Origin of the sequence: Pelomonas candidula (assembly GCF_043555985.1) — a bacterium.
Taxonomy (GTDB): Bacteria; Pseudomonadota; Gammaproteobacteria; order Burkholderiales; family Burkholderiaceae_C; genus Pelomonas; species Pelomonas candidula.
Genome location: NZ_JBIGIC010000002.1, coordinates 444,040 through 559,382, shown reverse-complemented (window position 1 = coordinate 559,382; position 115,343 = coordinate 444,040). Strand labels below are relative to the sequence as shown.

Sequence of the window (115,343 nt, the reverse complement as noted above, 5' to 3'; positions counted from 1 at the left end):
TGGCCGGCTGCGCCCTGCGCGCCCGACAGCAGTGTGACGGCGCCGTAGCCGTCGATGCCGCAGTAGTCGGCCGCGCTGAGGAACAGCAGGTCGCCGGTGGCGCTGCCGTTGTGGGTCAGCGTCATGAAGTTGGCGCCGACGCCGTCGCCCGCCGCGTTGCCCACCAGGCTGTTGCTGGCGCTGACCGTGGCGCCGGTGGCGGACTCGCCGTAGGCCCGGCCCGTGGTGCCGTCCACCCAGGTCACGGCGCCGGCACCGGCGCCACCGCCGCTGCGGTCGGCGGTGTTGGTCCAGTTGCTGGAGCGCACGACGTAGTTGGTCTGGCCGTTGGCCGTGACCGCCATGACGCCGTTGATCACCGAGCTGACGCCGAGGTAGCTGTCGTACAGCGAGGTCGCCATGCCGAGGTGGTCGCCGTTGGTCGAGCCGACCAGGCTGTTGCTGGCCGACACGACACCGGCGATGCCGCCCGTCGGCCCGAACGTGACGGCGCCGGCCCCGGTGGCCGAGCCGTTGGACCACCACGGACTGGCCACCGCGTAATTGCCTGCGCCCAGCGTCGTGATGCCGCCGTAGGCGAAGTGCTGCGCGGAGTTGGGGTCGATGAAGGCGGAGTAGCTGACGGCGTCGCCCGCGACGGCGCCCACCAGCGAGTTGGTCGCACTGACCGTGCCGCCGGCGCTGCCGTCCTTGAGCTGGCCGTTGCTGCCGTTGATCCAGCTGGCCGCGCCCTTGGAGGAGGGCGCGCTGAACTGGTCCCAGGCCGCGGTGGAACCCCAGAACGGCGAGGCCACGACGGCGTTGCCGTCTGCCAGCGCCTTCACGCCGCCCCAGCCGACGCGGTCGCCGTCCATCGTCGTCACGCGGTCGGGCCAGTCGTAGTTGAAGCCCTTGCCCTCGATGTAGCGGTTGATGTAGTCGGCCGAGTCGGTCATGCCGAGCAGCTTGTAGTTGCCCGTCGGCTGCTGCACGCTGGTGGAGGGCGTCGTGCCGACCAGGCTGTTGCTGGCCGAGATGGTGCCGGTCACGCCGGCCGTGCCACTGCCCCAGGTGACGGCGCCACGTTCGCTCCACCACTGCGAGTTGGACAGCACGAAGTTGCCGTTGGTCAGCTCGGTGACGCCATCGATGGGCAGGCGGAAGCCGATGTAGTCACCCGCGTGGCTGCCCACCAGGCTGTTGCTGGCCGACAGCACGCCGCCGCTGGCGCCGCCGGCCAGCTGGCCGTTGCTGCCGTTGATCCAGGTCACCGCGCCGGCCTGGGCTGCGCCGGTGTTGTTCCAGTTGGGGCTGGCTACCAGCACGTTGCCGTTGGACAGCTGCTGGTAGATCGGCGTGACGTTGAGCACGAACCCGCTGTAGAAGCCGCCGTAGCCGTCGGGCTGCACCAACAGCGGCTGCGGCTGGGGCACCGAGTAGTTGCTGCCGAAGGTGGCGGTGCTGGCGGTGCCCACGTAGGGGCCGACAGGGCGGATCGTCGTGGTGCTGGTTGCGTTGCCGCTGACGGTGCCGGAGGAGACCGTGGGCGTCGCCCAGGCTGTGGTGGCCAGCGTGCCCAGGCGGTCTCCCACGGCGGTGATGGCCGTGTGGTTGGCGTTGTTGAAGGTGTCGGCGGTGCTGCCCACCAGGCTGTTGCTGCTGCTCACCGTGCCGGTGGTGTTGCCGCTGCCCAGCCAGGTGATGGCGCCCTTGCCCGAGCCCCAGAACGGGCTCGCGACGAGGTAGCTGCCGCCGTTGAGCGCGCCGCCCAGCAGGCCGACGTGGTCGCCGGTGGTGGTCAGGTAAGTGGTGACATCCGTCCAGCTGACGCCGCCGCGCGTCTGGTTGGTGGTGGAGACGCTGGTCACGTCGGACGTGGCGCCCACCAGGCTGTTGCTGGCGCTCACGTTGCCGGCCAGGCCGGTGCCGCCGGTGCCCAGCGTGGCAGCGCCCTTGCCGCTGTCCCAGTTGGGGCTGCGCACGACGTAGTTGCCATCCGACAGCACGCTGACCGAGGCGGTCAGCAGCGCGTCCCAGTTGCCGAGGGACGTGTAGTAGGGGCCGTTGGCGCTGGAGTTGTAGTTGCCGCTGCGGTTGTCGGCGTAGTGCACGCTGCCGATGTAGTCGCCTGCGTGGTTGCCCACGAGGCTGTTGGACGAGGACACGGTGGCGCCGGTGCTGCCGGCGCCGAACGCCTGGCCGGTGCTGCCGTCCACCCAGGTCACCGCACCGTAGGCCACGGTGGTCTGCGCGTTGCCGCTGCGGTTGCCCCACTGCGGGCTCAGCACGATGTAGTTCGTGCGTTGCCCGTTGGTGCCCAGCGCGCCTACCGCCATCACACCGCCGGAGCCCACACTCTCGTAGGCTCCCGAGCCCACCAGGCTGTTGCTGCTGCTCACGGCGCCCGTGCGGCCACTGGTGCCGCTGCCCCAGGTCACCGCGCCGGCTTCGACGGTGGCGCCGTCGTCCCAGTGCTGCGAGACCACGGCGTAGTTGCTGTTGGCCAGCTCGACGATGTACTGGCCCACCTGGTCGCTGGCCGTCGACCCCACCAGGCTGTTGCTGGACGACACCACGCCCGCGACGCCTGTGCCGCCGGCGCCGAACGTGACGGCGCCGGCGCTGGCGCTCCAGCTGGTGGCGTCGACGAGGTAGTTGCCGTTGGCCAACTGGCGCAGGCCGCCGGTGAGGGCGCTGATCTGGCGGGTGGAGCTGGTGGTGGTGGAGATGCTGCTGCTGGTGTTGTAGTCGTAGCTGCTGTAGGGCGAGCTGCCGCTCAGCAGGTAGGCGCCGACGCCGTCGCCCCCGGCGCCGATCAGGCTGTTGGACGAACTGACCGCGGCGCCGGCGGTGCCAGCCGAGAAAGGCTGGCCGTTGCTGCCGTCCACCCAGGTGACTGCGCCGTTGGGGTTGTTCTCGAGGTAACGCCCGGCCGCGGTGTTGCCGTTGCCGGACCAGTACGGGCTGACGACGACGTAGTTCTGGCCCGTGCCACCGACCGTCTTGACGCCGCCGCTGCCGACGAAGTCGTAGGCACTGCTGCCGACGAGGCTGTTGCCGCTGCCGATGGTGCCGACGGCCCCACCCACGCCCGCCCAGGTGACGGCACCGGCGTAGGTGGCGCTGCCGTTGGTCCACAGCGGTGAGTCGATGGCATAGCCGCCGCCGGGCAGCGGCACGATGACCTGGCCCACCAGGTCGCCGGCGGCGCCGGGTGGCGTGGTACGCCGGTTCGTGCCGCCGTCGCTGTACTGCAGCGGCAGCGAGGCGTTGCCGAAGCGGTCCAGGTCCACCGGCGTGTAGAGCGGATTGCTGGGCGTGCGCTGTCCCAGCACGTAGACCTTCTTGCTGCTGTCGCTGGCGGCCGTGTCCACCGGGGCCAGCGTACGGTTGGGCGTGCTGCCGACGAGCGCGTTGCTGCTCGAGATCACGCCGCCGGCCGCGCCGGCGGCGAGTTGGCCGTTGGTGGCGTTCATCCATGCCACGGCGCCGCGGCCGTTGAACCAGGTGGGCACGCCGATGACCAGGTTGCCGTCAGTCAGCTCGGTGATGGTGGTGCCCGGGCGCACGACGTAGTTGCCGCCCGCATCCAGCACGTCGGCGGCGCCGACGCGGTCGTTGGCCGTCACGGTGACCGAACCCTGGTTGGTTACCGTCAGGCTGCTGTAGCCGTAGCGGGTCATGCTGTCGCTGTTGGCGGTGCTGCCCACAAGGCTGTTGCCGCTGCTGACGCTTGATGAGCCGCTGCCGCTGAGGCTCTGCCAGGTGATGGCGCCGGCCGAGGCGGTTGTGCTGTCCACCAGCGCGTAGGCACGGCTGGCCACCGGCGCGGCGCCGGTGCCGTTGCTGTCCTGCGAGTCGTATGACGTGACGGTCTTGCTCGTCACCGTGCCGTAGTCGGGGCTGAGCACCAGGTAGTTGCCGTTGCCCAGCACCTTGATGCCGCCGCTGCCGATCCTGTCGCCTTGGCTGGTGCCTCGCAGGTTGGCCAGCAGCGCGCCTGTCTGGCTGTTGAACAGGTAGGTGGCGCCAGTGAGCGTGGTGGCGCCCGTGTTGGCACTGGGCGCGGTGACGACGACGTTGCCGTTGGTGAGGACCTGCACGGTGCTGCCGAAGCCGTTGGTGGTGCCGGGCGTAGGGTCGCTCAGGTCCAGCGTGGCGAGCGCGGCCGAGGCGTTGTCGACGAGGATGTTGCGCGGGTCCAGCAGCAGCTGGCCGTTGCGGCCGTCGCGGCTGGAAAGGTCGGCCAGGCCCTGGAAGACGAGATCCTGCTTGCCCGAGACCTCCGCCTGGCCACCGGCGCCGCCCTGCGAGCCGCCGCGGGCGCTGAGGCTGCCGGCGAACATCGTCTTGGCGTCGGACCAGACCACTACCTGCCCGCCGTTGCCTTGCGTGCCGTTGGCATCGGCCCGCAGCGTGGTCGCGGCATTGATGCCCACGGTCGTGGCGTTGCCGAGGTCGGCATCGGCGCCGTGGAAGCCGCCGCCGATGCGCAGCCGCCCGCCCTGTGCGCCGCTGGCATCCAGCGTCGCGGCGCGCAGCTGCACGCTGGCCGCGGTGAGGTCGATGCTGCCGCCGGTGCCGGCGCTGGATTGCGCGCTGAGCTGGGCGGAGCTGTAGATCGTGGCGCTGCTGTCCGCGCCGGTGCTGCCGGTGATGGCGATGCGGCCGCCGGCCGTGGCGCCGTCGGCGACGATGGCGGCCTGGGTCGTCTGGATGACCGTGTCGGCCTGCAACTGCACCGAGCCGCCCGCGCCGGTGGCGGACGAGACGTCCAGCCGTGCCGACTGGCCGACGTAGTCGCCCTGCAGCTGGATGCTGCCGCCGTCGCGCGCCGTGATGGCGCCGCTGACGTCGAGGTTGCCGCCGCTGAGCGACACGCGCCCGCCCTGGGCCGAGATGCTGCCCGAGTTGCTGACCAGGCGCACCACACCGTCCTGCTCCAGCATCTGGCTGGCGCTGCTGCCGCCGGCCACGGCCTGCTGCAGCAGTTGGCGCGCGGCGCCGGCCGCGAGGATGACCTGGCCGCCATCGGCCACCAGCGCCTGGCGGTTCTCGATCAGCGTATCGAGCGTGCTCGGGTCGACCTTGATGCCCAGCAGCTGCGAACCGTCGAAGTTCAGCGTCACCGCGTCGCCGCCGGCCAGCGCCACCGTGCCCAGGCGGGCGCTGACGACGCCCTCGTTGCGCACCTCGGGCGCCAGCAGCGCGATGTAGCCGCCGTCGGCCGCCGTCAGCGTGCCCTGGTTGACGACGCTGGCCGAGCCGCTGCCGCGCGTGAAGCGCAGGCGGCCGGCCATGAAGTCCTCGTCCGAGAGGTTCATCGTCGATGCCACCAGCCCGCCCACATCCACCTGCGAGCCCTGGCCGAAGACGATGCCGTTCGGGTTGACCAGCAGCACCTGGCCGTTGGCGGTGAGCTTGCCGAAGACCTGCGACACGTTGCTGCCGACGACACGGTTCAAGGCGACCGAACTGGCATTGGGCTGCAGGAAGCGCACCTCGGCCTGGGCGCCAATGTCGAAGCTCTGCCAGTTGATGGCCGCTTTGGCGCTGCCCTGGGTGACGTCCAGGCGGGCGCCGTTCTGCGTCCATTGCGCCTGGCCCTGCGTCACGGTGCCGCCCTGCGGCAGCGCCGTGGCGGGCGGCGGCGTGGCCTGAGCCCAGGCCGACAGCGCCGCGCCGGCCAGCACGACGCTGGCCACCGCCTTCGACGCGCCCGAGCGGCCCTTGCCGCGGCCGCTTACGAGCTCCGCCACGGCCACGTAGCCGCCGGCGGCTTCGCTCCACACCAGTCGGAACGCACGGTTCATCGAGCCAGGACCACGATTTGTCATGTCACACCTCAACGATTTCTAGCCAGGAGAGCGGGGCAGGGCAGAGCCGGCCGCCTCAGAACCACTTGGACAGCGAGAGCAGGACGCGCGTTTCCTTGTGCGTGCCATCGGCATCCAGTTGGGTCGCGGGGTTGCGCGTGGGGTTGCGCCCGTGGCGGTGGGCCAGCGCGGCCCGTGCCGCCAGGCCATCGGGCCCGTCCCAGCTGAGCTCAACGCCCGAGCCGCTCAGGTGGAAGCGGTTGGGCTGCAGCGTGGCGACGTTGACGTTCTCGTCGCGCCAGCCCAGGCCCTGGTCGTGGAACAGGCTGACGGCCCAGGTCGGCGCGAACTTGAACTTCCAGTCCACGTTCAACAGCAACCCCGCGTCCACGCTGGGCTCCGACACGCTGTAGGCGCGCACCGCGTAGGGGCCGGCGAGCTGGAGCTTCTCGGACGGGTCCAGGTTCTTGCTGGACTCCTGTGCGAAGGCCGAGACGGTCAGCGTCTGTCGCGCATCCAGCCGCTGCAGCCGCGTCAGTGACAGGTTGAAGTGGGCGAAGCGACCGTTGCGGTGCGGGCCGCCGGCCAGTTGGTCGCTGGCCAGGTCGGCGGCGTTGCCCGACATGTCCAGCTTGCCGGCCACGGCCTGCGCGGCCACCATCCAGACACCGCCGCCGCCCCAGTTGTCGCGTCGGTCCAGGTTGAAAGACAGCGTCATCAGGTCGATGTGCTTGCGGCTCAGCTCCACGCCGGCCACGAGGTTCTTGAAGTGCTTGCGCTCGACCGCGAGCTGCAGGCTGGCGTTGCGCTCGGTGCTGCGCTGCAGCGGGTAGCTCAACAGCCCACCCAGCGTGCTGGCGTTGCCGGCGTAACGCACCGTGTTCAGGTCGTAGCCGTAGTGCAGGGCCGAGGTCTGCAGCGTGGCTCTCAGCCCGTCGCTGCCCAGCGGCAGCCCCACCGCCGCACGGCCGTAGGTGGAGCCCTTGCTGCCGAAGGTGGCCAGCGTCCACTGGTCGCCCTGGGCCAGCGGCCCGTTCAGCGCCAGGTTGACGGCAACGCGGGCCTCGCCCGTGGCGCGGGCGCCGGTGTTGTCCAGCAGCGCGTTGCCGCTCAGCAGCGGGGCGTCGGTCAGTGCGGCGACGAGGCGCGTGTCGCCGGCCTTGTCGCCCGGCTCCAGCACCGAGGCGGCATGCATGCCCGGCGTCTCGTTGAGCAGCGTGATCGCGCGCTGCACGTCGTCTGTCCGCAGCGGCTCGCCTTCCTTCTGGCGGGCCAGCAGGTAGTCGCGCGCCCGTGCCTCGGGCAGCGCGCGCGGCGCGCCGCGGTTGTCGATGCGCACCGCCGACAGCCGGCCCTCGGCCACCTGGATGCGCACGGCGCCCTGGCGGATCTCCTGCTCCGGCAGCCAGGCGCGTGCGAGGTAGCCGCGCTGTCGGTAGGCCTCCACGATGGCCTCGGTCGCGCGCTGCAGCGAGGCCAGGTCTTGCCGCTGCCCCACCCAGGGCTTCAGCACGGCCTGCAGCGACCCGGCATCGATCAGCTGGGCACCCTGGACATCGAAGCGTTCCACGACGACGCCGGGCCCCTGCGTCGTGGGGGACGGCCTGGGCGCCGCGGGCGCCGGCAGCGCGGCGGGACGGGCCGGCTTTGTGGCCCGCTCGGCCTCCCGCAGCAGGTCTTCGCCGGTCGGCGGCGTCTGGGCTCGTGCCATCGACGTCAACAACAGCGCCGCACTGGCGGCCAGGGGGCTGAGCAGTCGTCGGGCTCGATGCATCTGCGTCTCCGTCCTTTGAGTCGGGTCGCTTGACCGAAGCCTGTCGGAAAGGAGCGCGAGGCCAGGCCGGCGCGCAGGCCGGTTTGGCTTGATGACGGCTCCCTACCCGAGGCTGGCCGGCGCCGACCGTCGGTGGACACCGTTCGATCAGCGGGTCATGCAGCCCTGGTTCTTCAACTTGTCGAGGCCATCCTAGTCCTGCACTCGGCGCGCCGACAAGCCGTTTCGTCAGCAAGATCGCTGCGAGATCAACGGCACTTGTCGGCCGTCAAAGAAGTCTGTAAGGCAGCAACATCAACAGGCACGCTCATGAGCAGAGGCGTAGTTTTGGTGGCGACCATGGAGGCTCTTCTCGGGGCGGCCAAATGCCGCTCGCGCCGCGATCAGCAATCCCGGGCAGGTCGCGGATGACGCTACCGAGCGTCCGTCACGACCCGCCAGAGCGTGGTGCCGCGGACCGTGGCCACCGGCTGCGCATGCAGGAGGAGGGGCCATGTGAGCGCGGCGTCGGCAGGGCCCAGCACCCAGTTGACGGGTGCTTGGCGCAGGGCAGAGGCGAGGTCGCGTTTCTCCAGCAGCGAGAGGCGCGCTGCGGCAGGTGCGAAGCGCCCGGCATCGGCCAGTTCCCTGCGCCAGTTGTCCTGGCGCTGCACCTCGTCGCCGGACCAGTCGTCGACGACCCGGACCGGCGCCTGCAGGTGCGCGTAGAAGGGCACGTCGAAATCGTAGTGGTTCAGCATGAACACCGGTTCGTCGGGCGCGCGCCGGGCCGCGATGATCTGCGCGAGCTCGCGCGTCGAGTGCCTGGGTTGCCAGCTGAACCACGCCACGATGCCCAGGCCCAGCACCGCGGCGACTGCGAAGCTGGCGTGCCAGAGCTGCCGTGAACGCACCGACGGTGCCGGCCGGGCGAGGAAGGAGTCGGCGATCAGCCAGGCCAGCGGCGGCACGGCCGGCAGCACGTAGCCGATCAGCTTGGACGCTGGCAGCGAGAAGAACCCGACCACCACCACCAGCCACACCGCCATCAGCAGCCGCACCGGGCTGCGGCTGGGGTGCTGGAAGTAGCCCCGCGCCGTGGCTGCCCGCAGCCAGGGCAGGAAGGGCGCCGCGCCCGCGGCCAGTACCGCCGGGTAGAACCAGAACGGCTGGACGTTGTTGAAGCCGCCGGCGGCAAAGCGCTTGAAATGCTGGACCACGAAGAAATAGTCCAGGAAGCCGTTGAAGCGCAGCTGCATGGCGACGAACCACGGGCAGGCGATGGCCGTGAACAGCAGCACGCCGCGCCAGGAAATCAGCGCCCGCAGCACCGCGCCGCGCCGGCGCAGCAGCAGCCACAGGGCGACGATCAGCCCCGGCAGCACGGCGCCGATCAGCCCCTTGGCCAGCACGCCCAGGGCGGCCATGACGTAGGCCGCCTCGCGGGTGCCGTGGTGCTGGCGGCCGTGCTCGGCGCTGAGCGCCGCATCGGCCAGCAGCAGCACCGTGGCGCTGATGCAGCCCGCCACCAGCATGTCGAGGTTGGCGAACTGCGCGCCGAGGAAGAAGAGCGGCTGCACGAGCAGCACGCGCAGCCCCACACGCGCCTCGCCCGCCGGCGTCCAGCGGCGCGCGAAGGCATGCAGCGACAGGGCCGCCAGGCAGGCGCCGAGCAACGGCGCGGCCCGGGCGGCCCAGGCGTTGGCGCCGAAGACCGACATCGAGGTCGCCGTGATCCAGTAGAACAGCGGTGGCTTGTGGAAGTAGGGCAGGCCGTCGAGCGTCGGCGTCAGCCAGTCGCCCGATCGCAGCATCTCCAGCGCCACGCCGACGTAGCGCCCCTCGTCGGGCAGCATCAGCGGCCGTGCCCACGCGGTGGCAGCCAGCCATGCGAACACCGCCGCCGCAACAACCCAGCCCCGCGAATGCAGCCGCTGAGACTCCCATTCGCCAGCATCGGTCGCGGCCGTCATGGCTGCATCTCCTTCAGGCCGCCCAGGATCGGGCCGGCGCCGCCCGCTTGTGCGGCCAGCCGCAAGGCCACGAAGCCCACTGTGTGTTGAATGTCGGCAGTCATCGGCCAAGGCCTCCTGGAACGTGGCGCTTCATCGCGACGCGCAGCCTTGCGGCGACAGGGCGCAGAGCCGCGCCAGCATCAGCTCGGGCGGCAGCAGTCCGGCCACCGTGTCGCGAGCCTGGGTGTCGCCGCGCGGGAACATCACCAGCCCCGGCGGGCCGAACAGGCCGAACTGGCGCAGCAGCGCACGGTGCTCGGGGCTGTTGTCGGTCACGTCGACGCGCAGCAGCTCGAAGCCGCCCAGCGCCTGCTGCACGGCCGGGTGGTGCAGCGTGTCGCGCTCCAGCTCCTTGCAGGCGACGCACCAGTCGGCGTAGAAGTCCAGCAGCACCGGCCGTTGCGCCTGGCCTAGCGCCGCCTGCAGCGCAGCCCGGTCGGGCACGGTGCGAAAGCCGCGGCTGTTCTCGGGCAGCGTGGCGGTGGAGGCGGACGCGAGCGAGCTGCCGCGCGACAGCGGCGCGAGCGGCTGCATCGGGTCGTCGGCGCCCATCGCGCTGCCGACCAGGTCGAGCGCGCCGAACAGCGCCAGCCCCAGCGCCACGGTCCTGAGGCCACGCAGCCCGGGCCCCGGGTGGGCCGGCAGCGGCTCGAACACGCCGAGGAAGGCCGCGGTTGCCAGCGCCAGCAGGCCCCAGCCGGCCACGGCCACGCTGGCCGGCAGCAGGCTGCGCACCATCCACCAGGCCGTGGCGATCAGCACCACGCCGAAGACATGCTTGACGCGGTCCATCCAGGCGCCGGCGCGTGGCAGCAGGCGGTCGGCCGACATGCCCGCGAGCAGCAGCGGCACGCTCATGCCCGCGGCCAGGCTGAACAGGGCCAGGCCGCCCAGCACGACGTCATGCGACTGGCCGATGTAGAGCAGCGCCCCGGCCAGCGGCGCCGCCACGCAGGGGCCCACCATCAGCGCCGACAGCGCACCCATCACCGCCGCGCCGCCGAGCGCCCCGCCGCCGGCGCGGTCGCTCGCGGCCGACAGCCGCGTCTGCAGCGCGACCGGCAGTTGCAGCGTGAACACGTCGAACATCGACAGCGACAGCAGCCCCAGCAACGCGGCGAAGCCGATCAGCACGGCCGGCTGCTGCAGGTAGCCGGCCAGCCCTTCGCCGGCCAGGCCCGCGGCCACACCCAGCGCCGTGTAGACCAGGGCCATGCCCAGCGCGTAGGCGCCGGCCAGGCGCAGGCCCTGGCCGCGCGTGGCCTGCTTCTGCCCCACGATGATGGACGACAGGATGGGCACCATCGGCAGCACGCAGGGTGTGAACGACAGCAGCAGGCCGAACAGCAGGAACAGGCCCGTGACCTGCCAGGCGCTGCCCTGGCGCAGCACGGCGCTGGCGCGGTCGGTGTCGGCGGCCGGGGGCGCCGCCACGGCCACCGTGGCCACGGGAGCGGGCGTCGTCGCCGCCTCGGCGGGCGGGTCGGCCTGTTGCAGCGCGAGCGGTCCCGGGCTGGCGCCGTCCAGCCGCGCGACGCGCTGCTCGGGCGGGTAGCACAGGCCTTCGTCGGCGCAGCCCTGGTAGTCGAGCCGCAGCTCGTGCGCGCCGGCTGGCAGCGCGACGGCCACGTCCAGTTTGCGGTGGTAGACCTGCAGGGGCTCGCCGGTATCGGGGTCGGGCTTGACCTGCGCCGGTGGCATGACCGGCTGCAGGGGCTGGCCGTCGACGCTCAGGTGCAGGCGGTCCCGGTAGAGGGCATAGCCCTCGGCGATGCGCCAGTGCAGATGCAGTGCCGGGCCGGCCGCGCGCAGCTCGGCCTGGGGGGTGAAGGCATCGTCCACGTCGAGGAAGTCGGCCGCGTGGGCAGCGGGCGGCAGCAGCAGGCCGCTCAGGGCCAGGGCGCAGAGGCGTTGCAGGAGCATGGTGGCGTTAGGCGTCGGGTGCGTTGGCGGGGCCGCGGTGAGGGCGGCCGTCGGGGCCGATGGCCAGCCAGGGCAGGCCGGTGTTCTCGAGGAAGGCGCTGCCGCGTGCTTCCAGCAGCATTGCGACCGTGGTGCAGCTGCCGGCCGCGATGCACAGCGGTGCGGCCACGCTCACCGACTGCCAGTGCGACACGGGCCAGCCCGTGCGCGGGTCCAGCACGTGGCAGTAGCGCCGGCCATCGAGCTCGAAGAAGCGCTCGTAGTCGCCGCTGGTGGCCAGGCCGCCCTGGCTCAGCGCCAGTTCGGCTGTCACGCGGCCGGCTTCGCGCGGATGCTGGATGCCGATCATCCAGGGGCGGCCGTCGGGCTGCGGGCCCAGAGCATGCAGGTCGCCGCCCAGGTTGACATAGCCGTGACGGGCGCCGGCCGCGTGCAGCACGGCCGCGACGCGGTCGGCCGCGTACTCCTTGCCGAAGCCGCCGAAGTCCAGCTCCATGCCGGGCTGCGGCAGGCGGATCGCGTCGCCGTCGCGCTCGACGCGCTGCCACCCGACCAGGCCGCACAGCTGCTGCAGCTCGGCCGCATCGGGCAGCCGCGGGTGGCGGAAGTCCCAGGCCCGGCGCAGCACGCCGGAGGTGATGTCGAACAGGCCGTCGCTGCTGCGGTGCAGCTGGTCGGCGTAGCCCAGCAGGGCCAGGGTCTCGGCGTCGCAGCGCACCGGCTCGCCGCCGGCCGCGGCGTTGATGCGCGACACGATGCTGTCGGGCCGGTAGCGCGAGAACGTCTGCTCGATGCGCCGCACCTCGGCCACGGCCAGGTCGGCCCAGTGGCGGGCCGTGCCCGGGTCGGGCGCCGCCACGCGCAGGTTGCAGCGCGAGGCCATGGCCTGGAAGGGCAGGTTCTCGACGATGAGCTCAGGCATGGCGGCGGCCGGCGGCTAGTACTGCCACCTGAGGCCCAGCTGCAGGATGTTGGCGTGGAAGGCCGCCAGGCCCGCGCTGCCGCCACCGCCGAGCCGCCAGCTGCTGCGCTGCTCGTAGCGGTCCAGGCTGGCGTTGACACTCCAGTCGCGGTCGATGCGGTAGTCCAGCTTCAGGCCCACGGTCAGCGCGCCGAAGGCCGACAGCCGCTGGTCGGGCGAGCTGTAGGCCGTGCTGCCCAGCGTGTAGCCCACCGGGAAGGGCGCGCCCAGCGCGGGGTCGTAGGTCGGCCCGTAATAGAAGCTGGCGGCGCTTTGCGTGTAATAGCGCAGCGAGGGTGTCAGCGTCAGGTTGTTCGGCAGTGGCTGCGCCCACTCCAGCCCCAGGGTGTGAGAGCGCACGCCCCAGGTGTTGCTGTAGTAGCGGTAGCTCGTGTGCAGCGCGGCCTGGAACGGGTCGAGGTAGTGGTTCCAGCCGACCGACAGCGTGGTCTCGTCGCGGCTGCGCGGGCGGTTGTCGACGAGCTTGTAGGGGTCGGAGAAGTAGCCGTGGCCGCCGGTGTAGCCGACGTTGAGCTGCAGCACGTCTTCCGTGCTGAGCACCTGGGTCACGCCGGCGATCCAGGAGGCGGTGCGCTTGCGCTCGTCCTGCACGACGTTGTTGACCGGGTTGATGCGGTCGTTGCTGACCGAGGTGCCCAGCGACAGCGTCGTGTTGTTGTCGTCGGTGGACCACTTGCCCAGCACCGACAGTCCCTTGGAACGGTAGTCGTGTTCATTGGACGAGCTGGCGCCCAGCGTCACGGACGCGCGCTGGAAGTAGCGGGTGGCCTGCAGGTCGACCGCCTCGCGCTCGTCGTGCATGTGCGAGGCGCTGCTGATGTCGCTGTGCCAGCGCGGCGAGGCACCCGACACGTCGTCGTGGACCAGCGTCAGGTTGCTGGCCCAGTGCTCGCCGAGCCGGTTGGTGAAAGACACCGTCGGCGAGTGCACGCGGATGCGGCTCAGGCCGGGCTGGCCGTCCTCGTAGGACATGAACTTCACGTCAACGGCGTTGCGCTCGGGCGGTTCGTCGGCCTGGGCCAGCGGCGCGAGGCCGGGCAGCAGCAGGGCCGCCGCGAGGATGGCGCCGCCGGTGGGTGCGCGAGACTCAGTTGCAGCCACAGCCACCTCCCGCCACGCCATGGCCGCCGGCCGAGGCTTCCTTGCTGCTGTAGACATGCTCCATCAGGCCCTGGCGAAGCGGGTCGCCGTCGAAGGCCATCTCGGGTTTGGCGAGCTTGCCTTTTTCCCAGGGCTGGACGGGATCGGCCAGGTTGGCGCAGCCGCTGGCGGCCAGGCAGAGCGCGGCGGCGGCCAGCAGCAGCAGCGGGCGGTTCGGGGGGGCGGTGGATTTCATCGGGTGGCTCCGATTGCTTGACGGATCTGTTGTTCGAGCTCGGCGCGCTCGGCCTCGCGGAAGCCCTGGTGCACGGCGATCACGCGGCCGTCCGGGCCGATCAGCACGCTGGTGGGCATGCCCTTGACCTGGAAGCTGCGTGGCGTGGCACCGTTGGCGTCCAGGGCGACGGCGAACTGGGCCGGGTGTTCGGCGAGGAACTTCTGCGCATCGGCGCTGCGCGCATCGACGTTGACGGCGAGCACCTGCAGGCCCGCTGCGGCGTACCTGGCCTGCATGTCGTTCATCCAGCCGAAGCTCTGCTTGCACGGGCCGCACCAGGAGGCCCAGAAGTCCAGCCACACCACCTTGCCGCGGTACTGGGCCAGCGTCACGCGCTCGCCGTTCAGGCCGGGCAGATCGAGGCCGGGGGGCTGTGCGCCGACGTCGAGCGCGCGGGCCGACGGTGCGGCCACCGCGAGGGCCAGTGCCAGGGCGCCGCCGGCGCGTTGCAGCGCCTGCCGACGTCGGCGCCACAGGCCGGTGACGATGGCACCCGCGAGCAGCAGTGGCAGGCTGGCGTCGCGCCCGCTCGTGGTGGCCGTGCAGCCGCCGCCGCCCGAGCTGCCGCTGGAGTTGGACGTGGCAGCCGCGGTGCCGGTGACGCTCAGGGTGGCGCTGGCCGTCAGTGCGACGGCGTTGCCGGCCGGGCCGCTGCCCTTGGCGGTCAGCGTGCCGCTGGCGCTGCCGGTGGCCGTGGGCGTGGCGACGACGGGCAGTGTGCAGCCCTTGCCGGGGAGCAGCGTGAACGGCGCTGCACTGCAGTCGCCGCTGGTGGTGGTGGACAGCGCGAACACGCTGCTGCTGAAGCTCAGGGAACTCACGGTGGCCTCCTGGGTGCCGGGGTTGGAAAGGGTCAGGCGTTGCACGCCGCTGGCCTGGGCGACCGTGACGCTGCCGAAGTCCTGCGTGGCCGGCGTCAGCGTGAGCTGCGGCGCGCCGGTGGCAACCGCGTTGCCGCTGAGCGTGAGCGCATAGCTCGCGCCGGTGTTGGTCTGCAGGCTGAGCGTGGCGGTGAGGGGCGAACCGGGTTCCACCGGCGCGAAGCTCGTGACGATGCTGCAGCTGCCACCCGCGGCGACGCTGCCGCCGGTGGCGCAGGTGCCGGCGAGCTGGAAGTCCACCGTCGAGCCGGCGGACAGCGAGAGGCTGGAGATCGTGAAGGCCGTGTTGCCGGTGTTGGACAGCGTCGTCGTGTGCGTGGCCGAGGACTGGCCGGTCAGGGTGTCGGCGAAGCTGATCGTGCCGCTGTCCGACAGCACCGGCGTGGCCACCGGCACGGCGATGCCGCTGCCGCTCAGCGCCACCGTCAGCGCCGCGCTGCTGCCGTTGGAGGGCAGGCTCAGCGTGGCGGTGTCGCTGCCGATGGCGGTGGGTGTGTAGGCCAGGCCCAGCGTGCAGCTCGCGCCGGCGGCCAGCGTGGTGCCACAGCCGTTGCTCGCGAGGGTGAACGCGCTGGCGCCGGCGAGCGTCGGCGTGCCCAGCGTCATGGCGGCCGTGCCGGTGTTGGACCAGGTCACCACCTGCGCGGCGGCGGCCGTGTTGATCGTGACGTTGCCGAACGCGATCGTGGCTGGCGAACGTGCGGCGACCGGTGCCGGCACCGCCGTGCCGGTGCCGGCGAGTGTCAGCGTCTGCGCGCCGTTGCTGGCGTTGGAGGCGATGCTCAGGCTGGCGCTGTGGGTGCCGATGCGGCTGGGCGTGAAGCCCAGCGTCAGCGTGCAGCTCGCGCCGGCCGCCACGGCCTGGCCCACGGCGCAGCTGCCGGTCAGCGAGAAGGCGGAGGCGTCGCTGCCGCCCAGCGTCAACGCGCTGAAGTTCAGCGCCGCGGTCCCGGTGTTGGACACGGTCACCGACTTGGCCGCCGCGGCCGTGCCCACCACGCTGCTGCCAAGGTCCAGCGTGCTGGCCGACAGCGCAATGACCGGTGCCGGCACGGCGCTGCCGGTGCCCGACAGCGCCACCGTCGTGCTGCCGCCGCTGGCGTTGTGCGTCAGCACCAGCGATGCTGCCAGGGTGCCTGCCGCCTGCGGTTTGAAGGTCACGTAGACGGTGCAGCTGGCGCCTGCGGCCACGCTGCCGCCGGCCGCGCAGGCGCTGCTGCCCGTTCCCAGCGCGTAGCTCGCGGCGGCCGTGCCGCTGAGGCTGATGGCGCTCAGCGTCAGTGCCGCAGTGCCCGTGTTGGACACGACGACGCTGCCGGACGTGCTGGCGCCGACCGTCGTCGTCGCGAAGCTGAGGCTGGTTGGCGTGACGCTGATGGCCGGCGCAGCGGTCACGCTGGGGTTGGCCAGGTAGGCCGCGATGTTGTCGATGTCGGTCGACGTGAGCTTGTTCTTGTAGATGCCCATGCCGCCCGTGTTGTTGTTGATCGCCTGCGTGATCAGCGTCGGGTTGTTGGCGCCCAGGAGGATGCGGGAGATGTTCTGCGACGGGTTGGTGCCATGGCACAGCGCGCAGGCCTGGGCGGTGCTGTTGCCGCTCTGGTAGAGCGTCTTGCCGGCCAGTGCGTCGGCGGCGTGGGCAAGACCCGGCACCGTCAGCGCCAGCAGCATTGCCAGGGCCAGCGCCAGCAGGGCCAGCAGGGTCGTCAGGCGCGGGGCCCAGCGCTGCAGCCGGTTGCGATGGCCGTGCAGGTGGGCAGGGGAGGGTCGGAGTCGAAACGGCAAGGTCTGTCCTCGGTAGCACTCAGGTGAATTCGGGGCGGCAGCTGGCCCAGGCCGCCAGGTTGCCGGCGGCGTGCAGGGCGGCGCAGGCCCGCCAGTCGCGCTGGCGGGCGTAGACGCTGCCGATGAGCAGGCTCATCGGCGCGACCATCAGCGCCGTGCCCCAGCCGCGGCCGGCGTGCAGCGCGGCGAAGGCCAGCGATGCCAGCAGCACGCTAACGAGCCGGGCGCGACCGGCGGGCGGCGCCATGCGTTGCAGCAGGGCTTCCTGCAGGCCGGCGCGCACGACCCACTCCTCCACCAGCGGCGCCAGCACGAGCAGCCAGAGCAACTGTTCGGGCCGCTGCCACAGCAGCGGGCCCTTGCAGATGAGCGGGTTGGCAAGCAAGGAGTCCATGGTCCGGCGGCAGCTCGGCCCCATGGCCGGCGGGCTGTCCAGGTGCTCTCAGCGCAATTGCCGTTCCAGGTGCCGAACAGGGTCAGGCAGCCGAAATCAAGGGCTTGCCGCCCCCAGACCCGCAAGAACTTGCGCACTCGCTTGCGCACTGCGCAAACTTTTGCGCGCTACGGGCGGGGCTCAGTGCGGGCAGCTGGCGTCGGTGCCAGGCACCAGGGCCACGACGATCACGCGCTTGTCCTGCGTGCAGGACGAGACGTAGCCGATCGCGCCCGGCGTGCTGGCCACGAAGCGGATGACCGCCTCCTCGGACGCCAGCACGGCCGGTGGCAGCACGCCGTGGAAGTACTGGTCGTTCCAGTAGTCCTGCATGTCCTCCGGGCTGCGCTTGAACAGCCGCAGCGAGAACTGGCGTCGCAGCGCATGCGCCGCCGGCAGATTGACCGGCACGATGCGGCTGCCGTCGTCCCACAACTGGCGCTTGCGGCGGAAGATGGCGGCGACCGTCGGCAGATTGACCGTCGTGACCGGACCGGGGCCCATCACGACGGCGATGCCAGGCTCCGGCGCGGGCCAGGCGTGCTGCCAGACGCCAGCCAGCAGCATGAGCGCTGCGGCGGCGAGCAGCCGGGGGCGCAGGGGGCGCTGTCGCATCCCGGTCAGAACAGGCCGGTCACGGACAGCTGCCAGCCGCTGGGCAGGTCGGGGCTGTCGGTCGAGGTGCGGTCGTATTCGGCCTTGAAGACCCAGTGCCGATGCCCTTTGAAGACGACGCCTAGCACGGTGCTGTGCAGCGCCGGCCGGCTCTCGTACTCCAGCTTCTCCACCCGCAGCACGCCCGACCAGCCCGCGCCCAGCGGATGCACCAGTTGCACGAAGCCGCCGTGTTCGCTGCTCTCGTAGCCATCGCCCCCGCGCCGTGACAGTACCTCCGCATGCACCTGCAGTCGCCCCAGCTGCCACAACAGGTCCAGCCCACCGAGGCGGCGATGGTCGGTGTCCTCGTCCCGCTGGTTGAAGCCGGCGATCGAGATGCCGAGCTGCGCGTCGCTGCCCAGCGGCAGCACGACGCGGGCACCCACGGCACGCGAGAAGGCATCCTGGGCGGCGCCCGCACGCCAGTTCTGCCCCGGGGCGACGTAGATCTGATAGTCCACGTCCGACAGGCCCAGGCTCGTGCTGCCGAAGGCCATCACGCCCGTGGCGTTGGCCGGGAAGGCGGAGCGCGACAGCAGCGGGCGGGACGTTGTCCAGGTCAGTGGGTCGGGATGGTCCTGGTTCCAGCGGCCGATGGGAGTGAGGAACTTGCCGACCCGCCAGGTCAGCGCGTCGCTGGCCCGCCAGTCGGCGTAGATGCGCTCCAGCGCGAGGGTGGCGCCGGAGTCGGGGCGGTCGCGGCCCTCGTCGTGCGCGGGGATCTGCAGGCCGTGCTGACTGTCCACCTCCGCCAGCAGCTTCCACTGCGGGCTGGGCTCCCACCACAGGATGGCGCTCAGGTGGCTGAGCGCGAGCGTCGTGCGGCCGGTGGCTTGCGATCTGGCGGCGGGCGGCGCGTCGGCGGCGTTGCGGTGAATGTCGGCCACACCGTTAGCGCCGATTGCAGGCGTACTGCCGCGGGGCACGTCCAGTTCGACCGTTGCATAGCCGCCCAGCGTCAGCCCGTCGCGCAGTTGCGTGCCGATCGCAGGCCCTTCCCCGGACTGAGCGAGCGCGGGCATGGCAAGCGCCCAGCCCAGCATCAGCCCAAGGCCCGCCGCTGCCCACCGGGCCCGGGCACGTTCGATGCTAATGTTCATCGCGGCAGCATTCTCTGGCATGACGCGGGGCCGGTGCAGGAAACATGCCGGCCTGACGAGTAACTCCAACCCATCCCTGCATTCGAACCGTGACGCTCCGACGTGCCTTGCTGCTGGCTTTCATGTTGCTTGGCCTCGTGCCCGCTATCGCACTGTCTTGGCTGAGCTTCAGCCGCACACGCGACGTGATGAGCCAGCGCATCGCCGCGAACCTCGATGCGCAGGCCGCGGTGCTGCAGGAACAACTGGACCGCATGCTGGCCGAGCACCTGCACAACGCGCTGGCCTGGCGGCGCTCCGAGCTGATGCGGGACTTGCGCCTGGGTGACGTGGACAAGCGTGTGCTGAACGACCTGCATGCGCTGCGCGAGGGCTACCCGGGGCAGTACGACCGGCTCGAATGCATCGATGCCGGCGGTCGCATCGTGGCGAGCACGGAGGCCGCCCGCAACGGGCGCCCGGACGATGGTGCCGAGCACCGCATCGCGACCGACCTCGGGCGCGGCGCGCGGCTGTTGTCGCCCGCCGGTGGGCTGGTGAACGAGCGGCAGTCGCTGGCGCTGGAGGTCGACATCCCGCCGCCGCCGGGCGAGTCCGTGTCACCGGGGCGGCTGCGGCTGGAGCTGGCGGCTTTGCCGCTGCTGCAGAGCCTGCGCAACGCCAGCCAGGGGCAGCTGACCGTGCTGCTGTTGCGTGCACAGGGCGGCTGGGTCGCCGCTGAAGGCCTGCCTGCCGCCGCCCGCCTGGCCAGCCCGGAACTGCAGGCCGAGACCCAGGCGCTGGCCTTGCAGGCGCTGCAGACCGGCGACGGCGCGCAAGGTGAGTGGCGCTGGCTCGGCGAACCGGTCATCGCCGGCGCTGCGGCGTCGCGGCAGATGGCCGGGCTTGCGGGCGCACGCTGGGTCACGCTGCTGATCCAGCCGCGCGATGAGGCGCTGGCGCCGGTGCGTGGCATGGGCCGCATCTTCGTCGGCCTGCTGGCCGCCGTGGCGCTGGCCACCGTGCTGGCCGCCACGCTGATGACGACGGCGATTGCCCGGCCCATCCTCGCGCTGACCGAGGCCACCCGGCGCTTCCGGGGCGAGGACGGCGCCACGCCCGAGCAGCCCCGCGCGGGCATCGCGGAACTCGACGAACTCGGCCAGGCGCATGCCGACATGGTCCGTGCGGTGCAGCGCTCGCGCGATCAGCTGGTGCGCAGTGCCAAGCTCGCCATGCTGGGCGAGCTTGCCGCGGTGATGGCCCACGAAGTGCGCACGCCGCTGGGCGTGCTGCGCTCGTCGGCGCAATTGCTGGAGCGGGAGCCGGGCCTGGGCGCCGACAGCCGCGAGTTGCTGGGCCTGATGCGCAGCGAGACCGAACGGCTGAACCGGTTGGTGACGACCTTGCTGGACACGGCCCGCCCGCGCGCGCCGCGGTTCGCGCCTTGCGATGTGCATCAGGTGCTGGAACGCTGCCAGCAGTTGCAGCTGGCCCGCCAGGCCGACGCGGCGCAGATGGTCCTGGCGCCGGCCCGGCTGGAGCTGGACCTGGGGGCGCGAGCCCCGGTGTTCCAGGGCGACGAAGAGCAGTTGTTGCAGGTGGCGCTGAACCTCGTGCAGAACGCGCTGCGGGCGGCCGGTTCGGGGGGGCGCGTGCTGCTTTCCGCCCGTGATGCGCCGGACCTGCTCACGGTGGCCTGCGACGACGACGGCCCCGGCGTGCCGCCCGACATCGCTGACCGACTGTTCGACCCGTTCGTGACGCGCGGCGAGAATGGCATCGGCCTGGGGCTGGCGGTTGTTCAGCAACTCGTGCAGGCGCATGGCGGCAGCATCCGTGTGCTGCGCAGCGCCCTTGGCGGCAGCCGGTTCGAGTTCACACTGCCGCGCCGACAGATCCCGGCACCTATGCCCGACGACCCCGCATGATTCCAGCCCTGATCCTCGTGGTGGACGATGAGCCCGCAATGCGCCGCGTGCTCGAGATCGGACTGCGCCGGCTTGGGCACACCGTGCGCCTGGCCTGCAACGGCCAGGAGGCCCTGAACCTGCTGGCCGAGGACGCTTTCGACCTCGTGCTCACCGACCTGCGCATGCCGGTGCTCGACGGCCTGGGGCTGCTCAAGGCCATGGCCGACCGTGGGCTGCAGGTGCCCGCGCTCGTCATGACGGCGCAAGGGTCGGTGGACAGCGCCGTCGAGGCGATGAAGCTGGGCGCCCAGGACTACCTGCAGCGCCCGGTCGATATGGACGTGCTGGAGCTGGCCGTGCGCCGCACGTTGGCGGGCGAGCGGCTGCGCGCGGACAACCGCTACCTCAAGGAGCAGGTGCAGCCGAGCACGCAGGACTTCGTCGGGCACAGCCCCGCGATGCGCGAGGTGTTCGAGCAGATCCGTCAGGTCGGGCCGACGCGGGCTTCGGTCTTCATCACCGGCGAGACGGGATCGGGCAAGGAGGTTGCGGCCCGCGCGGTGCACCGGGCTTCGGACCGGGCCGAGCGGCTGTGCGTCGCGGTGAACTGCGCGGCGCTGCCGGCCGAGATGATCGAGGCCGAGTTGTTCGGCCACCAGAAGGGCGCCTTCACCGGTGCGATCAAGGACCGTGTCGGCCGCTTCGAGCTGGCGGATGGCGGCACGCTCTTCCTCGACGAGATCACCGAGATGCCGCTCGCGCTGCAACCCAAGCTGCTGCGGGCCCTGCAGGAGGGGTGCATCGAACGCCTGGGCAGCAGCCAGCCCGTGCCGGTGGACGTCCGCATCATCGCGGCCTGCAACCGCGATCCCCGTGAGGCCGTGCGCCAGGGCCTGTTGCGCGAGGACCTCTACTACCGGCTCAACGTCTTCCACCTGCGCATGCCGGCGCTGCGCGAGCGCCGCGAAGACATCCTGCCGCTGGCCCAGCACCTGGCGCTGCGCCAGCATCACCAGGTCGTGTTCGCGCCCGAGGTGCAGGCCCGGCTGCTGGCCTACGACTGGCCGGGCAATGTGCGCGAGCTGGACAACGTGCTGCAGCGGGCCCTGATCCTGGCCGGCCCGCCGCGGCAGGGCGTGGTGCAGGTGCTGCCGTCCCATCTGCCGGCAGACCTCGGCGGCCAGCTGGTCGCGCCGCCGGCAGCGGCGCCAGAGGTGGCCGCTGAATCCTGGGCCGGCCGGGACTCGCTGACGCTTTCGGACGCCGTGGCCGACCTGGAGGCCAGCCTCATCGCGGAGGCCTTGCGCCGTTCGGGCGACAACAAGCGGCGGGCAGCCGCGCTGCTGGGCATCAGCGAGCGGGCGCTCTGGTACAAGCTCGGCCGCACCCGCGTTGCCAGCTGACGCGGGCGACAGGCGGTTGTCGGCAGGACCGCCAGATCGAAGCGTTCAGGATTTCTTGAATGAGAAAGCCTTCGGGGCCTGAATGTTTAGACCGTCGGACGGCTTCTTGCGCAAGGTATTGATCTGGATATGCGGCCAGCGGGTGGTGCCGCCGTCGGAGCCGAACATGAATTCGAAGACGACGATCTGCCGGTACTGAAGCTGCAGGATTTCCTGCCCGTCTTCGATCACGGTTTCTATCCACATGCTGAAGTTGACTTCGGTCACGTTGGCGAAGCGCTTGACGAACGGGATGTTCAGGATGCCGCCTTGCGGTCCGCCGTCGTGCTGGCTGGACAGCTCGATCAGCGTGTATCCCGTGATCTCCTGATCCTTGATGGCATCGCGCAAGCGCAGGTCGGGCCGCACCGAATAGGGATAGTGGCTGTCGGCAACGATTCGTTGCGTATAGGTTCGATTGCCGTCGGGGTCGGTCACCGGAAGCGACTTGTCGTGTGCCCAGGCAGGCGCGGGTTCGTCGAGATTGAGCGGGTCGCTCGGAGTCGCGCCTGCCGAACCCATGCTGGGCGAGATCGAGAGAAACGGGGTCTGCCAGGCGGCAGTTCCGCTGGGGAACTGAGGCTTGCCTTGGGCAACCTGGAAGCCGCCGGTCAGCATGATCGAGCTGCCGTGGGGGATCGTGCCGCTGCGTGCGATCGAATAGGGCGGTACGAAATTGGGACCGTTCGCGCCGGCGCCGATCCCGATGCCGGGATAGCCGTTGTCTTCCAGTACCGACTGCTCGTCCGCCGGATGGTTGTACATCTGATTGCACCAGAGGTACATGCCATCCTCTCTGTGGATGCCCGCTCCGTCGCTGACGCGCTGGATGCTCTGGTTGTACAGGACCGCGCCGACGAATTGTTCGTTGGCTCCGCCGCGGTTGCGGACCCCGCCGTCCACCAGGTTGAAGGTCAACTCCTCCGTGTAGTCCTCGCACAGGAAGTGGAAGATGCCGAAGATGGTTTCAGAGTTGGTGCCGGGGGAAGGCATGCAAGTGGTGTGCAGGCCCCAGCCGGTGCTGCTGTTGTCCGGGTTGTAGTTGACCCAGGTGCCTTCAAGTTGCTTCAGCACGCCGTAGTCGGCGGGTTGCGCGAGCACCGCCGGGGTATAGGTGGGGTAGGGCGGCTGGGGCGTCGTGGGGATCGTCATTTCGAATCTCCTTGAATTGAGAATTTCACAGCTACGAAGAAACCCGGGAAGTGACAACGGGGGTGGTTGGAATGTCGTGGTCCGTGTCTTGTGGACGAGCACTCAGGCGGCGCGGACCATGACGCCACTGCGCCGCAGCCAGGCCACCATCGCGCCGGCGGCCTCGGGGCGCATCGTCCGGGCCAGCGCGTCATGCAGCTCGCCCAGCGTTTGTTCGCGGCGCAGCAGACCCCAGTGCGAGGCAATGGCCTGATCGGCCACGAACGCCACGGCCCGAGGCAAGTGGGGGTGGGTGAGGGCCGGCGCGGTGCGTACGAGGTCCTGCACGACGCAGAGCTGCGGCACCAGCTGGCATGCCGCATCCAGCCGTATGCGTGCGTTGGCCGGCCATTGATCCGGGCCTGCAGGCGGTGGTTCGGCGGACGGGGCCTCGGCCAGGCTCGAGAAGAAATCGGCCGTGGGCTCGCCAATGGCAGAGGCGGTGGGTGTGGTGCGTTGGATCGGTGGCGTCGACCTGGCGCGCCAGAAGTCGCCGGCCGCACTCCATGCGCTCGCATAGTGAGCTGCGCACCACCGCACATGACGGGCGCAGGTCTGGTTCAGCTGCTGGGAAAAGTATTGCTGCGCCAAGCTGCGTCCGGCGTCGTCGGTCGAGGTCGACCAGGTGTGCCAGGCCACGGCGGTCTGCAGGGAAAACCGCATGGCCTTCTCTACGCCGGACCCTGAGACGGGGTCGAGCGCAAATGCCGCGTCGCCGATCTTGACCCGTCCAGGCCGCCACGCCGCGGTATCGAGGTAGGGCGCCGCGGAGCAGATGCGCAGCGGCTGCGCGGGCGCCAGGTCGGCCAGTGCCGGCAGGCTCCGACTCGAGGCCAGTGCACGTCGCCATGAGGAATCCAGGCCGCCGCCAATCGCGTGAGGGTCTGCAAGCACCATGACGCGCAGCCGGCCACTCGGCAACACAGAAGCCCATAACCAGGCGTCCGCCAGGGCTTCCACCCTCGTTGCGGCGAGGCAGTCAGGGGCGACCTGGGCGGCATCGAACTCGGCCCACAGTGCGGCCAAGTTGGGGGCGCAGGCCCATCGTGTTATCGCCGTGCCGTGACGTCCGGTGGCTTCGAAGAGCCAGCGGGCCCTCAAATGACTCGCCGTACCCGTCGCAGTCTCCACGACCTGGACACGCCACGCTTCGGGCCTGCCTTCGATGGCTTGCACCCGCGCGGGTTGCCACAGCCGCGCGCCGCGGGACGACGCCAACGCCAGCAGGCGAGCGTCGAACTCCGCTCGCGCGACCACGGCAGTGTCGGACTGCGCCGCTGGCTGGAGGGCGTCGTGTTCCCAACGCAGCACGCTGGGCCGACCCGCGATGTGGGGCAAGCCGGCCAGCGCATCGTCGGCTTGCAGCAGCTCCAGGATGTTTCGAATCCCGGGTGTGAGCGCCTCGCCGATTTGAGAACGCGGAAAGCGCGCACGTTCCACCAGCCCCACGCGGTAGCCGAGCTGGAGCAATCGCAACGCAGCGCAGGTGCCTGCGGGGCCCGCGCCGATGATCAGGCAGTCCAGCTCAGTCATGCGGCCCCGCGTACCACTGGGGGGCGGCCTGCGCCAGGCGGCGATGGGCGCCCAGGGTGTAGTGCAGCCAGCCGCGGATGTAGTCGCAGGCGCCGCGTCCGCGCGCGATCACCTCGTGATGGCAGCCGCCGCCGCACAGGTAGCGCGCCCAGCAATCGCTGCACGGGGACTGGCGGTGCACGTGGCGCTCGGCCAGCCATTGAACCTGGCGCGGCCGGTCCACGCCGCTGGCGAGGTCGCCTATCGCGCCGGCCTCGTCGCCCACGAAGCGGTGGCAGGCGCTCAACTGTCCTTCGGCCGAGACGCCGAAGTAGCCTGCGCCCGCGCCGCAGGGATAGGGCCGATGACTGCCGCGCTGCAACTCCTTGAGCGCGTTCACCATGTTCATGAAGGGGTAGCGGCGGCCTTCGATGACCGCCTGCTCGAAGGCCTGCCCGCAGGCGATCATGGCTTGGAGCATCTCGGCCAATTCGTCCTGGCCCATCTCGGCGCGGCCGTTGGCCGCCCGCAGCAGCGGCGAGAAGCCGACGCTGTGGAAGCCCATCGCGATGAAGCGATCCAGGATGCGCGGCAGGTCGAGGTTGAAGGGCGTCACCGTGACCCGGCAGGACACCTGCATCCGGCGCTGTTGCAGCAGCAGCGGCTGCAGGCGCTCGACGATCTGCTCGAACGAGCCCTTGCCGCCCTTGAACGCGCGCAGGCGGTCGTGCTGCTCGGGCGCGCCGTCGAGGCTGACGGTGACGGCAAAGCCATGAGCCTCGAAGAACTCGGCATCCGCCTCGGTGAGCAGCGTGCCGTTGGTGGTCAGCGAGAAGCGGCAGTCCACGCCGCGCGCCGCCGCGCGTTCGGCGGCGTAGCGGGTGGTGCTCTGCAACACCGCGCGGTTGGCCAGGGGCTCGCCGCCCATGAAGGCCAGGTTCACCTTGCCGCCGGGTGTCGCCTGGTCGAGCAGCCAGTCCACCGACTGCCGGGCGACGGCCTCCTCCATGTTCCTGGCCTTGCCGCCGAATTCGCCCTGGCCCGCGTAGCAGTAGGTGCAGCCCAGGTTGCACTTCTGCGCCACGGCGAGCGACAGCGCGTGCGCCGGCGGCGCGGCCAGGGGCACGTCGTCGATGTAGGGCTCGGCCTGGAGATCGTGGGCCTGCAGCAGCCGGGTCAGGCCACCGGCGTCGGCCGCCTCGAACACGGCGCGGAAGTCGCTCGCGAGCGGCGGCGGCACCTGGTAGAGGCGGCTGCCGTTGACGACGAGCAGCTGCGCGCCCCACTCGCCTTCGATCCAGTGGGCGTCGCGCAGTCGGGGGCGGGAGGACAGCGCGGCCAGGCGCGCTGCAGCCACCGCGTTGGCCGCCACAGGCTCAGGATTCATCGGCATCCTTGCCCCGGATGATGAAGCGCAGGTGCTGTTGCCAGGCGACGAACAAGTCGTCGTAGGACCACAGGCGCGAATCGACGCGGTTGTCGGGGATGTAGGTGCCCGTGCGCTTCTTGGTGAACCACATGTCGCCATGGCTCAGGCCGTCCGCGCCGGCTTCGACGTTGACGTAGTCCGGCCGGCTCGCGGCCCAGTAGTAGCAGGCGCATTCGCGGTAGTCGTTCTGCCAGGGCGCGCACAGGCCCTGGGTGAGCTCGCCGGGCTGCAATACGCCTGCCGCTACCTCGGCCGTGCCCGGCTTGAAGACCTGGCGCAGCCTGAGGGAGCGGGTGAGGGTCTTGATCGGTGCACCGGTGTAGAGATCCTGCGTGTCGGCGAACACCTCGGTGCCGTCCAGCGGCGGCGAGGTGGTCGAGTAGGCGGAGAACACGCATTCGATGAGCTGCCCCTGGTAGGCCATGACGCGCGCGAAGGAGTTGGACCACTCCATGAACGACACGCCGTTCGGATTGGCCGCGGTCTTCAGCGTCTGCGACGGGGCCTGCTGGGCGGTCGAGTCCGAGCTGGGATAGATCGGGCCGCTGGTCAGGACGCCGGTGGGCAGGACCTCGCCGGTCACCGGGTCCTTGATGCTCAGCAGGCGGCGCCCCAACAGGTCGGCGCAGTCCTGCGACTCGACACCCACCACGAGGTTGTTGTTCTCCACCAGGACGATGCCTTCGAAGGCGCGTCGCCACAGGTTGCGGAAGTCGAACTCCAGGCCGGGGAAGCAGTTGGAGATCGCGCTGCGTGGCAACACCGAGGCCGGGTTGCCGGCGCCGCGGTAGTGCAGTTGCGCGGTCAGGTTGTCCGCGGCGATGGTGACTTTGGGTGATGTGCTCATGATTTCCCCTGGTGGGCCGCGGCCAGCTCGTTCAGCGCGCGCTGCGCGGCCTTGGTGACCATGTCGATGTGGCGCCGGGTCAGCGTCAGGCTGCGCCCGTCGGCGCCGCGCATCAGGGCGGGCATCTTGCGCAGCGTGGCGGAGCTCAGGTCGCCGATTTCCTCGGGCTGGCGCAAGGCCTGGGCGAACCACGGCAGGCCACGGGCCGCCAGGCCGGCGAACACCCGCTCGTGCAGGGCGCGCAGCGCGAGGTTGTCGGCCAGGGACGCCGCCGCGATGGGCTCGTACAGGCGCTCGAAGTCGGCGCTGTTCTGGCGCACCATCGTGGAGGCCGTGTTCAAGCGGCCGTTGACCGGATTGCCGTTCATCACCGCCGTGTTCATCAGGCGCACGGTTTCGAGGGCGCGGAACACCAGTTCGGCCGCGTCGTCGAGGGAGATCGAGCCCTCGTCCACACTGGCGCCGAACAGGATCTGCTCGACCTCGTCGGAAACGACGCGCACCGGCAGCGTGTCGGGCGCATAGGCCGGCGGCCCGGCGCCGATGACGGCCTGGGCGGTCAACACCTGCGCGCCGATCCTGAGCTTCACGGTGACGGTGCCGTCGCACTCATCGTCGAGGTAGCCCCAGCTCACGTGATAGCTGTTGCCGTCGGCATCCGTGGGTGTGTCCCAGCCCGCGTAGATGCTGCCGGGATTGGTTTCGCCGGGGGCGCCGGTGTCGAAGTAGCCCTGCCATTTGCCCCGCGTCGTGTCGTACAGGACCTGCGCGGCGGTCTTGATCACCGGGTCGGCCTCGAACTGGTCGGGCCCCGTCTGGCGCTTCAGCGCCGAGCCGTAGACATGCCCGCCGGCGGGTGTGAAGCGCAGGCGGATCTGGGGAAACGCCGCCGTGGGTCGGATGAACTGGACCTGCCCCAGCGGCAGCTGTTTGCCCGGCAGGAAGTGCTCGCAACGGCCCTCCAGAGGGTGCACCGCGTGGTCGCGCAGGTCGCTCACCGTCGCCTCGATCTTGTCCTGGGCATTGCCGGTGCGGCGGAACACCTTGATGTTGCCCACGGCGACGTCCCAGCTCAGGTCCGCGATGGCCAGCCCTTCCGCGGCCAGCAGGTCGAGCGTGAGGGGGACGAGTTCGTCCGGTGCGCTGCTCAGCCGGGCGAACACTTCGAGGAACGGTGCCAGGGGGCGCACCAGGTGGTTCGCATCTCGAAAGCGGACCTTCTCGGGCGTGTAGGTCGCGACGATTTCACCGCTGGCGGAGTCGACCTTGAACGACGGGCAGGGGACGATGCGGCGGTAGTCCAGCGGCCGCTCCGGGTCGCGCATCAGCTCGAACGCCTCCAGCGGCTCGGCGGCAGCGCCCAGTCGGCCGATGGCCACAGGCGGGAGGATGCGGAGTTCCAGAATGGGCATGAAGGTCTCCTAGATCAACGCGGGATCGACCGAACCGGACAGGATCGTCGTGGCGAGCTGGACCAGCTTCTCGTCGGCCTCGCGCAGGGCGAACAGATAGGGTTTGCGGGAGTCGGCACAGATCGCCAGCAGGCTGTCGATCAGGGTTCGGGAGGCCTGCAGCCGGTCCAGGTGACCCCGCCACCGGTCACGCTCGGAGTTGGGGCTGTTCAAGGTGTAGGGCGTCTGGAAGGGCGGGCCGGCGAGACCGTCTGCCGGGTTGTCGGACGCTGGCGAACTCATCAACACCTCGGCCAGGGCGCGCAGGTTGTACATCTCGCCGAAGGCCGCATTGATGATGGTGCCGCGCGGGGTCATTCGGCCCGCTGACCGCAGCCCGCCGTACAGGATGAAGCTGTGGCTCAGGAAGTCCAGCAGCATCCGGTAGCGCACGTTCTGCAGATGCGCCCACAGCCTGGACTCCGGATGCGTGATCGGCGTGGTGGGGGTGTCGCCCTGTTCCGGCAGGGCGGCGGTGTCCAGCGTCACATAGGGGTTGATGGCGACGGCGCGCGCGGGTGCCCAGCCGGCGCGATGGCTGCAGCGCTTCAGGCGCTCCTCGCGATAGGCGCTGCGCCAGGTGGTGGCGCCCATGTCGGCAGGCTTGGCCGCGTCCCATTGCTCGGGCGTGATGGTGCGGCCCTCGAGCGCGGCGAGCATCTCCACGTAGATCGCCAGGAAGCGCACGAAGTGCGAGGGCTGGTCGCCCGAGGTCGCCTCGCCTTGGGTGGCGACCGCGGTGAGCGCCGCTGCCGCGTCGTCTCGCGAGGCCAGCGGCACCACCAGCACGTCGGGCGTGTTGGGGATGCCGCTGCGGGTGAGATTGCCGCGCTGGCCGCCCTGATAGCCACGGCCCCACTCCGCCCAGTCGGCCTGGCAGGGCCAGGTGTTGGCGTCGAAGATCTCGTCGGGCAGGACGTGCTGGTTCTGGATCAGCGGGATCAGCACACCGAACAGTTCGGCCACCTTGTGCGGGTTGTCCGCCTGGGCCGCCACGCGGGCGCGGATCTCGTCGCCCAGCGCGCCGCCATGCCAGTTCTCGGGCGACTCGGTGAACACGTACTTGGCCAGCGAGTCCAGCGAGAGCGGCTCGAGCATGAAGGGGAAGGGGTAGAAGGGCGTGTCCCAGGGGTAGTCGTCACGCTCGAGATGCAGGGGCGCGCCGATGAGGCGCAGCACGTTCTGCACGGACATCAGATGACCCATCTCCTCCTTCGCGATGCCGAGGATCACCTCCTGCCATTCGCGCACCAGCTCGCGGTATTCGGGCGGTACCTGCGGCCCGCCCATGGAGTAGGCGCCGTACAGGTACTGCACCATCAGGCAATGCTCGATCTCGGCGTCGATGCTGAGCAGGTAGGCGACGTAGTCCCGAGGGGAGAACTCGGGTGGGATCGACGGGTGCGCTGTCGCTTCGACGGCGGCGGCAAAGCCAGCACGGCGCTGCCTTCCCTCACCCAAGTGGCGCAGGACTTGTTGACGACGCATGGCATCTCCTTGTGGCAGAGAGTGAATTCAGGCCGGACGATGAACGGACAAATGAGGGGGCACTTGCGTTTGCCATCCGCGACCTGATAGGAAGAAGCCGCTCGGCCCGCTCTTCGCGGCATGGCAGGCGTTCTCGAGCCATGACATGACGATGAAGACGCTGGCGCTCGTCCGGCGATGGTGCGCGTGAATTGGCGAGGGCGCTGTGCGCCGGCAGTTGGATGCACGGGGCGGCGATGCCGGGATCGAAGGCGATGCGGTCCGCGGCTGCCTGCAAGGCTTGGGCCTGGCTGCTTGGCAGGGAGATTCTGCAAAGCGTCTTCGACGCCTTGATGGCCGGGACACAGGAGCCGATGGCCCGGCTTCGCTTCACATTGGCGGCGGCGCCTGCGATGGTGAAGCCCGGGAGGCGTTCCAGTGCCTGGATGGAGCGTTCCACGCCGTCACCGTAAGGCTGGAATGCCTCCGGCACTGCTGTCTGCTTGAGCCGCGCGGGCAGGTGATCCGCCACCATGAAAGTGACAGCCGCCATGCTGACCTCTCCATGCCCCGCGAAACACAGCATCGGCGGTGGCCATGTTCGCTGGCCCTTCTCGCCTCCCTACCCAACGGTACTAGGGAACCTCCGCCGGAGGTGGGTGGGTTTCCACTGAATCGGGAGTAAAGGTGTGGGATGGCATCCTCAAGGCGATCGTTGGGCACAACCGCCTGGAAGCCGCGTGGCGCTCGTCCCGAGGCGTCGGCGGTATTGGCCGTCATGGCTGATGCAGTGTTCCCGTCAGGGCGGTTTTTTGAAGTGCGCCGCCCGGAACGAGAGGTCCGGTGTCGATGGCCGAATGGACTTCGGCAACGATCCGGATGCCTCCGGCTCAGGAACGCGAAAAGCCCGTCTCTCGCAGGGAGACGGGCCCGCGTCTTCGGGTGCGCTGCTACTTCGCCGTGACGGAGAAGGCCTTCGTCACGAAGTTCATGCCGCCCGACGACGAGGTGATCTCGTAGCCGAACTGCACGTCACCCACCACGAGGTCGCTCATCCAGCCCAGGTTCTTGAGGTATTTGAGGATGGCGAGCACGTCGACCGTCGTGTTGTTCGTCTTGGACGTGCGCAGGAACGAATAGACCATGTTGCTGCCGTTGTTGCCGCGGTAGACGTTCCAGGTCGAGCCCCCCACCGACACGCCGGTGTAGACGGGGATCGCGCAGCCCGCCGAGGTCCAGTTGTAGGAAATCGGCTTGACGTTGCCGCAGCCGGCCGCCGTACCGGTGTAGTTCAGCCACAGCATGATCTCGTGGGCGTTGTTGCCCACCCAGATGTCGTAGGTCGATTCCCAGGCGCCGCCCGATGGCGAGGTGACGGAGACCGTCGACGACAGCGTGGACAGCGCGCTGATCGTCTTGTTGACCGTGTACGTGACGTGCGGATAGGACTTGATGCCGCCGGTGTTGGGCTGGTCGGACCAGACGCCCCAATCGCTGTTCGTGTTGGCCCAGATCGTCTGCGCGCCGGCGGCGACGCCGCTGCACGGCGACCAGACGTCGTTGTTGAAGCCGTAGCTGCCGTAGGTCCAGGTCGCGAACAGGTTGGTGGCCGAACAGGACGTCGTGGCGGGCGAGGTGGCGGTCCATGTGGCTGCCCGGGCATCGTGGCTGGCCAGGGTCAGCGCGACGACGGCGCATGCGCTCAAGGCTTGGTGCAGTGTTTTCACAGGTCTTGTCTCCGGATTTTGTTGAGTCTGGTGGAGGGGGTTCTGGCTCACCCGTGACGGTGATGGGTCACAGCACCGTCATACAGGCAAATTAATTCGAGCGCCGAACAATTTGTTCGACCATCGGGCTTACCCGGCCTCCAGGACTTCGCCCTGGTGATGAAACCGTCGGGGGGTCAAGCTGCGGTGGAAGGGGGTAACGGTTCGACGTGTCTGCGATCCCCCTCCGGCAGCCATCTCCTAACCTCGTGATGAATTGACCAAATCGGCGTGGATTTATCAATTAAGAGCCAGTCTCGGTTATTTATGATCGACAAATGGCGTCTGCAAGTCGAATCCGAGCGGGGCGAATAGCGCTCATGCAGCTCACGCTGGCTGCTGTCTCGGCGGTCGGTGGGACGGCGCTCGCGCGATTTCAGCCCGACGTGGCCCAACCCGCGGTGGCGCAGGCTGCACCCGGGCAGCCCGCGTCACCCGCCGGTGGCAGCACCCCCGCGACCGCGCACACGAGGCTCTACCTGCCCTTCGGCGCGGGCGGCGAAGCGGACGGCTCGGCGCGCAACTTCATCGCCGCCGCGGCGCGGGCCTCGGCAGGCCTGTCCTTCGAGACCGTCTACCTGACAGCCGAATCCGGCGCCGTCGCCAGCCGTGCCGTGCGTGCCGCGTCGGCCGATGGCGGCGCGCTGCTGCTTGGGCGCGTCGGCAGCATCGCCATCCTGCCGGCGTTGTCGCGGCACTCGGCCGTGCCGTCGTCCGAGTTCACGGCGCTGGCTGTGCTGGACCAGTCGCCGCTCATCTGTGCCGTTCGCGCGGGCTCGGCGATCCAGTCGATGGGCCAACTTCAAGCCGCCATTGCCGCGGCGCCCGGGCGGCTGCGCTACGGCACCGCGGGTGCCGGCTCGCTGCAGAACCTGGCGGTGCGCTACCTGCTGTCGCTGAGCGGCCTGCCCGGCGATGCCGCGCGGCCGGTTCATTTCTCCCAGGGCACGCAAGTCACACAGGCGTTGCTGGATGGCGAGGTGGACTTCAGCTGCAACAACGCGCGCAGCATCGTGCCGCAGGTGCGGTCCGGCGCGCTGCGCGGGCTGATGACGACGGCGCAGGGCCGGTTGCGGGCGCTGCCGCGACTGCACAACGCGGCCGAGCTGGGCCTGCGCGACATGCAGCAGCTGCAGGGCTGGTCGGCGCTGCTGGGGCCACCGGGCATGCCGCCCGCCGTCGTGGCGCGCTGGCGCACCTTGCTGGATCAGGTCGCCCAGGATGCCGAGTGGCAGGCCGGCACGGAGGCGTTGCACGCCGTGCCGCGCATCCGCGCCGTCCCCGACCCCGCCCAGTTCCTGCGACAGCAGGCGCAGTTCTATGAGCGCCTCGTCACGTTGCTGGGAGCCCAGCCATGATGCCGCGCGGACCGGGGCGGCTGTGGTCGCTGGTGACGGACGCAGCCCTTGTGGCGGTGCTCGTCACGCTGGGCCTGGTGGGCAGCGTCGTTGCCTACCGCTCGCTGGCGCAGAAGGCGGCGGCCCAGCAGCGCGAGCTGCTGACGGCGATGGGCCAGAGCGTCGTCGGCGCCTTCGACCTGCAACTGGTGCGAGCTGTCGAGTCACTGCAGGTCAGCGGCCAGATGTTCTCCGCCCAGGGGGCGCCCACGCGCGAGCAGTTCGCGCGCTACGGCGCGAGTCTGATCGGCGAGTCGTCGACGATGACGCTGCTGGAGTGGCAGCCGGTCGTGCCGCACGCGCGGCTGGCCGAGTTCGAGCGCCGCGCCGCGCTGGAGCAGCCGGGCTATCGCGTCGTCGAGCCGGCGCCGGAGTACCAGGGCGATGGCTTCGTGGCCGTCAAACCGCGCGACGAGCATGTGCCCGTGCTCTATTCCTGGCCCGAGACCGGTGCGGCGCTGGGCGTGGACATGGCCTTCGACCCGCGCCGCATGCGCTCCAAGCTGCTGGCACGCGATGCCGGCTCGCCGGTCGCATCCGAGACCTTCGGGCTGATCCGGCGTGGCCAGGCGGGGCCGGCGGCCAACGGCTTCGCCGTGTCGGCGCCGGTCTACCGCACGGCCCGGCCGGCTGGCGTGGACGCACGGCGCGCTGAACTGGTCGGCTATGTCGCCGGCGTCATCGAAGTGCCCGAGCTGATGCGCGAGGCCGCGTTGCGCGCCGATGCCAACGAGCTGGATCTGTTTGTCTTCGACCAGGACGGCCAGCACCGGCTCATCTACTCGTCGGCCGGCAGCGAGCCCTTCCAGGCCGATGCAGCCGACACCGTGCTCAGCGTGGACGTCGGCGGCCGGCCCTGGCAACTGGTGCTGCGTCCGCGCCCGGGTTTCGTAGGCGCCGGCCAGGACGACGCGCCGCTGCTGGCGCTTGCCGGCGGCGGCCTGGCGACGCTGGTGGTCGCGCTGGCCGTGGTGCGCAGCCTCGTCATCCGCCGCCGCCTGGAGCGGACGGAAGCCGTGCTGGCCGAGGACCGCGAGCACCTGACCAACGTGCTGGCCGGCACCGCCGCCGGCACCTGGGACTGGCGTATCGACACGGGGCAGCTCGTTGTCAACGAGCGCTGGGCGCAGATGCTGGGCCGCACGTTGGCCGAGCTGGAACCCTTCAACGTCACGACGTGGGAGCGCCTGTGCCACGCTGGTGACCTCATCGAGGCGAACAACGCGCTCAAGCGCCACCTCAAGGGCGATGAGGACCGCTTCACGGCCGAGTTCCGCATGCGCCATGCCGATGGACACTGGGTATGGGTCCAGAGCACCGGCCGTGTCTTCGAACGGGATGCCGAAGGCAAGCCGCTGCGCCTGGCCGGCACGCACATGGACATCACACGCCGCAAGGCCGACGAGCAGCGCCTGCACGACGACGCCCGGGCGCTGGAGGCCGCCAACCGCCAGTTGCGTGACCTAGCCATCCATGACGCACTGACCGGCGCCTTCAACCGCCGCCACTTCAACGACGTCTGCCTGGCCGCGCTCGCCGGCGCGCAGCGCGGCCAGGCGGTGGCGCTGTGCATGCTGGACGTGGATTTCTTCAAGGCCTACAACGACCAGTACGGCCACCAGGCGGGCGATGCTGTCCTCAAGGTGCTGGCGTTGACGCTGAAGTCGGGCCTCAAGCGGTCGACGGATGCGGTGTTCCGCCTGGGCGGCGAGGAGTTCGGTGTCATCTTCTCCGCGGGTTCGGCAGAGACGGCGCGGCAATTCGTGGACCAGCTTGGCGCGGCGCTGCACGCGCTGGCGTTGCCGCACTCGCAGAGTCCGATGAAGATCGTCACGGCCAGCTTCGGACTGGCCTGGTGGGCTGCGCCGACATCGCGGCTGACGCCCGAGGCCATGTATGCCGCGGCCGACGCAGCACTCTACGAGGCCAAGCGCAACGGTCGCGACCGGACCGTCATGCGCAGCTTCGAGGCCGGTGAGGGCGAGTCAGCGTCGCTGGCGATGGTGCGCTGATCCAGCGCCCGGTCCGGGGACTCCCGCGTTCATCCTGGTGGCCGCAGCCTGCGCGGGAGGCGCCTGCTGCTTCAGCTTTCCCGCCGGCCGGGGCAGATCGGCAAGCCCTACGCGTACCTTGTCGCGCGGCCTTCGCGAACGAAGGCCCAGAGCTGCACACCCAGCTCGCCCGCCGTCGCGATGGCCAGGCTGCTGGGCGCCGACATGCAGGCCAGCAAGCCTGCGCCGGCCATGGCAGTCTTGTGGACCAGCTCGAAGCTGGCGCGGCTGGACATCAGCACGAAGCCGCCTCGGACGTCCGCATCCTGGCGGGTGAGGGCGCCGATGAGCTTGTCCAGGGCGTTATGACGGCCGACGTCCTCACGCGCCAGCACCAATTTGCCGTCGGGCCGGCACCAGGCCGCGCCGTGCAGGCCGCCGCAGCGGGCGTTCAGGATCTGCGCGGTGGGGAGTACAGACAGTGCATGGTCCAGCGCCCCGCGTTCCAGCATCACCGGCGGCGCCTCGATGGCTGCAGGCCGGCGGCTACCGAGCTGGGCCAGGCTCTCGACGCCACACAGCCCGCAGCCGGTGCGGCCGGCCAGCGTGCGGCGGCGCGTCTTCAGCCGCTGCTCGCAGGCGGCCGTCACGGTCAGCGCCAACTCGATGCCGTCGGCCTGCGGCGTGGCCTCGACGTCCAGCAGTTCGTGTCGCGTCATGAACCAGCCCTCGCCGATGCCGAAGCCGAGGGCGAAGTCCTCCAGATCGGCCGGCGTGGCCAGCATGACGGCCTGCGAAATGCCGTTCACGGTCAGCGCGACGGGTACTTCGACGGCCACTTCTTCGTCGCGGTCGGCGCCATGCGGGCGCAGGCTGAGCAGGGGCGGGAAATCCATGGCCGCCATGATAGGAGGCCACTCGATGGCCCCGTCAGCGCGTGGCCGCTCGTGCCGTGCCGCTCATCCGCCCGGAAGGGTGATCGATGTGTCCGCGGGGGCTATTCACCCGGTTCCATACGGTTTCCTGATGTGAATTGGGGAATGATCGCGCCGCTGCCGTGGCGGCAGCTTCATCTGGCAAGACCTGACAAGGAAACCCACGAGACATGAGCAAGCCGATGTTCTTCATGCGCGCGACGGCCCTGGCGGCGGCGCTGGCCCTGACCGGTGGCGGGCTGCTGCTGGCGCCCGCAGCGCGGGCCGAAGCACCCGAGGCCAAGGCGGCCACGGCCGTGACCGCGACCGGCCCGCTGTGGGGCCACGAGCTGGTGCAGCGTGCGCCCGACCCGGCCGTGCGCTTCGGCCGCCTGCCCAACGGGCTGCGCTATGCCATCCAGCACAACGAGACGCCCAAGGACGGCGTGGCCATGCGGCTGCACATCGGGTCGGGCTCGTTGCAGGAGCGGGACGAGGAGCGCGGCCTGGCCCACTTCCTGGAGCACATGGCCTTTCGCGGCAGCACCCATGTGCCCGACGGCGAGGTGGTGCGCATGCTGCAACGCCAGGGGCTGGCGTTCGGTGCCGACACCAACGCGTTCACGGCGTTCGACCAGACGGTCTACCACTTCAACTTCCCCAAGGCCGACGCCGCCGCGCTGGACACGGGGCTGATGCTGTTCCGCGAGATCGGCGATGGCCTGAAGCTGGAGCCGCAGCTCGTCGAGCAGGAGAAGGGCGTCATCCTGTCCGAGGAGCGGGTGCGCGACGTGCCGCCGCTGCGCGCCTACATCGCCCAGCAGCAGCTCGTGCTGGCCGGCACGCGCGTCGCGCAGCGCCTGCCCATCGGCCAGATCGAGACCATCCAGGCCGCGACGGCCGAGCGCCTGCGCCGCTACTACCAGGCCAACTACCGGCCCGACAACGCGACGCTGGTGGTCGTGGGCAATGTCGACGTCGACGCGGTGGAGCGGCAGATCCGCGAACGCTTTGCCGGCTGGAAGCGCGCCGGCAAGCCCGAGGTGCTGGACCTCGGCAAGCCGCGGCCGGCCCAGGCAGCGGCCGAGTTCGTGGCCGATGGCGCGCCGGACACGCTGGCACTGAGCTGGCTGCTGCCGCCCGACAACCGGCCGCCGACGCTGGCGGCATCGCGCGACCAGCTCGTGAGGCAGCTTGCCGCAGCCGTGCTCAACCTGCACCTGGCCGACCGTGGCCTCAAGGCCGGCAGCCCCTATCTCGGCGCGCAGGGCGGTGTGCAGCCGTCCGTCTACAAGGTGGCGGGCGAGGCCCAGCTGATGGTGGTCGCGCCGCCGGAGCGGTGGTCCGCGGCGCTGGACTCGGCCGTGGAGGTGCTGCGCCAGCTGCAGGCCCAGGGCGTGCAACCGGCCGACCTGCAACGGGTGCTGCCGACGGTGCGCAGCTTCCTGCAGTCGGCCGTGGCCCAGGCGCCGACGCGGCAGCACGCGGCCATCGCCGACGCGCTGCTGAACTCCGCCCACCAGGACGGGCTCTACCAGAGCGCCGCGCAGACGCTGGCCGAGGCCGAACCGATGCTGGCCGGCATCACGCCTGACGAGCTGACCGCCGCGTTGCGCCGCGACTTCGGCGGCAAGCCACTGGTGTTCCGCAGCGCCAAGGCCGGTCCCGCCGGCGTCGGCGCGTTGGAGCAGCAGGTGGCGCAGGCACTGTCCCGCCCGCTGGCGGCGCAGGCAGCGGTGACGGCCGTCGACTGGCCGTACACCGACTTCGGCCCGGCCAGCGCCATCACCAGCAAGTCGACCGATGCCGACCTGGGTACGACCACCGTGCAGTTCGCCAACGGCACGCGGCTGGTGGTGAAGAGCACGGCGCAGGAGAAGGACAAGCTCAGTGTGCAGGCACGCCTGGGCCAGGGCCGCGCCGGCCTCGCGCCGCAGCAGCTGCACGCCGTCTGGGCGCTGAACTTCATGCCGCTGGGCGGCACCGGCCAGCGCTCCGTGGCCGAGCTGACGCAGTGGCAGCAGGCCACCGGCAAGCTGATCGGCGTGAACCTGGCGGTCGACAAGTCGAACTTCGTGCTGCAGGGCAACACCCGCCCGGCCGACCTGCTGGCCGAACTGCAGGTGCTGGCGGCCTTCGCGCGGGACCCGGGCTTCCGGCCCGAGATGGCCGACAAGCTCACCGGCGTGGCGCCCATGATGTCCAACCAGTTCGAGGCCCTGCCGGCCATCGTCTTCCAGCGCGAACGCAGCCGGGTGATGAACAGCGGCGACGCAAGGCTGGGCATCATGCCCAGCGCGGCCGACATCGCGGCCACGAAGGCCGACGAACTGCCCGCCATGCTGCGCGGGCCACTGGCGGGGGCGGCCGATGTCGTCATCGTCGGCGATGTCAGCGTGGACGCGGCGATCGCTGCCGTGCAGGCCACCTTCGGCTCGGGCGCCGAGCGGCCACGCCCGCCGCGTGTCGACCTGCGGCAGGCGGCGCTGGCCGACGGCGGCACGCCGCACGTGGCCTTCCACCGCGGCCGCGCCGACCAGGCCGTGTTTGGCTGGCAATGGGGCATGCCCGACCACTGGGCCGATCCGGCGTTGTCCAACACCGGCCGGGTGGCTGCCGCGCTGCTGCAGGCGCGCTTGGTGGATACGGTGCGCGAGAAGCTGGGCATCACCTACTCGCCGCAGGCCTCGGGCGGCGGCTCGCTGGACACGCCGGGGCAGGGCGCCTTCGCGGTACAGATCGAGACGCCGCCGGAGAAGTTCGACGGCCTGCGCGAGGTGCTGGCCGCGCAGCTGCGCGAACTGGGCGACAAGCCCGTGAGCGCCGACGAGCTGCAGCGCGCCAGGCAGCCGTTGCTGGACACCGCGCTGAAGGCGCCAGAGCACAACGGCCATTGGGCCTTCTGGCTGCCGCGCGTGCTGGCCGAGCCGCGCATGAAGGCCGCCATGCTGGGCGAGGCCGATGGCCTGCGCGCCGTCACGGTCGAGCAGCTGCAGGCCTTCTTCCACGGACTGGCCGGCCGCCAGCCCATCGAGGTGGTGGCGCGGGCGCCGGAGGCGGCACCCGCGAAGTGAAGGGCGTCAGGCGCCGTCGTCAGGCGCCTTGACCGATTCGCCCAGGGCGCGCCGCAGGGCCATCGCGGCGTGCGGCGCGCGCTCCTTGGCGCCGCTGATGAAGTAGACGAAGACGTCGCGCGGCGCTGCCTTATCGGCTGCCGGATCGACGCGTGGCAGGCCGTCGGGCTCGCCGCCGTCGGCCCAGGCCTTGGCCGACGCGGCCAGTGCAGGGAACACGTCGGGCTTGCAGCCCAGCGGTTCGTCCGGGTGCGTGCGCATGATGCGCGAGTAGACGAAATCGCCCGTCACGTCGGCAATGGGCGGGTAGTCGTCGGACTCGGTGAACACCGTCGCCGCATTGAACTTGCGGGCCAGCGCCAGGTACTCGGTGCAGCGGAAGCTGTCGTGCCGCACGTCCAGCGCGTGGCGCAGCTTCAGGCCGTCGACCTGCGCCGGCAGCAGCTCCAGGAAGGCCGTCAGGTCGGCCGCGTCGAACTTGTGCGTGGGTGCAAGCTGCCAGACGATGGGCCCGAGCTTGTCACCCAGCTCGGCGATGCCGGACTCGATGAAGCGCTTGATCGAGTCCGCGCCGTCGGCCAGCACGCGGCGCTGCGTCGCGAAGCGGATGGCCTTGAGCGAGAACACGAAGCCGTCGGGCGTCTCCTGCCGCCACTTGGCAAAGGTCGCGGGCTTCTGCGCACCGTAGTAGGTGCTGTTGATCTCGATGGCGGTCAGCCGCTGGCTGGCGTACTGCAGCTCACGGGCCTGCGGCCAGCCGTGGGGGTAGAAGTTGTCGCGCCAGGGCTCGAAGTCCCAGCCACCGATGCCGACCCTGATCTTTCCGTCGCTCACGCCGTCTCCTGGGGATGCCGAAGAGGCCGCAGCCTATCGGCCTCCGCGGAGGCAGCGCAAGGGGACTTACATGCCGGCGTAGTTGGGACCGCCGCCGCCTTCCGGCGTGACCCAGACGATGTTCTGCGTCGGGTCCTTGATGTCGCAGGTCTTGCAGTGCACGCAGTTCTGCGCGTTGATCTGCAGACGCTCGCCGCCGCCGGCCTCGTTGGGCACGAACTCGTAGACGCCCGCCGGGCAGTAGCGGCTCTCGGGGCCGGCGTACTTCGCGAGGTTGATCTGCACCGGCACCGCGTCGCTCTTCAGCGTCAGGTGGGCGGGCTGGTTTTCCTCGTGATTGGTGTTGGAGATGAACACCGAAGACAGGCGGTCGAAGGTCAGCTTGCCGTCCGGCTTGGGGTAGGCGATGGGCTTGCACTCGGCTGCTGGGCGCAGCGCGGTGTTGTCGGCCTTGTGGTTGTGCAGCGTCCACGGCGGCGTCTTGACGCCCAGCTTGGGCAGCAGCCACTGCTCGATGCCGGTCATCAGCTCGCCGACGGTCTTGCCCTTCTTGAACCAGAGCTTGAAGTTGCGGCTCTGCTGCAGCTCCTCGTTCAGCCAGCTCTTCTCGAAGGCCTCGGGGTAGGCGGTCAGCTCGTCCTGCGCGCGGCCGGCGTCCAGCGCTGGCGCCAGCGCCTCGGCGGCCAGCATGCCGCTCTTGATGGCCGCGTGGCTGCCCTTGATGCGGGCGGCGTTCAGGTAGCCGGCGTCGCAGCCGATGAGGCAGCCGCCCGGGAACACGGTCTTGGGCAGGGCCTGCGGCGTGCCGTTGTTGATGGCGCGTGCGCCGTAGCCGATGCGCTTGCCGCCCTCGATATGGGCGCGGATGGCCGGGTGGGCCTTCCAGCGCTGCATCTCCTCGAACGGGCTCAGGTAGGGGTTGTCGTAGTCCAGGCCGATGACGAAGCCCAGCGTGACCTTGTTGCCGTCCAGGTGGTACAGGAAGCCGCCGCCGAAGGTGTCGCCCTCCATCGGCCAGCCGGCCGTGTGCACGACCTTGCCGGGCTGGGCCTTGTCGGCGGGGATTTCCCACAACTCCTTGATGCCGATGGCATAGGTCTGCGTGTCCTTGCCTTCTGCCAGCTTGTACTTGGCCAGCAACTGTTTACCGAGGTGGCCGCGCGCGCCTTCGGCGAAGACGGTGTACTTGCCCAGCAGCTCCATGCCGAGCTGGAAATGGTCGGTCGGTTCGCCGTCCTTGCCCAGCCCCATGTTGCCGGTGGCCACACCCTTGACGCGGCCCTGTTCGTCGTAGAGCACCTCGGCGGCGGCGAAACCCGGGAAGATCTCGACGCCGAGCGCCTCAGCCTGCTGCGCCATCCACTTCACGACGTCGGACAGGCTGATGACGTAGCAGCCGTGGTTGTGGAAGTTGCGTGGCACCAGCCAGTCGGCCATGCGGGTGCTGCCGGTCTCGTTGAGCAGCAGCACGTCGTCGCCTGTCACGGCCTGGTTCAGCGGCGCGCCAAGCTCCTTCCAGTTGGGGAACAGCTCCGTGATGGCGCGCGGGTCCATCACCGCGCCGGACAGGATGTGGGCGCCGGGCTCCGAGCCCTTCTCCAGCACGACGATGTTGGCGTCGGGCTTGATCTGCTTGAGCCGGATGGCCGTGGCCAGGCCCGCCGGGCCGCCGCCGACGATGACCACGTCGTACTCCATGGACTCGCGGGGGCCGAACTGGGCCAGGATTTCTTCTGATGTCATGCCGAGTCTCCGAAAACTGAATTGGGCGCGATTCTAAGGAGGTGGATTCAAAAAAAGAACGATCGTGCTTTTTTAGTGCCCGACCTCTAGGCCGGTAGGATGGGCCAAGCATCACGAAGAGGCAGTCTCATGAGTTACTCCATCAACCTCGAAGGCCGCGTGGCCCTCGTCACCGGAGCGTCCAGCGGGCTGGGCGCGCAGTTCTCCCGCACGCTTGCGCAGGCCGGCGCGTGCGTCGTGCTGGCCGGCCGGCGCATCGAGCGGCTGAAGGATCTGCGCGCCGAGATCGAGGGCAACGGCGGCGATGCGCATGTCGTGCAGCTGGACGTGACCGACGTGGCCAGCATCAAGGCCGCCGTCGCTCACGCCGAGACCGAGGTTGGCACGCTGGACATCCTCATCAACAACTCGGGCGTCAGCACGACGCAGCGCCTCACCGACGTCACCGAGAACGACTACGACTTCGTGATGGACACCAACACGCGCGGCGCGTTCTTCGTCGCGCAGGAGGTGGGCAAGCGCATGCTGGCCCGTGCGCGCGGCGCGGCGCCAGGCACCTTCATCGGCGGGCGCATCGTCAACGTGGCGTCGATGGCAGGGCTGCGCGTGCTGGGTCAGATCGGCGTCTACGCGATGAGCAAGGCCGCCGTCATCCACATGACGCGGGCGATGGCGCTGGAGTGGGGCAAGTACGGCATCAACGTGAACGCCATCTGCCCTGGCTACATCGACACCGAGATCAACCACCACCACTGGGACACCGAGCAGGGCAGGAAGCTCGTCGACCTGCTGCCGCGCAAGCGCGTGGGCCAGCCCAAGGACCTCGACACCGCGCTGCTGATGCTGTGTGCCAACGAGAGCCATTTCATCAATGGCGCGGTGATTCAAGCCGACGATGGATTTGGTGTTTGATGAGCCGTCGTGACCTGACCCCACTGGAGGCCCGCGTCCTCGCCGTCCTCGTCGAAAAGGAATCCACCGTGCCGGACAGCTACCCGCTGTCGGCCAATGCGCTGACCGCCGGCTGCAACCAGAAGACGGCGCGCGACCCGGTCATGGACGTCAGCGAAGCCGAAGTGCTGGCGACGGTGGAGGAGCTCAAGGCGCTGCACCTCGTCAACACCGTCAGCGGCAGCCGTGTCGTGCGCTACGAGCACAACTTCGCGCGCGGCCTGGGCGTGCCCGGCGCTGCCATGGCGCTGCTGACGCAGCTGATGCTGCGCGGCCCGCAGACGGCGGCCGAGCTGCGCCAGAACACCGAGCGGCTGCATCGCTTCGCCGACGTGTCGTCGGTGGAGGGTTTCCTGGAGGAACTGGCCGGGCGCGAGCAGCCCTTCGCCGTCAAGCTGCCCAAGGCACCTGGCGCGCGGGAGGCGCGCTGGGCGCATCTGCTGTGCGGGCCGGTGGCGTCGGTCGAGCATGCGGTGGCTGCCGCCCTGCCGCGCGATGAAGAGGTGGCCCTGCTGCGCGCCGAGGTTGCCTCGTTGCGCCAACTCGTCAACCGCATCGCCGCAGAGCTGGGCATCGCGCCATGAGATTTGTCGTCCCGGCGCAGAAGAAGCTAACCTACGAGGCCCGCATCCCCATGCGCTGGGGCGACATGGACGCGATGGGCCACATCAACAACACGCTGTATTTCCGCTACCTGGAGATCGCGCGCGTGGACTGGCTCACGAGCATCGGCGCGCCGCCCAACCCGGGCGGGCAGGGGCCGGTCATCGTCAACGCGTTCTGCAACTTCTACCGGCAGCTCAAATGCCCGGGCGAGGTGCTGGCGAAGCACTACGTCAGCGACCCGGGCCGGACGAGCTTCGAGACGTGGATCACGCTGGAACGCGTGGACGAGCCCGGCGTCGTCTACGCCGAGGGCGGCGCGACGACGCTGTGGTTCGACGCCCGGACCGACAAGGCGATCGCCTTGCCGGACTGGGTGCGTGAGCTGGTCACTTGAACGCGTACTTGGCGCTGACGTAGACGAAGCGGCCGCGCGGATCGGTGTAGCTGGGGTCGTAGCCGTTCAGGAAGAAGTAGGCCTGCTGCGAGAACGGCGGCGACTTGTCGAACAGGTTCTGCACGCCGGCGCGCAGCGTCAGGGCCTTGGTGGCTTCCCAGCCGGCCGACAGGTTCCACAGCGAGTAGGCGCCGACCTTGCGGTCCGGCTTGCCGATCACGTGCTGGTCGTCGTAGCCCGACAAGAAGCTGTTGGACAGCGTGAACGACAACGGCCCGGTGTCGTAGTCGACGCTCAGCGTGTGCCGCCAGCGCTGCACGACGCCGTCGTTGTAGAAGACGTTGAGGTTGCTGATGAAGGGGTCGCCGTCGCCGGCCTGCTGCTCGGATTTCAGCGTCAGCGTGCCATTGAAGCGCAGGCCGAACTGACCGATGCTCGTCTTGAGTTCCGTCAGCGCGACGCCGAAGTCCAGGCCGGAGATGCGCTGCTTGCCGCGGTTCTCCTTGATGAGGTCGATCGCGCAGATCTTGCTGCTGTCGGGGTCGGCGACGTCCGCGCAATAGGCCGGCAGGTTCGTGTCGTAGCGGCGGTGCACCAGGCTGCCGTACTTGTCCAGGTTGTTGAGGATCGTGTCTACGCCCAGCGTGCTGATGAGGTTGCTCTTCTCGATGTTCCAGTAGTCGACGTTCAGGCTGACGCCACGCTGCGGCTCGAACACGGCGCCGAGGGAGAACTGGCGTGACTTCTCGGGTCTGAGCTTGGCATTGCTGTAGTTCAGCGTGGTCCAGCCGTCGGAGCAGTCGGTGACGGTGTTGGTCGGGTCGTTGGCCATGCAGACCGGGTCGACCAGGATGGCGGCGCTGCCGGTGGTGACCGGGCGGTACAGGTCCGACATGCTGGGCGCGCGGAAGCCACGGCCGACCGATGCGCGCAGCAGCAACTCGGGCATGGGCACGTACTTCAGGCCCAGCTTGGGACTGACCGCGCCACCGCTGACCTGGTAGTGCTCGTAGCGCAGCGCTGCGTCCAGCTCCAGCTGCTTGGTGACCGGTGCGCTGATCTCGGTGAAGACCGCGCCGACCTGGCGCGACTTGCCGAAGTCGGAGTCCGGTCCCTGCGAGGTCTCGCCGAGGATGAGGTCCTGCTTCAGCGCGTCGGACTGGTGGTAGTTCTGCTTCTCGCGGCGCAACTCCCCGCCGAAGGCGAGTGCCAGGTCGCCGCCGGCCAGCGGGGCGAGTGCCTTGGAGGTCTTGAAGTCCAGGCTGTCCATCGTGCCGGTGGCGCGTCGCACCTCGCCGCGGATCTGCGCCTTCTCGTAGAGCGCCAGGCCGGCGGCACCCGACGGACCGAAGGCGTTCAGCGTGCCGGCGGCGAAGCCGTCCATGACCATCTGTTCGTTCAGGTAGCCCTGGTGGTCGCGGTCGGACACCGTGCTGGTGCTGTGGTTCAGCGCCCATTCGTAGTCCCAGCCGGCCAGCACCCCGTTGGTGCCGAGCACGAACCGGTTGGTGGCCGACACGAGTTCGCTGGTGCGCAGGCCGGCTTCGGTCAACCGGGTGCGGACGACGATGATCCGGCGTTCGTCACCCGGGTCGAAGGCTGCGATGCCGGTGTTCTTGAGTGCCGGAACCAGCGACACGTCCATCTCGGCATCCACCCGGTTGGGCGTGCCGGTGTAGAGCGTGGTCGCGCGCGCCATCGAGGCTTCGGCGAAGAGCTGGTGGCCACCGCCCAGGTCGAACACGCCGCGGGTGAACAGGCTGCGCTTGTCGGACTTGGGATACAGCTCGATGTCGCGCATGTAGTCGAAGGTGCAGCCGTCCACGCCGCCGATGCCGGCGGGCAGGTAGAGCGTGGCCGGCGGGTTGCAGCCCGTGGCCGCGGCCGGGTTGATCGTGTAGCTGCTGATGACGTCCTTGCCGTTGGCCTTGAAGCCCTCGCTGATCAGGGTGTCGCGCTGCTCGGAGCCGGACAGGTTCTCGTCCAGCTTGATGTTGCCGGGGAAGGTGGCACTGGACAGCAGGTCCGGCAGCCGCCCGGGGATGTCCAGCTCCTTGATGAACTTGCGACGCGATGCGTTGAGGCTGCTGGTCTTCTGCAAGTCAAGAACAGCCATGACGTTGAAGCCGTTGCGGCCGTAGTCGCCGAAGCCGCCCGCCACCGTTGCCGAGCGCTTGTTCGCGCCGCCGCCCTCGGTCGTGTTGCCGGCCAGCACGCTGACCTCGGCGCCGGAGAAGTCCTTGCGCGTGATGAAGTTGATGACGCCGCCGATGGCGTCCGAGCCGTACAGCGACGAGGCGCCGTCCAGCAGGATCTCGACGCGCTGGATGGCCGCGGCCGGGATGCTGTTCAGGTCTACGCCGGCCGCGTCGCCCGGCGACGCGAAGTTGGCGACGCGCCGGCCGTTGAGCAGCACGAGGGTGGACGACACGCCCAGGCCGCGCAGGTTGGCGGCGTTGAAGCCCATCTGGTCGCGGAAGCCGCCGTAGCCGACGCTGCCACCGTCGGTGAGGTTATTGGCGCTGGCGCTGACGCGTGCCAACAGCTCGGCGGCCGTCGTCACGCCGGCCTTGTCGATCTCGGCGCGCGTGATGACCTGCACCGGCAGTGCCGTCTCGCCCTCGATGCGCTTGATTGCCGTGCCGGTGACCTCCACACGCTCGAGCTTGTCCTGGGCCTGGGCGCTGCAGCTCAGGGCCAACAGCGCCGTGGCCAGGGCGATGCGGGAGGGGCACGGGGATTTCATCTGCAGACTCCGGAAGGCTGGTGACACTGGCCGCGAGTCTAGGCACGGGGGCGCCCGATGCCGGTCTCAAGGGGTGAGTTTCGTCTCGCGCGCGCCACGCCGCTTATCGTTCGGATTAGGGGCGAACCTTCATGGGGCGTCTGTCATCATCGCGCGATGGAAGCAGAAGGAACTTGGGCATGAGGGCATGGTGGGCACGAATCGGGTTGGGGCTGGCGGCGATGGCCCTGGCCATCGGGGTGGAGGCGGCAACGCCACCGGCGCCGGCGGCGAGTGCGTCCCAGGCGTTGCGTCTGTTCCGCCCGTCCACGCCGGCTTCGAGCGCTCGCGCCGTGGCGCCCAAGGCGGCCCCGGCTGCAACCGCCGCGCCGGGGGCGGCGCCCTCGGGCGCGCTGCTGCCACTCGCCGATGCCGAACCGGCCATTCGCGGCTATGCCGTGCCCATCGGTGGCGCGCTGAAGGCCGACAACGACGAGGTCTGGCAGCGCATCGTGCAGCTGGCCGGCGGCAAGGGCGCGCGCTTCGTCGTTTTCGGCACGGCCAGTGAAGATCCCGAAGCCAGCGCCAAGCAGGTCGTGGACCTGCTGCAGCGCCGCGGCGCCATTGCCGAAGCCCTGCCCGTGGCGCCCAAGTTCCTGTGGGTGGACTTGAACAAGGTCGTCCGCGACCCGGCGCTGATCGCCAAGGTCAAGGCGGCCCGGGGCGTGTTCTTCACCGGCGGCACGCAGGAGCGCATCGTCGACGTGCTGCAGCCCGGCGGCCAGAGCACGCCGATGCTGGAAGCCATCTGGGATGTCTACCGCAAGGGCGGCGTCGTGGCCGGCACGTCGGCCGGCGCGGCCATCATGAGCACCATCATGTTCCGCGACGCGCCCAGCGTCATCAACATCCTCAAGGGCCGCTTCACCGACGGCAAGCAGGTGGATCGCGGGCTGGGCTTCGTCGGCCCGAACCTGTTCGTCGACCAGCACTTCCTCAAGCGCGGGCGCTTCGGCCGCATGATTCCGCTGATGATGGCCAAGGGCTACAAGATCGGCCTGGGCGTGGACGAGAACACGGCGGCCATCATCCGCGGCGACGAGATCGAGATCATTGGCGACCGCGGTGCGCTGGTCGTCGACCTGACCGAGGCCAAGAGCGATGCCACGCTGGGGGCCTTCAACGTGCAGGGCGCGCGGCTGTCCTACCTGGAGCACGGCGACCGCTATCACGTGCGGGCGCGTTCGACGACGCCGTCGGCCCCCAAGCTGCGCGGGGAGCTGCACGACGCCGAGTCTCCCAACTTCAAGCCCTACTACACGGACGATGTCTTCCACCTCGACATGCTGGGCGACTCGACCATCTCCAACGCGATGAGCCGCCTCATCGACAGTGTGCGCAAGGAGGTCAAGGGCCTGGCCTTCGACGTGCTGCCGCGTGCCAACGACCCGCTGGCGGAACTGGGCTTCCTGTTCCGCGTCTACAAGGGCTCGGACTCGATGGGCTGGAGCACCGAGGAGTTCGGCGGCGAGCAGTTCACGGTGACCAACCTCTACCTGGACATCAGCCCCGTGCGGCTGCCGATGCCGCTGTACGGCGGCTGGGACGGCGCGCAAAAGCCGGCAGCGCCGGCGTCCGCCGCCGTGGTGCCGTCCGCACCCGAGCATTCGGGCCAGTAGCGGGCGCGTCACGCAGGGCGGGCTGCGAGGCGCGGAGGGCCTCGGGCCCGACCCGCTGTCGCCGGTGCCGCGGGGCTGCGATCATTGCGGTTTGTAAATCCAGCCTTTCCGGCGTCCGCGCCGGGGCCCAGCCGCCCAAATTGCAGACTTCCCCTCAAGCCGGCACCGTCGTCGTCATCGGTGGTGCGCTGAAAGCTGACAGCGATGCTGTCTGGCAGCGCATCGTCGACGAGGCCGGCGGCCCGGGCGCCCCCATCGCCGTGTTCCCGACGGCGGCCTACGAGCCCGAGCGCATCTCCGCCCAGATCGTCGCGGCGCTGGAGCGCTGCGGCGCCGTCGCCCAGGTCGTTCCCATCGCGCCGCACCTGGACGGCATCGACCTGCAGGCCCGGCTGCACGACCCGGCACTGATCGCCCAGGTCGCCGCCAGCCGCGCCGTGTTCTTCTCGGGCGGCGCGCAGGAATACATCGTCGACACGCTGCGGCCCGGCGGCCGGGAGACGGCCATGCTGGGCGCCATCCGCGCCGTGTTCGAGGCTGGTGGCGTCATCGCCGGCACCAGCGCCGGCGCCGCCGTCATGAGCCGGCTGATGTTCCGCGACGCGATGGACAACCTGGCCGTCATGAAGGGCCTGTGGCGCGCCGGCCAGGAGTACGACCAGGGCCTCGGGTTCGTGCGGGACTGGCTGCTGGTCGACCAGCACTTCCTCAAGCGCGGCCGCATCGGCCGCATGCTGCCGGCCCTGCACGCGCTGGGTTGCCGCATGGGCCTGGGCGTCGACGAGAACGCCGCCGTCGTCATCCGGGGCGCGAGGCTGGAGGTCATCGGCGGCGCCGGCGCGCTGCTCGTGGACATCGGCGAGGCCACGCATGACGCGGCGCTGCCGGCCTTCAACCTGCGTGGCGTGCGGCTGTCCTACCTCGACGCCGGCGACAGCCACGACCTCGACAGTGGCGTGACGACGCCGGCGGCGCGCAAGCGCGACGGGCGCCGCATCGACCCCGCCGCGCCGGGCTTCCTGCCGTTGCGGGAGGCCGGTCGTTACTTCCTCGACATCCTCGGCGAGGGCTGCCTGCACGCCGCGCTGGCCCAACTGCTGGAAGGCGCCGCGCCCGAGGTGCTGGGCCTGGCCTATCGCCACCAGCCTCCGCCGCAGGATGCGATGCCTGGCGTCGGCTTCGAGTTCCGCCTGTACCGCGCTCCCGGCCTCGTGGGCTGGCGCGACGCCGCGCCCGGCGCCGACGGCTATACGCTGCTGGGCGCGCGGCTCGACGTCATCCCCGTGCGCGTTGCGCTGCCGCTTTACACGCCGCTGCGGGCCGAAGCGCCCCAGCCCCTCCAGGAGACTCGACCATGACGACCATCAGCGGTGAATTCAGCGTCGGCATGACCGGCCGGGACGGCGAGGCCGAGAGCCCCGCCATCGGCCGCATGCTGCTCGACAAGCACTACCGGGGCGAACTGCAAGCCCACGGCGCCGGCCAGATGCTGGCCACGCACGGCGCCGCCGCCGGCTCGGCCGCCTACGTTGCGCTGGAGACGGTGACCGGCACGCTGCAGGGGCGCGAGGGCAGCTTCGCTCTCGTGCACCGTGGGCTGATGGCGCGCGGCACGCCGTCGCTGGAGATCGGCGTCGTGCCGGACTCCGGCACCGGCGCGCTGGCCGGGCTCGCCGGCCGCATGACCATCCGCGTCGAAGGCCATCAGCACTTCTATGATTTCGAGTTCACACTGCCAGATGCCTGATCGGCAAGGAGACACGCCATGAAGAAGATCCTGCTCGGCCTGAGCGCCACCCTGCTGGCCGCCGCCGCGGCCCACGCCGCCGACGTCGGCGTGTCCATCCAGATCGGCCAGCCCGGCTTCTATGGCCGCATCGACATCGGCAACGCCGCGCCGCCGCCCGTCGTCGTGGCCCAGCCCGTCTGGGTGCAGCGCCGGCCTGTGCATGTCGAGCCTGTCTACCTGCGCGTGCCGCCGGGCCACCAGAAGAACTGGGCCAAGCACTGCGCCCAGTACGACGCCTGCGGCGTGCCGGTCTACTTCGTCCGCGAGGACTGGTACCACGAGCGCTACGAGCGGCCACGCATGGAGAACGAACAGGGGCGGGATCGTGACCGTGGCGACCGTGACAACGATCGCGGTGACCGCGGCCATGGCCATGGCCATGGCAAGGGCCGCGACAAGGACCGCGACTGAGCGCGGCTTCGATGCGCCGCGACACAATCGCGGCCATGGCTGATACCGACTCCCTCGACACCCGCCCCGAAGGCTTCCAGCGCGTCGCTGCCGCGCTGGCCGCGCATGCCCACCCGCACCGCCCGCTGTGGCTGGACGTTGCCGCGCGCACTGCGCAGGAGGCGGCCGACGCGCTGGGCGTCACGCTGGGCCAGATCGCCAAGTCCGTCGTCTTCCGCCTCAAGGCGGACGACTCGGCCGTGCTGGTCATCACGTCGGGCGACAAGCGTGTCGACGAGGCCAAGCTCAAGCCCCACACCGGCGCACTGGGCCGCGCGGACGCCGACTTCGTCAAGGCCCGTACCGGCTTCTCCATCGGCGGCGTGTCGCCGGCCGGTTTCGCACCGGTCGATGGCGCCGCGCCGCCGCGGCTCTTCATCGACCGCGAGCTGTTCCGTTTCGACGTCATCTGGGCCGCGGCCGGGCATCCGAACGGCGTGTTCAGGCTGACGCCGGCCGAGCTGGAGAAGATCACCGGCGCGCCGGTCATCGACGTGGTGCAGTCGTGAAGGCCGTCGAGCCCCCGCCGGACCCGTGCCGGGCCGGCTCGAGCGGCCCTGCCATCTCCTCGGGCGGTGCGCCGAAATCTCCCTGCGTCAACGTCTGCCAGATGGACGCGGCCAGCGGTTGGTGCCGCGGCTGCGCGCGCCGGCTCGACGAGATCGCCGGCTGGGGCAGTGCGCCCGAACTGCGGCAGCGGCAGATCCTCGACCAGTTGCCCGCGCGCCGCATCGAGCTGCAGCGCCGCGGCCTCTGGCTGGGCGCGGTGTCCAACGCGAAAGGCTGAATCCATGAAGCGGCTGACCTTCTATTTCGACCCCATCTCGCCCTACGCGGCCCTGGGCTTCGAGGCCTTGCCCGAGGCCCTGGCGGGCCTGAGCGTGGAGGTCGTCTACCGGCCCATCCTGTTTGCGGCGCTGCTGCAGGCGCTGGGCCAGAAGGGGCCGGCCGAGATCGACACCAAGCGGCGCTGGACCTTCCGCCACGTGGCCTGGCTGGCGCACCGCCAGGGCGTCGTGCTGGACCCGCCGGCCCAGCATCCCTTCAACCCGCTGCCGCTGCTGCGCCTGGCCTGGGCCTGCGCGGCGCCCGAGGGCCAGCCGGGCGACACGCCGGGGCGTTGGGTCGTCGAGCAACTGTTCCACCACGTCTGGCGCGGCGCCGGTGCCGATGCCAACGACTCAGCCCGACTGGCCGAGCTGACGGCGCGCCTCGCGCCGGAGCAGGACCCGGCCAGCGAGACCGTCAAGCAGCGGCTGCGCACCGAGACCGAGGCCGCGCTGGCCCTGGGCGTGTTCGGCGTGCCGACCGTCGAGTTCGAGGGGCGGCTGTTCTGGGGCCAGGACGCGCTGCCGATGCTGCGCGCGGCGCTGGACGACGACCCGTGGTTCCGCAGCGGCATCTGGGAAGAGGCCGGGCGCCAGCGCCCGGGCGTCACCCGCAAACATTGAAGCCCGTCGCCCAGCCGCGCTGCGCTGCGCTGCATGCGAGTGCGGCTGGTCCGGGACTACGCCGCGGCTTGCGCCGCAGCGCTTCGGCAGGCACATCGAGCTCACTGGGCTCAATGTGTCCGGCCTCAGCTCCCGAGGGGATGGCGATGCTTGCGGCATCGAACCGCAAGCACATCGCCCGACGGGCCGGCTTGGGGTGGCCCGTCGCTCGGCCCGATTGAAACGACACGCCTCATCTCGGGCTGAAACACCGTCTCGGGATTTACCCGCGAGCTGCGTCTGCTCTCGCATTGAGAAATGCGAACCCCGGGTTGTTGCGGGGTTTGTCAGCCTCGATTCAGACTCGCGTCAGAACGGGGTCAGAGGCCGTGGCAATAGTCACGCCGCAAGGGCACCCCGCCGTGGGGCGGTCCGACTACAGACGGAGACTTTTCAATGGCAACTGCAGCAGCTTCCGCCGCGGCGCCGATGACTCAAGAGGAAAAGAAGGTCATCTTCGCTTCCTCGCTGGGCACGGTGTTCGAGTGGTACGACTTCTACCTTTACGGCTCGCTGGCACCCATCATCGCCAAGCAGTTCTTCGCGGGCCTGGACCCGCAAGCCGCCTTCATCGCCTCGCTGATGGCCTTTGCCGCCGGCTTCATCGTGCGCCCCTTCGGCGCGCTGGTGTTCGGCCGCCTGGGCGACATGATCGGCCGCAAGTACACCTTCCTGGTCACCATCCTGATCATGGGCCTGTCGACGTTCATCGTCGGCGTGCTGCCGTCCTACGCCACGATCGGCGCGGCGGCGCCGGTCATCCTGATCGGCCTGCGCCTGCTGCAAGGCCTGGCCCTCGGCGGTGAGTACGGCGGCGCGGCCACCTACGTGGCCGAGCATGCGCCGCAGGGCAAGCGCGGCGCCTACACGTCGTGGATTCAGACCACGGCGACGCTGGGCCTGTTCCTGTCGCTGATGGTCATCCTCGGCGTGCGGACCACGTTCGGCGAGAAAGACTTCGCCGAGTGGGGCTGGCGCGTGCCGTTCATCGTCTCCATCCTGCTGCTGGGCATCTCGGTGTGGATTCGTCTGTCGATGAACGAGTCGCCTGCCTTCCAGAAGATGAAGGCCGAGGGCAAGACGTCCAAGGCACCGCTGTCCGAGTCCTTCGGCCAGTGGAAGAACCTGAAGATCGTGCTGCTGGCGCTGTTTGGCCTCGTGGCCGGCCAGGGCGTGGTCTGGTACTCGGGCCAGTTCTACGCGCTGTTCTTCCTGACGTCGGTGCTGAAGGTCGACAACTCCAGCGCCAACATCTGGATTGCCATCTCGCTGATGCTGGGCACGCCGTTCTTCGTCATCTTCGGTTCGCTGTCGGACAAGATCGGCCGCAAGCCCATCATCCTGGCCGGCCTGCTGCTGGCAGCGGTGACCTACTTCCCGCTGTTCAAGGCCCTGACCGAGGCGGCCAACCCCGACCTCGCCAAGGCCCAGGCGACCGCCAAGGTGACGCTGACCACCAACATGGCCAGCTGCTCCTTCCAGGGCAGCCCGCTGGCACGTGAGGTGGACTTCACCAGCGCCTGCGACATCGCCAAGCGTGCGCTGGCCGTGTCCTCGGCCAGCTCCGAGACCGTCGAGGCCGCCGCCGGCGCGCCGACCGTCGTGCGCATCGGCGACAAGGAGATCCCCGTCCCGACCGCCACCAAGCTGACCGAGCACAAGTTCGACGAAGCCAGCACCAAGGCCATCGCCACCTTCAAGAAGGACCTGGCCGACGCGATGAAGGCCGCCGGCTACCCGACCAAGGCCGACCCGGCCAAGGTCAACGTGCCGATGGTCATCGCCATCCTGTTCGTGCTGGTCATCTACGTGACCATGGTCTACGGCCCGATCGCCGCGATGCTGGTGGAGATGTTCCCGACCCGCATCCGCTACACGTCGATGAGCCTGCCGTACCACATCGGCAACGGCTGGTTCGGTGGTCTGCTGCCGTCCATCACGTTCGCGATGGTGGCGCAGAACGGCAACATCTATCACGGCCTGTGGTACCCCATCGTCATCGCCGCGGTGACGTTCGTGATCGGCCTGCTGTTCGTCCGCGAAACCAAGGACGTGGACATCTACGCCAAGGACTGAAAGCCCTCCCGGGCCGGCCAGGAGGCCGGCCCGGCGTGGTCAAGATCAGGGCCGGCACTGCCGGCCCTTTTTCTTTGAGGTGATCCCTCCACTTGTCGATCGCATCCTGCCCTGCGACGATGCCCCGCAATGACCAAGTCCAAAGATCAACCCGAGCCCGGCGGCGTCGAGCAGCGCCGCCTGCAGATGGTCGACATCGCGCGGCTGGCCGGCGTCTCCGTGTCCACCGTCTCGCGCGCGCTGAACGGCAGCGAGCTCGTCAACGCCGAGACCCGCCAGCGCGTGGCCGAACTGGCCCGTTCGCTGAACTACTCGATCAACTTCGGTGCGCGCAACCTGCGGCTGCAGGAGAACCGCACGATCGCCGTCGTCGTGCCCTACGACGCGGCGTCGCGCCAGCACATCTCCGATCCGTTCTTCCTGTCCATCGTCGGGTCCATCGCCGACGCGCTGACCGACCGCGGCTACGACATGCTGCTGTCGCGCGTCGATGCCGAGCACCTCGATCTCGCGTCGCACTGGTTCGACTCCGGCAAGGCCATCGGCGTCGTCCTCATCGGCCAGTGGCGCCACCACGATCAGCTCAACGAGATGGCGGCGCGAAAGCTGCCGCTGGTGGTCTGGGGCGGCGAGATGCCGCAGCAGCTCTACTGCAGCGTTGGTGGTGACAACGTGCTGGGCGGCACGCTCGCCACGCGCCACCTGCTGCAGATGGGGCGGCGGCGCATCGCCTTCGTTGGCGACAGCCAGCTCCCCGAGGTGTGGCTGCGCCGCCAGGGCTATGCGCAGGCACTGCGCGAGGCGGGGCTGGACGTGGACCCGGCGCTCGAGCTGCCGGTGCCGTTCGAGCCTGGTGTGGCGACCGGCGTGCTGCGCGACTTCTGCAGGGCGCAGCAGGGCTTCGACGCCGTCGTCTGCTGCAGCGACGTGCTGGCGCTGCTGACCATCCAGGCGCTGCGCGCGGTGGGCCGCAGCGTGCCGGGCGACGTCGCCGTCATCGGCTACGACGACATGCCGCTGGCCGCCTACTGCGACCCGCCGCTGACGACCGTGCACCAGCCGGTGGCCGAGGCCGGCGCCCAGCTGGTGGAGGCGCTGCTGGGTCAGCTGCGCGGCGAGCGTGCCGGGTCTCGCACGATGCCGGTCTACCTGAAGCTGCGTGACAGCGCACCGGCCGGCGGCGCCTGAGCCACAAGCCTCGGCGAGGTATCAGGAGCCGCGCCCCGCGCCCAGCGGATGAACGGCCAGGGCGCCCAGCTTCAGGCCGTCCGTGGAGGACAGCGTCATCGAGGCGAAGGGCTCCCGGGGGAAAAACAAGCAGGTCATCGCGGTCAGTCCGTCGTCGGCGAAGAGTTCGACCGATGTGGCGTCGACATAGAGCTGCAGGTCGGACTGGGGCGCCGTGGCCAGGCGGGGGGCTGAATGGCAGCCGGCGAATTGCGGGTGGAAATCGACCCGGCCTGCCCGGCGTCGATCGATGAACCAGGCCGTGCGGTCACGGTCATAGCCGATCAGGAGTTCGTCACCGCCCGGGCTCCCGAGGCTCAGCGAGAAGCTGCGCAACGCGTCGATCTCCAGGCGCAGCACGAAGACGCCGACGGCCGCCCGCAGGCCGGCGTCGAGATCCAGAGGCAAGGGCAGCGAGACCTCGCGCAGCGCCAGCGTCGCCGGGCCCTGCAGGGAAAGCAGCTCGCGCGCCGGCACGGACGCCACGCGGGGGCCGTCTTCACTCATCCGCAACTGCAGCTCGCGTGGCATGGTCATTGCGCTGCGCCAGGGGGATGTCGGTACCGACGCGGCGTAGAGCCAGTTGCTCATCCAGCCGATGAACAGGGCCCGCTCATCCACGCCCGACCAGGTGACGCCGGCGTAGTTGTCGGGGCCGAAGTCGAGCCAGCGGATCTGCGTGTCCAGGGGCGTGAAGCGATGGCCATCGAAGTCGCCGATGAAGTACAGCGTCGAGGAGCCGCCGTTGGGGCCGCCGAGGGTCACGCTCACCAGCAATACCCACCAGGTCGCCCCCGCAGCGTCATGCAGCGGGAACAGGTCGCCACACTCCCAGACGCCGTCGCTGCCGAGGTCGTGCGTGAACTGGCTCTCCAGTGCCCAGGATTTCAGGTCGGGCGAACTGTAGAAGCGCATGCAGTCGCCGCAAGCCACGACGGCCAGCCAACGCTGCCGCGCTGCCAGCCAGCAGAGCTTGGGGTCGCGGAAGTCCTTCAGCCCCGGGTTGGGAAGCACCGGGTTGCCCTCGAACTTGACCCAGGTGCGACCGTCGTCGAGGCTCACGGCGAGGCTTTGCTGCTCCAGCGAGGCGACGCCGGCCTGTGCATCGGCCGGGCGGTGGTGGGTGAACATGGCCACCAGCGGCGCAACGCCTTCAGCGCCCAGGCCCGAGCGGTTGTCGTGGTCGACCACCGCGCTGCCCGAGAAGATCATGCCCAGCGCGTCGGGGGCGAGCGCGACCGGGTGTTCCTGCCAGTGCAGCAGATCGGTGCTGGTGGCGTGGCCCCAGTGCATGGGCCCCCAGGTCGGGCCGTCTGGGTGGTATTGGTAGAAGAGGTGATACCTGCCTTGGTGGAAGACCAGCCCGTTCGGGTCGTTCATCCAGTTCGCCGCAGGCGTGTAGTGAAAGGCGGGGCGATATTGAGGGGTGAGGTCGCAGGCCATGGGGATGCGTTGGAACGTGGGAAATCCGGCGCGCAGCGGTCGTGCCGCCGCGCCGCGCTTCACGGCGCCGGGGCCCTGCAGTGCCGTTCGATGAAGTCCTGGTGTGAAGGCATAGCGGCAGCGGTCTGTTGCATCGCCAGTCGCTGGCGCTCGAGCATGGCCGCGCCGTCCACGCCGCGCAGGTCCACCAGCGGATCGTGGCGTTCGGGCCAGTTGAACTGGCCGATGTGCACGGCCAGCCAGCTCGCGTTGCCGAACAGGTCGTTGCCCTCGGAGACGAGGCGCCCCGAGCGCCGGAAGTGATCGATCTTCCACTGCAGCGTGTCCGGGATGGGCATGGCTGCGCAGTAGCGCCAGAGCTCGCTGTCCTGCCGCTCGGTGAGCTTGTAGTGCAGGATCAGGAAGTCGCGGATGCGCTCCCATTCCTGGATGCCGATGCGGTTGTACTCGGCGATGGTCGGCGGGTCGAAGTCGCGGTCGGGGAAGAGGGCCAGCAGCCGCGAGATGCCCGACTGCACGAGGTGCAGGCTGGTGGACTCCAGCGGTTCCATGAAGCCGCTGGCGAGGCCCAGCGCGACGACGTTGCGATGCCAGAACTGCCGGCGCCGCCCGGTCGTGAAGCGCAGTGCACGCGGTGTGGCCTGGGCCGGTGCATCGAGGTGGGCCAGCAGCGTGGCGGCAGCCTCGTCGTCGGAGATGAAGCGGCTGCAGTAGACATGACCGTTGCCGGTGCGGTGCTGCAGCGGGATGCGCCACTGCCAGCCGGCCGCGTGGGCGGTGGAGCGGGTGTAGGGCGTGAAGTCGGCGCCGCGCGCGCTGGGTACGGCCATCGCGCGGTCGCAGGGCAGCCAGTGGCTCCAGTTCTCGTAGCCGGTCTGCAGCGCTTCCTCGATCAGCAGGCCGCGAAAGCCCGAGCAGTCGATGAAGAAGTCTCCGCCGATCTCGCGGCCGTCGGCCAGCTTCACGCGGTCAACATGGCCGTCGTCGGGCCGCAGCAGCACGCCGTCGATGCGCCCCTCGATGCGCTGCACGCCTCGCGCCTCGGCAACCTCGCGCAGGAAGCGGGCATAGAGGCCGGCGTCGAAGTGGTAGGCGTAGTCGTAGGTCGAGCGCACATCGCGCGGGTCGGCGAGCGGCGGTGCGAAGCGGTTCAAGCGTGCCGCGGCCCAGGCCATGGAATGGTCGTCGAGATCGGTGCTGCCACCCTCGTGGCGGCTCTTCAGCCAGTGCTGGTGCAGCGGCGCGTAGTCGAAGGCGACGCCGTGCGGGCCGAAGGGGTGGAAGTAGCGCTGGCCCTGGCGGCCCCAGTTCACGAACTGGATGCCGAGCTTGAAGCTGCCCTGGGTGCGGCGCAGGAACTCGGCCTCGTCCAGGCCCAGCGTCTGGTTGAAGGTGCGGATGGGCGGGATGGTGGCCTCGCCGACGCCGACGGTGCCGATCTCGTTGGACTCGATCAGCGTGATCGTGCAACGGCGTGAGGCGAGGGCGGTGGCCAGCGAGGCCGCGGCCATCCAGCCGGCAGAGCCGCCGCCGACGATGACGATGCTGCGCAGGGCGCGGGAGGGCGTATGGGCTGTCACGGTGGGGCGGCGCAAGGCGCGCCGTTTGCGTTTCGTGGTGGGGCAGCGTAGTCGCAAGCCGGCGGCTGCCGAAACGGCAACGACCCGGGCGTGCACCGAGAAGGTGGACGGCCGGGTCGTCGGGTCATTCAGCTTGCGCGAGCCTCGGGGGCACGAGGGCACCCCGAGGACTCTAGGCTCAGAAGCCGTAGCGCAGCGACACCCCCATCGTGCGACCCGGCTCCATGCCTGCACCCACCAGCGTGGTGGAGCCGGCAATCATGCCGGCGGTGCCGGCCGGGGCGACCTTGTCGAACAGGTTGCCGACGTTGAAGGCGCCCGTCAGGCCGTTGCCGAAATCGTAGTTGGCGAAGGCGTTGACGATGTAGTGGCCCTTGACCTGCGAGCTGTTGGCATCGTCGTTGTAGACGGAGGTTTGACCCCGCACCGTGGCGCCGATGGCGAACGATCCGACCGTGTAGCGCGGCGAGATCGTGAAGCGCACCTTGGGAGCACCGTTGGGCGTCTTGCCGATGACACCGGGGCTGCCCAGGTTCTGCGTGATCTGCTCCTTCGAATAGACCAGGTTGAACGCCAGGCTGAAGTTGCCGACGCCGCCCGACGTCTCCAGCTCCAGGCCGTCGGCCTTGTAGCCGAGCACGTTCAGCTTGGGGCCCTGGTAGTTGGGCAGCGCGGGGTTGTCCTGGCGCGTCTGGTCGTAGTCGAACTCCTGCGTGGTGGAGTGGAAGAGGGTGGCCGACACGCCGTAGTAGCCGAACTCGGTGTTGCCCCTGTGCTTGAGGCCGATCTCGTTCTGCTTCACGGGGGCCAGGGCCGCCGTCTTGCCGCCCGAGGTGAGCTGGCCCGTGGTGGGGTCGATGTTGGCCGAGTACAGCAGGCGGTCGGCGATGGCGCGGTTGCCCTTGCTGGTGCGCACGAAGACGCTGGCATCCTTGTTCAGACGGTAGTTCACCCCAAACGAGTAGTTGGTGTAGCTGATGCCGTAGTTGGACAGGCCCGGGTTGGCGATGTCGGAGACGTAGACGTTCTTCTCGGCGCCGGTGATGGCGCCGTCGCCGTTCAGGTCGACGCCGCCGACCACCTGCTTGGAGCCGGCGTAGCGGGCGTTGGACTTGAAGGTCTCGCGGCGCACGCCGCCGTCGAAGTCGAAGTCGCCCGCGGCGGCGTTCAGTGACAGGTAGGTCGCGTCGGTGGTGAACTGCGCGTTGATGTCGCGTGCGCAGCAGGCGCCCCACTGGTTGTTGTAGCCCGTCAGGCCGGCGGTGGTGAGCGCGGCACCGGAAGCGTCATAGACGTCGATCACGCGGCCGTTGGGCGCGGCTTCGACGACGCGCTCGTTGATGGCCCAGGTCTGCACGACGTTCTGGCGCGAGTGGAACCAGCCCGCCTTGGCGTCCAGCGTGACCGCATCGACCTTGAACGTCTTGTTCACGCTCAGGTCATTGAACAGCGTGCCCATGTCGGGCGACTGCACGTTGATGGCCGCGCCCTGCGACACCAGGCCGGCGCCCAGGTTGGCGCTCGTCACGGCCGTGCCGGCACCCGGGCCGTTGTAGTACTTGGCCGTGCTGCCGGCGCCGAAGCCGGACAGCAGGTTGGGCAGCGTCATCAGGTTCCAGAACTGGGCCTGGAAGGCGCCCGAGTTGGTGGACTTGCGGAACTTGTCGTCGATGGTGATGCCGTTGTCCAGTTCGTTGTGGAACTCGAAGCCGAGCGACTTCATGTTGGACGTGATGCCGTTGACCAGGCTGCTTTGCGACAGCGTTCGGGTGGACGGGTTGTAGCTCGGCATGGAGCTGTTGTAGATGGAGTACTGCGAGTCGCGCGTGCCGTCGTAGCCCGGTGCCTTGGAGAAGCCGCCGATGGTGTTGCCGCTCAGCGTGCCGTTGACGAAGGTCTGCGGCGTGGTGGGGGCGTGCTCGTCGAGCAGCTTGAAGTTCACGCGCACGAAGCCCTTGCCGCCGTTCCATTCCTTGGTCAGGTTGCCCTTGAGCTGGTAGCCGTTGAGGGCGTTGGACGTGGTCTTGCGGATGCCTTCGCCCTCGCGGTAGTAGCCGCCGACGTGGAAGTACAGGTCCGGTGCCAGCTTGCCGCCATAGTCGGCGTCGAAGCGGGTCTCGTTGTAGTTCACGCCGCGGGTGATGCCCACGTTGCCGCCTTGTTCCTTGCCGGTCTTGCTGATGTAGTTGATGACGGCGCCAGGGGCGTGGGAGGCGAACACGGAAGAGGAGCCGCCGCGCAGCGTCTGGATGCTGTCGACGTTGTTGTCGAAGCGGGTCCAGTAGTCATTGTTGCCGAAGTTCATGTCACCGAATTGCACGGTGGGCAGGCCGTCTTCCTGCAGCTGCACGTACTTGGAGCCACCGGAGGAGATGGGCAGGCCACGCACGGTGATGTTGGCGTTGCCGCCGGGGCCGGCGGTGGCGTCGGTGCGGATGCCGGGGATCAGCAGCAGCACTTCGGCTTCGGTGTGCGCGCCGTAGTCCCGGATGACTTCCTGATCCACGTCGGTCACGGAGACCGAACTGCGCAGCTTGGACTTGGCGCCCGACGAAGCGGTGGTCACCACCCGTTCCAGGCCCACGACGTCGGCGGACTTTGGGGCGTCGGTGGCGGGCGCGGTCTGCGCCTGCGTGGGCAGCGCGAGCGCGGCCAGGGACATGGCCAGCAGCTGGGCCAGCGGGGTCAGGGCGGGGTGTCGAGCGGTGGGTGACTTCACGTTGTCTCCTTCGTTGGAATGGTTTGCGGGGCGGCGCTGGTCCGCGCACCCTCTTCGATGAACGTGTGACGAAGCATAGAGGTCTGCCTTTTGAAAAGCAATCGATTGCAATGCTAGGGGAAACCATCGTTGTTGGTGCGCGCCGACGCTTTCGGAGCCCGCCAGTCTGGTGCGCGGCGCGTGGCGGTGGTGGGCTTTTCGGTCGGGCATCGGCGCCAGTCCTCCTGTGCGTCATCGCAGTTTTTGCCAATGTAGAAAGAGCATTTATCAAGGAGGAGGCGGACAGGCCAGCCGCCGACCGATGGGGATGGGCCGTCCTGGTCGGCGCCCGAGCCTGGTTCGAAGGCTGTAGGCAAGCTGTCGTCTCCTGGTGCGTGTCAGCGTTGTTTCAGTGAGTCGGGATATCCCTGGTACAAACGATTGCAATAGCGCCCAGAATGCACATGCCCTCTGAGACTGCGCTGCCCGTGAACCGCCTTCTCACCCACCTTGTCGCCGCGTTCGGCCCGGCTCGTCGTGCCGAGACGCTGACGGCCTGCGTGCTGGTGGGGCCGGCCTTCATCGGCTTCTTGCTGTTCCACGCCTGGCCGACCTGGCGCGCCATCACCATCAGTCTCACCGACTGGAACCTGCTGCGCGAGCCGCGCTTCGTGGGGCTGGCCAACTACGCCGAACTGTTGCAGGACGGCGGCTTCTGGCAGGGCATGAAGCTCAGTGCGGGCTATGTGCTGCTGAACATCCCGCTGCAGATTGGCTTCGGCCTGTTCCTGGCCGTGGCCATGGACCGGCTGACCCGCTCGCTGTGGGTCAAGTCCGTCGTGCTGCTGCCCTATCTGCTGTCCAACGTGCTGGTGGCCATGATCTGGCTGTGGATGCTGGACCCGCTGCTGGGCTGGACCAACGAGATGCTGGCCACGCTGGACATCGACCGCCAGCCCTTCTTCGGCGGCGTGGACCAGGCGCTGCTCACCGTGGCCGCCGTCAACATCTGGCGCCACATGGGCCTGGTGGCGCTGCTGTTCCTGGCCGGCCTGCAGAACATCCCGCGCACGCTGTACGAGGCGGCCGGGCTGGAGGGCGCATCGGAGTTGCAGATGTTCAGCCGCATCACGCTGCCGCTGCTGCGGCCGGTCATGGTCTTCGTGCTGGTGACCAGCGTCACCGGCTCCTTCCAGATCTTCGACACCATCGCTGTCACGACCAAGGGTGGCCCGCTGGACTCGACCCAGGTCATCGTCTACTACATCGTCCAGAACGCCTTCAGCTTCTACAGGATGGGCTACGCGTCGGCGATGTCGATGGTGCTGTGCCTCGTGATGCTGGCCTACACGGTGCTGCAGATGCGCATCATGCGCGCCAACGAGAGTGACCTCGCATGAGCGCCGCGGGCCAACGCTGGAGCCTGGGCCGGCTGCTCGCCTGGGCCGCGCTGCTGGGCATGCTGCTCGTCACGCTGCTGCCGCTGTGGTTCGCGTTGAAGACGGCGCTGGTGCCGCCGCAGCAGCTCTACGACCAGTCCGCCACGCTGCTGCCGCGTGACCCCACGCTGCTGAACTTCCGCCGCGTGCTGGGCCTGCTGTCGCCCGAGCAGAGCCTGGCCGTGGGCGGCTCCGGCGCCGAGATCAACTTCCTGCGCGCGCTGGCCAACTCGGTGCTGCTCACGGTCGTCGTCGTCACGCTGCAGGTGGGTTGTGCGGCGATGGCGGCCTACGCCTTCGCGCGGCTGCGCTTCCCGGGGCGCAACCTGCTGTTCGCGCTCTTCGTCGGCACGATGATGGTGCCGGGTGTTGTGACCTTCATTCCCAACTTCATCCTCATCAAGGAGCTGGGCTGGCTGGACACCTACGCCGGCATGGTGGCGCCGTTCTGCCTGATGCAGGGCTTCTCGGTGTTCTTCCTGCGCCAGTTCTTCCTCGCCATCCCGCGCGACATCGAGGAGGCTGCGCTGCTGGAGGGGGCGTCGCACGCCTACATCTTCGCCCGCGTCGTGCTGCCGCTGTCGACTTCGGCGCTGGCCACCATCGCCATGCTGACCGGCATCAACATCTGGAACGAGTTCTTCTGGCCCTACCTCGTCGCCAAGGACGAATCTCATCAGGTGCTGACTGTCGCGCTGCAGACCTTCAAGTCGCAGACACCCCAGGGCCAGCCCGACTGGACGGGCCTGATGGCTGCCACCGTCGTTGCGTTGCTGCCGGTGCTGCTGCTGCTGGTCGTGTTCGGCCGGCGCGTCATCGAGTCGGTGCAGCACAGCGGAGGCAAGTGATGATGAAAAGACTTCTCGCCGCCGCCCTCGCGTTGACCGCCTCGCTGGCCCAGGCCGTCGAGGTGCGCTACATGCTGTGGGACTCCGACCAGCAGCCCGCCTACCGCCAGTGTGCCGGGCGCTTCGAGCAGCAGCACCCCGGCATCACCATCAAGTTCCAGCAGGCCGGCTGGGCCGACTACTGGACGGCCCTGTCCACCGGCTTCATCGCCGGCACCGCGCCCGATGTCTTCGTCAACCACCTGGCCAAGTTCCCCGAGCTGATGAAGAACGGCCAGCTGCTGGACCTGGCCCCGCTGCTCAAGCGTGACCCCGTCGACCCGCAGGCCTTCATGCCCGGCCTGTTCAGCATCTGGGGCCGCAACGGCGGTCAGTACGGCCTGCCCAAGGACTGGGACATGGTGGCCCTGGCCGTCAACCTGGACATGGCCGAGCAGGCCAGCGTCACGCGCGAGGAGCTGGCGTCCATGACCTGGAACCCGGTGGACGGTGGCAGCTTCGAGCGCATCGCGCGCCGCCTGTCGCGCGACCGCGCCGGCCGCTCGGCGGCGGACCCGGCCTTCGACCGCCGCCGCGTGCGCGTCTACGGCTTCCAGACACCCGGCCCCGGTGGTGCGCTGGGCCAGACCGAGTGGAGCCATTTCGCCGCGTCCACCGGCTTCACGCTGCAGGACGCACCGTGGTCGCCGCGCCTGCACTACGACGACCCGCGCCTGGCCAGCACCATCGCCTACATCGCCAGCCTGCCGGCCAAGGGCGTGTCGGCGCCCTTCGAGCTGACGCGCTCGCTGGGTTCGGCCGCGATGTTCATCGCCGGCAAGGCGGCCATGGTGCCCGAGGGCTCGTGGATGATCGCCAACTTCGCGCGCAACGCGCGCTTCCGCCACGCCTGGGTGCCTTTGCCCATCGGCCCCAACGGCCGCCGTGCCAGCATGATGAACGGCCTGGGCGACTCGATCTGGTCCGGCTCCAAGGTCAAGGAGCAGGCCTGGCAGTGGGTGCGCTTCATGGCCACACCCGAATGCCAGCGCCTGGTGGCCGAGGCCGGTGTCACCTATCCGGCGCTGCGCGGCCTGGCCGAGGTGGCGGTGCAGGCGCAGGCCCGGCGCGGCATCGACGCGGCCGCCTTCCTGACCATGAGCCGCGAGCGCAACTTCCCCATGCCCATCGCCGACCATGGCGCCGAGATCTACGACTGGGTCGGCACGGCCATCGAGTCGGTGCTCATCGGCAAGGTCGACGCCGCCACCGCGCTGCGCACGGTCGATGCCCGCGTGCAGCGCCTGCTGCAACCCTGAACGCCCAACGACACCCTCATGGCCGGCATCGAACTCTCCTCCGTCTGCAAGACCTACGTCGGCGGCAACCCCGTCATCAACAACGTCGACCTGACCATCCGCGACGGCGAGTTCTGTGTCTTCGTCGGCCCCAGCGGCTGCGGCAAGTCCACGCTGCTGCGCATGGTGGCGGGGCTGGAGGACATCAGCGCCGGCGAGCTGCGCATCGGCGGCCAGCGCATGAACGACACGCCGCCCGCCAAGCGCGGCGTGGCCATGGTGTTCCAGAGCTACGCGCTGTTCCCGCACCTGAGCGTCTACGACAACCTGGCCTTCGGCCTGAGCCTGGCCGGCGTGGACAAGGCCGTCATCCGGGCCAAGGTCGACGGCGTGGCGCGCAAGCTGCAGCTCGAGGCGCTGCTGGAGCGCAAGCCCAAGGCCCTGTCCGGCGGCCAGCGCCAGCGCGTGGCCATCGGCCGCGCCATCATGCGCGAGCCCGGCGTCTTCCTGTTCGACGAGCCGCTGTCCAACCTCGATGCCGCGCTGCGCGTGCAGACCCGCTTCGAGATCGCCAAGATCCACCGCGACTTCGGCCGGGCCAGCACTGTCTACGTCACGCACGACCAGGTCGAGGCCATGACGCTGGCCGACCGCATCCTGCTGCTGAACGCCGGCGAAGCCGTCGCCCGCGAGGGCAGCGTGGCCCAGTGCGGTTCGCCGCTGGAGCTCTATCACCGCCCGCGCAACCTCTTCGTCGCCGGCTTCATCGGCTCGCCGAAGATGAACTTCCTGCCGGCCACGCTGGTCGAAGGACGCAGCGACAGCGCCCGCGTGCGGCTGGCCTCGGGCGAGCTGCTGGACGCGGCCGTCGATGCCGCCGCGCTGCCGCCGGGCGCGCCCGTCACCGTCGGTGTGCGGCCGGAGCATGCCGAGCCCGGCACGGCCGGCCAGCACATCGTGCGCGAGGTGCGCTGGCAGGAGCGGCTGGGCGAATCCACCTACCTCTACCTCGACGGCGAGCTGACCGTGAAGGCGCCCGGCCAGGCCCACGCCGACGCCGGCCAGCGCATCGCCGTCACGCTGCCGCCCACCCAGCTGCACCTCTTCGACGCTCAGGGGCTGGCGATGCCGCGCTGCATCCCCGACCCCGACCTGCGCCTGCCTGAAGCTGCATGAAGCAGCGTGATGACCCCATGACGACCGACTACCTCTTCCTCCATAGCCGCCATTGCAGCCTCGTGCTGGAGCTGCCGCCCGGCGAGGCGCCGCTGTGGCGCTACTGGGGCCCGCGCCTGCCCGACACGGCGGCCCCCGGTGCCGCACTGCGCGCCACGCGGCCGCTGCCGTCCTTCATGCTCGACGTCGACCAGCCGCTGACGGTCGCGCCGACCTTCGGCGTCGGCTGGTTCGGCCAGAGCGCGCTGCTGGCCCACCGCGGCGGGCGCGACTTCGCCCAGGCCTTCACCGCCTGCGAGGTCGAGTGGGTCGACCCCGGCCACGCCGTCGTGCTGAAGCTGACCGACAGCGTCGCCCAGCTGCGCCTGGACCTGCAGCTGCGGCTGGACGAGGCCAGCGACGTGCTGGTCGCACGCTCGACCCTCACCAACCTGGGCGCCACCGAGCTCGACGTGCAATGGCTGGCCGCCGCCACGCTGCCGCTGCCGGGCGATGCCGCGCAGGTGCGCTTCTACGCCGGCCAGCACATGCACGAGTTTCTGCTGCAGACCGAGGCGCTGACGCGCTCGCTGTGGCGGCGCGAGAGCCGGCGCGGCCGCACGACGCAGGACTGCTTCCCCGGTGCCGTCGTCACGACGCCCGGCGCCACCGCGCATGACGGCCTGGTGTTTGGCGCCCACCTGGCCTGGTCGGGCAACCACGCGCAGACCATCGAGTGGCTGAACGACGGCCAGTACCAATGGCAGTTCGGCGAATGGCTGGCGCCCGGCGAGCTGCGCCTGGCGCCCGGCGCCAGCGTCATCACGCCCGAGCTGGTCGCCAGCTGCTCCACCGCGGGCCTGAACGGCCTGGCCGCCAACTTCCACGCCGAGCTGCGCGCCCGCCTGCCTTGGGCGGGCGGCGCGATGAAGCCGAGGCCCGTGCACCTCAACACCTGGGAGGGCTTCTACTTCGACGTGCAGCCGGAGAAGGTCAAGGAACTCGCCACGGCCGCAGCCGGCCTGGGCGTCGAGCGTTTCGTGCTGGACGACGGCTGGTTCAACGCCCGCCACCACGACCGCGCTGGCCTGGGCGACTGGTGGCCCGACGCGAGCAAGTTCCCTCAGGGCCTGGGCGAGCTGATCGCCCATGTGAACGGGCTGGGCATGGAGTTCGGCTTGTGGGTCGAGCCCGAGATGGTCAACCCCGACAGCGAGCTGTTCCGTGCCCATCCCGACTGGGCGCTGCAGCTGGCAGGCCGGCCGCTCATCACCGCACGCAACCAGCTGGTGCTGGACATCTCGCGGCCCGACGTGTCGGACTACCTGTTCGGCAAGATCGAAGCGTTGCTGGCCGCCCACCCCATCGGCTACCTGAAGTGGGACCACAACCGCGACCTGACCACCGCGGGCCTGGCCGACGGCACGGCCGGCTACCGCGCCCAGGTGCCGGCGGCCTACGCGCTGATGGACCGGTTGCGCGCGGCCCATCCGGGCGTGGAGATCGAGAGCTGCTCGGGCGGAGGAGGGCGCATCGACTTCGGCGTGCTGCGCCACACCCACCGCGTCTGGACCAGCGACTGCATCGACGCGCTGTCGCGCGTGGCCATGCAGCGCGGCTTCCTGCAGTTCTTCCCGCCCGAGATCATGGGTGCCCACATCGGCACCTCGCCGGCTCACACGACCGGCCGCACGCAGAGCATGGCCTTCCGCGCCGCCGTGGCGCTGCCGGGCCACCTCGGCGTGGAGCTGGACGCGCGCCTCTTCGACGAGGCCACGCGCGCCGAGGTGTCGCAGTGGATCACCCTCTACAAGCGCTGGCGTGACCGCCTGCACCACGGCCGCGTGTGGCTGGGCGAGGCCGGCGACGGCCTGGCCTGGCAGGCCCACGGCGACGAGGCGGCGAGCGAGCTGCTGCTGATGGTCTACCGCACCGAGCCGAGCAGCTTCAAGTACAACCCCGCCGCCCGCCTGCCCATGCTGGACGCCGGCGCGCGCTACCGCGTCACGCGCGTGCGCCACACGCCGCCAGCCGGCCACGACGGCTTCGGCCCCGCGGCGCCGTTCTTCGACGCGCTGGAGCAGGGCGTCGAACTCGACGGCGCCTGGCTGGCCCACGCCGGCCTGCCGCTGCCGCGCTCGGTGGCGGAGACCTGTTTCATCGTGCATTTCGAACGGCTATGAACTTTGATCCTGCCGAGCATTCCCACCGCCGCCGGAACCCGCTGACCGGCCAGTGGGTGCTGGTCTCGCCCCACCGCGGCAAGCGGCCCTGGCAGGGCCGGGAGGAGGCCCGCGCTGACGCACAACTGCCCAGCCATGACCCCGGCTGCTACCTCTGCGCCGGCAACACGCGCGTCAACGGCCAGGTCAACCCCGACTACCGCGGTACCTTCGTCTTCACCAACGACCATGCCGCGCTGATGCCCCAGGTGCCCGACGCGCCGGCCGGCGATGCGCTGTTCCAGACCCAGGCGGCCCGCGGTACCAGCCGCGTCATCTGCTTCTCGCCCGACCATGCGCGCACGCTGCCCGAGCTGACGCAGGGCGAGATCGCCGCCGTCGTCGACACCTGGTGCGCGCAGAGCGCCGAGCTGGGCCGCGACCACGCCTGGGTGCAGGTGTTCGAGAACAAGGGCGAGATCATGGGCTGCTCCCAGCCCCACCCGCATGGCCAGATCTGGGCCACCGGCTTCCTGCCCAACGAGGCGGCCACCGAGGACGCCCACCAGCGCGCCTACTTCGCGGTTCAGGGCCGGCCGCTGCTGCTGGACGTGGCGGCGCGTGAGGCCGGCGGCGAGCGCGTCGTCGTGCAGAACGACGACTGGCTGGCCATCGTGCCCTTCTGGGCCACCTGGCCCTTCGAGACGCTGTTGCTGCCCCGTTTTTCCGTGCAGCGCCTGCCGCAGCTGAAGCCTGCCCAGCGCGCCGGCCTGGCCGATGCGCTCAAGCGGCTGACTTCGCGCTACGACAACCTGTTCCGCTGCGCCTTCCCGTATTCCATGGGCTGGCACGGCGCCCCCTTCGACGCACGCGACGCCACACCCTGGCAGCTGCACGCCCACTTCTATCCGCCGCTGCTGCGCTCGGCCACGGTGCGCAAGTTCATGGTGGGCTTCGAGATGCTCGCCGAGGCCCAGCGCGACCTGACGCCCGAGCAGGCCGCGGCGCGGCTGCGCGCGGTCGGCGACGTCCATTACCGGGAGATGGCATGAACCCTCGTGAACGCGCTGACGAAACCTTCCGCGCCGCCTTCGGCGTCGAGCCCATGCTGCGCGTGCACGCGCCGGGGCGGGTGAACCTGATCGGCGAGCACACCGACTACAACGACGGCTTCGTGCTGCCCTGCGCCATCGACTTCGGCACCCGCATCGCTGCCCGGCCGCGCGACGACGACCAGGTGCAGATCGTCGCCGCCGACTACGACGGCGCCATCGACCGCTTCCGCCTCGGCCCGGCCATCCCGCACCGCGAGGACGCAGCCTGGGCCAACTACGCGCGCGGCATGGTGCAGATGCTGGTGGCACGCGGCCTGCCGCTGCGCGGCGCCGACCTGGCCGTGGCCGGCGACGTGCCGCAGGGCGCGGGGCTGTCATCGTCGGCTTCGTTCGAGGTGGCGGTGGGCCAGGCCTTCAAGTCGCTGTACGCGCTGGATCTGGACCCGACGGCGCTGGCCCTGACGGCCCAGCGCGCCGAGAACGAATTCGTCGGCTGCAACTGCGGCATCATGGATCAACTGATCTCGGCTCGCGGCGAGGCTGGCCATGCGCTGCTGATCGATTGCCGCAGCCTGGACGCGCGGCCGGTGCCGCTGCCGCCCGACCTGGCCGTCATGATCGTCCACTCGCATGTGAAGCGCGGCTTGGTCGGCAGCGAATACAACACCCGCCGCCGCCAGTGCGAGGCCGCGGCCCGGCACTACGGTGTGGCGGCGCTGCGCGACATCGACCTGGCGCGGCTGGAGGCCGGCAAGGCCGGGCTGGATGAGGTCGTCTACCGCCGTGCCCGCCACATCGTCACCGAGAACGCCCGCACGCAGGCTGCCGCCACCGCGCTGGCCGGCGGCGACCTGGCGGCTCTGGGTTTGCTGATGGGCGCCTCGCATGCCTCCATGCGCGATGACTTCGAGATCACCGTGCCGGCCGTCGACCGCCTCGTCGAGATCCTGCAGCAGGCGATCGGCCCGCAGGGCGGGGCGCGCATGACCGGCGGGGGCTTCGGCGGTTGCGCCGTGGGCCTGCTGCCGCGGGAGCGCGTGGCTGCGGTCAGGGCGGCGGTCGAGTCCGGCTACCGCGCACCGGGCGGCGAGGCGCCGACCGTCTGGGTCTGCCGCGCCAGCGCCGGTGCTGGCGAGGGTTGATCCGGCAGCCTGCCAGATGCTGGTTTCCCCTGGTTTGCAATCGATTGCAATTGCGACGCCCAAGGATCACAATCCGGCCAGGCGCCAGCTTCTCGAAACCGCAGGCGTGACGACAACGACAGGAGACAACAATGCAATCGGTGCAGCCGGCGGACCGGGCCGTCCTCGTGCTTGGCGAGGCCCTGGTCGACCAGTTCAGTGACGGTGCCGTGCCGGGCGGTGCGCCCTTCAACGTGGCGCGGTCGCTGGCCTGGCTGGGGGTGCCGGTGGGCTTCATCAGCCGCATCGGTGCGGACGACGCGGACGGCCGGCTGCTGCTGGACAGCGCACGTCGCTACGGTCTGGACACGGCCGGCCTGCAGCGCGACGCTCAACACGCCACCGGGCGGGTCAGCGTGCATGAGCAGGCCGACGGCAGCCACCGGTTCGAGATCCATGCCGATGCGGCCTGGGACCACATCGAGCCCGTGGCGGTGCAGCGCGAGGACGGCATTGCCTACTTCGGCACGCTGGCGCAGCGCAGCGCGGCGTCGCGGGCCAGCCTGCGCGCGGCGGTCAAGCACGGGCGCGGCCTGGCGTTTCTCGATCTCAACCTGCGCCCCGGGCCGGACCTGCGGGAACTGGCTGCCGAGTCGCTGATGCTGGCCGACTGGGTCAAGGTCAACGAGGACGAACTGGCCACGCTGCTGGACTGGTTCGCGCCCGAGGGCGTGGCGGCGCTGACGGGCCGCTTCGCGCTGCAGCGCCTGGTGGTGACGCGCGGCGCTGCGGGCTACGCGCTGATCGGGCCCGCCGGCGACACGCTGATGGCGGGGGAGGGCGTGCAGCAGCCGCAGCTGGTGGATACGGTGGGCGCCGGTGACGCTTTCACGGCCATGCTGCTGGCCGGCCTGGCGCTGCGGCGGCCATTGGCCGTCACGCTGGGGCTGGCCAACCGCTATGCCGCGGCCATCTGCGGCCTGCGCGGCCCGCTGCCGGCCGACCCGGCCGCGCTGCAACCCTGGCGTGAAGCCCTGCAGGCCCTGCGCTCCGAACCCGAAGAGGCCCTGGCATGAGCGCGGCATTCATCGACAAGCCGCGCCTGTCGGTCGGCCAGATCGTCAACATGAACGTCGGCTTCCTCGGCATCCAGTTCAGCTTCGGCCTGCAGCAGGCCAGCATGAGCCCCATTTACCAGATGCTCGGCGCCGAGGGCAAGGACCTGCCGTACCTGTGGCTGGCCGGGCCCATCACCGGCCTGCTGGTGCAGCCCGTCATCGGCGCGATGAGCGACCGCACGACCCACCGCATGGGCCGGCGCACACCTTACTTCCTGATCGGCGCGTTGCTGTGCTCGCTGGGCCTGCTGGCCATGCCCTTCAGCCCGACGCTGTGGTTCGCGGCCGGCCTGCTGTGGATTCTGGACGCCGCCAACAACGTGACGATGGAGCCCTACCGCGCCTACGTCAGTGACCGGCTGCGGCCGGAGCAGCATGCCAGCGGCTTCCTGACGCAGGCTTCCTTCACGGGCCTCGCGCAGACGCTGGCCTATCTGACGCCCAGCATCCTCGTGGGGCTGGGCATGAACAAGGACGCACTCGGCGCCAACGGCATCCCGGTCGTCACGACGCTGGCCTTCATCGTCGGCGCGCTGCTGTCGTTCACGACGGTCTACTGGTCCATCCGCCGCGTGCCGGAGCTGCCGCTGCCCGCCGACGAAGTGGCGCGGCTGCGTGCGCTGCCGCGCGGCTTCGGCCCGGCGCTGGCGGAAATCTGGCAGGCGCTGCGCGAGATGCCGCCGACGATGCGGCGGCTGTGGTGGATGGCGCTGTTCCAGTGGTACGGCATGGTCTGCTACTGGATCTACATCGTGCCGACGTTGGCGGCCACCATCTTCGGCACCGACGATGCCAAGAGCGCAGGCTTTCGCGATGCGGTGCTGCTGAACGGCCAGGTGGGCGGCTTCTACAACGTCATCGCCTTCGCCGCGGCCTTTGCCATGGTGCCCTTCACGAAGCGCCTGGGCGCGAAATGGGTGCATGCCTTCGCACTGGCCTGCGCTGCCGCGGGCATGTGGATGCTGCCCGGCATCCACGACAAGGCCTGGCTGTTCCTGCCCATGGTCGGCATCGGCCTGGCCTGGGGTTCCATCATGGGTAATCCGTACGTGCTGCTGGCCGGCAGCATCCCGCCCGAGCGCGCCGGGGTCTACATGGGCATCTTCAACATGTTCATCGTCATCCCGATGCTGATCCAGTCGCTGACGTTGCCGCTGCTCTACGACAGCGTGCTGGGCGGTCGCCCCGAGAACGTCATCCGCCTCGCCGGCGTGCTGCTGGCCCTGGCCGCGCTGTGCGTGCTGCGCGTCCCCACTGAAAAATCGTCATGAAAAACCAAGTCCAGCTCATCACGTATGTCGACCGCCTCGGCGGCCGGCGTGACGGCGCCGATCTCGTGCGCCTCAAGAACCTGCTGAGCCAGCCCGGCTCGCCGCTGGCCGGCGTGTTCGGCGGCGTGCACCTGCTGCCGTTCTTTCACGCCATCGACGGCGCCGATGCCGGCTTCGACCCCATCGACCACACGCAGGTCGACCCGCGCCTGGGGCGTTGGGACGACATCAAGGCGCTGACCGAGGACCTGGACGTGATGGCCGACGTCATCGTCAACCACATGTCCGCTGAGTCGCCGCAGTTCCTCGACTACTCCGAGAAGGGTGAAGCGTCGGCCTACGCAGGCCTGTTCCTGACGCTGGACGCGGTGTTCCCGCAGGGCGCCAGCGAGCGCGGCCTGCTGGCCGTCTACCGCCCGCGCCCCGGCCTGCCGCTGACCTACGCGACGCTGAAGAATGGCGAGCGCCGCATCCTGTGGACCACGTTCACCGCCGCGCAGATCGACATCGCCGTGCACCACCCGCAGGGCCGCGCCTATCTCACGAGCATCCTGCGCACCTTCGCCGACAACGGCATCCGCATGGTCAGGCTGGATGCCGTCGGCTACGCGATCAAGAAGGCCGGCGACAGCTGCTTCATGATGCCGGAGACCTTCGATTTCATCGGCGAGTTCGCCGCCGAGGCGAGGGCGCTGGGCATCGAGGTGCTGGTCGAGATCCACTCGTACTACCAGCGCCAGATCGAGATCGCGGCCAAGGTCGACTGGGTCTACGACTTCGCGCTGCCGCCGCTGGTGCTGCACGCGTTCAACTTCCACACCGCCGCGGCGCTCAAGCGCTGGATTGCCGTGCGCCCCACCAACGCGCTGACGGTGCTCGACACGCACGACGGCATCGGCATCATCGACATCGGCGCCGATGCCAGCGACCGCGCCGGCTCGCCCGGCCTGGTGCCGCCGCAGGAGCTGGACGAGCTCGTCGAACGCATCCACGCGGCCAGCAACGGCGAGAGCCGCCGCGCGACCGGCGCTGCGGCCAGCAACCTGGACCTCTACCAGGTCAACTGCACGTTCTTCGACGCGATGGGCCGGGACGAGACCGCCTACCTGCTGGCCCGCGCCGTGCAGTTCTTCCTGCCGGGCGTGCCGCAGGTCTACTACGTCGGCCTGCTGGCCGGCCACAACGACATGGAACTGCTGGCGCGCAGCCAGGTGGGCCGCGACATCAACCGCCACCACTACAGCGAGGACGAGATCGCCCGCGACTGCGAGCGGCCAGTGGTGCGCCGGCTCATCGAGCTGATCCGCCTGCGCAACAGCCACCCGGCCTTCGGCGGCAGCTTCGCGCTGCTGGACAGCGCTGCCGACACGCTGCATCTGCGCTGGCAGCAGGGTAGCGACTGGGCCGAGCTGCGGGTGGACTTCGCGACCCGCGCCCACGCGCTCACGTTCAGTGCCGGCGGCGGCGAGGGGCGTCTCGCCTTCAGTTGAGCGTCAGCCTCGGGCACCAGAATGCGCCGCAGTTTCAAACCTGTGGAGACCCGAGCATGTGGAAGTTGATCGTTGGCTTCATCGCCTTTGCCGCGCTGGCGCTGTTCATCCTGACCAAGAGTGGCGGCAACATCGACCTGGGCGGCGAGAAGCACGACGTGGCGGCGCACGAGCCGGCCGCTTCCGAGGCCGCGTCGGCCGCCGTGACTGCTGCCGTCGAAGCGGCGTCCGCGCCGGCTTCCGCTGCGTCTCAGTGAACAGCTGATTCTGCGGCGGCGCGCTGAGGCGCGTTCAGCGGCAGGCGCATCAGCATCTGCGTGCCCTGGCCGGGCGAGGACTTGACCTCGATCTGGCCGCCCAGCACGTTGGTCACGATGCTGTGCACGATGTGCATGCCCAGCCCCGAGCCCCCCGTGCCGAGCTTGGTCGTGAAGAAGGGGTCGAAGATGCGTCGGCGCACCGACTCGTCCATGCCGCGGCCGTCGTCCGTCACGCTGAGCTCGGCCTCGCCGGCGTTCAGCGCCGCGCAGCGCACCGTGACGCGGCCGTGCTCGTTGCCCTCCAGGCCGTGCACCAGCGCGTTCATCAGCAGGTTGGTCAGCACCTGGCCCAGCGCACCGGGGTAGCTGTTCATCGTCAGGCCGTGGCAGAGCTGGGTCTCGATGACGAACGGTGTCTTCTTGAAGCTGGGCTCCACCATGACCAGCACGTCCTCGACGACCTTGCCGAGATCGAAGTCGCGGCGCAGGTCGGCTGTCTGATCGATGGCGACCTGCTTGAAGTCGCGCACCAGGTCGGCGGCTTTCTGGACGTTGCGCTGCAGGATGTCCTGCGCGCGCCGCGTGTCGCGTGCCAGCTCCTCCAGCGTGCTGCGGCGCAGCTGCACGCCGCCCGACAGCATCAGCTCCAGCTGCTTGTAGCGGTCGTCCAGCGTCGACACCACCGTCAGCGCGTTGCCCAGTGGCGTGTTCAGCTCGTGCGCGACGCCGGCCACCAGCCGCCCCAGCGAGGCGAGCTTCTCGGACTCGACCAGCTCACGCTGCGCCGCCTGCAGCGTCTGCAGCGCGTTGGAGAGTTCCGCGTTGCTGGTCGTCAGCTCGGCGGTGCGCTGGGCGACGGTTTCCTCGAGGTTGAGGTTGTGCTGGCGCAGCGCCTCGAAGGCCGACAGCAGCGCCTGGCGCATGCGTTCCATCGCGATGCCGACGCGCGCAATCTCGTCTGCGCCGCTGACGTGAAGCGGCTGGCCCAGGCGACCCGCGGCCAGTGCTTCGGCCGAGGCGGTCAGCGCGGTCATGGGGCGCAGCATGTAGCGCTGCAGCACCCACAGCATCAGTACCAGCGACAGCGTCAGCGTCAGGCCGCTGCGCCAGACCGTGCGCCAGACCTCTGCACGCTTGGCCTGCAGCAGCGGCGCGGCGGTCATCGTGATCGTCAGCCGCGCGATCTCGCGGCCATCGCGCTGGATGGGACGCGTCTGGCTCAGCGTCAGCGACGCATCGTCGACATCCTGGTGGCGCTCGAAGGACAGGAAAGGCGTTGACGACGCCGGCTCGACCACCTTCACGGCCAGGAAGCGAGGGTCGTCCACCTGGGCCTTGACCATGGGTTCGGCCAGGTCCGGCGAGACCTGCCAGACCGGCTCGGCCAGCGACAGCGACATCACCTCGCTCGTGCGTGCCAGGTCTCGCCTCAGGTCCTCCATCGCCGTCTCGCGCGTGCGCTGCACGTCGTACAGCAGCACGGCCGTCGTCGGCAGCAGCAGGCCCAGCAGCAGCGCCAGCACGACGGCGAACGTCAGCGAGTTGCGCTGCCAGCCGAACGGACGCGGCGTCGGCGGTGGCAGGGGGAGTGGCGGCGATGCGATGCGGTCCGACATGAAGGGCGACGCGCGGTGGCGCGGCAGGCCGAAGGAGTGTAGGTCGGCGAAAACCGGTCGAAATGCGCAGACGAGCTGCCGGAGGTCCGGGTTTTTCCTGGGGGAAGGGGCCTCCTTCATTCGTGGGGGCTGGGCCCACAATCCGCCGCTCAGCGCGCCGGAGCGGTGCGGCTCGGGAGAACAACAGTGAAACGTTGGGTTGTCGTGGCGGCGGCGTTCGCTGCCTGCATGGGTATGGAAAGCGCGTCCGCGCAGGGCACGTTGCGCATCGGCATGGTCGCCGGTTTCAGCGGCCCCGTGGCCAGCGTCGTGCAGGAGAGCGCCGAGGGCGCGCGGTTGTACTTCGACTCGGTCAACGCGCAGGGGGGCATCAAGGGCCAGAACATCGAGCTTGTCACCGCGGACGACAAGTACGACGACAGGACCGCCGCGGCGCAGGCCAAGGCGCTGGCCGGCCAGGGCGTGCTCGCGCTGATGCTGAGCCGCGGTACCGGCCCGACCGAGGCGATGCTGCCAGTGCTCAAGGAGAACAAGCTCCCGCTGATCGCGCCGGCCACTGGCGCCATCAGCCTGTACGAGCCGGTGCAGCCCTACGTCTACCACCTGCGCGCCAGCTACCAGAAGGAGGCCGAGCGCGCGGTCAAGCACCTCGCCAGCATCGGCGTGAAGCGCATCACCATCGTGCAGGTCAACGACCCGTTCGGCAACGACGCCGGCAAGGGCGCCATCAAGGGCCTGGACGACCTGAAGCTGCGTGCGCTGTCCAACCTGCGCTTCGACCGCAACAAGCCGGATCTCGGGCCGACGATGCGGGCCATCGCCAACGCCAACATCGAGGCCGTCGTGTTGATCGGGCCGTCGTATGCCGTCGTCGAGGGCGTCAACGCGCTGCGTGCGGCGGGCTCGACGGCGCAGGTCGCCACGCTGTCCAACAACGCGTCGCCCGACTTCGTGAAGGCGTTGGGCGAGAACGGCCGCGGCGTCATCGTCACGCAGCTGTTCCCCTACGAGCGCTCGACCGCCAACCTGATGGTGCGGGAGGCGCTGAGCATCGCCAAGGCGGCCGGTCGCAATGAGCTGACGCCCGCCCACATCGAGGGCTACGCCGCGGCCAAGCTGGTCGTCGAGACGCTGCGCAAGGCGGGCAAGGACATCACGCGCGAGAGCGTCAACAAGGCGCTGGACGGCGCCCGCATCGACCTCGGCGGCCTGCAGGTGCACTACACCGAGAAGGATCACAGCGGGCTGGAGTACACCGACGTGTCCATCGTGTCGGAAGACGGCAAATTCAAGCGCTGACCGCGGCGCGTAGCGCCGCCTTCGACCGCGCGATGATGCGGGCCTGTCGAGGCCGCGCGGCGCGGTCGGGGAGCTGACATGGATCTGGGACTGAAAGGCCGCTGGGCGCTGGTCTGCGCGGCGAGCAGGGGCCTCGGGCGGGGCTGTGCCGAGGCGCTGGTGAGCGAGGGCGTCAACGTCGTCATCACGGCGCGCGGAGAGAGCGATCTGCTGTCGACGGCAGCGGCGCTCAAGGGGTTGAACCCGGCTGCCGAGGTCAAGACCGTCGTCGGTGACATTGCCACCGAGCAAGGCCGCGCCGACGCGTTGGCCGCCTGCCCGCAGGTCGACATCCTCGTCAACAACGCCGGCGGCCCACCGCCCGGCGACTTCCGCGACTGGGACCGCGAACAGTGGCTGGCCGCGCTGGAGGCCAACATGCTGGCACCCATCGCCCTCATCAAGGCCACTGTCGACGGCATGGCCGCCCGCGGCTTCGGCCGCGTCGTCAACATCACGTCCGGCGCCGTCAAGGCGCCCATCGACACGCTGGGCCTGTCCAACGGTGCGCGCTCGGGGCTGACCGGTTTCGTCGCCGGCGTGGCCCGCCAGCCGCGCTTGGCCGGTGCCAACGTGACGATCAACAACCTGCTGCCCGGCGCGTTCGATACCGACCGCCTGCGCAAGAACATGGCCGGTGCGGCGGCCAGGTCCGGCGAACCGCTCGGTGATCTCACGGCCAAGCGCCGCGCGGCCATTCCCGCGCAGCGCTTCGGCACCGCGGCCGAATTCGGCGCGATCTGCGCGATGCTGTGCAGCGCCCATGCCGGCTACCTGACCGGCCAGAACATCCTGCTCGACGGGGGCAGCTACCCGGGGACATTCTGATGACGTGGTTGAAGCGAATCCTTGTCGGCTTGCTGCTGCTGGTTGCGCTGCTGGCCCTCGCAATCTGGCTGGCCCTGCGAGCCAGCCTCGCCCAGCTCGACGGCGAACGCACCGTCGCCGCGTTCAGCGCGCCCGCCGAGGCGCAGCGCGACGCGCGCGGCTACCTGACCGTGACGGCCGAGAACCGCCTCGACGTCGCGCGGGCGCTCGGCTTCGTGCACGCGCAGGAACGCTTCTTCCAGATGGACCTGATGCGTCGCAACGCGGCCGGCGAGCTGTCAGCGCTGGTCGGCCCCAAGGCGCTGCCGCTGGACAAGGCCCGCCGCCTGCACCGCTTCCGCCACCGCGCGGAGATGGGCATCGCCGCGCTGCCGGCCGACGAGCGTGCCGTGCTGGACGCCTACGTGACCGGCGTGAACGCCGGCCTGGAGGCCCTGGGTAGCCGCCCGCCCGAGTACCTGCTGCTGCGCCAGTCGCCCAAGCCCTGGGTCGCGGCCGACACGGTGCTGGTGGCCTACGGCATGTACCTGGACCTGCAGAACGCCCAAGGCCGCGACGACCTCGCCATGGGCCTGCTGCACGACGCCGTGCCGGCCGACTGGTATGCCTTCCTGACGCAGCACAGCGCCGACTGGCAGGCCGCGCTCGACGACAGCCGCGTCACCGCCGTACCGCTGCCGGCCGGCCCGCTGCCCGACGTGCTGCGCGCGGCCAAGGTCGCCTGCAGCGACTGCGAGCCGCGCGACTCGCGCATCCTCGGCAGCAACAACTTCGCCGTCGCTGCCGCGCATGGCGCCGGCGGCCGGGCCATCCTGGCCAACGACATGCACCTGGACCTGCGTTCGCCCGGCACCTGGTTCAAGGCCCGCATGAAGTGGAAGGACGGCGCCGGTGCCCACGACGTGGCCGGCGCGACGCTGCCGGGCACGCCGCTGCTTGTCGTCGGCAGCAACGGCCACGTGGCCTGGGGCTTCACGAACACGACCTCCGACTGGGCCGATGTCGTCACGCTCAAGCTCAACGCGTCGGGCACGCACTACCTGGCCGGCGGCGCCGAGAAGCCGCTGACGAAGGCGGTGGAACGCATCGAGGTCGCCAACGGCGACGCGGTGGACTACGAGGTGCTCGAAAGCGAGTGGGGCCCGGTCATGCCGCAGCAGGCGCCCAAGGGGCAGGCCTACGTGCTGCGCTGGGTCGCGCACGACCCGCAAGGCATGAACCTGAACCTCATGCGGCTGGAGACGGCCGGCAACGTCGACGAGGCCGTCAAGCTGGCCGCCGGCACCGGCGTGCCGCACCAGAACCTGGTCGTGGCCGACGCGGGCGGCCGCATCGCGTGGACCGTCATCGGCGCGATTCCCAAACGCGTCGGCAGCGAGGACATCGACCGCCCACAGGACTGGAGCGACGGCCGCTCGCGCTGGCAGGGCTACCTGAGCGCCGCCGAGCAGCCCCGGGTCGTCGACCCGGCGGACGGCCGGCTGTGGACGGCCAACGCGCGCATGGTCGGCGGCGACGCGCTCAAGACGCTGGGCAACGGCGGCTACGACCTAGGCGCCCGCGCGATGCAGATCCGCGACGACCTGCGCGCGCAGGACAAGTTCGACGAGGCCGGCCTGCTGGCCATCCAGCTGGACCATCGCGCGCTGTTCCTGCAGCACTGGCGCCAGCTGCTGCTGACCCAGGTGCTGACACCCGATTTCGTCGCCGCCAACGGCCTGGCGGAGTACCGCGCCGAGGTCGAGAAGAGTGCCGAGGCGGCGCGGCCGGATGCGGTCGGCTACCTGCTCGTGCGCAGCTTCCGCCTGGAGGTGCTGAAGCAGCTGTTCGCGCCGCTGGCCGGCCTGCTGGAGGCGCAGGGCCTGAAGCTGGCCGACCTGAAGATCGTGCCCGAGACGCCCGGCTGGGCACTGATCCAGGCCGCGCGGCCCGACACGTTGCCGGCCACGGCCAAGAGCTGGCCCGAGCTGCTGCAGCGCGCCGTGCTGGACAGCCGCAAGGAACTGTTGGACAAGCACGGCAGCCTTGCCGCGGCGACCTGGGGCGCCGACAACCCCACGCGCATGCGCCACCCGCTGGGCGCAGCCGTGCCGGCGCTGTCGGGCTGGCTGGACCAGGCCTCGCAGGGCATGGCCGGCGACGCCCACATGCCGCGCGTGCACTACCAGGGCCACGGCCAGAGCGAGCGCATGGTCGTCTCGCCCGGCCACGAGGAGCAGGGCCTGCTGGTCATCCCCGGCGGCCAGAGCGGCCACCCGCTGTCGCCGTTCTACCGTGCCGACCATGCCACGTGGCTGGCCGGCGAGGCGCTGCCCTTCCTGCCTGGCGAGACGGCCCATCGCCTGGTGCTGCGACCCTGATCCAGGCGACACCACCCGTGTGGGCTGAGGATGCGAGCGGCCGGCGGCGCTGGGCACAATTGCCTGTTCACAAGATGACCGAGAGGAACGACATGAAGAAGATGCTGTCTGTGATGATGCTGGCCGGCCTGGCGACCGCGGTTCACGCCGATGAAGGCTCCAACGTCGAGAAGTGCTCCAAGAAGCTGGGCGTGCTGGCCGTGGCCGAACCGCAGAACGGCTGGAGCCACCTGTCCCACTACGGCCTGGGCTCGCCCGCCGCGCTGCTGCGCATGATGGTGCAGAACTCCGGCTGCTTCGATGTCGTCGAGCGCGGCCAGGCGATGCAGAACCTGCAGCAGGAGCGCGCACTGGCCTCGGCCGGCGAGATGCGCCAGGAGTCCAACGTCGGCAAGGGCCAGATGCAGGCGGCCGACTTCGTCATGACCCCCAACGTCCAGGTCGGCGCCAACACCAGCGGCGGGCTGGGCGGCTTTCTCGGCGGCAAGCTGGGCATCGTCGGCGCCATCGCCGGCGGCCTGAAGTTCAAGGACGCTTCCACCAGCCTGCTCATCGCCGACGTGCGCTCCAGCATCCAGGTCGCGGCGGCCGAAGGCAAGGCCAGCAAGACAGACTTCTCCATCGGCGGCTGGGGCTTCGGCGGCGGCGCCGTCGGCGGCATGGGGGGCTACACCAGCACCGCGGAAGGCAAGCTCATCGCGGCCAGCTTCCTCGACAACTACAACAAGATCGTCATTGCCATCCGCGACCAGCCCAGCCTGGTCCGCGGCAGCAGCGCGGCCGGTGACGCCAATGCCGCCGCCTCCACGCAGGCCGGCGCGCCCATCAACGCGGGCCAGATGCTCGCGCCCAAGATCTCCAATGTGAAGGCCTACGCCACGCCGTCGCGCGACGGCAAGGTCGTCGCCACGCTGAACCGCAGCGAGGAGTTGGTGGCTACCGGTGAGGTCAAGGACGGCTTCGTCAAGGTCGATGCGGCCAACTTCAGCGGCTGGGTGCAGCGCTCGCTGGTCACGCTGGTCGGCGGCAGCAACTGATGAGAGTTGCCCTCGTGACCGGCGCCGGCTCGGGCATCGGCCGCGCCGTTGCCCGCGCACTGGCCCGCGAGGGCTGGACGCTCGCGCTGATGGGCCGCCGTGAGGCTGCGCTGCGCGAGACCCTGCCCGATGCGCTGGCCCTGCCCACCGACGTGGCCGACGAGGCTCAGGTCGACGCCGCCTTCGCCACGCTGCGCGAGCGCTTCAGCCGGCTGGACCTGCTGTTCAACAACGCCGGCATCGGTGCGCCGGCCGTGCCCATCGACGAGCTGACCGTGGCGCAGTGGCGGGCCGTCGTCGACACCAACCTGACCGGCAGCTTCCTGTGCGCCCGTGCGGCGTTCGGGCTGATGAAGGCGCAGACGCCGCGCGGCGGCCGCATCATCAACAACGGCTCCATCTCGGCCTACGCCCCGCGGCCGTTCTCGGCGCCCTACACGTCCACCAAGCACGCGATCTCGGGCCTGACCAAGTCGCTGAGCCTGGACGGTCGCGCCTTCGACATCGCGGTCGGCCAGATCGACATCGGCAACGCCGCGACCGAGATGACCGAGCGCATGGCCAACGGCGTGCCCCAGGCCAACGGCCAGATGGCGGTCGAGCCGCGCATGGATGTCGAGGACGTCGCCCGCGCCGTGGTCTACATGGCTGGCCTGCCGTTGTCGGCCAACGTGCTGAACATGACGGTCATGGCGACGCAGATGCCGTTTGTCGGGCGGGGTTGAGCCGCCACTTGGCATGACGACACTGGTGCTGCTGCCAGGGCTCGATGGCACGGGCAGCTTGTTCCAGCCGTTGCTGCGCGAGTTGCCAGCGGGCTGGCGAACCCGGGTTGTCGCCTATCCGATGGACGCTCGTGCGGACTATGTCGTGCTGACCCGACTGGCCGCAGAGGCGCTGCCGGCCGACGGACCACTCGTTGTACTGGGGGAATCGTTTTCCGGCCCGGTGGCGATCAGGCTCGCCGCGGCGCTGGGGCCGCGGCTGCGGGCACTGATCCTGTGTTGCAGTTTTGCGCGCAGTCCGCGTCCGGCGCTGTCCCGGTTGGGCAGGCTGCTCCCTTGGTTGCCGCCGCCGGGCCTGGTGCCAGCGTGGCTGTCCGAGCGCGTGTTGCTTGGCGGCGGCCCGTCGGACGAAGCGCGTGTCTTGCTGGCGGAGGCACTGGCGCAGCTTCCTGCCGCAGTGCTGCGCGCGCGCCTTCGAATGGTGATGGCGGTGGATGTCTCGGAGGAACTGGCGGCTGTTCGCGCGCCGGTGCTCTACCTTCAGGCCGGGCAGGATCGCGTCGTGCCGCCCGCTGCCGCGGTGCATGTCCGGCGTGCTTGCCCGCAAGTAGTCATCACCCGCATCGATGGCCCGCACGGGCTGTTGCAGGCCGCGCCCGGACGCTGTGTCGCCGCCATGACCTCTTTCCTGGCGCCGCTTCATTGAGCATGCTTGGCACGGTGGCATCACGCCGCCGTCACAATCCCGCCATGCCTTTGATCCGTCTGCTGTTCCGCTGGGCCGTACTCATCGTCGGCGCCGTCATCGGCCTCGGCTTCTTTCTGTTTGCCGTTGTCGCCTTCATCGTGCTGCTGCTGGTCGGCCGGCTGACCGGCCGCAAGCCCAACGTGCAGTTCCGCATGAACCGCAATCCGTGGGCTCAGCGTCGAGCGACGCCGTCGGAGGGCGACGTCGTCGACATCGAGGCCCGCGAGGTCAGGGACCCGGCGCCCTTGCCCCTGCAGCCGCCCCACCGCTGACGCCGGACGGCATCAGCTCCACGGCGCCGTACCAGGTCTTGGCCGAGGAGTGGCTGTTGTCGCTGTCGGTCATGACGCCCATGGACATCAGCGGCCCCGGCTCCTCGCCGAAGGCCAGCCGGAAGTCGGCGGCCAGGTCGCGCCGGTGGTCGCGCCAGCGGTGCAGTTCGGTGGGGCCGGAGTCGACGACGATCTTGCGGATGCGGTCGCTGCGCGGGTTGATGACGACGGTGCCGATGGGCAGTTTGCTGTCCCACACGTACATCAGCGTCGCGTAGGGCGGCATCTCGCCCGTCAACGCCTGGGCCAGCTCGAACTTCATGCGCGTCTTCATCGGCAGTTTGTCGATGTCGCCCCCGAAGCCGAAGATGACACGGGCGATGGCATCCTCGTGGTCGATGTCGGCCACGCTGGCGCCCGGGATCAGGCTCTGGGACCACCACGAGAAGCTGACGTCGCCGACATGGTCGAGCTGCGGTTGCAGGCGCTTGCGCCAGATGCTGGCCGACTGGTCGGACGTGGCCTCCAGTGCGCGGCGGCCGTCCTTCTCTGTCCAGCGGTAGATCGTGGCCTTCTTGCCGGGCAGGGCCATGGGCTGCCAGCCTTCGGCGGAAGGCGGCGGCGGGGCGGTGGGAGTGGCGCAGGCCGCGAGCAGGGCGGCGGCGCAGAGAGTCAGGAATGCAGTCTTCACCAGGTCTTGCGCAGGAGTTCTTCGAGGATCTCCCCATATATGCGGTATCGGCTGGCGCTGATCAAGCCCGCATCGACGGCTGCGCGCACGCCGCAGCCCGGTTCGTGAATATGTGAACAGTTGGCGAAGCGGCATTCGGCGTGGTCGCGCAGGTCGGGCATGAAGCGCCACAGGTCGGCGGCGGCAATCTGGCGCAGTCCGAACTCCTGAAAGCCGGGCGAGTCGATCAGCGCTGTCGTGCGCGTGTCGTCGGTCCAGTACCACTGCGTCGTCGTCGTCGTGTGGCGGCCGGAGTTCAGCGCCTGCGAGATTTCGCCGACCTGGGCCTGTGCGTCCTTCACGAGCAGGTTGATCAGAGTGCTCTTGCCCGTGCCGCTGGGGCCCAGCACGAAGGTGCGCTGATCCTTGAGCCACGGGTCCAGCGTGGCGCGCGAGCCGTCGCGGTCGGCTTTCAGCGCGACCTCGAACATCTTCAGGCCCATCGCCCGGTAGGGCGCGAGACGCTCGCGGGCGGATTCGGTGCCCGGCAGGTCGGTCTTGTTCAGTGCGATGGCCATGCGGATGCCGGCGGACTCGGCGGCGATCAGCGAGCGGGCCAACTGGCTTTCGCTGAAGACGGGCTCGACGGCCACGAGCACCAGCAACTGGTCCAGGTTGGCCGCGAAGCTCTTGGTCTTCCACTCGTCCTGGCGGAACAGCAGGTTGCGGCGCGGCTCGACGGCCTCGATGACGCCTTCGTCGCCGGACTCGGCAAAGCGCACCTGGTCGCCGACGACGGCATCGCTCTTCTTGCCGCGCGGGTGGCAGACGAGGCGGTTGCCGTCTGCGTCCTCGACGATGTAGTGGCGGCCGTGGCCGCGCACGACAAGTCCCAGATCCAGCCCCTGGAATTTGCTCACTGGAGCCCCTCGGCCGACGAGTACGTCAGCCGATCCCCCGGGGTGATGCGTACCGGCTTGGGAGCAGCGGCCCTGCGCTCGGCACTCATGCAGCGGTCGCTTCGGGCAGCGCGCTCACCTGCGCCGCGCAGATCGCATCGTTCAGCGTCAGCCCGCCGCGCGAGTGCGTCGTCCAGCTGACGGTGCAGGCGTTGTAGCCGACCAGCATCTCGGGGTGATGGTCCTGTGCGTGCGCGATCTCGGCGACGGCGTCGACGAAGGCCATGGTCTGGTAGAAGTTCTCGAAGCGAAAGCTCCGGCCGATGACCTTGGCGTCGGCATCAGGCAGCCAGCCGGGCAGGGTGGCCAGCACGCGGTTGCGTGTGTCGGCATCCATCAGCGGGGCCTTGGGGTCGCATTGGGCGAGCAGGAGTTCGTTCATGAGGCGAGCGCTGCGAGGCGTTCAGCCGCAGGCGGGTGGGAGTAGTAGAAGCGCGCATACACCGGGTCGGGCGTCAGCGTGCCGGCGTTGTCCTCGTGCAGCTTGAGCAGCGCGGAGGACAGGTCGGCACCGCTGGCCTGCGCGCGGGCGTAGGCGTCGGCCTGGAACTCGTCGCGGCGCGAGAAGTGGCTGGCCAGCGGCGTCACGAAGAAGCCGAACACCGGGCCGGCCAGCATGAACAGCAGCAGCGCCAGCGCGTCGTTCGGGGCGCTCAAGGATGGTTGCACGCCCAGGCCCATGTAGAAGGCCGGCTGCTGTGCCAGCCAGCCCAAAAGCGCAAAGCCGGCCAGGCTCATCGCGAAGGCCAGCGCGATGCGCTTGGTGATGTGCTTGTGCTTGAAGTGGCCCAGCTCGTGCGCCAGCACGGCCTCCACCTCGCCGCCGTTGAGCTTGGACAGCAGCGTGTCGAAGAACACGACGCGCTTGGCCGGGCCGAAGCCGCTGAAGTAGGCATTGCCGTGCGCCGAGCGCCTGCTGCCGTCCATGACGAACAGCCCCTTGGCCGCGAAGCCGCAGCGCGCCATCAGCCGCTCGACGCGCTCCTTCAGCGCCACGTCGGTCAGCGGCTCGAACTTGTTGAACAGCGGCGCGATGACCGTGGGGTACAGCACCATGACCAGCAGCTGGAAGCCCATCCACACGCCCCAGGCCCACAGCCACCAGCGCGGGCCGGCCGCGCCCATCAGCCACAGGATGAGCGCCAGGATGGGCAGGCCCAGCAGCACGCCGACGGCCAGGCCCTTGAGCATGTCGGCCAGGTAGAGCTTGAGCGTCATGCGGTTGAAGCCGAAGGCCTGTTCGATCTTGAAGGTGGACCACAGCTCCCACGGCAGGTCCAGCAGCCCGCCGATCAGCACGAAAGTGGCGACCAGGCCCAACTGGTAGCCCATGGCCTGCCAGCCGTCGGGCAACGACCGGCTCGCGTCCAGCACCCAGCCGTTCAGCGCGTTCAGCCCGCCCAGCAGCGTCCAGCCCAGCAGCACGGCAGCGTTGAAGGCCAGCGCCAGCAGGCCGAAGCGGGCGCGGGCGACGGTGTAGTCCGCGGCTTTCTGGTGGGCGGTGAGCGTCACGCTGCCCGCAAATGCCGCCGGAACCTCGCCGCGGTGTGTCGCGACATGGCGGATCTGGCGCGACGACAGCCAGAACTTGACGAGCGTGGAGGCCGCGAGCGCGAGGGCAAACGCGAGGGACAACATCAGGGGAGACATCTGCAAATTTTAGGCTGCGAGAATTCGCGGCTGTTCAGAGAGAGCCCACCATGTCCGACACCCTTGCCCCCAGCGACAACAACCTGATCTGGATCGACCTCGAGATGACGGGTCTGTATCCCGACACCGACCGCATCATCGAGATCGCCGTCGTTGTCACCGACGCCAACCTGGAAAAGCGCGTTGAAGGCCCGGTCTTCGCTGTGCACCAGAGCGACGAGACCCTGGACAAGATGGATGCCTGGAACAAGGGCACCCATGGCAAGAGCGGCCTCATCGACCGCGTCAAGGCGTCGACGGTCAGCGAGGCCGAGGCGTCGGCGCAGACCATCGCCTTCCTGAAGCAGTACGTCGGTAAGGGCAAGAGCCCGATGTGCGGCAACAGCATCTGCCAGGACCGCCGTTTCCTCGCCAACTACATGCCGGAGCTGGAGAGCTTCTTCCATTACCGCAATCTCGATGTGTCGACGCTGAAGGAACTGGCCAAGCGCTGGAAGCCGGCCGCGCTGGAGGGTTTCAAGAAGGCTCAGGCGCACACGGCGCTGGCGGACATCCACGAGTCCATCGAGGAACTGGCGCACTACCGCACGACCTTCCTGAACCTGGCCTGATCCACGGCGCTTGCTGCACGCGGCTTTCGACTTCCCCCGCCATCCTCTGGCCCGTGAGGACGGGGAGCGCGTGCGCGGCTGCTGGCGCACGCCGCCGGCACGCTGGCTGAGGGCGGGGCAGCTGGACGAGGTCCGCGCCGTCATCGCCGAAGCGGAAACCGCCGCGCGTGCTGGCGCCTGGGTGCTGGGCGGCCTGCGCTACGAGGCTGCTACGGCCTTCGACGCGGTACTGGCGACGCACGATGCCACGGCGCCGCTGGCCGAGTTCGCCGTCTACGACACGGCGCCCGACGAATGGCCTGAAGCGGAGGCGGCCCACACTGGCCTGCTCGGCTGGAAGGACGGCGAGCCGGACGCCACCGAAGCCATCGAGCGCATCCGCACCTACATCCGCGATGGCGACTGCTACCAGGTCAACCTGACGACGCGGCTGCACGCGGCAGCCGGCGAGTTGGACCCTGAACAGCTGTTTCTTGCGCTGCATGCCAGCCAGCCGGGCGGCTTCAGCTTGTTCCTGCGCGAGGCGGGCGCAGCCAGCGTGTCGCCCGAGCTGTTCTTCGACTGGCGCCCCGTGCCGGGCGCCAAGGCCAGCTGGCTGCTGGCGGCGCAGCCGATGAAGGGCACGGCGCCGCGCGGGCGCGACCGCGTCGATGACGAAGCCGCCCAGCAGCACCTGCGCACCAGCGAGAAGGAACGCGCCGAGAACCTGATGATCGTGGACCTGCTGCGCAATGACCTGAGCCGTGTCGCGCAGCTGGGCACGGTGCGTGTGCCGCGGCTGTTCGAGCTGCATGCGTTGCCCACGGTCTGGCAGATGACGTCCACCGTCACGGCCGTCAGCCGCGCCGGGCTGACGCTGGCCGACGCCTTCACTGCGCTCTTCCCCTGCGGCTCGGTAACCGGCGCGCCCAAGGTGAGGGCGATGCAGATCATCCGCGAGCTGGAAGGCTCGCCGCGTGGCTGGTATTGCGGCGCGCTGGGGCTGATCCAGCCGGGCGGTGTTGCGACGTTCAACGTGCCGATCCGCACCGTCGAGTTCCACGCCGACACACTGACCTGTGGCATCGGCAGCGCCATCACGCTGGACAGCGAACCCGCTGCCGAGATCGCGGAGTGGCGGGCCAAGTCGCGCTTCCTCGCCCGTGCGGAAGCGCCCGTCGAGGCGCTGGAGACGCTGCGGCTGGAAGCCGGCGCGGCGGTGCGCGGCGACGCCCACCTGGCTCGCATGCAGCGCACGGCGCGGCACTTCGGCCTGCGGTTCTCGATGACCGAAGCGCGGGCCTACCTGAAAGCCGTGGCCGATGCGCAGCCCGAAGGCAGCTGGCGGCTGCGGCTGACCTGCTGCGCCGACGGCGGCCTGCAGCACACGCTGTTCGCGTTCACGCCGACGCCCGAGCCGGTCCGGCTGGCGCTGGCCGACCAGCCCATCCCCACGCTCGGCCCGCGCGCCGAGTTCCTGGCCCACAAGACGACCCGCCGGGAGCTGTACGCGGTCGACAAGCCTGCCGATGCCTTCGACGTCATCCTGTGGAACGAGGCTGGCGAACTGACGGAGTGCAGCTTTGGCAACCTCGCCGTGCAGCTCGACGGCCAGTGGCTGACGCCGCCGCTGACGGCTGGCCTGTTGCCTGGCGTGCTGCGTGCCGAGCTGCTGGCCCAGGGCCGCATCAAGGAAGCACGGCTGACCCGAGACGACCTCGTGCGCGTCGAAGGCCTGGCCTTCTTCAACAGCTTGCGCGGCTGGCTGCCCGCCATTCAGCTCTCGAAATAGCCCGGCAGGTCCAAGTCGGCCAGCAGGCCTGGGTGCCGCGGCTGCCAGCCCAGTTCGCGCTGGGTCCAGTCGCTGCTGCAGGGGTTGTCCATGCCGGCGAAGTGCTGGAACCAACCGAAGTGGGCCGCCGCGGCTTCGCTCGTCAGGCCCTGGACCGGCAAACCCAGGCGGCGGCCGATGACGGCAGTGATCTCGGTGAAGGGCAGGCCTGATTCCGCCGCGCCGTGGTAGCTGAAGCCGGCGCGGCCGCTCTCGGCCACGCGGCGGAACAGCTCGGCCGCATCCAGCCGGTGCACGGCCGGCCAGCGGTTGCGGCCGTCGCCGACATAGGCAGCCAGGCCCTGGCGCCGTGCGAGGTCGATGAGCAGCGGCACGAAGCCGTGGTCGCCCTCACCGTGCACCGAGGGCGGCAGGCGCACGACGCTGGCGTGCATGCCGCGCTCGACAAGCGCCGCCGCGGCCTGCTCGGAGGCGACGCGCGGGTGGGTGGCGTGCGGTACGTCCACCTCGGTTGCCAGCGGCCCGCCGGCCACGAGCGCCGTGCCCGAGGTGACGACCAGGCGCCGGTCGCTACCCGCCAGTGCATCGCCCAGCGCAGTGATGATGCCGCGGTCGGCCTCGCAGCTGGCGGCGAACTTGGAGAAGTCGTGGTTGAAGGCGGTGTGGATGACCGCGTCGGCGTTGGCCGCACCACGGCGCAAGCTGTCGAGGTCGTCGATGCTGCCGCGGTGGGCTACCGCGCCGGCCGCAGCCAGCGCCTCGACGGCGGCGTCGGAACGCGCCAGGCCGGTCACGCGGTGACCGTGGGAGAGTAGTTCTTGCACAATGGCCGAGCCGATGAAGCCGGTCGCGCCCGTCACGAACACGTGCATGGGAAAGGTCCTTGCGAAACAGTGAAAGTGACGCCACTGTCGCGAGCCGGGTCGCGTGCGTGAAGCCGTGAGCGCATACCGGTAAAGCTACTAACAGGATCAAGATGTCTGTCGTCGAGGACAACCCGCTGGGGCGCTACCTGAAGGAGCGCCGCGCCCGCCTGGACCCCGCCGCCCTGGGCCTGCCACTGGCGCGTCGGCGCACACCCGGCCTGCGCCGCGAGGAGGTCGCGCAGCGCGCCCACGTCAGTCCCACCTGGTACACGTGGCTGGAGCAGGGCAGGGGTGGTGCGCCGTCCACCGAAGTGCTGGAGCGCCTGGCCGGCGCGCTGCAGCTCGGCGACGTCGAGCGCGAGCACCTCTTCCTGCTCGCGCAGAACCGGCCGCCCGAGGTGCGCTACCAGGCCGCCGCCGACTTGCCGCCGCGGTTGCAGCGCGTACTCGACGCGATGGCGCACTGCCCGGCCATGATCCGCACGGCGACCTGGGACGTCGTCGCCTGGAACCGCGCCTGTGCGGCCGTGCTGAACGACTACGCAACCATGCCGCCCGACCGGCGCAACATCCTGCGCCACATTTTCGCCAACCCCGCGGCGCGCCGGCGCATGCCCAACTGGGACCAGGACGCGCGCTTCGTCGTCGCGGCCTTCCGCGCCGATGCCGCGCGGGCCGGTGCGACGACGGCGGTGCAGGCGCTGGTGGCCGAGCTCAGCGCTGCCAATGCCGAATTCGCCGCGATGTGGGCCGAGCTGGACGTGCGCGGCAACTACGGCGAGGCGGCCAAGCAGATTGACCACCCGGTCGTCGGCCGCATCGCGCTGGAGTACACCGGCCTGGCGGTGGAGGGGCGGCCCGATCTGACGCTGATCGTCTACCACCCGGCCACACCGGCCGACGCGGAGCGCGTGCGCACGCTGCTGGACGCGGCGTCAGTGCGCGAGCGCGCGTAGCGCCCGCATCAGCGCCATCGCGTCCTCGCCTGGCCGCGCGGGCAGCTTGGTGTAGACCGCGCTGTCGGCCGTGCGAGTCATCAGACCCTGCGTGACGAGGTCACGGCGCAGCGTGCAGTAGTCGCCGAAACTGTGCCAGGCCGTCAGGATCTGGTTGACCTCGCGCTCGCGGTAGGGCCGCTTGGCATCGAAGCGCATCCACAAGCCCCACAGCGACAGCAGCTGCAGCGAGCGCTTGGCCGGCAGGCGCTGCAGGCGGCCGTGGTCATCGAACAGGTTCAGCGTTCGGCGCACAAGCGCCGTGACCGCCGGCGCCGGGGTGGGCAATTTCGGCGGCGGCGCGGGTGGCCGGGCCTGCAGCGTCTGCAGATTGCGATGCCCGGCCGCACGGGCCAGCATGTTCAGCAGGGTCTGATGGCCTGGTGTGGCGGGATGCGCCAGCAGTTGCGTGCGCAGCGACTTGGCGAAGGTGGACAGATCGTCCACGACGAGGGGAAACGATTCACGGGGCACAGTGGCACTCCATGCGCACGCCAACTCAAGGAATGAGGCTGGGCTCGCCGACTTGCAGCCAGGGCGCACGCGGGAGTTCCGACGTGGTCTTGGGACGCGATGGCAGGTTCAGCTCACGGCATGCGCCGAGCGGCAAGGCCTGGGTGTTCTGCCGACCCTGGTCACGAGTGTGCCAGACCGCACGCCCCGGACTCAAGCTGTGGCTTGGTGAAAACCCTGGCTCGTGCTACAGTCGCGGCTTCGCCTGGGGCATGCCCCAGGAGTTCCACGTCTCCTCTGACCTCGTTCGATCACTCGTATCGGACTCCGAACACGGATCGGTCGGCGGCGATGAAGCCGTCGCTTTGACTGACTGTTCCCCCGCGCCGCACCCGGGCTGATGTACATGCCCGAGCCGCACGACGCGAGCTGATCTATCTCCCAGCGACTTATGTGATTCCGAAGAGCCTGACGCTCCTCGGCGCTGCGCATTTTCTTGCGCGGCGTGACTCTGAACGAAAGAACGAACGATGAGTTTCGAGACCCTGGGCCTGAGCCCCGCCGTGCTGCAAGCCGTCAAGGACGCCGGCTACGAGAACGCCACCGACGTGCAGGCGCAAGCCATCCCCGCCGCCATCGCGAACAAGGACCTGATGGTCTCGTCGCGCACCGGCTCGGGCAAGACCGCCGCCTTCATCCTGCCGGCGCTGGAAAAGATCCTCGCCGCCCGCGGCGACAACACCAAGCGCCGTGAAAAGGGCGTCATCTACGGCCCGCGCGTCCTCGTGCTGGCGCCGACCCGTGAACTGGCCATGCAGGTCAGCAAGGCCGCCCAGACCTATGGCCGCCACATCCCCGGCCTGAAGGTTGCGACGGTGCTGGGCGGTATGCCCTATCCGCTGCAGATCCGCCAGCTGACCGGCCCGCTGGACATCCTGATCGCCACCCCCGGCCGCCTGCTGGACCACCTGGCCAGCGGCAAGTGCGTGTTGTCCAACGTCGAGATGCTCGTTCTGGACGAAGCCGACCGCATGCTGGACATGGGCTTCATCGACGACATCAACGTCGTGACCAGCCACACGCCGCAAACCAAGCAGACCGTGATGTTCAGCGCCACGTTCGCGGGCCACGTCGGCCGTCTCGCGCAGCAGTTGCTGAAGGACCCGCAGCGCATCGAGGTCGCCACGCACACCGACACGCACGAGAACATCGAGCAGCGCCTGCACTGGGCCGACAACCCCCACCACAAGGACCAGCTGCTGGAATCCATCCTGGCTGCGCCGGAGCTGGACCAGGCTGTCGTCTTCACGAGCACGCAGCGCGACGCCGACTGGCTGGCCGAGCGCCTGGCCGAGATCGGCCATGCCGTCGCCCCGCTGCACGGTGCCATGCCGCAAGGCAAGCGCAACCGCGTGCTGATGGGCCTGCGCCGCGGTGACCTGAAGGTGCTAGTGGCCACCGACGTCGCGGCCCGCGGCATCGACGTGCCGACGATCAGCCACGTCATCAACTATGGCCTGCCGATGAAGGCAGAGGACTACGTGCACCGCATCGGCCGCACGGGCCGCGCCGGCCGCCAGGGCCTGGCGATCACGCTGGGCCTGCGCGAAGACGTATCGATGATCCGTCGCATCCAGCAGTTCACGACGCAGACGATTCCGGTGCAGCAGATCGCGGGCCTGGAGCCCAAGACGCAAGAGCCGCGCATCTTCCCGCCGCGCCCCGCCGGCAGCTTCGACGACCGTGGCCCGCGTGGCAACTTCGGTGGTCGCCCCGGTTTCGGCAACAAGAGCTTCCGCCGTGATGACAACGGTGGCCGCCCGCATCACGGTGGTGGCAAGCCCTTCGGTCACGGCGGCGATCGCGGCTTCGCACCGCGCGGTGACGACCGTGGGTTCCAAGGCCGCGACGACCGTGGCTTCCAGCCGCGTGACGACCGTGGCTTCCAGCCGCGTGACGACCGTGGCTTTGCCCCGCGTGGCGAAGGCCAGGGCTTCCAGCCGCGTGGTGACAACCGTGGCTTCCAGAATCGTGACGGCTTCCAGCCGCGCGGCGAGTTCCAACCCCGCGACGACCGTGGTTTCCAGCCGCGTGGTGACCGCCCCTTCCATGGCGGTGGCAAGCCGGCGTTCGGCGGCAAGCCCAGCTTCGGTGGCGGTGGTGACCGTCCGTCGTTCGACGGCGAGCGCCGTGGCCCGGGCGGCCCGCGCAAGGGTGGCTTTGGCCGCTGATCAGTGATGGATCGCGTGCATCTGCACGCGATGACTCCTGCCGATCTCGACGCCGTACTGGCGCTGCAACAGCGCTGCTACGGCGTCGACTTTTTGGAGCGTCGCGAAGCCTTCGAGGCCAAGCTGGCCGTGACGGCCGGCCTGGGCTGCTGCTGGATGGCGCGTCGTCATGACGGTGAGCCGTTGGCTTACGCGGTCAGCCTGCCGGTCTGCGAGGCGACGCTGCCGGCGCTGGACGCGCCGTGCTGCGAACGCTCCGCGGCGCCGACGCTGCTCTACCTGCACGACATGGCCGTCTCGCCCGAGGCCCGCTCGCTCGGCCTGGCCGCGACGTTGCTGGCCAAGCTGGCCGAGCGCGCCCGCGCGCTGCAGCTGTGGGAGATGGGCCTGGTCGCCGTGCAGGGCTCGGTGCCGTACTGGCAACGACAGGGCTTTGCCGAGCCAGCCACGCTGGCGGCGCCGCTGCGGGCCAAGCTGGTCAGCTTCGGCGCCGACGCGCGGTTCCTGGTTCAGTCCTTCAGGTAGGGCTTGAGCCAGCGCATCTGCGGCCTGTCCTTGCCGTCGGCGGTGGGCTCCAGCGACAGGAAGTAGTCGCCCCACATCGGGCCGCCGGCCCACCACAGCCAGCCGGCCCAGACGTCGGCGTTGGCCTGCAGGTGCTGCAGCGCGCCGTTCACAGCCTGCTCGCAGACGGCGTTGGCGCCGCCGCCGAGTTCGCCCAGGATGGCGCGGCGCTTGTTCTGCTTGAGCCAGGCGGTAAAGCGCTTGAGCCGCTCGACGCCGATCTGCGGGCTGACGCACTCCGGCGCGGTGCCCGAGCCATCCTTGTCGAAGTACTGGTGCACCTCGAACACCATGTTGTCGAGCGGGTCGTGCACCTTGCCCATCACCTCGGCGTTGGGCGTGCCGTACCAGGTCGATTCAAACCAGCTCCACGCACCCGTGTAGCCATTGCCGGGCACCGTGATGAGGTTGGTGGCGCCCGTCGCGCGGATCGCGTCGATGGCGGCCTGCGCGGCCTGGCCCCAGGTCTCGGTGGGCAGGTTGCGCGGTTCGTTGACGAGGCCGAACTGCACCTTGGCATTGCCCTTGAACTGCAGTGCCAGCCGCTGCCAGAAGTCGGCGAAGGCGGCGATGGGCACCTCGGGCTTGCCGATGCTGACGTCCTTGTAGGCGGCGTAGTTGTGCGGGTCCAGCAGCACGAAGAGGCCGCGCGCCGTCGTGCCGTTGACGAACTCGCGCAGGCGGGCCAGCTCGGCCGGGTCCAGCTCGCCCATCAGCACGGGCTGCAGGCGCTCCCAGCGGAAGCCGACGCGCATGACGTTCATGCCCTGGGCCTGGTAGTAGGCCGTGCTGGCGACGCTGGGGTAGACGAAGTCCTTGCCATAGACGCCAGGGAAGGGCAGCTTGTCGCCCCATTCGGCGCTGGACAGGCTGATGCCGCGCCACTCCAGCGGCGCCGCGTGGGTCATCGAGGCCGCGAGCAGCGCAGCGCAGAGCAGGGCTTTCTTCATGCTTGATCCTTGGCAGGCGGTTGGACGCCGAGCGCGGCCAGCACGTCCTGGCAGGCACCCATGGTGTGGTAGTCGGTCTTGCCGGCGGGGCTCTTCTCGTCGGTGAGCTTGGTGTTGTCAGGGGCCAGGATGCGGTACCAGGCGCCGTGCTCGTGGTCGACGAAGTGCTGCCAGGCGTAGGCCCAGATCCGGTCGTACCAGGCCCAGTACGCGTCATCGCCGGTGCGAACGGCCAGCCAGGCGGCGGCGGCGAGACTTTCGGCCTGCACCCAGAAATACTTGTCGGCATCGCAGACCTCGCCGCCTGGCGCGAAGCCGTAGACGAGGCCGCCGTGCGTGGCGTCCCAGCCGTGCTTCATCGCCGTGTCGAAGAAGTGGCGCGCGGTCGGCACGAGCCAGGCCGGCGCCGCAGCACCGAGCCGGCGGTCCAGCATCAGCAGCAGCTTGGCCCACTCGGTGAGGTGGCCGGTCTGGAAGCCCCAGGGCCGGAAGATGTTGGTCTTGTCGTCGCGGTTGTAGTCCCAGTCGGGCGTCCAGTCGGTCTGGTAGTGCTCCCAGACCAGGCCGCCAGCCAGCGCCGCCTGGCGTTGTGCGATGGACGTGGCCAGCACCAGTGCGCGCTCCAGATAGCGCGCTTCGCCCGTCGCGGCGTGGGCGGCCAGCATGGCCTCGCAGGCGTGCATGTTGGCGTTCTGGCCGCGGTAGGTGCCGACCTGCCAGTCCGGCGTCGCCTCGTCGGCGTAAAGGCCGTGGGCAGGCTCCCAGAAGCGACGCTCCATCAGCTCGAAGGTCGCGGTGATGCCCTCGCGCGCGCCGGGCACGCCGGCTTCCGCTGCATGCGAGTTGGCCAGCAGCACGAAGGCCAGGCCATAGCAATGGTTGGTGCTGTCCGTGACGGTGGCTTTGCCATCGTGCCAATCCAGCACCCACGCGTAGCCACCTTGCGGTTGTGCGTGCGCCTCGTTGACGAAGGCCATCGCGTGCGCCACGTCGGCCACCGACCCGCCGAACCAGCGCCATGCCAGCGCATGGTTGAAGACGAAGCGCGTGCTGCTGACGAGGTGGCGGGTGCGGCGGTCGTAGACGGTGCCATCGTCCTTGAAGAATTGGAAGCAGCCGCCCGATGCGTCCTTCACGCGAGGCGCGTAGAAGGCCAGCGTGTGGCGCATGTGGGCCCACAGCGCTTCGGGGCGGCGCAGGTCGGGGAGATTCATTTCAGCACCTCGTCTTTCAGGAAGCGGGTCAGCTCGTCCGCCATCTGCGCGTGCACGTCGATGCGCGGGTGAGCGTAGGCGAAGGCCTGGAAGGTGTAGGTCCAGACCTTGGCATCGCCCTCGGCGCGTAGCGTGGCGACGGCGTTGTTCAGTGCGCGCGGGATGGCGGGCTGTTCCTTCCACGCCGTCATGCCACCGGCCAGCAGCACCAGTCGGGCATTGGGGTAGCGCGCGCGCAACTGGCGCACGAAGGCGAGGTAGCGCGGGCCGAAGTCGGCGGCGATGGACTGGCCCTTGGACGCCGGGAAGCCGTGGTCGTTCTGGCCCAGGTTGAGCAGCACGACGTCGGGCGCATGCGGGTCGGGCGGCGCGACGGGGGCGTCCAGCCGCGGCGCAATGCGGTTCCAGACCTGCGGCATCAGCAGCTCGCCCCAGGTCGCCGTGATGCCGATGCCGCTGACGGCGATGCCGACGTAGTCCGCGCCGAGGTTGGCGGCCGTCACCGCGCCATAGGCCCGCGTGCCGTCGTGGAAGTAGAGATCCTCGTACTGGTCGTCGGCCAGGTCGCCGTTGCAGGCGCCGGCGGTGATGGAGTCGCCGTAGAAGGCCAGCTTCAGCGGCCGCGCGGGTGGCGGCGCGAGCAACTGGCCGCCGGGCGACAGGCGCAGGCCGAGGAACACGGTCTCGGCCATCGAGGCCTCGGTGCGCTTGACGAGCCGCAGCGTGTGTTCACCGTCGGCCAGCGGCTCGCGCAGCCGCCAGTCGGAGGCCGCGTTGCCCGGCGCTGCGAGCCAGTGGCGGCGGCCGTCGATCTCGACGGTGAAGTGGCTGGTGCCCCAGTGCGTCGACTTGAAGCTCAGGCCCAGCTGTGTGCCGGTGAAGCGCGCGCGCAACTCGCTGCCGCTCCAGGCGAGCAGCTTGCCGCCGTTCACCTCACCGATGCGGCCGACCCAGCGCAGGTGCTCGTCATTCGGCGCGATGGGCTTGGCCGGTGCCGGGTCGCGCACAAAGTCGCTCGTGCGCAGCGCGGCGGGCACGATGCCGGCGGTCATGACGGCGAGCAGGCTGGCCGGGCGGCCGCTGCCTTCCCACTCATCGCGCCGCACGCGCACTTGCAACAGGTGCGCCGTGGGTTCGAGATCGCGGCCGACGACGCCGTAGTGCCAGCCGAGGTAGCCTTTGCGCTCGGCCACCTGGCCGCGCAGCAGCACCCAGGGGCCGTCGTCCACGCGGGCCTCGAGGTTGCGGTAGTGCTCGCTCTCGGCATGGAAGACAGCGACCTCGCTGCCGTAGACGAGGAAGCGTGCCTCGGCGTCGTCGGCGGTGCTGACCCAGCCGGGCTGCTGGCCGGTCCATTCCGGGTGCACCTCGCCGCCGCGCGTGAAGCCGTGCTGCTGGTAGGGCTTGAGCGTGTCGTTCATCAGCAGGCGTGCGAACTCGTGGGCGCGGCTGTAGACGGCGTCGGGTAACGGCGTGGCCGCTGCGGCCGGGCCGCGTGCGGCGGCGCGCAGCGTCTCGGCCAGCGCGAGGGCGATGCGCTGGTGGCCGGTGGCGTTGGGATGCACGGGCTCGTCATAGAGCGTGGACCAGCGGTCCTCGCCGGCGTTGACGCGGGCCTGCATCCAGCGGCCGAAGTCCAGCGACGCGAGGCCGTAGTGGGCGGCGAGCTTCAGCTGGATGTCGGTCGCGTCGCGCGGCTGGTTGCCTTGCTGCGTGAGGCCCAGAACGACCACCGCGGGCGGCTTCTTCGCGGTGAGCAGCTTGCGCAGGATGGCCTCGTAGCTGCTGCCGCGCACAGCGGAGTCCAGCCACTGGTCGTTGACACCGAACTCGACGATGACGAGGTCGGGCGAGGCGTCCAGCACCTGGGTCTGCAGCCGCTGCACGCCGGCCGCCGAGTCCGTGCCGCTGACGCCGGCGTTGACGAGCTTGACCTTCGGCCCCAGCGACTTCGCCAGCAGCGCGGCCCAGCCGCGTTCGCGCGGCGGCTGCGCGGCGTAGCCGGTCGTGATGGAGCCGCCGATGGTCGCGAGCGTCACGGGCTCGCCGGCCTCCAGCCGCTGCATGACCGCCTGCAGCCGCGGGTCGGTGTCCGCCTGCCCCGCGGCCGGCAGCATCAGTGACAGGACCAACGCAAATCCTTTCAGCGCATCCATTTCAGCCTTTCCTGTGGCGCCTCGGCGGCCCGCCAGCCAACCACGATGTGCCGCCCAGCCCGTCGCGCGGTGACGACTGGCTTCGGCGCTGCGTGAGGGTGGTTGGTCGTTCATGCCGGCTCGCGGGAGCGGGGCGTCCGTGACGAACGCGGGGGAGCGTGGCGTCACGTTGCCTCTTGTGTGTTTACTAAACTATTGGAATTATGGTGGCAAGTTTGCGTCATCCGCTCGTTGTTTCATTGGTAAAACATCGGGACTATCCCCGAGTGCGGGCTCAAATTTAGAGAAACAGAATGCGCAACAAAACAATGTTTAGCTTTGCCTGTGGCGAAGCAGGAGACAAGCCGTGGCCGGGTGGGTGCGCGGCGCAGGGGCTGGCCGGTTCGGGGCTCCCGGTCTCTTGCCGCAGGCCGGGCTGCCTGACCTGACGACTGCGACTCCGTGAAATCTCAACGACTGACTGATCTGCACGAAGGCTGGCTGCTGGCCGAAGCGCCCGCGGGCCTGGACGGCGCCGCGTTGACAGCGCTGCCTGGCGACGCGTGGCTGCCCGCCACGGTGCCCGGTACGGCGCATGGCGCGCTGCTGGCCGCCGGCCGCATCCCCGATCCCTTCTACGGTCGCAACGAGCTGGATGTGCGCTGGGTGGCCGAGCGCCGCTGGGTGTGGCGCCTGGGCTTCGACGCGGGCGAGCTGGCGGCGCGCGAGGAACTGGTCTTCGAAGGCCTGGACACCTACTGCACGGTGTGGCTCAACGGCGAGCGCCTGCTGCAGTCCGACAACATGTTCGTGCCGCAGCGCGTGGATGTGCGATCGCGCCTGAAGCCGGGCCGCAACGAGCTGCTGCTGGTCTTTGAACCTGCGCTGGCCGAGGCGCGCAAGGTGGAAGCCGTGCATGGCAAGCGCGCGCTGTGGAACGGCGACAGCGCCCGGCTGCACGTCCGCAAGGCGCAGTACCACTTCGGCTGGGACTGGGGCCCGGAGCTCGTCACCTGCGGCCCGTGGCGGGCCGTGCGCCGCGACGGCGGTTCGGCGCGCATCGAAGACCTGCATTGCCGCAGCGAGGTGGATGTGGCCCGGCGCACGGCGACGCTGCGGGTCGCGGCCCGGCTCGTTGGCGCAGGTGCCGGCTGCACATTCGAGCTGCTGGACCCCGAGGGCCGCTGCGTGGCGTCGCGCTCCGTGCCGGCCTCGGCTGACGTGACGGCCACGCTGTCGCTCACCGACGCGCAGCTCTGGTGGCCGCGCGGCCTGGGCGAGCAGCCGCTCTACACGCTGGTCGCCCGGCTGCAGGACGACGACGGCCAGTTGCTGGCCGAGGATCAGCGCCGCATCGGCCTGCGCGACCTGCGGCTGGTGCAGGAGCCGGTCGACGGCGAGGCGGGCCTGAGCTTCCATTTCCGTGTCAACGGCCAGGACCTGTTCGCCGGTGGCGCGAACTGGATTCCCGACGACAACCTGCTGGAGCGCATCACGCCAGCCCGCTACCGCGAGCGCGTGGCCCAGGCGGCGGCGGCGAACATGAACATGCTGCGCGTCTGGGGCGGCGGCATCTACGAGCACGAGGCCTTCTACGAGGCCTGCGACGAGATGGGCCTGCTGGTCTGGCAGGACTTCATGTTCGCCTGCGGCATCTACCCGGCCAACGCAGCCTTCCAGGCCAGCGTGCGCGCCGAGGCCGAGGCCGCCGTGAAGCGGCTGCGCCACCACGCTTGCATGGCGCTCTGGTGCGGCAACAACGAGGACTACATGATTGCCGAGTCCCAGGGCCTGGCCGGCCCGGGCATCCCGGCGGAGCGCTTCGAGGCGAGGGCAATCTACGAAGGCCTGCTGCCCGAGGTCTGCGCCGCTCTGGACCCGGACCGCATCTACTGGCCCGGCAGCCCCTTCACGCCGGGTGACGATGTGAAGTCCTCCGACGCGACCGTCGGCGACCGCCACAGCTGGGAGGTCTGGCACCAGCAGATGCTCCCCTACCAGCACTACGGCGAGGTGCAGGCGCGCTTCGTCAGCGAGTTCGGCATGCAGTCCAACCCGTCGCTGGCGTTGTTCGAGTCCGTGCTGCCGGAAGGCGAGCGCTTTCCCGAGAGCCGCACGGTGCAGTGGCACAACAAGGCCGGCTCGGCCGCGGGGCCGGATGGACACCGCCGCCTGGCTGTGTATCTCGCCGACAACCTGCGCGTGGGCGCGACGCTGGCCGAGCATGTCTACGCGACGCAGTTCGTGCAGGCCGAGGCCATGCGCGTGGCCTACCAGGACTTCCGCCGCCGCTGGCAGAAGCCCGGCGCGCGAGCCGTCAGCGGCGCGCTGGTCTGGCAGCTCAACGACTGCTGGCCGGTGACGAGCTGGGCGCTGATCGACTCGTCCGGTACCGTCAAGCCGGCCTGGCATGCGGTGCGCCGCGCGCTCAGCCCGCTGGCCGTGGCCGTGCGGCTGGAGCCGGGCCAGACGCGGCTGGCGGTCATGAACGGCAGCGCCACGGCGTGCGCCGTGACGCTGCAGCTGCGCGTCTTTGCGATGGATGGCCGCCAGCTGGCCAGCACGCAAGCCGCACAGGACGTGCCGGCAGCATCCTGTGTCGAGATCACGCAGTCGCTGCCCGGCTTTGCCGAGCCTGTTGTCGCCGAGCTGTGCGCGCTGGACGCCGACGGGCGTGAACTGGCGCGCGACTGCGCCTGGACCGAGCCCTTCAAGTTCTATCGGCTCGGCGATGCGCGCATCGATATCGCGGTGGACGGGCAGGCGCTGCTGCTCGCCACGGACAGGCCCGTGAAAGGCTTGTGGCTGGCCGGCAACGGGCTGGCGCCGGCCGACAACTTCATCGACCTAGTGCCCGGTGCGCCGCGCCGAATCGGGCATGAGATAGCGCTACCAGAAGTCCTGAGCGTCGTTGCGCTGGACCACGCGGTACGGCAGATCAACCTATTTGATAGGGGAGGCGCAACCCAGGTGGAATGAGTGAATCCCCTGTTACTGATTGTCCCTATGTGGTCGGGTTCAATCATTGTTACCGTTACCAAATGGCTGCAGAAATAAGAGCAGCCGGCGTCCGGGCACCAGCCGGATGTTTCCCACCAAAGAGGAGCAAACGAGGATGAGACACTTCAAGCAGACAACCTTGTCATTGGCGGCAGCCCAGGCCTTGATGGTCCTGGCGATGCCTGCGATGGCGCAGAGCACCGACGCCCCCAAGGCGCAGCAGCTCGAAACCGTGGTCGTCTCGGGGCAGCGTGCTGCCCTGCAGTCGGCCCAGAAGATCAAGCAGAACTCCGACGAGATCGTCGATTCGGTCGTCGCCGACGACATCGGCAAGCTGCCGGACCGTTCAGTGTCCGAGGTGCTGCAGCGCATCGTCGGCGTGACGATGGACCGCGTGATGGCCCGTGGCGACCCAGCCCACTTCTCGGTCGAAGGCTCGGGCGTCATCATCCGCGGCCTGACCTATGTGTCGTCGCAGCTGAACGGCCGCGAGAGCTTCTCGGCCAATGGCGGCCGTGGCCTGAGCTTCGAAGACGTGCCGCCCGAGCTGATGGCTGGCGTGGACGTCTACAAGAACCCCTCGGCCGAGCAGATCGAAGGCGCCATTGGCGGCCTGGTGAACCTGCGCACGGCACTGCCGTTCGACTACGGCGGCTTCAAGGCCGGCGTGAACATCTCGGCCACCAACGCGAAGCTGGGCGACAAGACCAAGCCCTCGGCTTCGGCGCTGCTGTCCAACACGTGGAATACCGACCTCGGCAAGGTCGGCCTGCTGCTGGACGTCGCCTATTCGGAGAGCGCCACGCGCACCGACGGCATGTTCGTCGACCCGTATTTCCAGGTCGTCAAAAAGCAGCAAGTGATGGGCAGTGACGGCAAGCTGCATGACAAGACCGACGCCGACAACAACCAGCTCTACGAGCCGGACGGCACCAACCACTGGTTCCCCAAGGCCGTGGGCTGGCGCACGCTGGACTTCGACCGCAAGCGCCAGGGTACCTACCTGGCCGGCCAGTGGAAGAAGGACAACCTGCAGGCGGCGCTGACGCACTTCCGTTCCAAGTACAGCTTCTACTGGGACGAGAGCTCCATCGACAGCCAGGCCGATCCGTACAACTCGGTCATCGGGTCTGACGCGAAGTGGGGCAGCAATGGCGCGCTGCTGACCGGCACCATCACCGACCCGGTGCACGGCGGCATCCCGTTCAACGCGGATACCCGTTTCGCCAAGCGCGACTCGCTTACGCAGGAATCGACGTTCAACATCGTCTGGACGCCGACGCCCGCGCTGCGCATCGCCAACGACTTCCAGTTCATCGAGTCCACGACCAGCAGCTTCGACTCGACGGTGGCCACCGGCATCAACATGCCGAAGGAAACGGTGGACTTCTCCGGCGGCCTGCCGCGCCTGAACCTGGATGCTTCCGACATCGCCTATCTGTCCGATCCGTCCAAGTACTACTGGGCGTTCACGATGGAGCACCTGGACCGCAGCCGTGCGACCCAGAAGGCCTGGAAGGGCGACATCAAGTACTCGTTCGACCATCCGGTCCTGCAGGACATCCGCGTGGGCGTGCGTTTGACGGACCGCGACGTGCACAACGTCGTCAGCAACCCCAGCTACAACTGGAAGGCCGTCACGCAGACGTGGCAGTCCGCCGAGTTCGACGCAGGCGCCAAAGACCAATCCTGGGACTGGCACCCGATCCGCTCGCTGGCCTACCTGTCGCGCTTCGGTGGAGACACCCAGGTCAAGTCGTTCAACAACTTCATGAACGGCCGGACCTCGGTGGCATCGCTGATCTTGCCGCAGATGTCGGTGGCGGCGAACTATCCGACGTCCTACGCCACGCTGCACAGCTACTACGACACCCTGTGCACGGAGTACAAGCGCCAGCTGCAGGGCGCGAATGCGGCGGCTTGCCCGGTCTCCTGGCAGCCGGCCGCCTTCGGTGACGATTCGCCGAACAGCAACAAGCAGGGCGAGAAGACCGGCACGATCTACAGCCAGCTGCGCTTCGGCTTCGACGAGCTCAATGTGCCGGTTGACGGCAACGTGGGCCTGCGCGTCGTGCAGACGAAGTACCAGACCACGGGCTACAAATCGCTGACCTTCAACTCCACGTCGGCTGCGACGGCTGGGAACCTGGTGGGCACGATCCCGACGTTTGCCAACTTCCAGGTGCCCATCACGGTAGACAACAACTACACGAACGTGCTGCCCAGCCTGAACCTGCGTTGGAAGCTCAAGGACAACATGCAGGTGCGGTTCGCCTACGCCAAGGCGGTTGCGCGGCCCGACTTCAGTGACCTGCAGCCCAACCTGCAGCTCACCGCGGGGTCGGCGACGACGCACACGGTGGTGGTGGACTCCACGACGAATCCGCCCAAGACGCAGGTCTACATCGACGACCTGAGGAACGTGGGCACGGCGCTGGGCAACCCGACGCTGAAGCCGGTCAAGTCCGACCAGTTCGACCTGTCGGGCGAGTGGTACCTGGACAAGGCCAGCTCGATCACGGTGGCAGCCTTCAACAAGCAGTTGAAGGATGTCATCGTCAACCAGGTCGGCGTCGTGCAGGCCGCGGATACGACGGGCAAGCTTTACGACTTCACCTACTCGACCAAGGTCAACGGCGCCAAGGGTTGGGCGCGGGGCGTGGAGGTGGCTGCACAGCACTTCTTCAACGGCCTGCCGGGCCTGCTTTCCGGCCTGGGCGTGCAGGCGAACTTCACCTACGTGGACAGCAAGCAGACCCGCTACAACTCGGTCGATTCGGCCTGGTGTAGCAGCAATGCCGACGGCACGAACCTGAATCTGTTCGTCAACGGTTGCGACACCAACGCCCAGTCCTATGGCGCGTTGCCACTGCCCAACCTGTCGCGCAAGGCCTACAACCTGGCGCTGCTGTACGAGCACGGTCCGTTCTCCGGCCGCATTGCCTATGCCTGGCGTGGCAAGTACCTCAACGGCGTGGCCTTCCCGGACAACACGGGTCCGAACCAGACCAACGGTCTGAACACGAACCCCGACAGCCCGGGCTATGGCCGCAACAACATGCCGCTGGGCCTGCCGCTGTGGACGGCCGACTATGGTCAGCTGGACTTGGGGGTGAAGTACGCCGTCACGGAGCACTTCAAGATCGGGTTCGAAGGCCAGAACCTGACCGACTCCGTGTACAAGCAGCTCATGCAGCAGCACATCGGCCTGATGGGTCGCACGTGGTTTGCTTCGGGCCCGCGCTACACGCTGACGGCAAGCCTGACCTATTGATGGGGCAGCCGGGTTTTTCCCGGCTGCACAGAGGCCTGGCGCGTCAGCGCCGGGCCTTTTTTTTAGGTTAGTGTCGTGACACGAAAAATCGGCGCCCGGCACGGGGTGCCACACGGAGAGACAGCGCATGCATGACGACCAAGCCATCCGCCGCATCGTGATCGTGGGCGGCGGCACGGCGGGCTGGATGACCGCGGCGCCGCTGGGTCAGTTGATGGGCAGCGGCGACCATGGCGCCCGCTGCGAGATCGTGCTGATCGAGTCGCCCGAGATCGGCACCGTGGGTGTCGGTGAAGCCACGCTGCCCACGATTCGCTTCTACAACCGCACGCTGCAACTGGACAACGCGGAGTTCATCCGCAAGACCCAGGCGAGCTTCAAGCTGGGCATCGAGTTCAAGGACTGGGGGCACCTCGGCAATCGCTTCTTCCACGGCTTCGGTGAGTTCGGGCCGGCTATCGCGAACCGCTCGTCCGTCATGCACTGGTTGCGCCTGCACGGCCACGGCGGCATGGACAACCCTGAGGCCTGGTCCACCGCCACCGTGATGGCGATGCGCAACCGCTTCGTGCCGCCGGAAGGGGATGTGGCCTCGGCCGCCAACGCCTACTCCTACGCCTTCCACTTCGACGCCGGGCTGTACGCGGCCTTCCTGCGTGAGTACGCGATGGCGCGCGGCGTGAAGCGGGAGGAGGGCACCATCGTCGACGTGTCCGTGCGGCCCGGCGACGGTTTCGTGACGGCGGTGACGCTGGCCGATGGCCGGCGCATCGAGGGTGACCTGTTCATCGACTGCTCGGGCTTCCGGGCGCTGTTGATCGAAGGCGTGTGCAAGGTCGGCTATCGCGACTGGACGCACTGGCTGCCTTGCGACAGCGCGCAGGCCGTGCCCTGTGACAGGGTCTCGCCGCTGACGCCCTACACGACGTCCACCGCGCGCAGTGCCGGCTGGCAATGGCGCATTCCGCTGCAGCACCGCACCGGCAACGGGCACGTCTACTGCAGCGGCTACATCAGCGACGACGAGGCCGGCCGCGTGCTGATGGGCAACCTCGACGGTGCCGCGCAGGGCGAACCGCGCCAGTTGCGCTTCAAGACGGGCGTGCGCAAGAAGTCCTGGGACCGCAACGTCGTCGCCATCGGCCTGTCGTCGGGGTTCCTCGAGCCGCTGGAGTCCACCAGCATCCAGCTCATCATGGACGGCGTGGGCCGCCTGATCGAGCTCTTCCCCGATCGGCGCTGCGACCGCTTCCTGGCCGACGAGTACAACCGCCGCATGACTCAGCAGTACGAGTCCATCCGCGACTTCATCGTGCTGCACTACAAGCTGACGCAACGCGACGACAGCGAGTTCTGGCGCTACTGCGCGGCCATGTCCATCCCGGACACGCTGAACCACCAGATCGAACTCTTCCGCCGCAGCGGCCGAGTCGCCATCCTGGACCCGGACAGCTTCGCCGAGCCGTCGTGGGTGTCGCTCTTCCTGGGCCTGGGGTGCTGGCCGGAGCGCCACGATCCGCTGCTGGCGCAGGTGGATGCGCAGGCATTGCGCGAGCACTTCCAGCGCCTGCGCGCGGCCATCTCGCAGACCGTGGACGGCATGCCCGACCATGGCGCTTTCATCGATAAACACGTCAAGGCCGCGCCGATGGAGATGGCCAAGTGAAGAACAACGAACAGGCCATCCGCCGCATCGTCATCGTGGGCGGCGGCACCGCGGGCTGGATGAGCGCCGCGCCGCTGAGCCAGGTGTTCGGCACGCAACCGGGCGGGCCTGCCAACCCGGTGGGCTGCGAGATCGTGCTCGTGGAGTCCCCGGAAATCGGCACCGTGGGCGTGGGCGAGGCCACGCTGCCCAGCATCCGCTACTACAACGACATGCTGGAGCTGGACAACGCCGACTTCATGCGCAAGACCCAGGCAAGCTTCAAGCTGGGCATCGAGTTCAAGGACTGGGGGCATGTCGGCAACCGCTTCTTCCACGGCTTCGGCGGTTTCGGTCCGCCCATCGTCAACCGCTCGTCGGTGGCCCACTGGCTGCGGCTGAACCGCGCGGGCGGCATGCCCAGCTACGAGGAATGGTCGGTCGCGACCGTGATGGCGCGGCGCAACCGCTTCGCGCTGCCCGAGGCCGGCGCACCGTCGGCGGCCAACGCCTATTCCTACGCCTTCCATTTCGACGCCGGCCTGTACGCGGCCTACCTGCGCGACTACGCGATGGCGCGCGGCGTGAAGCGGGAGGAGGGCACCATCGTCGACGTGTCCGTTCGCCCCGGCGACGGCTTCGTGACGGCCGTGACGCTGGCCGACGGCCGGCGCATCGAGGGCGACCTCTTCATCGACTGCTCGGGCTTCCGGGCGCTGCTGATCGAGGGCGTTTGCAAGGCCGGCTACCACGATTGGACGCACTGGCTACCGTGCGACAGCGCCCAAGCGGTGCCCTGCGACAAGACGCTGCCGCTGACGCCGCACACCACCTCCACCGCGCACAGCGCCGGCTGGCAGTGGCGCATCCCGCTGCAGCACCGCACGGGCAACGGTCACGTCTACTGCAGCGGCCACATCAGCGACGACGAGGCCAGTCGTGTGCTGATGCAGAACCTCGACAGTGCGCCGCAGGGCGACCTGCGCCAGCTGCGCTTCAAGACCGGGTTGCGCAAGCGCATCTGGGAGAAGAACGTCGTCGCCGTGGGCCTGTCGTCGGGGTTCCTGGAGCCGCTGGAGTCCACCAGCCTCTCGCTCATCATCCACGGCATCAGCGCGCTGGTGGAGTTGTTCCCGGACAAACGCTGCGAGCCGCACCTGGTGGACGAATACAACCGCAAGATGACGCGGCAGTACGAGTCCATCCGCGACTTCATCATCCTTCACTACAAGGAGACCCGCCGCGACGACAGCGAGTTCTGGCGCTACTGCGCGGCCATGCCCATCCCGGACACGCTGGCCCACCAGATCGAGAGCTTCCGCCGCAACGGCCGCGTCGTCATCCTGGACCGTGACAGCTTCGGGGAGGACTCCTGGCTGTCGCTGTTCCTGGGCTTGGGGATGCAACCGCAGGGGCTGGACCCATTGCTGAAGCAGGTCGACGAGCCGACGCTGCGCGAGCACTTCAAGCGGCTGCACATGGCCATCTCGCGCACGGTGGACGGCATGCCCGACCATGCGGCCTATCTGGACCGCCTGGTCGGGGTGCGCTGAACCTCAGCGCACTGCGCGCTCCGCGAGAAAATCCGCGTACGCCAGCGCGCTGCGCTTGAGCGTGCGCTTCTGCGTCTCGAAGTCCACGTGCACGAGACCGAAGCGGCGCTCGTAGCCGAAGGCCCATTCGAAGTTGTCCATCAGCGACCAGACGAAGTAGCCGCGCACATCCACGCCGTTGGCCATGGCCCGCGAGCAGGCGGCGAAGTGGCGCTTCAGGTAGGACTGGCGCTGCAGGTCGTCCACCTGACCGGCGGTATCGACGCTGTCGTGGCTGGACATGCCGTTCTCGGTCACGTAGAGCGGCGGCAGGTTGGCGTACTCGCGCTTGAAGGCCTCGAACAGGTCCTGCATGCCCTGCGGGTAGACCTCCCAGTCCATCGTCGTGCGCTCGACGCCCTCGTGGCGCACCCAGTCGATGGTGTCCGGGCCTTTCGAGCGCAGCACGGCGCGGCTGTAGAAGTTGATGCCGAGGTAGTCGATGGGGCGCTTGATGACGTCCATGTCGCCATCCAGCACCAGTGGCTCGCAGCCCTTCCACAGGCGCCACAAGTCCTTCGGGTACTCGCCCTTGAGCAGCGGGTCCAGCACCCAGCGGTTCTGGAAGGTCTCGAACAGCGAGGCGGCGTCGCGGTCTTCCGCGGTGTCCTGGTCGGCATAGCCCGGTGCGCAGTTCGCGACGATGCCGTGCAGCGCCTGCGGCGCATTGGCGCGCAGCACCGGCAGCGCGAGGCCGTGGCCCAGCAGCAGATGGTGCATGGCCTGCGCAGCCCAGCGGTTGCTCTTGAGGCCCGGCGCGTGGTGGCCGTCGCCGTAGCCTAGGTAGGCCGAGCACCAGGGCTCGTTGTGGGTGGTCCACGCGGCCACGTCGCCGTGGCCGGCCAGCTCGCGGCTCATCAGGTCGGCGTAGTCGACGAAGCGGTAGGCCGTCTCGCGATTCAGCCAGCCGCCCTTGTCCTCGAGGTACTGCGGCAGGTCCCAGTGGTAGAGCGTGACGAAGGCCTTGATGCCGCGATCGCCCAGGCCGTCCAGCAACCGCTTGTAGAAGTCGATGCCTTTCGCGTTGGGCTTGCCGGCCTGGTCCATGACGCGCGGCCAGGCGATGGAGAAACGGTAGGCGTCTACGCCCAGGCGCTTCAGGATGTCCAGGTCTTCGTCGAGGCGGTGGTAGTGGTCGCAGGCCACGTCGCCGTTCTCGCCGCGCAGCACCTTGCCGGGCGTGGCGCAGAAGCGGTCCCAGATGGATTCGAGCCGGCCGTCCGCATGGGCCGCGCCTTCGATCTGGTAGGACGAGGTGCCAGCGCCGAAGATGAAGTCGTGGCGGCGCATCGGCGAGTCCGCCGGCGGGGAGATGAGGTCGGCGAGCGAGGAAGTCTGTGCCATGTCGGGGCGTCGTGGAGTCAAGGGGAGGGCGGCAGCGCCTGCAGGGCGTCGCGCCACGGGGTCAGGGCTTGCGCGTCGCCCGGCAGGGGCCCGCGCTGGCCGCAGATGAAGGAGGCGAACTGATTGGCCAGCGTCAGCGTGGCGGTCATGTCGCGGCCGAGGCTGTGGCCGGCCAGCAGCATGGCCGTGAAGGAATCACCGGCGCCGACGGTGTCGACGACATGGGCTTGCGGCACGCCCGGCCCGTCGGCCAGCAGCACGCCGCCTGGGCCGTAGAAGCGCCAGCCGTCGGCGCCCAGCGTCAGCACGACGCGCTGCAACGCGAAGCGCGCCATCAGCGACGCGATCTGCGCCGCTTCGTCGCCGGCGGCGTCGAACCAGACGGCCAGTCGCGCCAGTTCCTCGTCGTTGACCTTGACCCAGTCGGCCAGCATCAGCGACTCGGCGGCGAACAGCGCGTTGTCGGTGCCGGGGCGCAGGTTCAGGTCCAGGAAGCGCAGGCCGGTGAAGGTCTTGGCCAGTGCGCGGATGGCGGCGCGCGAGACGACGTGACGCTGGGCCAGGCTGCCAAAGTAAAGGACCGAGGCCCGGGCGCCGGCCAGCGCGGTGCGTGCTGCGGCGGCATCCAGGTGGTCCCAGGCGGCGTCGGCGTGGATCTCGAAGCTGTGGCCGCCGCCGGCCTTCTCGTGCACGCTGACGCGGCCGGTGGCGCGTGCGGCGTCGCGCTGCAGGCCCTGCTCGCCGAGGCCGTAGCGCCGAGCGCTGTCCAGCACGAGGCGGCCGTTGGCGTCGTCCGCGCCGATGCGGCTGATGAAGAGGGTGGGAGCGCCCAGTGTCGCCAGGGATCGCGCCACGTTGAAGGGCGCGCCGCCGGCCACCGGGCCGTCGTGGAATTCGTCCACCAGGGCTTCGCCCAGGACGACAAGGGAGCAGGGAGGCATCGGGAGCACTGAAGATGACTGAAATATTCTAGGCAACAATAAATGTTTAGTGAACAATCGGCAACGAGGGCGATCCCGCATCGCGCCGGCAAGCCGCGGGTGGTGGCAGAAGAGCAAGTGCTGTGCGGTGCCATCTTGGCGGCAATGCCACAATCGCGGCGCTTTTTGAGGCACTAAACAACAGCTGGAGTTCGGGCCATGGCCGACAAACGGGGGGTGACGATTCGGGAATTGGCCCAGGCGGCGGGGGTGTCCATCGGCACCGTCTCGCGTGCGCTGAAGGGGCAGCCCGGTCTGTCGGAGCAGACGCGAACCCAGGTGCTCGAAGTCGCACAGCAGCTCGGCTATGACACGGCCAAGCTGCGCACCGGCAAGCCGCGTCGCATGCTGTTCCTGTACAGCCGCCACATGGGCTCGCTGGCCAACAACCCGTTCTATTCCTATGTGCTGCACGGCGCCGAGACGGTCTGCCGCGAAGCCGGCGTGCCGCTGAGCCTGCTGTCGGTGCAGTCCGGCGAGGACATCGCCGGCCAGGTGCGCCGCCACGAGGCGGACGCGCTGCTCGGCGCCGGCTACTTCGACCCCGAGGCCATGGATGCCGTGCGCCGCTGCGAACTGCCGCTGGTACTGGTGGACCACTTCTTCCCCGGCGTGCGCTGCATCAACGACGACAACCAGCTGGGCGCCTGGCTGGCGACGAAGCATCTGCTGGAGGGCAATTCCCAGCGCATCGCCGCCATCTTCGGGCCTTTGGCGCACTACTCGACATCGCTGCGCGCCAAGGGATTCCGCCGCGCGCTGTTCGAGGCCGGCCGCCTGTTCGACCCCGACTACGAGGTCACGCTGGACCCGGCGCTGGAATACCGCGATGCCGGCCGCGACGCGATGCGCCGCCTGCTGGAGCTGCCGCAGCCGCCGGATGCCGTGTTTGCCTACAACGACTCGACGGCGATGTTCGGCATGGAGCTGTGCCAGGAGCGCGGCCTGCGCGTGCCGGAGGACATCCGCTTCGTCGGCTATGACGACATCGAGGAGGCCTCGCACTGCAAGCCACCGCTGTCCACCGTGAAGATGGACAAGGAGGCGCTGGGCAACATGGCCGCGCGCGCGCTCATCGACGGCGACGTGGAGCCCAGCGAGGCGTCGCTGCCGGTCGAGCTGGTGGTGCGCGAGAGCTCACGCGTCGCCCCGCCGCCGGCCGATGCGGCGCCGGCGCGCAGGACGAAACGCCAGGCAGTCACCGCCGAACGCTGAACACTGGAACCGATTCCTAGGGTCTAACCCGCCTTTCATTCGTCCGAACATCGAACAAAAATCTCTCTGTTTACTAAAAATGCGTCGCCCTAGGCGACCAAGGAGACAGAGTGATTGCCGACAGCGATGGGGTCGCCGCACCCCTGACGCCGCGCCCGGGGGCTCCCGGGGTTGCGTCGACCTCGACGGCCGCGGCCGACCGCGTACCCGCCTCGCAGAAGATCGGCTTCGGCCTCGGGTCTTTCCTGGACATGTGGGGCCACTGGCTCTACCAGTCGCTGGCCTTCCACGTCTTCAACGTGTTCCTGGGTGTCGCGCCGGGGCTGATCTCGACGGCGCTGGGCCTGAAGATCGCCGTCGACGCCGTGTCGGACGCGCTGTTCGGCTGGATCTCCGACAACGCCCGCACGCGCTGGGGGCGCCGCCGGCCCTTCATCCTCGTGGGCGGCATCCTGGCCGGCATCGGCCTGCCACTGATGTTCGCCGTCGGCCGGGGCTGGAGCGACACCGAATACTTCGTCTTCATGGTCGTGTCGACCTGCCTCTACGTGCCGGCGATGAGCTGCTTCATCATGCCGTGGAACAGCCTGGGCGCCGAGATGACACCGGACTACCACGAGCGCACGCGTGTGATGTCATGGAAGAACGCGATCCAGAAGATCCCCGAGCTGGCGATGTTCGTCGCAGCGCAGTTCACGACGCTGGCGATCTTCAACGACGCATCCGGCAAGCCCGACATCCTGAAGGGCGCGCAGGTCTACACCAGCATCCTGGGCGGCATCATGGTCGTCGTGTCGGTGCTGATCTTCTCGCTGACGCGTGAGCGCTACTACGAGAACGTCGTCGCCAAGAGCAAGCAGCGCGTGCCGTTCAAGGACACGCTCTACCGCACGCTGAAGAACCGACCCTTCCGCCAGATGCTGGGCACCATGCTCGCCTACAACATGGCCACGTCCATGGTGGGCCTGCTGGGCTACTACGCGACGGTCTACTACGTCTGCGGCGGCAACGTCGTCGAGGCCACCAAGTGGAACTCGATGATGGGCGTGGCGGGCCTCGTCTGCGGCCTCATCGGCATCACGTTCGCCGGCTGGGTGGCGCGCCACCACGGCAAGCGCAATGCGCTGATGACCGTGATCACGCTCGGCATCTGCGCCTTCATCGGCGACTGGTTCTTCTACAACCCGCAACTGCCCTGGTTGCAGCTGTTTGCCAGCGGCGGCGTGGCCTTCATCGGCGCGGGCTTCTGGACGATCTACGGCTCGTCGATGGCCGATGTCATCGACCACGACGAACTCGAGAGCGGCCAGCGCCGCGAGGGTTCGTTCGCGGCCTGCGGCTCGTGGATCTCGAAGGTCGGTCTCGCCCTGGGCAACATGACCTCGGGCTGGGTGCTGCAGTTCACCGGCTTCGACGCCAAGCTGCCCGTGCAGGGCGAGGACGCGATCTTCCTGATCCGCGTCTGCCTGTCCGGCATCCCCATCGTGGGCCTGTGCGTCGCGCTGTACATCGTTTCGCGCTACTTCCTGACCGAGAAGCGCATGCACGAGATCCGCGCCGAGCTGGAAGCCCGCCGCGGCACCGTCTGATCGTCTCTTCTCCATCCCCCCAACGGAGTCCCTCATGACCTCAACCTGGCTGCGCCGCGTGCTGCTGGCCGTGTTCACCTGCCTCGTCGCCGCGGGCGCGCAGGCCCAGACCGGCCACGAGACGCTCAAGCTCGACACCCCCAAGCCCAGCCTCGCGCCCACGCCGCCGATGGGCTGGAACTCGTGGAACAAGTTCGCCTGCAACGTCAGCGAGCAGCTGATCCGCCAGCAAGCCGACGCGATGGCCGCCTCCGGCATGAAGGACGCCGGCTACCAGTACATCGTCATCGACGACTGCTGGCAGAAGAGCCGCGATGCCGACGGCAACATCCAGGCCGACCCGGAGCGCTTTCCCAGCGGCATCAAGGCGCTGGCCGATTACGTGCATGCCAAGGGCCTGAAGTTCGGCCTCTACTCCGACGCCGGCTCGGCGACGTGTGGCGGCCGCCCGGGCAGCGCCGGCCATGAGTTCCAGGACGCACGCCAGTACGCCAAGTGGGGCGTGGACTATCTCAAGTACGACTGGTGCTACACCGGCCAGCGCAACGCCGAGGCCGCGTACACCATCATGGCCAAGGCGCTGCGCGAATCGGGGCGAGACATCCTGCTGTCGATGTGCGAGTGGGGCAACAGCCACCCGGGCCGCTGGGCCCAGCCTGTGGGTCACATGTGGCGCACGACGGGCGACATCTGGGATGGGTGGAAGGGCAAGAAGGAGTGGTCGCACGGCCTGCTCGACATCATCGACATGAACGCCGAGCTGTGGGCCGACGCCGGCCCCAACGCCTGGAACGACCCCGACATGCTGGAGGTGGGCAACGGCGGCATGACGACGACCGAGTACGAGAGCCACTTCTCCATCTGGGCCATGCTGGCCGCGCCGCTGGTCGCCGGCAACGACATGAGCAGGATGGACGCCGACACCCGGCGCATCCTGACCAACGCCGAGGTCATCAAGGTCGACCAGGACCCGCTGGGCCGCCAGGGCCGCCGCGTCTGGCGCGAGGGCGATCAGGAGATCTGGGTGCGCACGTTGCAGGGCGGCGACCGCGCCGTCGTGCTGTTCAACCGCGGCGAGAAGCCGGCAGACATGACCGTGGCCTGGGAGCAGATCGATCTGCCTTCCAAGCTCAAGGCCAACGTGCACGACCTGTGGTCGGGCAAGAAGACGGCCGGCGTCACCGGCCGCCATGGCGGCACGGTGGCCAGCCATGGGGTGCTGATGTTCCGGATCTCTCCGGCCGTCCAGTAAGACTCAGTAGCCGAGGGTGAAGCGACCGCGGCGGTGCTGCGGCGCTTCCAGCTCGTTGACGATGGCCACGGCCAGGTCTTCGACGCTGATGTTGCTCTCGCCCTTGGCGTCGAACACCGGCTCCTCGCCGCCGAGTCGGAACTGAGCCGTGCGCGCGCCCGGCGCCAGGTGCATGGCGGGCGACACGAAGGTCCAGTCCAGCGTGGTCTTGTCGGCGCGCAGGCGCGTCAGCACCTCGCGGGCCGCCAGCGCACCTTGCTTCCACTCGGCCGGGAAGGCGGGCGAGTCCACCAGTTGCTGGCCCGGGGCGATGAACAGGCTGCCCGCGCCGCCGACGACGATGAGCCGCACGCCGGCCTCGCGCGCCGCGCTGGCGATGGCGTCGCTGCCGCGCAGGAAGTCGTCGTGCAGGTTGGGGTTGCCCCAGCCGGCGTTGAAGGCGCTGACGACGGCGTCCACGCCGGCCAACGAGGCCGCGAGGTTGTCGCCGGCCAGCACGTCCACGGCACGTGCCTCCAGCCCGGCGCGGGCGGCCAGCTTGGCCGTGTCGCGCTGCAGCGCGCGCACGGTGTGGCCGCGGCTCAGCAGTTCTTCCAGCAGGGCCTTGCCGACAAAGCCGGTGGCACCGATCAGGGCGATGTTCATGGCGCTCTCCATCATTCAGGTTGCAATGGCGCTATTGTTCTTGCTTCACAATCAATTGATAAGTCGGCATTGATTGCCGGAACTGTTTAGAAAAACTTCATGCTCGACCAGCTCAAACGGATGGCCGTCCTGGCCGCCGTCGTGCGCCACGGCAGCTTTGCCGCCGCCGCGCGCCAACTGCGTACCAGCACCTCGGCCGTCAGCCAGCAGGTGAGGGCGCTGGAAAAGGACATGGGCGTCACGCTGCTGCACCGCTCCACGCGCAAACTCAGCCTGACACCGGCCGGCGAGCGATTCCACGCCGGCTGTGCGGCGATGGTGGCCGCTGCCGAGCAGGCCCAGGCCCAGCTCCAGTCGCTGCGCGATGCGCCAGAGGGCGAGCTGCGCATCGCGATGACGGTCGGCTTCGGCCGCCGCATCGGTCCGGCCCTGGCGCCGCTGCTCGCGGCCCACCCGGGCCTGCGGCTGCACCTGCAGGTCGAGGACGGCTTCACCGACCTCGTTGCCCACCGCATCGACCTTGCCATCCGCTTCGGTCGCCTGCCGGACAGTGCCTGGGTCGCGCAGCCGCTCGGCACGCTGCACACCAGCCTGTACGCCGCGCCGGCCTACCTCGCCCAACGTGGCGTGCCGGCCACGCGCGAGGCGCTAGAGGCCGCCGACTGGCTGGTGCTGCAGGACGGCACCGACCAGCCGCGCCGCCTGCCCGGCAGCGCGCTGACCGTGCAGCCGCGCTACACCAGCAACAACCAGCTGACGTTGCAGCAGCTGTGCGAGGCCGGTCTGGGCCTGGCGGCGCTGGGCGACGAGGACGTCGCCGAAGCCGTCGCCACCGGCCGGCTGCTGCGGGTGGACAGC

At 69.5% G+C, this 115,343-nt stretch carries 87 protein-coding genes (2 of these 87 only partly in view); 48 read left to right on the top strand and 39 right to left on the bottom strand.

Annotated elements, in window-relative coordinates:
* From ACG04R_RS06040 to ACG04R_RS05990, 11 genes are all read right to left on the bottom strand, one after another.
* On the bottom strand, window positions 1–5,792 hold the start of the coding sequence (locus tag ACG04R_RS06040) for a YDG domain-containing protein (RefSeq protein ID WP_394407222.1). It extends 6,130 nt beyond the left edge of the window; the window shows 5,792 of its 11,922 coding nt (coding positions 1–5,792); its start codon is at window positions 5,790–5,792; its stop codon lies beyond the left edge, outside the window.
* A 79-nt stretch (window positions 5,793–5,871) separates the two neighbouring features.
* Window positions 5,872–7,569, bottom strand: coding sequence for a ShlB/FhaC/HecB family hemolysin secretion/activation protein (locus ACG04R_RS06035; RefSeq protein ID WP_394407220.1), 1,698 nt, complete (start codon window positions 7,567–7,569; stop codon window positions 5,872–5,874).
* 413 nt (window positions 7,570–7,982) lie between these two features.
* Entirely contained in the window at window positions 7,983–9,521 is a 1,539-nt protein-coding gene (locus ACG04R_RS06030; protein WP_394407218.1) for an ArnT family glycosyltransferase, read from the bottom strand.
* Window positions 9,522–9,653: 132 nt separating this feature from the next.
* A complete protein-coding gene (gene dsbD / locus ACG04R_RS06025) occupies window positions 9,654–11,486 on the bottom strand; it encodes a protein-disulfide reductase DsbD (RefSeq protein WP_394407216.1) in 1,833 nt (610 codons plus the stop codon).
* 7 nt (window positions 11,487–11,493) lie between these two features.
* The gene (locus ACG04R_RS06020) at window positions 11,494–12,408 is read right to left on the bottom strand and encodes an FAD:protein FMN transferase (protein WP_394407214.1); all 915 of its coding nucleotides are present in this window, start codon (window positions 12,406–12,408) and stop codon (window positions 11,494–11,496) included.
* A gap of 15 nt (window positions 12,409–12,423) precedes the next feature.
* Window positions 12,424–13,569, bottom strand: coding sequence for a DUF3570 domain-containing protein (locus tag ACG04R_RS06015; RefSeq protein ID WP_394407212.1), 1,146 nt, complete (start codon window positions 13,567–13,569; stop codon window positions 12,424–12,426).
* A complete protein-coding gene (locus tag ACG04R_RS06010) occupies window positions 13,556–13,804 on the bottom strand; it encodes a DUF4266 domain-containing protein (RefSeq protein ID WP_394407210.1) in 249 nt (82 codons plus the stop codon). Before ACG04R_RS06010 ends, ACG04R_RS06015 begins: the two co-directional genes overlap by 14 nt.
* Window positions 13,801–16,512 (bottom strand): choice-of-anchor D domain-containing protein, encoded by a 2,712-nt coding sequence (locus ACG04R_RS06005; protein WP_394407208.1) that lies wholly within the window; start codon window positions 16,510–16,512, stop codon window positions 13,801–13,803. The genes ACG04R_RS06010 and ACG04R_RS06005 overlap by 4 nt, the downstream gene beginning before the upstream one ends.
* Window positions 16,513–16,531: 19 nt before the next feature.
* Window positions 16,532–16,906: a JDVT-CTERM system glutamic-type intramembrane protease MrtJ gene (gene mrtJ, locus ACG04R_RS06000; RefSeq protein WP_394407206.1), complete on the bottom strand. Its 375-nt coding sequence runs from the start codon at window positions 16,904–16,906 to the stop codon at window positions 16,532–16,534.
* Window positions 16,907–17,086: 180 nt separating this feature from the next.
* A complete protein-coding gene (locus ACG04R_RS05995; protein WP_394407204.1) occupies window positions 17,087–17,560 on the bottom strand; it encodes a hypothetical protein in 474 nt (157 codons plus the stop codon).
* A 5-nt stretch (window positions 17,561–17,565) separates the two neighbouring features.
* Window positions 17,566–18,624 carry a hypothetical protein gene (locus ACG04R_RS05990; RefSeq protein ID WP_394407202.1) on the bottom strand — a complete coding sequence of 353 codons (1,059 nt, stop codon included), beginning with the start codon at window positions 18,622–18,624 and terminating at the stop codon, window positions 17,566–17,568.
* 167 nt (window positions 18,625–18,791) lie between these two features.
* Here ACG04R_RS05990 and ACG04R_RS05985 point away from each other — a divergent pair, with 167 nt between their 5' ends.
* Both ACG04R_RS05985 and ACG04R_RS05980 read left to right on the top strand, forming a co-directional pair.
* Entirely contained in the window at window positions 18,792–20,612 is a 1,821-nt protein-coding gene (locus ACG04R_RS05985) for a sensor histidine kinase (RefSeq protein WP_394407201.1), read from the top strand.
* Window positions 20,609–21,997 (top strand): sigma-54-dependent transcriptional regulator, encoded by a 1,389-nt coding sequence (locus ACG04R_RS05980; RefSeq protein ID WP_394407199.1) that lies wholly within the window; start codon window positions 20,609–20,611, stop codon window positions 21,995–21,997. The genes ACG04R_RS05985 and ACG04R_RS05980 overlap by 4 nt, the downstream gene beginning before the upstream one ends.
* Window positions 21,998–22,042: 45 nt before the next feature.
* Here the strand turns inward: ACG04R_RS05980 and ACG04R_RS05975 are convergent, their stop codons facing one another.
* The 8 genes from ACG04R_RS05975 to ACG04R_RS05940 all read right to left on the bottom strand — a co-directional run bounded on the left by ACG04R_RS05975 (window position 22,043) and on the right by ACG04R_RS05940 (window position 31,639).
* Complete coding sequence (locus ACG04R_RS05975) at window positions 22,043–23,188, bottom strand: peroxidase, FMP-type (protein WP_394407197.1); 1,146 nt, start codon at window positions 23,186–23,188, stop codon at window positions 22,043–22,045.
* A gap of 102 nt (window positions 23,189–23,290) precedes the next feature.
* A complete protein-coding gene (qhpG, locus tag ACG04R_RS05970) occupies window positions 23,291–24,760 on the bottom strand; it encodes a flavin-dependent monooxygenase QhpG (protein ID WP_394407195.1) in 1,470 nt (489 codons plus the stop codon).
* Window positions 24,753–26,126 (bottom strand): radical SAM protein, encoded by a 1,374-nt coding sequence (locus ACG04R_RS05965; RefSeq protein WP_394407193.1) that lies wholly within the window; start codon window positions 26,124–26,126, stop codon window positions 24,753–24,755. The genes qhpG and ACG04R_RS05965 overlap by 8 nt, the downstream gene beginning before the upstream one ends.
* Window positions 26,116–27,015 carry a LodA/GoxA family CTQ-dependent oxidase gene (locus tag ACG04R_RS05960; protein WP_394407191.1) on the bottom strand — a complete coding sequence of 300 codons (900 nt, stop codon included), beginning with the start codon at window positions 27,013–27,015 and terminating at the stop codon, window positions 26,116–26,118. The genes ACG04R_RS05965 and ACG04R_RS05960 overlap by 11 nt, the downstream gene beginning before the upstream one ends.
* The gene (locus ACG04R_RS05955; RefSeq protein ID WP_394407189.1) at window positions 27,012–28,427 is read right to left on the bottom strand and encodes a hypothetical protein; all 1,416 of its coding nucleotides are present in this window, start codon (window positions 28,425–28,427) and stop codon (window positions 27,012–27,014) included. Before ACG04R_RS05955 ends, ACG04R_RS05960 begins: the two co-directional genes overlap by 4 nt.
* Window positions 28,428–28,436: 9 nt before the next feature.
* Entirely contained in the window at window positions 28,437–29,954 is a 1,518-nt protein-coding gene (locus ACG04R_RS05950; protein WP_394407187.1) for a ferritin-like domain-containing protein, read from the bottom strand.
* Complete coding sequence (locus ACG04R_RS05945) at window positions 29,920–30,486, bottom strand: hypothetical protein (RefSeq protein WP_394407185.1); 567 nt, start codon at window positions 30,484–30,486, stop codon at window positions 29,920–29,922. The genes ACG04R_RS05950 and ACG04R_RS05945 overlap by 35 nt, the downstream gene beginning before the upstream one ends.
* A gap of 397 nt (window positions 30,487–30,883) precedes the next feature.
* Window positions 30,884–31,639, bottom strand: coding sequence for a GH12 family glycosyl hydrolase domain-containing protein (locus ACG04R_RS05940; RefSeq protein WP_394407184.1), 756 nt, complete (start codon window positions 31,637–31,639; stop codon window positions 30,884–30,886).
* Between the two features lie 380 nt (window positions 31,640–32,019).
* Between ACG04R_RS05940 and ACG04R_RS05935 the strand changes: the two genes are divergently transcribed.
* Both ACG04R_RS05935 and ACG04R_RS05930 read left to right on the top strand, forming a co-directional pair.
* Window positions 32,020–33,057, top strand: a complete 1,038-nt coding sequence (locus ACG04R_RS05935) for a tripartite tricarboxylate transporter substrate-binding protein (protein ID WP_394407182.1) — start codon at window positions 32,020–32,022, stop codon at window positions 33,055–33,057.
* Window positions 33,054–35,108: a CHASE domain-containing protein gene (locus ACG04R_RS05930; protein ID WP_394407181.1), complete on the top strand. Its 2,055-nt coding sequence runs from the start codon at window positions 33,054–33,056 to the stop codon at window positions 35,106–35,108. The genes ACG04R_RS05935 and ACG04R_RS05930 overlap by 4 nt, the downstream gene beginning before the upstream one ends.
* A gap of 107 nt (window positions 35,109–35,215) precedes the next feature.
* Here ACG04R_RS05930 and fdhD read toward each other — a convergent pair whose 3' ends face one another.
* The gene (gene fdhD, locus ACG04R_RS05925) at window positions 35,216–35,983 is read right to left on the bottom strand and encodes a formate dehydrogenase accessory sulfurtransferase FdhD (RefSeq protein WP_394407179.1); all 768 of its coding nucleotides are present in this window, start codon (window positions 35,981–35,983) and stop codon (window positions 35,216–35,218) included.
* Between the two features lie 209 nt (window positions 35,984–36,192).
* Here fdhD and ACG04R_RS05920 point away from each other — a divergent pair, with 209 nt between their 5' ends.
* Window positions 36,193–39,075, top strand: coding sequence for a M16 family metallopeptidase (locus ACG04R_RS05920; RefSeq protein WP_394407177.1), 2,883 nt, complete (start codon window positions 36,193–36,195; stop codon window positions 39,073–39,075).
* 6 nt (window positions 39,076–39,081) lie between these two features.
* On the opposite strand, the gene ACG04R_RS05915 is transcribed toward ACG04R_RS05920, so the two are convergent.
* Window positions 39,082–39,909 carry a DUF72 domain-containing protein gene (locus ACG04R_RS05915; RefSeq protein ID WP_394407176.1) on the bottom strand — a complete coding sequence of 276 codons (828 nt, stop codon included), beginning with the start codon at window positions 39,907–39,909 and terminating at the stop codon, window positions 39,082–39,084.
* A 66-nt stretch (window positions 39,910–39,975) separates the two neighbouring features.
* A complete protein-coding gene (locus tag ACG04R_RS05910) occupies window positions 39,976–41,652 on the bottom strand; it encodes an electron transfer flavoprotein-ubiquinone oxidoreductase (RefSeq protein ID WP_394407174.1) in 1,677 nt (558 codons plus the stop codon).
* A gap of 129 nt (window positions 41,653–41,781) precedes the next feature.
* Here ACG04R_RS05910 and ACG04R_RS05905 point away from each other — a divergent pair, with 129 nt between their 5' ends.
* Genes ACG04R_RS05905 through ACG04R_RS05895 form a run of 3 tightly spaced genes read left to right on the top strand, consistent with a single transcriptional unit; the run spans window position 41,782 to window position 43,603 of the window.
* Window positions 41,782–42,564: an SDR family oxidoreductase gene (locus tag ACG04R_RS05905; protein ID WP_394407173.1), complete on the top strand. Its 783-nt coding sequence runs from the start codon at window positions 41,782–41,784 to the stop codon at window positions 42,562–42,564.
* Window positions 42,564–43,187: a YceH family protein gene (locus ACG04R_RS05900; protein WP_394407172.1), complete on the top strand. Its 624-nt coding sequence runs from the start codon at window positions 42,564–42,566 to the stop codon at window positions 43,185–43,187. The genes ACG04R_RS05905 and ACG04R_RS05900 overlap by 1 nt, the downstream gene beginning before the upstream one ends.
* Complete coding sequence (locus ACG04R_RS05895) at window positions 43,184–43,603, top strand: acyl-CoA thioesterase (RefSeq protein WP_394407170.1); 420 nt, start codon at window positions 43,184–43,186, stop codon at window positions 43,601–43,603. The genes ACG04R_RS05900 and ACG04R_RS05895 overlap by 4 nt, the downstream gene beginning before the upstream one ends.
* Here ACG04R_RS05895 and ACG04R_RS05890 read toward each other — a convergent pair.
* Window positions 43,596–46,349, bottom strand: coding sequence for a TonB-dependent receptor (locus tag ACG04R_RS05890; RefSeq protein WP_394407168.1), 2,754 nt, complete (start codon window positions 46,347–46,349; stop codon window positions 43,596–43,598). The two genes, ACG04R_RS05895 and ACG04R_RS05890, sit on opposite strands and share 8 nt — an antisense overlap.
* Window positions 46,350–46,528: 179 nt before the next feature.
* On the opposite strand from ACG04R_RS05890, the gene ACG04R_RS05885 reads away from it, so the two are divergent.
* From ACG04R_RS05885 to ACG04R_RS05845, 9 genes are all read left to right on the top strand, one after another.
* Window positions 46,529–48,007, top strand: a complete 1,479-nt coding sequence (locus tag ACG04R_RS05885; protein ID WP_394407166.1) for a cyanophycinase — start codon at window positions 46,529–46,531, stop codon at window positions 48,005–48,007.
* A gap of 140 nt (window positions 48,008–48,147) precedes the next feature.
* On the top strand, window positions 48,148–49,365 hold the full coding sequence (locus ACG04R_RS05880) for a cyanophycinase (RefSeq protein ID WP_394407165.1): 1,218 nt from the start codon (window positions 48,148–48,150) through the stop codon (window positions 49,363–49,365).
* Window positions 49,362–49,754 (top strand): DUF3224 domain-containing protein, encoded by a 393-nt coding sequence (locus ACG04R_RS05875; protein WP_394407163.1) that lies wholly within the window; start codon window positions 49,362–49,364, stop codon window positions 49,752–49,754. The genes ACG04R_RS05880 and ACG04R_RS05875 overlap by 4 nt, the downstream gene beginning before the upstream one ends.
* Window positions 49,755–49,772: 18 nt before the next feature.
* Entirely contained in the window at window positions 49,773–50,207 is a 435-nt protein-coding gene (locus ACG04R_RS05870; protein ID WP_394407162.1) for a hypothetical protein, read from the top strand.
* 35 nt (window positions 50,208–50,242) lie between these two features.
* Window positions 50,243–50,755, top strand: a complete 513-nt coding sequence (locus tag ACG04R_RS05865; RefSeq protein ID WP_394407160.1) for a YbaK/EbsC family protein — start codon at window positions 50,243–50,245, stop codon at window positions 50,753–50,755.
* Window positions 50,752–51,033 carry a DUF1289 domain-containing protein gene (locus ACG04R_RS05860; RefSeq protein WP_394407159.1) on the top strand — a complete coding sequence of 94 codons (282 nt, stop codon included), beginning with the start codon at window positions 50,752–50,754 and terminating at the stop codon, window positions 51,031–51,033. Before ACG04R_RS05865 ends, ACG04R_RS05860 begins: the two co-directional genes overlap by 4 nt.
* 4 nt (window positions 51,034–51,037) lie before the next feature.
* Window positions 51,038–51,697 (top strand): 2-hydroxychromene-2-carboxylate isomerase, encoded by a 660-nt coding sequence (locus ACG04R_RS05855; protein ID WP_394407158.1) that lies wholly within the window; start codon window positions 51,038–51,040, stop codon window positions 51,695–51,697.
* A 435-nt stretch (window positions 51,698–52,132) separates the two neighbouring features.
* Window positions 52,133–53,812 (top strand): MFS transporter, encoded by a 1,680-nt coding sequence (locus tag ACG04R_RS05850; RefSeq protein ID WP_394407157.1) that lies wholly within the window; start codon window positions 52,133–52,135, stop codon window positions 53,810–53,812.
* 129 nt (window positions 53,813–53,941) lie between these two features.
* The gene (locus ACG04R_RS05845; protein ID WP_394407156.1) at window positions 53,942–55,000 is read left to right on the top strand and encodes a LacI family DNA-binding transcriptional regulator; all 1,059 of its coding nucleotides are present in this window, start codon (window positions 53,942–53,944) and stop codon (window positions 54,998–55,000) included.
* Between the two features lie 21 nt (window positions 55,001–55,021).
* Here the strand turns inward: ACG04R_RS05845 and ACG04R_RS05840 are convergent, their stop codons facing one another.
* From ACG04R_RS05840 to ACG04R_RS05830, 3 genes are all read right to left on the bottom strand, one after another.
* On the bottom strand, window positions 55,022–56,482 hold the full coding sequence (locus ACG04R_RS05840; protein ID WP_394407155.1) for a glycoside hydrolase family 32 protein: 1,461 nt from the start codon (window positions 56,480–56,482) through the stop codon (window positions 55,022–55,024).
* A gap of 59 nt (window positions 56,483–56,541) precedes the next feature.
* Window positions 56,542–58,077, bottom strand: a complete 1,536-nt coding sequence (locus tag ACG04R_RS05835; protein WP_394407154.1) for a tryptophan halogenase family protein — start codon at window positions 58,075–58,077, stop codon at window positions 56,542–56,544.
* 163 nt (window positions 58,078–58,240) lie between these two features.
* Window positions 58,241–60,781, bottom strand: a complete 2,541-nt coding sequence (locus ACG04R_RS05830; protein ID WP_394407153.1) for a TonB-dependent receptor domain-containing protein — start codon at window positions 60,779–60,781, stop codon at window positions 58,241–58,243.
* A gap of 467 nt (window positions 60,782–61,248) precedes the next feature.
* Here ACG04R_RS05830 and ACG04R_RS05825 point away from each other — a divergent pair, with 467 nt between their 5' ends.
* The 11 genes from ACG04R_RS05825 to ACG04R_RS05775 all read left to right on the top strand — a co-directional run bounded on the left by ACG04R_RS05825 (window position 61,249) and on the right by ACG04R_RS05775 (window position 73,953).
* Window positions 61,249–62,160 (top strand): carbohydrate ABC transporter permease, encoded by a 912-nt coding sequence (locus tag ACG04R_RS05825; protein ID WP_394407152.1) that lies wholly within the window; start codon window positions 61,249–61,251, stop codon window positions 62,158–62,160.
* A complete protein-coding gene (locus ACG04R_RS05820; RefSeq protein WP_394407151.1) occupies window positions 62,157–63,047 on the top strand; it encodes a carbohydrate ABC transporter permease in 891 nt (296 codons plus the stop codon). The genes ACG04R_RS05825 and ACG04R_RS05820 overlap by 4 nt, the downstream gene beginning before the upstream one ends.
* Window positions 63,047–64,345, top strand: coding sequence for an ABC transporter substrate-binding protein (locus tag ACG04R_RS05815; RefSeq protein WP_394407150.1), 1,299 nt, complete (start codon window positions 63,047–63,049; stop codon window positions 64,343–64,345). The genes ACG04R_RS05820 and ACG04R_RS05815 overlap by 1 nt, the downstream gene beginning before the upstream one ends.
* Window positions 64,346–64,363: 18 nt before the next feature.
* Window positions 64,364–65,500, top strand: a complete 1,137-nt coding sequence (locus tag ACG04R_RS05810; protein WP_394407149.1) for an ABC transporter ATP-binding protein — start codon at window positions 64,364–64,366, stop codon at window positions 65,498–65,500.
* The gene (locus tag ACG04R_RS05805) at window positions 65,497–67,662 is read left to right on the top strand and encodes an alpha-galactosidase (protein ID WP_394407148.1); all 2,166 of its coding nucleotides are present in this window, start codon (window positions 65,497–65,499) and stop codon (window positions 67,660–67,662) included. The genes ACG04R_RS05810 and ACG04R_RS05805 overlap by 4 nt, the downstream gene beginning before the upstream one ends.
* Window positions 67,659–68,693 carry a UDP-glucose--hexose-1-phosphate uridylyltransferase gene (locus ACG04R_RS05800; protein ID WP_394407146.1) on the top strand — a complete coding sequence of 345 codons (1,035 nt, stop codon included), beginning with the start codon at window positions 67,659–67,661 and terminating at the stop codon, window positions 68,691–68,693. Before ACG04R_RS05805 ends, ACG04R_RS05800 begins: the two co-directional genes overlap by 4 nt.
* Window positions 68,690–69,838: a galactokinase gene (gene galK, locus ACG04R_RS05795; protein ID WP_394407144.1), complete on the top strand. Its 1,149-nt coding sequence runs from the start codon at window positions 68,690–68,692 to the stop codon at window positions 69,836–69,838. The genes ACG04R_RS05800 and galK overlap by 4 nt, the downstream gene beginning before the upstream one ends.
* 131 nt (window positions 69,839–69,969) lie before the next feature.
* Entirely contained in the window at window positions 69,970–70,893 is a 924-nt protein-coding gene (locus ACG04R_RS05790) for a PfkB family carbohydrate kinase (protein ID WP_394407142.1), read from the top strand.
* Window positions 70,890–72,206, top strand: a complete 1,317-nt coding sequence (locus ACG04R_RS05785; RefSeq protein WP_394407141.1) for an MFS transporter — start codon at window positions 70,890–70,892, stop codon at window positions 72,204–72,206. Before ACG04R_RS05790 ends, ACG04R_RS05785 begins: the two co-directional genes overlap by 4 nt.
* Window positions 72,203–73,696 carry a sucrose phosphorylase gene (gene gtfA, locus ACG04R_RS05780; RefSeq protein ID WP_394407139.1) on the top strand — a complete coding sequence of 498 codons (1,494 nt, stop codon included), beginning with the start codon at window positions 72,203–72,205 and terminating at the stop codon, window positions 73,694–73,696. The genes ACG04R_RS05785 and gtfA overlap by 4 nt, the downstream gene beginning before the upstream one ends.
* Before the next feature lie 56 nt (window positions 73,697–73,752).
* Window positions 73,753–73,953 (top strand): hypothetical protein, encoded by a 201-nt coding sequence (locus ACG04R_RS05775; protein WP_394407136.1) that lies wholly within the window; start codon window positions 73,753–73,755, stop codon window positions 73,951–73,953.
* Here the strand turns inward: ACG04R_RS05775 and ACG04R_RS05770 are convergent.
* A complete protein-coding gene (locus ACG04R_RS05770) occupies window positions 73,947–75,572 on the bottom strand; it encodes a sensor histidine kinase (protein WP_394407134.1) in 1,626 nt (541 codons plus the stop codon). The two genes, ACG04R_RS05775 and ACG04R_RS05770, sit on opposite strands and share 7 nt — an antisense overlap.
* Window positions 75,573–75,758: 186 nt before the next feature.
* On the opposite strand from ACG04R_RS05770, the gene ACG04R_RS05765 reads away from it, so the two are divergent.
* The 7 genes from ACG04R_RS05765 (at window position 75,759) to ACG04R_RS05735 (ending at window position 82,880) form a co-directional block, all read left to right on the top strand.
* Window positions 75,759–76,871, top strand: a complete 1,113-nt coding sequence (locus ACG04R_RS05765; protein ID WP_394407133.1) for an ABC transporter substrate-binding protein — start codon at window positions 75,759–75,761, stop codon at window positions 76,869–76,871.
* A gap of 78 nt (window positions 76,872–76,949) precedes the next feature.
* Window positions 76,950–77,738, top strand: coding sequence for an SDR family oxidoreductase (locus ACG04R_RS05760; protein ID WP_394407132.1), 789 nt, complete (start codon window positions 76,950–76,952; stop codon window positions 77,736–77,738).
* Complete coding sequence (locus tag ACG04R_RS05755) at window positions 77,738–80,098, top strand: penicillin acylase family protein (RefSeq protein WP_394407130.1); 2,361 nt, start codon at window positions 77,738–77,740, stop codon at window positions 80,096–80,098. The genes ACG04R_RS05760 and ACG04R_RS05755 overlap by 1 nt, the downstream gene beginning before the upstream one ends.
* A gap of 92 nt (window positions 80,099–80,190) precedes the next feature.
* The gene (locus ACG04R_RS05750) at window positions 80,191–81,135 is read left to right on the top strand and encodes a CsgG/HfaB family protein (protein ID WP_394407128.1); all 945 of its coding nucleotides are present in this window, start codon (window positions 80,191–80,193) and stop codon (window positions 81,133–81,135) included.
* Entirely contained in the window at window positions 81,135–81,860 is a 726-nt protein-coding gene (locus ACG04R_RS05745) for an SDR family oxidoreductase (RefSeq protein ID WP_394407126.1), read from the top strand. Before ACG04R_RS05750 ends, ACG04R_RS05745 begins: the two co-directional genes overlap by 1 nt.
* Before the next feature lie 13 nt (window positions 81,861–81,873).
* Window positions 81,874–82,566, top strand: a complete 693-nt coding sequence (locus ACG04R_RS05740) for an alpha/beta fold hydrolase (RefSeq protein WP_394407124.1) — start codon at window positions 81,874–81,876, stop codon at window positions 82,564–82,566.
* A 44-nt stretch (window positions 82,567–82,610) separates the two neighbouring features.
* A complete protein-coding gene (locus tag ACG04R_RS05735) occupies window positions 82,611–82,880 on the top strand; it encodes an MgtC/SapB family protein (protein WP_394407122.1) in 270 nt (89 codons plus the stop codon).
* Here the strand turns inward: ACG04R_RS05735 and ACG04R_RS05730 are convergent.
* The 4 genes from ACG04R_RS05730 to ACG04R_RS05715 form a co-directional block, all read right to left on the bottom strand.
* Complete coding sequence (locus ACG04R_RS05730) at window positions 82,837–83,571, bottom strand: DUF3047 domain-containing protein (protein ID WP_394407121.1); 735 nt, start codon at window positions 83,569–83,571, stop codon at window positions 82,837–82,839. The genes ACG04R_RS05735 and ACG04R_RS05730 overlap by 44 nt on opposite strands.
* On the bottom strand, window positions 83,568–84,470 hold the full coding sequence (rsgA, locus tag ACG04R_RS05725) for a ribosome small subunit-dependent GTPase A (RefSeq protein ID WP_394407119.1): 903 nt from the start codon (window positions 84,468–84,470) through the stop codon (window positions 83,568–83,570). Before rsgA ends, ACG04R_RS05730 begins: the two co-directional genes overlap by 4 nt.
* A gap of 85 nt (window positions 84,471–84,555) precedes the next feature.
* Window positions 84,556–84,891, bottom strand: coding sequence for a 4a-hydroxytetrahydrobiopterin dehydratase (locus ACG04R_RS05720; protein ID WP_394407118.1), 336 nt, complete (start codon window positions 84,889–84,891; stop codon window positions 84,556–84,558).
* Window positions 84,888–86,159, bottom strand: coding sequence for a M48 family metallopeptidase (locus ACG04R_RS05715; protein ID WP_394407116.1), 1,272 nt, complete (start codon window positions 86,157–86,159; stop codon window positions 84,888–84,890). Before ACG04R_RS05715 ends, ACG04R_RS05720 begins: the two co-directional genes overlap by 4 nt.
* 50 nt (window positions 86,160–86,209) lie before the next feature.
* Between ACG04R_RS05715 and orn the strand changes: the two genes are divergently transcribed.
* Both orn and ACG04R_RS05705 read left to right on the top strand, forming a co-directional pair.
* Window positions 86,210–86,770, top strand: a complete 561-nt coding sequence (orn, locus tag ACG04R_RS05710; protein ID WP_394407114.1) for an oligoribonuclease — start codon at window positions 86,210–86,212, stop codon at window positions 86,768–86,770.
* Between the two features lie 10 nt (window positions 86,771–86,780).
* Window positions 86,781–88,541 carry a chorismate-binding protein gene (locus ACG04R_RS05705; RefSeq protein ID WP_394407112.1) on the top strand — a complete coding sequence of 587 codons (1,761 nt, stop codon included), beginning with the start codon at window positions 86,781–86,783 and terminating at the stop codon, window positions 88,539–88,541.
* Here the strand turns inward: ACG04R_RS05705 and ACG04R_RS05700 are convergent.
* Window positions 88,526–89,413 carry an SDR family oxidoreductase gene (locus ACG04R_RS05700; RefSeq protein ID WP_394407110.1) on the bottom strand — a complete coding sequence of 296 codons (888 nt, stop codon included), beginning with the start codon at window positions 89,411–89,413 and terminating at the stop codon, window positions 88,526–88,528. The genes ACG04R_RS05705 and ACG04R_RS05700 overlap by 16 nt on opposite strands.
* 104 nt (window positions 89,414–89,517) lie before the next feature.
* Between ACG04R_RS05700 and ACG04R_RS05695 the strand changes: the two genes are divergently transcribed.
* Window positions 89,518–90,363 (top strand): helix-turn-helix transcriptional regulator, encoded by an 846-nt coding sequence (locus ACG04R_RS05695; protein WP_394407108.1) that lies wholly within the window; start codon window positions 89,518–89,520, stop codon window positions 90,361–90,363.
* Here ACG04R_RS05695 and ACG04R_RS05690 read toward each other — a convergent pair.
* Window positions 90,343–90,876, bottom strand: a complete 534-nt coding sequence (locus ACG04R_RS05690) for a DUF2087 domain-containing protein (RefSeq protein WP_394407106.1) — start codon at window positions 90,874–90,876, stop codon at window positions 90,343–90,345. The two genes, ACG04R_RS05695 and ACG04R_RS05690, sit on opposite strands and share 21 nt — an antisense overlap.
* Before the next feature lie 509 nt (window positions 90,877–91,385).
* On the opposite strand from ACG04R_RS05690, the gene ACG04R_RS05685 reads away from it, so the two are divergent.
* Window positions 91,386–93,086, top strand: a complete 1,701-nt coding sequence (locus tag ACG04R_RS05685) for a DEAD/DEAH box helicase (RefSeq protein WP_394407105.1) — start codon at window positions 91,386–91,388, stop codon at window positions 93,084–93,086.
* 6 nt (window positions 93,087–93,092) lie between these two features.
* Window positions 93,093–93,611 (top strand): GNAT family N-acetyltransferase, encoded by a 519-nt coding sequence (locus tag ACG04R_RS05680; protein ID WP_394407103.1) that lies wholly within the window; start codon window positions 93,093–93,095, stop codon window positions 93,609–93,611.
* Here the strand turns inward: ACG04R_RS05680 and ACG04R_RS05675 are convergent.
* The 3 genes from ACG04R_RS05675 to ACG04R_RS05665 are packed head-to-tail and all read right to left on the bottom strand — an operon-like array spanning window position 93,596 to window position 97,970.
* Window positions 93,596–94,600, bottom strand: a complete 1,005-nt coding sequence (locus ACG04R_RS05675) for a glycoside hydrolase family 5 protein (RefSeq protein ID WP_394407101.1) — start codon at window positions 94,598–94,600, stop codon at window positions 93,596–93,598. The genes ACG04R_RS05680 and ACG04R_RS05675 overlap by 16 nt on opposite strands.
* Window positions 94,597–95,814, bottom strand: coding sequence for an AGE family epimerase/isomerase (locus ACG04R_RS05670; RefSeq protein WP_394407099.1), 1,218 nt, complete (start codon window positions 95,812–95,814; stop codon window positions 94,597–94,599). The genes ACG04R_RS05675 and ACG04R_RS05670 overlap by 4 nt, the downstream gene beginning before the upstream one ends.
* Window positions 95,811–97,970: a GDSL-type esterase/lipase family protein gene (locus tag ACG04R_RS05665; RefSeq protein WP_394407097.1), complete on the bottom strand. Its 2,160-nt coding sequence runs from the start codon at window positions 97,968–97,970 to the stop codon at window positions 95,811–95,813. The genes ACG04R_RS05670 and ACG04R_RS05665 overlap by 4 nt, the downstream gene beginning before the upstream one ends.
* Before the next feature lie 441 nt (window positions 97,971–98,411).
* Between ACG04R_RS05665 and ACG04R_RS05660 the strand changes: the two genes are divergently transcribed.
* The 4 genes from ACG04R_RS05660 (at window position 98,412) to ACG04R_RS05645 (ending at window position 107,421) form a co-directional block, all read left to right on the top strand.
* Entirely contained in the window at window positions 98,412–100,928 is a 2,517-nt protein-coding gene (locus ACG04R_RS05660; protein ID WP_394407095.1) for a glycoside hydrolase family 2 protein, read from the top strand.
* Window positions 100,929–101,064: 136 nt separating this feature from the next.
* Window positions 101,065–104,223 carry a TonB-dependent receptor gene (locus ACG04R_RS05655; RefSeq protein WP_394407093.1) on the top strand — a complete coding sequence of 1,053 codons (3,159 nt, stop codon included), beginning with the start codon at window positions 101,065–101,067 and terminating at the stop codon, window positions 104,221–104,223.
* A gap of 127 nt (window positions 104,224–104,350) precedes the next feature.
* Window positions 104,351–105,889 (top strand): tryptophan halogenase family protein, encoded by a 1,539-nt coding sequence (locus ACG04R_RS05650; RefSeq protein WP_394407091.1) that lies wholly within the window; start codon window positions 104,351–104,353, stop codon window positions 105,887–105,889.
* Window positions 105,886–107,421, top strand: a complete 1,536-nt coding sequence (locus tag ACG04R_RS05645) for a tryptophan halogenase family protein (RefSeq protein WP_394407089.1) — start codon at window positions 105,886–105,888, stop codon at window positions 107,419–107,421. Before ACG04R_RS05650 ends, ACG04R_RS05645 begins: the two co-directional genes overlap by 4 nt.
* Before the next feature lie 3 nt (window positions 107,422–107,424).
* Here the strand turns inward: ACG04R_RS05645 and ACG04R_RS05640 are convergent, their stop codons facing one another.
* Both ACG04R_RS05640 and ACG04R_RS05635 read right to left on the bottom strand, forming a co-directional pair.
* Window positions 107,425–108,804 (bottom strand): GH1 family beta-glucosidase, encoded by a 1,380-nt coding sequence (locus ACG04R_RS05640; RefSeq protein WP_394407087.1) that lies wholly within the window; start codon window positions 108,802–108,804, stop codon window positions 107,425–107,427.
* 17 nt (window positions 108,805–108,821) lie between these two features.
* Window positions 108,822–109,745, bottom strand: a complete 924-nt coding sequence (locus tag ACG04R_RS05635; RefSeq protein ID WP_394407086.1) for a PfkB family carbohydrate kinase — start codon at window positions 109,743–109,745, stop codon at window positions 108,822–108,824.
* Window positions 109,746–109,943: 198 nt separating this feature from the next.
* Between ACG04R_RS05635 and ACG04R_RS05630 the strand changes: the two genes are divergently transcribed.
* The 3 genes from ACG04R_RS05630 (at window position 109,944) to ACG04R_RS05620 (ending at window position 113,840) form a co-directional block, all read left to right on the top strand.
* Window positions 109,944–110,999 (top strand): LacI family DNA-binding transcriptional regulator, encoded by a 1,056-nt coding sequence (locus ACG04R_RS05630; RefSeq protein WP_394407084.1) that lies wholly within the window; start codon window positions 109,944–109,946, stop codon window positions 110,997–110,999.
* A 110-nt stretch (window positions 111,000–111,109) separates the two neighbouring features.
* Window positions 111,110–112,588 carry an MFS transporter gene (locus ACG04R_RS05625; protein WP_394407082.1) on the top strand — a complete coding sequence of 493 codons (1,479 nt, stop codon included), beginning with the start codon at window positions 111,110–111,112 and terminating at the stop codon, window positions 112,586–112,588.
* Window positions 112,589–112,622: 34 nt separating this feature from the next.
* Window positions 112,623–113,840 carry a glycoside hydrolase family 27 protein gene (locus ACG04R_RS05620; protein WP_394407080.1) on the top strand — a complete coding sequence of 406 codons (1,218 nt, stop codon included), beginning with the start codon at window positions 112,623–112,625 and terminating at the stop codon, window positions 113,838–113,840.
* A 3-nt stretch (window positions 113,841–113,843) separates the two neighbouring features.
* Here the strand turns inward: ACG04R_RS05620 and ACG04R_RS05615 are convergent, their stop codons facing one another.
* Window positions 113,844–114,485, bottom strand: a complete 642-nt coding sequence (locus ACG04R_RS05615) for an NAD(P)-dependent oxidoreductase (protein WP_394407079.1) — start codon at window positions 114,483–114,485, stop codon at window positions 113,844–113,846.
* Between the two features lie 99 nt (window positions 114,486–114,584).
* Here ACG04R_RS05615 and ACG04R_RS05610 point away from each other — a divergent pair, with 99 nt between their 5' ends.
* Window positions 114,585–115,343, top strand: partial view of a LysR family transcriptional regulator gene (locus ACG04R_RS05610; protein WP_394407078.1) — the 5' portion only. Its footprint extends 117 nt past the window's final position; 759 of the gene's 876 nt are visible here — the first part of the coding sequence; it begins with the start codon at window positions 114,585–114,587; its stop codon lies beyond the right edge, outside the window.

Bases quoted from the DNA above. Each gene is read 5' to 3' on its own strand.
- ACG04R_RS06035 (WP_394407220.1), bottom strand. From the start codon at position 7,569: ATGCATCGAGCCCGACGACTGCTCAGCCCCCTGGCCGCCAGTGCGGCG.
- ACG04R_RS06030 (WP_394407218.1), bottom strand. From the start codon at position 9,521: ATGACGGCCGCGACCGATGCTGGCGAATGGGAGTCTCAGCGGCTGCAT.
- dsbD (WP_394407216.1), bottom strand. From the start codon at position 11,486: ATGCTCCTGCAACGCCTCTGCGCCCTGGCCCTGAGCGGCCTGCTGCTG.
- ACG04R_RS06020 (WP_394407214.1), bottom strand. From the start codon at position 12,408: ATGCCTGAGCTCATCGTCGAGAACCTGCCCTTCCAGGCCATGGCCTCG.
- ACG04R_RS06010 (WP_394407210.1), bottom strand. From the start codon at position 13,804: ATGAAATCCACCGCCCCCCCGAACCGCCCGCTGCTGCTGCTGGCCGCC.
- mrtJ (WP_394407206.1), bottom strand. From the start codon at position 16,906: ATGGACTCCTTGCTTGCCAACCCGCTCATCTGCAAGGGCCCGCTGCTG.
- ACG04R_RS05995 (WP_394407204.1), bottom strand. From the start codon at position 17,560: ATGCGACAGCGCCCCCTGCGCCCCCGGCTGCTCGCCGCCGCAGCGCTC.
- ACG04R_RS05990 (WP_394407202.1), bottom strand. From the start codon at position 18,624: ATGCCCGCGCTCGCTCAGTCCGGGGAAGGGCCTGCGATCGGCACGCAA.
- ACG04R_RS05980 (WP_394407199.1), top strand. From the start codon at position 20,609: ATGATTCCAGCCCTGATCCTCGTGGTGGACGATGAGCCCGCAATGCGC.
- ACG04R_RS05975 (WP_394407197.1), bottom strand. From the start codon at position 23,188: ATGACGATCCCCACGACGCCCCAGCCGCCCTACCCCACCTATACCCCG.
- qhpG (WP_394407195.1), bottom strand. From the start codon at position 24,760: ATGACTGAGCTGGACTGCCTGATCATCGGCGCGGGCCCCGCAGGCACC.
- ACG04R_RS05965 (WP_394407193.1), bottom strand. From the start codon at position 26,126: ATGAATCCTGAGCCTGTGGCGGCCAACGCGGTGGCTGCAGCGCGCCTG.
- ACG04R_RS05960 (WP_394407191.1), bottom strand. From the start codon at position 27,015: ATGAGCACATCACCCAAAGTCACCATCGCCGCGGACAACCTGACCGCG.
- ACG04R_RS05955 (WP_394407189.1), bottom strand. From the start codon at position 28,427: ATGCCCATTCTGGAACTCCGCATCCTCCCGCCTGTGGCCATCGGCCGA.
- ACG04R_RS05950 (WP_394407187.1), bottom strand. From the start codon at position 29,954: ATGCGTCGTCAACAAGTCCTGCGCCACTTGGGTGAGGGAAGGCAGCGC.
- ACG04R_RS05945 (WP_394407185.1), bottom strand. From the start codon at position 30,486: ATGGCGGCTGTCACTTTCATGGTGGCGGATCACCTGCCCGCGCGGCTC.
- ACG04R_RS05935 (WP_394407182.1), top strand. From the start codon at position 32,020: ATGCAGCTCACGCTGGCTGCTGTCTCGGCGGTCGGTGGGACGGCGCTC.
- ACG04R_RS05930 (WP_394407181.1), top strand. From the start codon at position 33,054: ATGATGCCGCGCGGACCGGGGCGGCTGTGGTCGCTGGTGACGGACGCA.
- fdhD (WP_394407179.1), bottom strand. From the start codon at position 35,983: ATGGATTTCCCGCCCCTGCTCAGCCTGCGCCCGCATGGCGCCGACCGC.
- ACG04R_RS05920 (WP_394407177.1), top strand. From the start codon at position 36,193: ATGAGCAAGCCGATGTTCTTCATGCGCGCGACGGCCCTGGCGGCGGCG.
- ACG04R_RS05910 (WP_394407174.1), bottom strand. From the start codon at position 41,652: ATGACATCAGAAGAAATCCTGGCCCAGTTCGGCCCCCGCGAGTCCATG.
- ACG04R_RS05905 (WP_394407173.1), top strand. From the start codon at position 41,782: ATGAGTTACTCCATCAACCTCGAAGGCCGCGTGGCCCTCGTCACCGGA.
- ACG04R_RS05900 (WP_394407172.1), top strand. From the start codon at position 42,564: ATGAGCCGTCGTGACCTGACCCCACTGGAGGCCCGCGTCCTCGCCGTC.
- ACG04R_RS05895 (WP_394407170.1), top strand. From the start codon at position 43,184: ATGAGATTTGTCGTCCCGGCGCAGAAGAAGCTAACCTACGAGGCCCGC.
- ACG04R_RS05890 (WP_394407168.1), bottom strand. From the start codon at position 46,349: ATGAAATCCCCGTGCCCCTCCCGCATCGCCCTGGCCACGGCGCTGTTG.
- ACG04R_RS05885 (WP_394407166.1), top strand. From the start codon at position 46,529: ATGAGGGCATGGTGGGCACGAATCGGGTTGGGGCTGGCGGCGATGGCC.
- ACG04R_RS05875 (WP_394407163.1), top strand. From the start codon at position 49,362: ATGACGACCATCAGCGGTGAATTCAGCGTCGGCATGACCGGCCGGGAC.
- ACG04R_RS05870 (WP_394407162.1), top strand. From the start codon at position 49,773: ATGAAGAAGATCCTGCTCGGCCTGAGCGCCACCCTGCTGGCCGCCGCC.
- ACG04R_RS05865 (WP_394407160.1), top strand. From the start codon at position 50,243: ATGGCTGATACCGACTCCCTCGACACCCGCCCCGAAGGCTTCCAGCGC.
- ACG04R_RS05855 (WP_394407158.1), top strand. From the start codon at position 51,038: ATGAAGCGGCTGACCTTCTATTTCGACCCCATCTCGCCCTACGCGGCC.
- ACG04R_RS05850 (WP_394407157.1), top strand. From the start codon at position 52,133: ATGGCAACTGCAGCAGCTTCCGCCGCGGCGCCGATGACTCAAGAGGAA.
- ACG04R_RS05845 (WP_394407156.1), top strand. From the start codon at position 53,942: ATGACCAAGTCCAAAGATCAACCCGAGCCCGGCGGCGTCGAGCAGCGC.
- ACG04R_RS05840 (WP_394407155.1), bottom strand. From the start codon at position 56,482: ATGGCCTGCGACCTCACCCCTCAATATCGCCCCGCCTTTCACTACACG.
- ACG04R_RS05820 (WP_394407151.1), top strand. From the start codon at position 62,157: ATGAGCGCCGCGGGCCAACGCTGGAGCCTGGGCCGGCTGCTCGCCTGG.
- ACG04R_RS05815 (WP_394407150.1), top strand. From the start codon at position 63,047: ATGATGAAAAGACTTCTCGCCGCCGCCCTCGCGTTGACCGCCTCGCTG.
- ACG04R_RS05810 (WP_394407149.1), top strand. From the start codon at position 64,364: ATGGCCGGCATCGAACTCTCCTCCGTCTGCAAGACCTACGTCGGCGGC.
- ACG04R_RS05805 (WP_394407148.1), top strand. From the start codon at position 65,497: ATGAAGCAGCGTGATGACCCCATGACGACCGACTACCTCTTCCTCCAT.
- ACG04R_RS05800 (WP_394407146.1), top strand. From the start codon at position 67,659: ATGAACTTTGATCCTGCCGAGCATTCCCACCGCCGCCGGAACCCGCTG.
- galK (WP_394407144.1), top strand. From the start codon at position 68,690: ATGAACCCTCGTGAACGCGCTGACGAAACCTTCCGCGCCGCCTTCGGC.
- ACG04R_RS05790 (WP_394407142.1), top strand. From the start codon at position 69,970: ATGCAATCGGTGCAGCCGGCGGACCGGGCCGTCCTCGTGCTTGGCGAG.
- ACG04R_RS05785 (WP_394407141.1), top strand. From the start codon at position 70,890: ATGAGCGCGGCATTCATCGACAAGCCGCGCCTGTCGGTCGGCCAGATC.
- gtfA (WP_394407139.1), top strand. From the start codon at position 72,203: ATGAAAAACCAAGTCCAGCTCATCACGTATGTCGACCGCCTCGGCGGC.
- ACG04R_RS05775 (WP_394407136.1), top strand. From the start codon at position 73,753: ATGTGGAAGTTGATCGTTGGCTTCATCGCCTTTGCCGCGCTGGCGCTG.
- ACG04R_RS05770 (WP_394407134.1), bottom strand. From the start codon at position 75,572: ATGTCGGACCGCATCGCATCGCCGCCACTCCCCCTGCCACCGCCGACG.
- ACG04R_RS05760 (WP_394407132.1), top strand. From the start codon at position 76,950: ATGGATCTGGGACTGAAAGGCCGCTGGGCGCTGGTCTGCGCGGCGAGC.
- ACG04R_RS05755 (WP_394407130.1), top strand. From the start codon at position 77,738: ATGACGTGGTTGAAGCGAATCCTTGTCGGCTTGCTGCTGCTGGTTGCG.
- ACG04R_RS05750 (WP_394407128.1), top strand. From the start codon at position 80,191: ATGAAGAAGATGCTGTCTGTGATGATGCTGGCCGGCCTGGCGACCGCG.
- ACG04R_RS05745 (WP_394407126.1), top strand. From the start codon at position 81,135: ATGAGAGTTGCCCTCGTGACCGGCGCCGGCTCGGGCATCGGCCGCGCC.
- ACG04R_RS05740 (WP_394407124.1), top strand. From the start codon at position 81,874: ATGACGACACTGGTGCTGCTGCCAGGGCTCGATGGCACGGGCAGCTTG.
- ACG04R_RS05735 (WP_394407122.1), top strand. From the start codon at position 82,611: ATGCCTTTGATCCGTCTGCTGTTCCGCTGGGCCGTACTCATCGTCGGC.
- ACG04R_RS05720 (WP_394407118.1), bottom strand. From the start codon at position 84,891: ATGAACGAACTCCTGCTCGCCCAATGCGACCCCAAGGCCCCGCTGATG.
- ACG04R_RS05715 (WP_394407116.1), bottom strand. From the start codon at position 86,159: ATGTCTCCCCTGATGTTGTCCCTCGCGTTTGCCCTCGCGCTCGCGGCC.
- orn (WP_394407114.1), top strand. From the start codon at position 86,210: ATGTCCGACACCCTTGCCCCCAGCGACAACAACCTGATCTGGATCGAC.
- ACG04R_RS05700 (WP_394407110.1), bottom strand. From the start codon at position 89,413: ATGCACGTGTTCGTGACGGGCGCGACCGGCTTCATCGGCTCGGCCATT.
- ACG04R_RS05695 (WP_394407108.1), top strand. From the start codon at position 89,518: ATGTCTGTCGTCGAGGACAACCCGCTGGGGCGCTACCTGAAGGAGCGC.
- ACG04R_RS05685 (WP_394407105.1), top strand. From the start codon at position 91,386: ATGAGTTTCGAGACCCTGGGCCTGAGCCCCGCCGTGCTGCAAGCCGTC.
- ACG04R_RS05680 (WP_394407103.1), top strand. From the start codon at position 93,093: ATGGATCGCGTGCATCTGCACGCGATGACTCCTGCCGATCTCGACGCC.
- ACG04R_RS05675 (WP_394407101.1), bottom strand. From the start codon at position 94,600: ATGAAGAAAGCCCTGCTCTGCGCTGCGCTGCTCGCGGCCTCGATGACC.
- ACG04R_RS05670 (WP_394407099.1), bottom strand. From the start codon at position 95,814: ATGAATCTCCCCGACCTGCGCCGCCCCGAAGCGCTGTGGGCCCACATG.
- ACG04R_RS05665 (WP_394407097.1), bottom strand. From the start codon at position 97,970: ATGGATGCGCTGAAAGGATTTGCGTTGGTCCTGTCACTGATGCTGCCG.
- ACG04R_RS05655 (WP_394407093.1), top strand. From the start codon at position 101,065: ATGAGACACTTCAAGCAGACAACCTTGTCATTGGCGGCAGCCCAGGCC.
- ACG04R_RS05650 (WP_394407091.1), top strand. From the start codon at position 104,351: ATGCATGACGACCAAGCCATCCGCCGCATCGTGATCGTGGGCGGCGGC.
- ACG04R_RS05640 (WP_394407087.1), bottom strand. From the start codon at position 108,804: ATGGCACAGACTTCCTCGCTCGCCGACCTCATCTCCCCGCCGGCGGAC.
- ACG04R_RS05635 (WP_394407086.1), bottom strand. From the start codon at position 109,745: ATGCCTCCCTGCTCCCTTGTCGTCCTGGGCGAAGCCCTGGTGGACGAA.
- ACG04R_RS05630 (WP_394407084.1), top strand. From the start codon at position 109,944: ATGGCCGACAAACGGGGGGTGACGATTCGGGAATTGGCCCAGGCGGCG.
- ACG04R_RS05620 (WP_394407080.1), top strand. From the start codon at position 112,623: ATGACCTCAACCTGGCTGCGCCGCGTGCTGCTGGCCGTGTTCACCTGC.
- ACG04R_RS05615 (WP_394407079.1), bottom strand. From the start codon at position 114,485: ATGAACATCGCCCTGATCGGTGCCACCGGCTTTGTCGGCAAGGCCCTG.